The organism is Rhizobium sp. KNZ14-9A, assembly GCF_056755015.1.
Genome location: NZ_JBPGXB010000002.1, coordinates 4,142,674 through 4,253,314, shown reverse-complemented (window position 1 = coordinate 4,253,314; position 110,641 = coordinate 4,142,674). Strand labels below are relative to the sequence as shown.

General features: G+C 60.3%; 112 protein-coding genes, 1 tRNA gene, 1 pseudogene and 1 riboswitch (2 of these 115 running past the window's edge). Of the genes and pseudogenes, 51 read left to right on the top strand and 63 right to left on the bottom strand.

The features are described from left to right. Positions 1-186, top strand: partial view of a cation:proton antiporter domain-containing protein gene (locus ACR9ZQ_RS27850; RefSeq protein ID WP_481429099.1) — the 3' portion only. Its footprint begins 1,557 nt before the window's first position; the window shows 186 of its 1,743 coding nt (coding positions 1,558-1,743); its start codon lies off the left edge, out of view; it ends in the stop codon at positions 184-186. A gap of 21 nt (positions 187-207) precedes the next feature. On the opposite strand, the gene ACR9ZQ_RS27845 is transcribed toward ACR9ZQ_RS27850, so the two are convergent. Next, the gene (locus tag ACR9ZQ_RS27845) at positions 208-507 is read right to left on the bottom strand and encodes a hypothetical protein (RefSeq protein WP_310384817.1); all 300 of its coding nucleotides are present in this window, start codon (positions 505-507) and stop codon (positions 208-210) included. Between the two features lie 198 nt (positions 508-705). On the opposite strand from ACR9ZQ_RS27845, the gene ACR9ZQ_RS27840 reads away from it, so the two are divergent. After that, a complete protein-coding gene (locus tag ACR9ZQ_RS27840; protein WP_310384819.1) occupies positions 706-1,296 on the top strand; it encodes a YqaA family protein in 591 nt (196 codons plus the stop codon). A gap of 22 nt (positions 1,297-1,318) precedes the next feature. Continuing rightward, complete coding sequence (locus ACR9ZQ_RS27835; RefSeq protein ID WP_310384821.1) at positions 1,319-1,834, top strand: disulfide bond formation protein B; 516 nt, start codon at positions 1,319-1,321, stop codon at positions 1,832-1,834. A 69-nt stretch (positions 1,835-1,903) separates the two neighbouring features. Here the strand turns inward: ACR9ZQ_RS27835 and ACR9ZQ_RS27830 are convergent, their stop codons facing one another. Further along, the gene (locus tag ACR9ZQ_RS27830; RefSeq protein ID WP_007825539.1) at positions 1,904-2,461 is read right to left on the bottom strand and encodes an HNH endonuclease; all 558 of its coding nucleotides are present in this window, start codon (positions 2,459-2,461) and stop codon (positions 1,904-1,906) included. A gap of 112 nt (positions 2,462-2,573) precedes the next feature. Then, positions 2,574-3,260: a DNA-3-methyladenine glycosylase family protein gene (locus ACR9ZQ_RS27825; RefSeq protein ID WP_310384824.1), complete on the bottom strand. Its 687-nt coding sequence runs from the start codon at positions 3,258-3,260 to the stop codon at positions 2,574-2,576. Between ACR9ZQ_RS27825 and gluQRS the strand changes: the two genes are divergently transcribed. Next, positions 3,259-4,140: a tRNA glutamyl-Q(34) synthetase GluQRS gene (gene gluQRS / locus ACR9ZQ_RS27820; protein WP_310384826.1), complete on the top strand. Its 882-nt coding sequence runs from the start codon at positions 3,259-3,261 to the stop codon at positions 4,138-4,140. The two genes, ACR9ZQ_RS27825 and gluQRS, sit on opposite strands and share 2 nt — an antisense overlap. On the opposite strand, the gene ACR9ZQ_RS27815 is transcribed toward gluQRS, so the two are convergent. Then, a complete protein-coding gene (locus ACR9ZQ_RS27815) occupies positions 4,105-5,076 on the bottom strand; it encodes a YihY/virulence factor BrkB family protein (RefSeq protein WP_113319684.1) in 972 nt (323 codons plus the stop codon). The two genes, gluQRS and ACR9ZQ_RS27815, sit on opposite strands and share 36 nt — an antisense overlap. Before the next feature lie 68 nt (positions 5,077-5,144). Between ACR9ZQ_RS27815 and ACR9ZQ_RS27810 the strand changes: the two genes are divergently transcribed. The 7 genes from ACR9ZQ_RS27810 (at position 5,145) to ACR9ZQ_RS27780 (ending at position 10,532) form a co-directional block, all read left to right on the top strand. Further along, complete coding sequence (locus ACR9ZQ_RS27810) at positions 5,145-5,978, top strand: SDR family oxidoreductase (RefSeq protein WP_310384829.1); 834 nt, start codon at positions 5,145-5,147, stop codon at positions 5,976-5,978. Positions 5,979-5,996: 18 nt separating this feature from the next. Then, entirely contained in the window at positions 5,997-6,200 is a 204-nt protein-coding gene (locus tag ACR9ZQ_RS27805) for a twin transmembrane helix small protein (RefSeq protein ID WP_112571731.1), read from the top strand. Between the two features lie 14 nt (positions 6,201-6,214). Further along, the gene (locus ACR9ZQ_RS27800; RefSeq protein ID WP_310384831.1) at positions 6,215-6,793 is read left to right on the top strand and encodes a cob(I)yrinic acid a,c-diamide adenosyltransferase; all 579 of its coding nucleotides are present in this window, start codon (positions 6,215-6,217) and stop codon (positions 6,791-6,793) included. Between the two features lie 37 nt (positions 6,794-6,830). Further along, positions 6,831-7,616, top strand: coding sequence for a rhomboid family intramembrane serine protease (locus ACR9ZQ_RS27795; RefSeq protein ID WP_310384833.1), 786 nt, complete (start codon positions 6,831-6,833; stop codon positions 7,614-7,616). Positions 7,617-7,799: 183 nt separating this feature from the next. Beyond that, positions 7,800-8,549, top strand: coding sequence for an electron transfer flavoprotein subunit beta/FixA family protein (locus tag ACR9ZQ_RS27790; RefSeq protein ID WP_481429098.1), 750 nt, complete (start codon positions 7,800-7,802; stop codon positions 8,547-8,549). 24 nt (positions 8,550-8,573) lie between these two features. Then, positions 8,574-9,503: an electron transfer flavoprotein subunit alpha/FixB family protein gene (locus ACR9ZQ_RS27785; RefSeq protein WP_310384837.1), complete on the top strand. Its 930-nt coding sequence runs from the start codon at positions 8,574-8,576 to the stop codon at positions 9,501-9,503. Between the two features lie 147 nt (positions 9,504-9,650). Next, a complete protein-coding gene (locus ACR9ZQ_RS27780; RefSeq protein WP_310384840.1) occupies positions 9,651-10,532 on the top strand; it encodes a 3-hydroxybutyryl-CoA dehydrogenase in 882 nt (293 codons plus the stop codon). 178 nt (positions 10,533-10,710) lie between these two features. Here the strand turns inward: ACR9ZQ_RS27780 and tlpA are convergent, their stop codons facing one another. Continuing rightward, positions 10,711-11,373, bottom strand: a complete 663-nt coding sequence (gene tlpA / locus ACR9ZQ_RS27775; protein WP_310384842.1) for a thiol:disulfide interchange protein TlpA — start codon at positions 11,371-11,373, stop codon at positions 10,711-10,713. Positions 11,374-11,399: 26 nt separating this feature from the next. Between tlpA and argH the strand changes: the two genes are divergently transcribed. The 4 genes from argH (at position 11,400) to ACR9ZQ_RS27755 (ending at position 17,221) form a co-directional block, all read left to right on the top strand. Beyond that, positions 11,400-12,803, top strand: coding sequence for an argininosuccinate lyase (gene argH / locus ACR9ZQ_RS27770; RefSeq protein WP_310384843.1), 1,404 nt, complete (start codon positions 11,400-11,402; stop codon positions 12,801-12,803). A gap of 140 nt (positions 12,804-12,943) precedes the next feature. Further along, a complete protein-coding gene (gene lptM, locus ACR9ZQ_RS27765; RefSeq protein WP_113319692.1) occupies positions 12,944-13,138 on the top strand; it encodes an LPS translocon maturation chaperone LptM in 195 nt (64 codons plus the stop codon). A 12-nt stretch (positions 13,139-13,150) separates the two neighbouring features. After that, the gene (gene lysA / locus ACR9ZQ_RS27760; protein WP_310384846.1) at positions 13,151-14,419 is read left to right on the top strand and encodes a diaminopimelate decarboxylase; all 1,269 of its coding nucleotides are present in this window, start codon (positions 13,151-13,153) and stop codon (positions 14,417-14,419) included. A gap of 168 nt (positions 14,420-14,587) precedes the next feature. After that, positions 14,588-17,221: a TIGR02302 family protein gene (locus tag ACR9ZQ_RS27755; protein WP_481429097.1), complete on the top strand. Its 2,634-nt coding sequence runs from the start codon at positions 14,588-14,590 to the stop codon at positions 17,219-17,221. Between the two features lie 55 nt (positions 17,222-17,276). On the opposite strand, the gene ACR9ZQ_RS27750 is transcribed toward ACR9ZQ_RS27755, so the two are convergent. The 3 genes from ACR9ZQ_RS27750 to ACR9ZQ_RS27740 all read right to left on the bottom strand — a co-directional run bounded on the left by ACR9ZQ_RS27750 (position 17,277) and on the right by ACR9ZQ_RS27740 (position 19,075). Then, positions 17,277-17,636 (bottom strand): response regulator, encoded by a 360-nt coding sequence (locus ACR9ZQ_RS27750; protein ID WP_310384849.1) that lies wholly within the window; start codon positions 17,634-17,636, stop codon positions 17,277-17,279. A 119-nt stretch (positions 17,637-17,755) separates the two neighbouring features. After that, positions 17,756-18,298 carry a hypoxanthine phosphoribosyltransferase gene (gene hpt, locus ACR9ZQ_RS27745; RefSeq protein WP_007825075.1) on the bottom strand — a complete coding sequence of 181 codons (543 nt, stop codon included), beginning with the start codon at positions 18,296-18,298 and terminating at the stop codon, positions 17,756-17,758. A 111-nt stretch (positions 18,299-18,409) separates the two neighbouring features. Beyond that, positions 18,410-19,075: a hypothetical protein gene (locus tag ACR9ZQ_RS27740; RefSeq protein ID WP_481429096.1), complete on the bottom strand. Its 666-nt coding sequence runs from the start codon at positions 19,073-19,075 to the stop codon at positions 18,410-18,412. 206 nt (positions 19,076-19,281) lie between these two features. Between ACR9ZQ_RS27740 and ftsE the strand changes: the two genes are divergently transcribed. The 4 genes from ftsE to ACR9ZQ_RS27720 all read left to right on the top strand — a co-directional run bounded on the left by ftsE (position 19,282) and on the right by ACR9ZQ_RS27720 (position 22,624). Further along, positions 19,282-19,941 carry a cell division ATP-binding protein FtsE gene (gene ftsE, locus ACR9ZQ_RS27735; RefSeq protein ID WP_007825071.1) on the top strand — a complete coding sequence of 220 codons (660 nt, stop codon included), beginning with the start codon at positions 19,282-19,284 and terminating at the stop codon, positions 19,939-19,941. A gap of 67 nt (positions 19,942-20,008) precedes the next feature. Beyond that, positions 20,009-20,956: a cell division protein FtsX gene (locus ACR9ZQ_RS27730; RefSeq protein ID WP_481429363.1), complete on the top strand. Its 948-nt coding sequence runs from the start codon at positions 20,009-20,011 to the stop codon at positions 20,954-20,956. A gap of 67 nt (positions 20,957-21,023) precedes the next feature. Further along, complete coding sequence (locus ACR9ZQ_RS27725; RefSeq protein ID WP_310384855.1) at positions 21,024-21,737, top strand: YdcF family protein; 714 nt, start codon at positions 21,024-21,026, stop codon at positions 21,735-21,737. 89 nt (positions 21,738-21,826) lie between these two features. Next, positions 21,827-22,624, top strand: a complete 798-nt coding sequence (locus ACR9ZQ_RS27720) for a lysophospholipid acyltransferase family protein (RefSeq protein WP_310384858.1) — start codon at positions 21,827-21,829, stop codon at positions 22,622-22,624. An 80-nt stretch (positions 22,625-22,704) separates the two neighbouring features. On the opposite strand, the gene ACR9ZQ_RS27715 is transcribed toward ACR9ZQ_RS27720, so the two are convergent. Then, entirely contained in the window at positions 22,705-23,238 is a 534-nt protein-coding gene (locus ACR9ZQ_RS27715) for a gamma-glutamylcyclotransferase (protein WP_310384860.1), read from the bottom strand. Positions 23,239-23,288: 50 nt separating this feature from the next. Here ACR9ZQ_RS27715 and ACR9ZQ_RS27710 point away from each other — a divergent pair, with 50 nt between their 5' ends. After that, a complete protein-coding gene (locus ACR9ZQ_RS27710) occupies positions 23,289-24,305 on the top strand; it encodes a DUF2125 domain-containing protein (RefSeq protein ID WP_310384862.1) in 1,017 nt (338 codons plus the stop codon). Here ACR9ZQ_RS27710 and ACR9ZQ_RS27705 read toward each other — a convergent pair. The 4 genes from ACR9ZQ_RS27705 to ACR9ZQ_RS27690 form a co-directional block, all read right to left on the bottom strand. Continuing rightward, a complete protein-coding gene (locus ACR9ZQ_RS27705; RefSeq protein WP_481429095.1) occupies positions 24,302-24,721 on the bottom strand; it encodes a GNAT family N-acetyltransferase in 420 nt (139 codons plus the stop codon). The genes ACR9ZQ_RS27710 and ACR9ZQ_RS27705 overlap by 4 nt on opposite strands. A gap of 4 nt (positions 24,722-24,725) precedes the next feature. Then, on the bottom strand, positions 24,726-25,670 hold the full coding sequence (locus tag ACR9ZQ_RS27700; RefSeq protein ID WP_310385462.1) for a prephenate/arogenate dehydrogenase family protein: 945 nt from the start codon (positions 25,668-25,670) through the stop codon (positions 24,726-24,728). Then, positions 25,649-26,746 (bottom strand): histidinol-phosphate transaminase, encoded by a 1,098-nt coding sequence (hisC, locus tag ACR9ZQ_RS27695; RefSeq protein ID WP_481429094.1) that lies wholly within the window; start codon positions 26,744-26,746, stop codon positions 25,649-25,651. Before hisC ends, ACR9ZQ_RS27700 begins: the two co-directional genes overlap by 22 nt. 99 nt (positions 26,747-26,845) lie before the next feature. Then, on the bottom strand, positions 26,846-27,622 hold the full coding sequence (locus ACR9ZQ_RS27690) for a class I SAM-dependent methyltransferase (protein ID WP_113319703.1): 777 nt from the start codon (positions 27,620-27,622) through the stop codon (positions 26,846-26,848). 54 nt (positions 27,623-27,676) lie between these two features. On the opposite strand from ACR9ZQ_RS27690, the gene gloB reads away from it, so the two are divergent. Together gloB and ACR9ZQ_RS27680 are read left to right on the top strand one after the other, a co-directional pair. Beyond that, on the top strand, positions 27,677-28,447 hold the full coding sequence (gene gloB / locus ACR9ZQ_RS27685) for a hydroxyacylglutathione hydrolase (RefSeq protein ID WP_310384868.1): 771 nt from the start codon (positions 27,677-27,679) through the stop codon (positions 28,445-28,447). A 3-nt stretch (positions 28,448-28,450) separates the two neighbouring features. Further along, on the top strand, positions 28,451-28,891 hold the full coding sequence (locus ACR9ZQ_RS27680) for a cupin domain-containing protein (protein ID WP_007822202.1): 441 nt from the start codon (positions 28,451-28,453) through the stop codon (positions 28,889-28,891). On the opposite strand, the gene yddG is transcribed toward ACR9ZQ_RS27680, so the two are convergent. Together yddG and ACR9ZQ_RS27670 are read right to left on the bottom strand one after the other, a co-directional pair. Then, complete coding sequence (gene yddG / locus ACR9ZQ_RS27675; protein WP_310384871.1) at positions 28,888-29,784, bottom strand: aromatic amino acid exporter YddG; 897 nt, start codon at positions 29,782-29,784, stop codon at positions 28,888-28,890. The two genes, ACR9ZQ_RS27680 and yddG, sit on opposite strands and share 4 nt — an antisense overlap. 33 nt (positions 29,785-29,817) lie before the next feature. After that, complete coding sequence (locus ACR9ZQ_RS27670; RefSeq protein ID WP_113319706.1) at positions 29,818-30,600, bottom strand: DUF3108 domain-containing protein; 783 nt, start codon at positions 30,598-30,600, stop codon at positions 29,818-29,820. Between the two features lie 242 nt (positions 30,601-30,842). On the opposite strand from ACR9ZQ_RS27670, the gene rpmB reads away from it, so the two are divergent. Together rpmB and ACR9ZQ_RS27660 are read left to right on the top strand one after the other, a co-directional pair. Beyond that, complete coding sequence (rpmB, locus tag ACR9ZQ_RS27665) at positions 30,843-31,148, top strand: 50S ribosomal protein L28 (RefSeq protein ID WP_113319707.1); 306 nt, start codon at positions 30,843-30,845, stop codon at positions 31,146-31,148. Positions 31,149-31,283: 135 nt separating this feature from the next. After that, complete coding sequence (locus ACR9ZQ_RS27660; RefSeq protein ID WP_481429093.1) at positions 31,284-31,919, top strand: VUT family protein; 636 nt, start codon at positions 31,284-31,286, stop codon at positions 31,917-31,919. A gap of 181 nt (positions 31,920-32,100) precedes the next feature. On the opposite strand, the gene ACR9ZQ_RS27655 is transcribed toward ACR9ZQ_RS27660, so the two are convergent. The 5 genes from ACR9ZQ_RS27655 to ACR9ZQ_RS27635 form a co-directional block, all read right to left on the bottom strand. Continuing rightward, positions 32,101-32,664 carry an ATP-binding protein gene (locus tag ACR9ZQ_RS27655; protein ID WP_310384877.1) on the bottom strand — a complete coding sequence of 188 codons (564 nt, stop codon included), beginning with the start codon at positions 32,662-32,664 and terminating at the stop codon, positions 32,101-32,103. Positions 32,665-32,737: 73 nt separating this feature from the next. Continuing rightward, positions 32,738-33,736, bottom strand: a complete 999-nt coding sequence (locus ACR9ZQ_RS27650; protein WP_481429092.1) for an esterase-like activity of phytase family protein — start codon at positions 33,734-33,736, stop codon at positions 32,738-32,740. A 23-nt stretch (positions 33,737-33,759) separates the two neighbouring features. Then, a complete protein-coding gene (gene cobT, locus ACR9ZQ_RS27645; protein ID WP_481429091.1) occupies positions 33,760-35,661 on the bottom strand; it encodes a cobaltochelatase subunit CobT in 1,902 nt (633 codons plus the stop codon). Positions 35,662-35,673: 12 nt separating this feature from the next. Beyond that, the gene (gene cobS / locus ACR9ZQ_RS27640; protein ID WP_007822226.1) at positions 35,674-36,666 is read right to left on the bottom strand and encodes a cobaltochelatase subunit CobS; all 993 of its coding nucleotides are present in this window, start codon (positions 36,664-36,666) and stop codon (positions 35,674-35,676) included. Positions 36,667-36,979: 313 nt separating this feature from the next. After that, positions 36,980-37,600, bottom strand: coding sequence for a J domain-containing protein (locus ACR9ZQ_RS27635; RefSeq protein WP_113319712.1), 621 nt, complete (start codon positions 37,598-37,600; stop codon positions 36,980-36,982). A 105-nt stretch (positions 37,601-37,705) separates the two neighbouring features. Between ACR9ZQ_RS27635 and ACR9ZQ_RS27630 the strand changes: the two genes are divergently transcribed. After that, positions 37,706-37,987 (top strand): BolA family protein, encoded by a 282-nt coding sequence (locus tag ACR9ZQ_RS27630; RefSeq protein ID WP_037071995.1) that lies wholly within the window; start codon positions 37,706-37,708, stop codon positions 37,985-37,987. 57 nt (positions 37,988-38,044) lie between these two features. On the opposite strand, the gene ACR9ZQ_RS27625 is transcribed toward ACR9ZQ_RS27630, so the two are convergent. Genes ACR9ZQ_RS27625 through ACR9ZQ_RS27610 form a run of 4 tightly spaced genes read right to left on the bottom strand, consistent with a single transcriptional unit; the run spans position 38,045 to position 41,610 of the window. Beyond that, complete coding sequence (locus ACR9ZQ_RS27625; protein ID WP_113319713.1) at positions 38,045-38,524, bottom strand: DUF2938 domain-containing protein; 480 nt, start codon at positions 38,522-38,524, stop codon at positions 38,045-38,047. Positions 38,525-38,582: 58 nt separating this feature from the next. Then, positions 38,583-39,893 (bottom strand): HlyC/CorC family transporter, encoded by a 1,311-nt coding sequence (locus ACR9ZQ_RS27620; RefSeq protein ID WP_113319714.1) that lies wholly within the window; start codon positions 39,891-39,893, stop codon positions 38,583-38,585. After that, complete coding sequence (gene aroB, locus ACR9ZQ_RS27615; protein WP_481429090.1) at positions 39,893-41,023, bottom strand: 3-dehydroquinate synthase; 1,131 nt, start codon at positions 41,021-41,023, stop codon at positions 39,893-39,895. The genes ACR9ZQ_RS27620 and aroB overlap by 1 nt, the downstream gene beginning before the upstream one ends. Beyond that, the gene (locus ACR9ZQ_RS27610) at positions 41,020-41,610 is read right to left on the bottom strand and encodes a shikimate kinase (RefSeq protein WP_007822233.1); all 591 of its coding nucleotides are present in this window, start codon (positions 41,608-41,610) and stop codon (positions 41,020-41,022) included. The genes aroB and ACR9ZQ_RS27610 overlap by 4 nt, the downstream gene beginning before the upstream one ends. 148 nt (positions 41,611-41,758) lie before the next feature. Between ACR9ZQ_RS27610 and ACR9ZQ_RS27605 the strand changes: the two genes are divergently transcribed. The 5 genes from ACR9ZQ_RS27605 to ACR9ZQ_RS27585 all read left to right on the top strand — a co-directional run bounded on the left by ACR9ZQ_RS27605 (position 41,759) and on the right by ACR9ZQ_RS27585 (position 45,560). Next, positions 41,759-41,935: a hypothetical protein gene (locus tag ACR9ZQ_RS27605; RefSeq protein ID WP_007822234.1), complete on the top strand. Its 177-nt coding sequence runs from the start codon at positions 41,759-41,761 to the stop codon at positions 41,933-41,935. A gap of 4 nt (positions 41,936-41,939) precedes the next feature. Next, positions 41,940-42,893: a site-specific tyrosine recombinase XerD gene (xerD, locus tag ACR9ZQ_RS27600; RefSeq protein ID WP_310384890.1), complete on the top strand. Its 954-nt coding sequence runs from the start codon at positions 41,940-41,942 to the stop codon at positions 42,891-42,893. A gap of 62 nt (positions 42,894-42,955) precedes the next feature. Next, positions 42,956-43,909 (top strand): acetyl-CoA carboxylase carboxyltransferase subunit alpha, encoded by a 954-nt coding sequence (locus tag ACR9ZQ_RS27595; RefSeq protein ID WP_113319717.1) that lies wholly within the window; start codon positions 42,956-42,958, stop codon positions 43,907-43,909. Between the two features lie 194 nt (positions 43,910-44,103). After that, complete coding sequence (locus tag ACR9ZQ_RS27590; protein WP_310384892.1) at positions 44,104-45,330, top strand: L,D-transpeptidase family protein; 1,227 nt, start codon at positions 44,104-44,106, stop codon at positions 45,328-45,330. Positions 45,331-45,335: 5 nt separating this feature from the next. Beyond that, positions 45,336-45,560, top strand: coding sequence for a sulfurtransferase TusA family protein (locus ACR9ZQ_RS27585; RefSeq protein WP_310384895.1), 225 nt, complete (start codon positions 45,336-45,338; stop codon positions 45,558-45,560). 12 nt (positions 45,561-45,572) lie between these two features. On the opposite strand, the gene ACR9ZQ_RS27580 is transcribed toward ACR9ZQ_RS27585, so the two are convergent. Together ACR9ZQ_RS27580 and ACR9ZQ_RS27575 are read right to left on the bottom strand one after the other, a co-directional pair. Continuing rightward, positions 45,573-46,715 (bottom strand): CobW family GTP-binding protein, encoded by a 1,143-nt coding sequence (locus ACR9ZQ_RS27580; RefSeq protein ID WP_310384897.1) that lies wholly within the window; start codon positions 46,713-46,715, stop codon positions 45,573-45,575. A gap of 9 nt (positions 46,716-46,724) precedes the next feature. After that, positions 46,725-47,858 carry a D-alanyl-D-alanine carboxypeptidase family protein gene (locus tag ACR9ZQ_RS27575; RefSeq protein WP_310384899.1) on the bottom strand — a complete coding sequence of 378 codons (1,134 nt, stop codon included), beginning with the start codon at positions 47,856-47,858 and terminating at the stop codon, positions 46,725-46,727. Positions 47,859-48,014: 156 nt separating this feature from the next. Here ACR9ZQ_RS27575 and ACR9ZQ_RS27570 point away from each other — a divergent pair, with 156 nt between their 5' ends. Then, positions 48,015-49,178, top strand: a complete 1,164-nt coding sequence (locus ACR9ZQ_RS27570; RefSeq protein WP_310384901.1) for a M20 aminoacylase family protein — start codon at positions 48,015-48,017, stop codon at positions 49,176-49,178. A 72-nt stretch (positions 49,179-49,250) separates the two neighbouring features. Then, positions 49,251-49,327 (top strand) — tRNA-Arg (locus tag ACR9ZQ_RS27565). A 5-nt stretch (positions 49,328-49,332) separates the two neighbouring features. Here ACR9ZQ_RS27565 and ACR9ZQ_RS27560 read toward each other — a convergent pair. Then, positions 49,333-49,842, bottom strand: coding sequence for a DUF2937 family protein (locus ACR9ZQ_RS27560; protein ID WP_113319723.1), 510 nt, complete (start codon positions 49,840-49,842; stop codon positions 49,333-49,335). Positions 49,843-49,986: 144 nt separating this feature from the next. Between ACR9ZQ_RS27560 and ACR9ZQ_RS27555 the strand changes: the two genes are divergently transcribed. Together ACR9ZQ_RS27555 and ACR9ZQ_RS27550 are read left to right on the top strand one after the other, a co-directional pair. Next, positions 49,987-50,238 carry a hypothetical protein gene (locus ACR9ZQ_RS27555; RefSeq protein WP_310384903.1) on the top strand — a complete coding sequence of 84 codons (252 nt, stop codon included), beginning with the start codon at positions 49,987-49,989 and terminating at the stop codon, positions 50,236-50,238. A gap of 105 nt (positions 50,239-50,343) precedes the next feature. After that, positions 50,344-50,505 carry a hypothetical protein gene (locus ACR9ZQ_RS27550; RefSeq protein WP_310384905.1) on the top strand — a complete coding sequence of 54 codons (162 nt, stop codon included), beginning with the start codon at positions 50,344-50,346 and terminating at the stop codon, positions 50,503-50,505. Here ACR9ZQ_RS27550 and ACR9ZQ_RS27545 read toward each other — a convergent pair whose 3' ends face one another. The 3 genes from ACR9ZQ_RS27545 to ACR9ZQ_RS27535 form a co-directional block, all read right to left on the bottom strand. Further along, positions 50,506-51,303: a class I SAM-dependent methyltransferase gene (locus tag ACR9ZQ_RS27545; RefSeq protein WP_310384907.1), complete on the bottom strand. Its 798-nt coding sequence runs from the start codon at positions 51,301-51,303 to the stop codon at positions 50,506-50,508. A gap of 93 nt (positions 51,304-51,396) precedes the next feature. Next, positions 51,397-51,687, bottom strand: a complete 291-nt coding sequence (locus tag ACR9ZQ_RS27540) for a BON domain-containing protein (RefSeq protein ID WP_113319726.1) — start codon at positions 51,685-51,687, stop codon at positions 51,397-51,399. 57 nt (positions 51,688-51,744) lie between these two features. After that, on the bottom strand, positions 51,745-52,392 hold the full coding sequence (locus tag ACR9ZQ_RS27535) for a hypothetical protein (RefSeq protein ID WP_310384911.1): 648 nt from the start codon (positions 52,390-52,392) through the stop codon (positions 51,745-51,747). A 379-nt stretch (positions 52,393-52,771) separates the two neighbouring features. Between ACR9ZQ_RS27535 and dxr the strand changes: the two genes are divergently transcribed. Beyond that, on the top strand, positions 52,772-53,947 hold the full coding sequence (gene dxr / locus ACR9ZQ_RS27530; RefSeq protein ID WP_310385465.1) for a 1-deoxy-D-xylulose-5-phosphate reductoisomerase: 1,176 nt from the start codon (positions 52,772-52,774) through the stop codon (positions 53,945-53,947). 33 nt (positions 53,948-53,980) lie between these two features. Here dxr and hemA read toward each other — a convergent pair whose 3' ends face one another. Then, positions 53,981-55,195: a 5-aminolevulinate synthase gene (gene hemA / locus ACR9ZQ_RS27525; RefSeq protein WP_310385467.1), complete on the bottom strand. Its 1,215-nt coding sequence runs from the start codon at positions 55,193-55,195 to the stop codon at positions 53,981-53,983. Positions 55,196-55,528: 333 nt separating this feature from the next. Here hemA and ACR9ZQ_RS27520 point away from each other — a divergent pair, with 333 nt between their 5' ends. From ACR9ZQ_RS27520 to ACR9ZQ_RS27510, 3 genes are all read left to right on the top strand, one after another. Continuing rightward, entirely contained in the window at positions 55,529-55,783 is a 255-nt protein-coding gene (locus ACR9ZQ_RS27520; protein ID WP_007822262.1) for a YMGG-like glycine zipper-containing protein, read from the top strand. A 173-nt stretch (positions 55,784-55,956) separates the two neighbouring features. After that, the gene (locus tag ACR9ZQ_RS27515; protein WP_310384914.1) at positions 55,957-57,882 is read left to right on the top strand and encodes an autotransporter assembly complex protein TamA; all 1,926 of its coding nucleotides are present in this window, start codon (positions 55,957-55,959) and stop codon (positions 57,880-57,882) included. A gap of 78 nt (positions 57,883-57,960) precedes the next feature. Beyond that, on the top strand, positions 57,961-64,068 hold the full coding sequence (locus tag ACR9ZQ_RS27510; RefSeq protein WP_481429362.1) for a translocation/assembly module TamB domain-containing protein: 6,108 nt from the start codon (positions 57,961-57,963) through the stop codon (positions 64,066-64,068). A 22-nt stretch (positions 64,069-64,090) separates the two neighbouring features. Here the strand turns inward: ACR9ZQ_RS27510 and ACR9ZQ_RS27505 are convergent, their stop codons facing one another. Next, complete coding sequence (locus tag ACR9ZQ_RS27505; protein WP_113324229.1) at positions 64,091-64,519, bottom strand: Lrp/AsnC family transcriptional regulator; 429 nt, start codon at positions 64,517-64,519, stop codon at positions 64,091-64,093. A gap of 131 nt (positions 64,520-64,650) precedes the next feature. Between ACR9ZQ_RS27505 and rocF the strand changes: the two genes are divergently transcribed. The 4 genes and pseudogenes from rocF to ACR9ZQ_RS27485 all read left to right on the top strand — a co-directional run bounded on the left by rocF (position 64,651) and on the right by ACR9ZQ_RS27485 (position 69,408). After that, positions 64,651-65,586, top strand: coding sequence for an arginase (gene rocF, locus ACR9ZQ_RS27500; RefSeq protein WP_113324230.1), 936 nt, complete (start codon positions 64,651-64,653; stop codon positions 65,584-65,586). Positions 65,587-65,599: 13 nt separating this feature from the next. Next, positions 65,600-66,798, top strand: a pseudogene (gene rocD, locus ACR9ZQ_RS27495) (ornithine--oxo-acid transaminase). 343 nt (positions 66,799-67,141) lie between these two features. Beyond that, entirely contained in the window at positions 67,142-68,932 is a 1,791-nt protein-coding gene (locus ACR9ZQ_RS27490; RefSeq protein WP_113324232.1) for a methyl-accepting chemotaxis protein, read from the top strand. After that, positions 68,932-69,408, top strand: a complete 477-nt coding sequence (locus tag ACR9ZQ_RS27485) for a chemotaxis protein CheW (RefSeq protein ID WP_113324233.1) — start codon at positions 68,932-68,934, stop codon at positions 69,406-69,408. Before ACR9ZQ_RS27490 ends, ACR9ZQ_RS27485 begins: the two co-directional genes overlap by 1 nt. Before the next feature lie 249 nt (positions 69,409-69,657). Here ACR9ZQ_RS27485 and ACR9ZQ_RS27480 read toward each other — a convergent pair whose 3' ends face one another. The 10 genes from ACR9ZQ_RS27480 to soxR form a co-directional block, all read right to left on the bottom strand. Then, a complete protein-coding gene (locus ACR9ZQ_RS27480) occupies positions 69,658-71,316 on the bottom strand; it encodes an OFA family MFS transporter (protein ID WP_113324234.1) in 1,659 nt (552 codons plus the stop codon). Positions 71,317-71,408: 92 nt separating this feature from the next. After that, positions 71,409-71,654, bottom strand: coding sequence for a formate dehydrogenase subunit delta (locus ACR9ZQ_RS27475; RefSeq protein ID WP_310384922.1), 246 nt, complete (start codon positions 71,652-71,654; stop codon positions 71,409-71,411). Continuing rightward, a complete protein-coding gene (gene fdhD, locus ACR9ZQ_RS27470) occupies positions 71,644-72,471 on the bottom strand; it encodes a formate dehydrogenase accessory sulfurtransferase FdhD (protein ID WP_481429089.1) in 828 nt (275 codons plus the stop codon). The genes ACR9ZQ_RS27475 and fdhD overlap by 11 nt, the downstream gene beginning before the upstream one ends. Further along, positions 72,471-75,350: a formate dehydrogenase subunit alpha gene (gene fdhF, locus ACR9ZQ_RS27465; protein ID WP_481429088.1), complete on the bottom strand. Its 2,880-nt coding sequence runs from the start codon at positions 75,348-75,350 to the stop codon at positions 72,471-72,473. The genes fdhD and fdhF overlap by 1 nt, the downstream gene beginning before the upstream one ends. Before the next feature lie 3 nt (positions 75,351-75,353). Beyond that, positions 75,354-76,910, bottom strand: a complete 1,557-nt coding sequence (locus ACR9ZQ_RS27460; protein ID WP_481429087.1) for a formate dehydrogenase beta subunit — start codon at positions 76,908-76,910, stop codon at positions 75,354-75,356. Continuing rightward, positions 76,907-77,386 carry a formate dehydrogenase subunit gamma gene (locus tag ACR9ZQ_RS27455; protein WP_481429086.1) on the bottom strand — a complete coding sequence of 160 codons (480 nt, stop codon included), beginning with the start codon at positions 77,384-77,386 and terminating at the stop codon, positions 76,907-76,909. The genes ACR9ZQ_RS27460 and ACR9ZQ_RS27455 overlap by 4 nt, the downstream gene beginning before the upstream one ends. A gap of 135 nt (positions 77,387-77,521) precedes the next feature. Beyond that, positions 77,522-78,415 carry a LysR family transcriptional regulator gene (locus tag ACR9ZQ_RS27450; protein ID WP_113324240.1) on the bottom strand — a complete coding sequence of 298 codons (894 nt, stop codon included), beginning with the start codon at positions 78,413-78,415 and terminating at the stop codon, positions 77,522-77,524. A 74-nt stretch (positions 78,416-78,489) separates the two neighbouring features. Then, positions 78,490-78,831 (bottom strand): ArsR/SmtB family transcription factor, encoded by a 342-nt coding sequence (locus ACR9ZQ_RS27445; protein ID WP_113324241.1) that lies wholly within the window; start codon positions 78,829-78,831, stop codon positions 78,490-78,492. A gap of 101 nt (positions 78,832-78,932) precedes the next feature. Continuing rightward, positions 78,933-79,703, bottom strand: a complete 771-nt coding sequence (locus ACR9ZQ_RS27440; RefSeq protein WP_481429085.1) for an SDR family NAD(P)-dependent oxidoreductase — start codon at positions 79,701-79,703, stop codon at positions 78,933-78,935. 86 nt (positions 79,704-79,789) lie between these two features. Then, positions 79,790-80,254 (bottom strand): redox-sensitive transcriptional activator SoxR, encoded by a 465-nt coding sequence (gene soxR / locus ACR9ZQ_RS27435; protein ID WP_481429084.1) that lies wholly within the window; start codon positions 80,252-80,254, stop codon positions 79,790-79,792. 81 nt (positions 80,255-80,335) lie between these two features. Between soxR and ACR9ZQ_RS27430 the strand changes: the two genes are divergently transcribed. From ACR9ZQ_RS27430 to ACR9ZQ_RS27400, 7 genes are all read left to right on the top strand, one after another. After that, entirely contained in the window at positions 80,336-80,911 is a 576-nt protein-coding gene (locus tag ACR9ZQ_RS27430) for an NADPH-dependent FMN reductase (protein ID WP_310384938.1), read from the top strand. Positions 80,912-81,096: 185 nt separating this feature from the next. Further along, a riboswitch (TPP riboswitch) is annotated at positions 81,097-81,210 on the top strand. Continuing rightward, positions 81,201-81,809 (top strand): YkoF family thiamine/hydroxymethylpyrimidine-binding protein, encoded by a 609-nt coding sequence (locus tag ACR9ZQ_RS27425; RefSeq protein ID WP_481429083.1) that lies wholly within the window; start codon positions 81,201-81,203, stop codon positions 81,807-81,809. It overlaps the preceding riboswitch by 10 nt. 14 nt (positions 81,810-81,823) lie before the next feature. Beyond that, complete coding sequence (locus tag ACR9ZQ_RS27420) at positions 81,824-82,615, top strand: ABC transporter permease (RefSeq protein WP_113324246.1); 792 nt, start codon at positions 81,824-81,826, stop codon at positions 82,613-82,615. Then, positions 82,612-83,367, top strand: a complete 756-nt coding sequence (locus ACR9ZQ_RS27415) for an ABC transporter ATP-binding protein (RefSeq protein ID WP_481429082.1) — start codon at positions 82,612-82,614, stop codon at positions 83,365-83,367. Before ACR9ZQ_RS27420 ends, ACR9ZQ_RS27415 begins: the two co-directional genes overlap by 4 nt. Before the next feature lie 10 nt (positions 83,368-83,377). Beyond that, the gene (locus tag ACR9ZQ_RS27410) at positions 83,378-84,382 is read left to right on the top strand and encodes an ABC transporter substrate-binding protein (RefSeq protein WP_310384945.1); all 1,005 of its coding nucleotides are present in this window, start codon (positions 83,378-83,380) and stop codon (positions 84,380-84,382) included. A gap of 65 nt (positions 84,383-84,447) precedes the next feature. Continuing rightward, on the top strand, positions 84,448-85,659 hold the full coding sequence (locus ACR9ZQ_RS27405) for an acyltransferase family protein (RefSeq protein ID WP_481429081.1): 1,212 nt from the start codon (positions 84,448-84,450) through the stop codon (positions 85,657-85,659). A gap of 161 nt (positions 85,660-85,820) precedes the next feature. Beyond that, on the top strand, positions 85,821-86,558 hold the full coding sequence (locus ACR9ZQ_RS27400) for a sugar transferase (protein ID WP_405049739.1): 738 nt from the start codon (positions 85,821-85,823) through the stop codon (positions 86,556-86,558). 260 nt (positions 86,559-86,818) lie between these two features. Here ACR9ZQ_RS27400 and ACR9ZQ_RS27395 read toward each other — a convergent pair whose 3' ends face one another. The 10 genes from ACR9ZQ_RS27395 to ACR9ZQ_RS27350 all read right to left on the bottom strand — a co-directional run bounded on the left by ACR9ZQ_RS27395 (position 86,819) and on the right by ACR9ZQ_RS27350 (position 97,044). Further along, the gene (locus ACR9ZQ_RS27395) at positions 86,819-87,226 is read right to left on the bottom strand and encodes a F0F1 ATP synthase subunit epsilon (protein ID WP_113324251.1); all 408 of its coding nucleotides are present in this window, start codon (positions 87,224-87,226) and stop codon (positions 86,819-86,821) included. Then, positions 87,226-87,465: a hypothetical protein gene (locus tag ACR9ZQ_RS27390; RefSeq protein WP_113324252.1), complete on the bottom strand. Its 240-nt coding sequence runs from the start codon at positions 87,463-87,465 to the stop codon at positions 87,226-87,228. Before ACR9ZQ_RS27390 ends, ACR9ZQ_RS27395 begins: the two co-directional genes overlap by 1 nt. Continuing rightward, positions 87,465-88,901: a F0F1 ATP synthase subunit beta gene (gene atpD, locus ACR9ZQ_RS27385; RefSeq protein WP_310384953.1), complete on the bottom strand. Its 1,437-nt coding sequence runs from the start codon at positions 88,899-88,901 to the stop codon at positions 87,465-87,467. The genes ACR9ZQ_RS27390 and atpD overlap by 1 nt, the downstream gene beginning before the upstream one ends. A gap of 23 nt (positions 88,902-88,924) precedes the next feature. Beyond that, positions 88,925-89,809 carry a F0F1 ATP synthase subunit gamma gene (locus ACR9ZQ_RS27380; RefSeq protein ID WP_113324254.1) on the bottom strand — a complete coding sequence of 295 codons (885 nt, stop codon included), beginning with the start codon at positions 89,807-89,809 and terminating at the stop codon, positions 88,925-88,927. 28 nt (positions 89,810-89,837) lie between these two features. After that, positions 89,838-91,367, bottom strand: coding sequence for a F0F1 ATP synthase subunit alpha (atpA, locus tag ACR9ZQ_RS27375; protein WP_113324255.1), 1,530 nt, complete (start codon positions 91,365-91,367; stop codon positions 89,838-89,840). Beyond that, a complete protein-coding gene (locus tag ACR9ZQ_RS27370) occupies positions 91,367-91,933 on the bottom strand; it encodes a F0F1 ATP synthase subunit delta (protein WP_310385471.1) in 567 nt (188 codons plus the stop codon). The genes atpA and ACR9ZQ_RS27370 overlap by 1 nt, the downstream gene beginning before the upstream one ends. A gap of 255 nt (positions 91,934-92,188) precedes the next feature. Then, entirely contained in the window at positions 92,189-92,578 is a 390-nt protein-coding gene (locus tag ACR9ZQ_RS27365; RefSeq protein ID WP_481429080.1) for an AGROH133_08824 family phage infection protein, read from the bottom strand. Between the two features lie 79 nt (positions 92,579-92,657). Beyond that, entirely contained in the window at positions 92,658-94,874 is a 2,217-nt protein-coding gene (locus tag ACR9ZQ_RS27360) for a primosomal protein N' (RefSeq protein WP_481429079.1), read from the bottom strand. 54 nt (positions 94,875-94,928) lie between these two features. Then, the gene (locus tag ACR9ZQ_RS27355) at positions 94,929-96,074 is read right to left on the bottom strand and encodes an AAA family ATPase (protein ID WP_481429078.1); all 1,146 of its coding nucleotides are present in this window, start codon (positions 96,072-96,074) and stop codon (positions 94,929-94,931) included. Positions 96,075-96,099: 25 nt separating this feature from the next. Continuing rightward, positions 96,100-97,044: a GNAT family N-acetyltransferase gene (locus ACR9ZQ_RS27350; RefSeq protein ID WP_481429077.1), complete on the bottom strand. Its 945-nt coding sequence runs from the start codon at positions 97,042-97,044 to the stop codon at positions 96,100-96,102. Between the two features lie 143 nt (positions 97,045-97,187). Here ACR9ZQ_RS27350 and ACR9ZQ_RS27345 point away from each other — a divergent pair, with 143 nt between their 5' ends. Both ACR9ZQ_RS27345 and ACR9ZQ_RS27340 read left to right on the top strand, forming a co-directional pair. Beyond that, on the top strand, positions 97,188-98,123 hold the full coding sequence (locus ACR9ZQ_RS27345; RefSeq protein WP_481429076.1) for a tyrosine recombinase XerC: 936 nt from the start codon (positions 97,188-97,190) through the stop codon (positions 98,121-98,123). An 87-nt stretch (positions 98,124-98,210) separates the two neighbouring features. Continuing rightward, on the top strand, positions 98,211-99,287 hold the full coding sequence (locus tag ACR9ZQ_RS27340) for a TraB/GumN family protein (RefSeq protein WP_481429075.1): 1,077 nt from the start codon (positions 98,211-98,213) through the stop codon (positions 99,285-99,287). Positions 99,288-99,299: 12 nt separating this feature from the next. Here the strand turns inward: ACR9ZQ_RS27340 and ACR9ZQ_RS27335 are convergent, their stop codons facing one another. The 11 genes from ACR9ZQ_RS27335 to sucC form a co-directional block, all read right to left on the bottom strand. After that, a complete protein-coding gene (locus tag ACR9ZQ_RS27335; RefSeq protein ID WP_481429074.1) occupies positions 99,300-99,800 on the bottom strand; it encodes a cytochrome b in 501 nt (166 codons plus the stop codon). A gap of 102 nt (positions 99,801-99,902) precedes the next feature. Next, positions 99,903-101,306: a dihydrolipoyl dehydrogenase gene (lpdA, locus tag ACR9ZQ_RS27330; protein ID WP_310384970.1), complete on the bottom strand. Its 1,404-nt coding sequence runs from the start codon at positions 101,304-101,306 to the stop codon at positions 99,903-99,905. Positions 101,307-101,330: 24 nt separating this feature from the next. After that, positions 101,331-102,083, bottom strand: coding sequence for an SDR family oxidoreductase (locus ACR9ZQ_RS27325; protein ID WP_310384971.1), 753 nt, complete (start codon positions 102,081-102,083; stop codon positions 101,331-101,333). Further along, complete coding sequence (locus tag ACR9ZQ_RS27320) at positions 102,080-102,592, bottom strand: hypothetical protein (protein ID WP_439016765.1); 513 nt, start codon at positions 102,590-102,592, stop codon at positions 102,080-102,082. The genes ACR9ZQ_RS27325 and ACR9ZQ_RS27320 overlap by 4 nt, the downstream gene beginning before the upstream one ends. A gap of 13 nt (positions 102,593-102,605) precedes the next feature. Beyond that, on the bottom strand, positions 102,606-103,346 hold the full coding sequence (locus tag ACR9ZQ_RS27315) for a DUF4241 domain-containing protein (RefSeq protein WP_310384975.1): 741 nt from the start codon (positions 103,344-103,346) through the stop codon (positions 102,606-102,608). Between the two features lie 15 nt (positions 103,347-103,361). Continuing rightward, positions 103,362-104,609, bottom strand: coding sequence for a 2-oxoglutarate dehydrogenase complex dihydrolipoyllysine-residue succinyltransferase (gene odhB / locus ACR9ZQ_RS27310; RefSeq protein ID WP_310384976.1), 1,248 nt, complete (start codon positions 104,607-104,609; stop codon positions 103,362-103,364). 49 nt (positions 104,610-104,658) lie between these two features. Further along, entirely contained in the window at positions 104,659-104,958 is a 300-nt protein-coding gene (locus ACR9ZQ_RS27305; RefSeq protein WP_310384978.1) for a YciI family protein, read from the bottom strand. Between the two features lie 17 nt (positions 104,959-104,975). After that, on the bottom strand, positions 104,976-107,960 hold the full coding sequence (locus tag ACR9ZQ_RS27300) for a 2-oxoglutarate dehydrogenase E1 component (RefSeq protein WP_113324711.1): 2,985 nt from the start codon (positions 107,958-107,960) through the stop codon (positions 104,976-104,978). Between the two features lie 170 nt (positions 107,961-108,130). Next, entirely contained in the window at positions 108,131-109,033 is a 903-nt protein-coding gene (gene sucD / locus ACR9ZQ_RS27295; RefSeq protein ID WP_310384981.1) for a succinate--CoA ligase subunit alpha, read from the bottom strand. Positions 109,034-109,046: 13 nt separating this feature from the next. Beyond that, positions 109,047-109,538, bottom strand: a complete 492-nt coding sequence (locus tag ACR9ZQ_RS27290; RefSeq protein ID WP_310384983.1) for a DUF1579 family protein — start codon at positions 109,536-109,538, stop codon at positions 109,047-109,049. Positions 109,539-109,546: 8 nt separating this feature from the next. After that, positions 109,547-110,641, bottom strand: partial view of an ADP-forming succinate--CoA ligase subunit beta gene (sucC, locus tag ACR9ZQ_RS27285; protein WP_310384986.1) — the 3' portion only. 99 nt of this gene lie beyond the right edge of the window; 1,095 of the gene's 1,194 nt are visible here — the last part of the coding sequence; its start codon lies off the right edge, out of view; the stop codon is at positions 109,547-109,549.

The following is a 110,641-nucleotide window of genomic DNA, read 5'->3' as shown; positions in this document are numbered from 1 at the left end:
GGACGCCGCACGGCCGATGTCATCGCCGTCGATTTCTGCCAGTTCGAAGTGCTGGAGCGGCGTGACTTCAACATGTTCATGTCTCGCCACCCCAACCTTCGCGCCATCGTCAGCGAAATGGCGCAGAAGCGCACCGAAATGAACGTCATGCGCCAGCAGTGGGAAAAATCCATGGACCTGTCGTAAGCGGTCGGAGCGCAAACTCGATCACGCCGTCGCAGTTTCATCCAGCTTCGGCCAGTAAAGATCAGAACGAAAATCGGCCGGGATGGGATCGAGCCGGCAGATGGCATCTGCAGCGAAATCGATCTGCATGGCGAAATATTGGAACGCCGGCGGCATCGGCACGCCGGCTGCTTCCATAATGCGGGAGCGGTGATAGCCGCTGGCGCTCAAACGACGAGCTGCCTCGCGCCTGATATCCTCGCGCTCCGGCCCACGACCGCTCGCTTGCCTATCCCGCTCCCCTGCGGAACTCAGCCCGCCCTCTATGACCCTGAATTTCATGACATGCCCGGATTCGTCGAACGACAACCCAGCCTGACGTAGTTTGGCGCTTTTGCCATCCCGCAAGATCTTGGGAGGGAATGCCGCATCAGATCACGAAAATTTTCAGCGCGAATGCCGGGAAGCCACAGCCCGAGCATTTACAGCGTCATGATCGCCCCCTAATGCTTTGTGCGTTGCAACAGAGAAAGGAAACGGATGCTCCGCAGACTTTACGACTGGACCATGTCTCTGGCCTCGAAGAAGTCGGCCGAAGGCTGGCTCGCCGTCATCGCCTTCGTCGAAAGCTCCATCTTTCTGGTTCCCGCTGACGTGCTCTTCCTGCCGATGGCTCTTGCCAAGCCCGAACGCTCCTATCGCTACGCGCTCGTCGCCACCATCGCATCGGTGCTGGGCGGCATCGCCGGCTGGGCGCTTGGCTATTTTGCCTACGAAACCGTGGCACGCCCGGTTCTGGAATTCTATGGAAAGCTCGATCAATTCGAGCAGATGAAATCCTACGTCACTTACGAGACGATCCTGCTGCTGCTCGTTACCTCGGGTCTCGCGCATCTGCCGCCGATCAAGATCGTCACGATCCTGTCGGGCGTCATCCATGTCAGCCTGCCGCTCTTCATCGTTTCGGCGATCATCGCCCGCGGCGCCCGCTTCCTGTTCCTGGCATGGCTGCTGCGCCGTTACGGCGAGCCGATCCGCCACTTCATCGAAAAGCGTCTCGGCCAGATCGTCGGCATCGGCGCCGCGGCCGTGATCGTGTTATATATCGCCTACCGATATTTTGCCCACTGAGCCAACTTTGCGGAGTGCCGCCATGAATGCCACTGCTTCGCCACTTGCCCGTCGGGGCGTCGTCCTCCTGTTGCTCCTTGCCATCGCCATGGCAGCGGTTGTGGGCACGGCTCTCGGCTTCCAGTATATCGGCGGCTATATTCCCTGCGCGCTCTGCCTGCTGCAGCGCCAGCCCTATTATTATGGAATTCCGATCGCGATCGTCGGCGCCGTGGCCGCCCTCATCGGCTTGCCGAACTGGATGACGCGCGCCATCATTCTTGCCGTCGGCATCCTGATGCTCGTCGGCGCCGGCATGGGCGTCTATCACGCAGGCGTGGAATGGCACTTCTGGCCAGGCCCCGCCACCTGCTCGACCACCGCAAGCAGCATGACCACCAATGCCGGCGATCTACTGGGCGAGCTGAACACGATCAAGGGCCCGTCCTGCACGGATGCAGCACTGCGCGTTCTCGGCCTGTCCTTTGCGGGCTGGAATGTGGTCGCAAGCCTGATCCTCGCGGCCTTCGCCTTCTGGAGCGTGAAGAAGACTGCTTAACCGCATAAAGCATGTGGCCAGAACTGCGCAGCTAACGACTGCGTAAACCCAGGACTTCGAACCAATGCATCACGGCTGCAGCTCGGTATCCCAGTAGAGGTAGTCGAGCCAGCTGTCATGCAGATAGTTCGGCGGGAAGAGCCGGCCGTTATTGTGCAGATCCTGCACGGTCGGCTGGTACGGCTTCTGCGCCGGGAACATGCTTGCCTGCTTCGGAAGCTTGCTGCCCTTGCGCAGATTGCAGGGCGAACAGGCCGCCACGACATTCTCCCAGGTCGTCTCGCCGCCATGAGCGCGCGGGATGACGTGGTCGAAGGTCAGATCGTCATGGGCGCCGCAATACTGGCACTCGAACCTGTCGCGCAGGAAGACGTTGAAGCGGGTGAAGGCGGGATTACGGGACGGCTGAACGTAAGTTTTGAGGCACACGACACTCGGCAGCCGCATCGAGAAGCTCGGTGAGGAAACCTCATGCTCATATTCCGCGATAATGTTCACACGGTCGAGAAATACCGCCTTGATCGCGTCCTGCCAGGACCAGAGCGACAAGGGGTAATAACTCAGTGGCCGGTAGTCAGCGTTCAGGACGAGCGCTGGCAGGGCCTGTGGTGAGACTGCAATCGTCAAGGAGCCCTCCTGGATCGATTCGGCATCTGCACCTGTATATTAGGCCGGTTGTTACAGGATTGTGAAGTCCAATAAATTCAGGGGATAAAGGCAAATTGAGGGAGAGTGTCCGTTAGCCGATCGGCAGCACGTCGCGACGCATTTTTGCGGCGTAGTAAGCCCAGAAAAGCCGGGCTGCGACCGAGCGCCAGGGTGACCAGATTTCCGCAAGCCCTGTAAGTACTTTGGCTTGCGGGCGTTCAGCGAGACCGAATGCCGCAGCGACCGCCGCCTGAAGCGCCACATCACCCGCCGGAAATACGTCCACATGGCCGCCGCAGAACATCAGATAGACCTCTGCCGTCCATGGCCCGATTCCCTTCTGAGCCGTCAGTTCTGCGAGCGCTTCGCCAGGCGGTTTTTGGACCAGGGTCTGCAGATTGATTCGTCCGGATGCGACCGCTTGCGCAATCCGCGTCAGCGTATCGGCCTTGGCGCGCGATAGCCCAAACTCGCGCCAGGCATCGGGATGAAGCAATATGTAGGATTCCGCACTTAGCAGTCCGCTCGCCGGCTGCATGCGCCGCCAGATCGCCTCGGCGCTGGCGCGCGATACCATCTGCGAAACGATGATATGAGCAAGGCCGGCAAAGCCCGGCTCGCGCAGCCTCAGCGGGACAGGGCCGGCCTCCCTGGCAATCGCCACGAGCCGTGGATCGAGAACAAGAAGAGCGGCAAGCCCCACTTCAATATCCTTTTCATTGCTGATGACCCGCACCTTGCCTCGCGATCGCTTCAAATCCATGTCAGAAGAAAGCATGATCACGACTCCGCGTCAAAAACCCGTCTTCCGTTTCGCCCCGAGCCCAAATGGGCCTTTGCATCTCGGTCACGCGCTGTCGGCTTTCCTGAACGACGACATGGCCAGGGCCGCAGACGGCCGGCTGCTACTGCGTATCGAAGACATCGATCTGACGCGCTGCACACCCGAATTCGAGGCCGGCATCTACGCCGATCTCGAGTGGCTGGGCATTGAATGGGAACAGCCGGTCCGTCGCCAGCAGAAACATTTTTCCGAATACCAGGCAGCCCTTCATTCTCTGATCGAACGCGGACTGGTCTATCCCTCCTTCCTGACGCGCGGCGAGGTCAAAACACGCGTCGCTGCCTATGAGAGAATGGGTGAGTCCTGGCCGCGCGACCCGGATGGCACGCCGCACTATCCAGCCGACGACCGTGACCGCAGCGACGAAGAACGCAATGCGATGCTGGTCTCCGGTCTCAAACATGCATGGCGGCTCAACATGAACAGGGCACTGGATCTGATCGGCGAACCGCTGTTCTGGACGGAGACCGGCGATGAACGAAAGGGCGAAATCCTGGCCGAGCCCGGCGCTTGGGGCGACGTCGTTCTCTCACGCTCGGATGCCCCCTCCAGCTATCATCTCTCCGTCGTCATCGATGATGCGCTGCAGGGCGTGACCCATGTTGTGCGCGGCCTTGACCTCTTCCACGCCACCTCGGTGCACAGGCTGCTGCAGAACCTGCTCAACCTGCCGCAGCCCGTCTACCACCATCATCGCCTCGTCGTGGATACAGATGGCCGAAAGCTATCCAAGAGCGAGGGCGATACCGGCCTTGCGGAACTGCGTGCCACAGGGCTGTCAGCTGCCGATATTCGCCGTCTTGTCGGACTTTGAATCAGCGGCGTGGTCACGTCCGACCACCGAGAAGGTTCGCGAGAAATTGCGCAGCACTCGGAACTTCATGAGTGCCGCATTGATCTCCGCGCCGACGATGAAGATGACACCCACCATGTAGAGAAAGATCAGCACGATCATGACCGATGCCAGGCCCGCATAGGTAGCCGTGTAATTGGCGAAGGTCGCAAGATAATAGGCAAAGATCAGCGCGCCGACGAGCCAGAGCACCAAGGTCAGAAACACGCCCGGAACGACGTCGAAAACGCGACGCTTGCCGGCGGGCAACCAGAGATGGACGACAAGCAAGGCAATCGTCAGCATGACGAGCGTGCCATAAATGCGCCAGCTGAAAACAATTTCGAGTGTGTCGACGATAATGGGCAACCATTGACGGATCGTGACGGGAAGCCATTCGAGCGTGTCGTTATGCAGCAGCCAGTCGCGCGCATAATCAAGACCAACAGGAACTGCCACAAGCAGAATGCTGATGGCCGCAAAGATGATCACGGCGATGAGCACATAGCCAAGGCTCGCAAGGCGCGTAAGGTACCAGGGCCGCGTCTCTTGCACGCGATAGGCACGATTCAACGAGATTCTGAGCGCCTCGACACCGTTCGAGGCGAAATAGGCAGCTGCAAGCACAGAGATGGTCAGCAGCCCGCCGCGAGGGATCGTCAACACCTGCACGACCTGGTCGGCCAGCGGCTTGGCGATGGCTTCCGGCCATGTATCAAAGATCAGATGGATGGCCGTGGTGGAAAACTGGTCGGCACCAAGAAAATTGGCAAGCGCAGTGCCGAAGATCAGGAAGGGAAAGACCGCAAGCAGAGTGGAAAGCGCCACATGGCTTGCCATGGCAAAGCCGTCGTCCTCGATGAGATGGCAGATGGCATCGTAGACCACATCATAGAGCGTGCGCAGGAATTTCGGCATTCGGCTTCCCAATTGTATCCTTCCCGCGAATATGGGAAACGAGTCCCACTTTGTACAGGAATCATTGAATGGCCGATCAGCGCACCATCGTCGTGACCGGATGCTCTTCCGGCATCGGCGCCTATTGCGCGCGCGCCCTGAAAGCGGACGGCTGGCGTGTCTTCGCCACGGTACGCAAGGTGGCGGATCTGTCGTCGCTTGAAGCGGACGGCATCGAAGCCTTCCTGATGGACTACACACAGCCCGAGACGATTTCGGCACTGGTGGATGCGGTGGCCGAGCGCAGCGGAGGCAGGATCGATGCACTGTTCAACAATGGCGCCTATGGGCAGCCGGGAGCGGTGGAAGATCTGTCGACGCAGGCGCTGCGAGACCAGTTCGAGACCAATGTTTTTGGCTGGCACGAGCTGACCAGGCTGGTCATTCCCTTCATGCGCCGGCGCGGCCAGGGCCGCATCGTGCAATGTTCCTCGATTCTCGGCCTCCTGCCCTACCGCTATCGCGGCGCCTACACGGCGTCGAAATTCGCGCTCGAAGGCTTGAGCATCACCCTGCGCATGGAACTGCAGGGAAGCGGCATTCATGTGAGCCTGATTGAGCCGGGACCGATCACCAGCCGCTTTACGGCAAACGCGCTGGCAAAGATCAAAGAACATGTCGACCTGGAAAACTCGCCCCATGCGGTCGAATACCGCAGACAGCTTGCCCGCCTTGAAGGCTCAGGTCCGGTCAACCGCCACAAACTTGGCCCCGAGGCGGTCTATGCAGTATTGACGCGTGCATTGAACTCGAAAAATCCGAAGCCACATTATCCCGTAACGATTCCGGCTAAACAGGGCATATTGTTGAAGAGGCTGCTTCCGGCCAATCTCTTCTACCGCCTGATGCGCTGGACGGACTGAAGAAGAGAAGAGACTGCCATGTCCACGGTCACCTATGTCATCGCGATCATCGTCATGGGCCTCGTCGCTCTTGTGTTGATCCGCGGCCTGTTCAACATGATGAAAGGTGGCGATGCGAACCTTTCCAACAAGCTGATGCAGCTGCGCGTGCTGCTGCAGGCGATCGCCGTCGTCCTGATCATGCTGACGCTCTGGCTGACCGGCGGCGGACGCCCGAGCTGATCTGCGAGCCGCCGATGGTAAAGCTCAACAAGATCTACACCAGAACCGGCGATGACGGCACGACCGCGTTGGTCTCCGGTCCACGCCGCGCCAAGCACGACCTGCGCGTCGAGGCCTACGGAACCATCGACGAAACCAATTCGGCCATCGGCGTCGCAAGGCTGCATACGGCAGACCTGGCCGAACTCGACGCCATGCTGGCGCTGATCCAGAACGACCTCTTCGATCTCGGCGCCGATCTCGCCACGCCTGAAACCGCTGAGCCGCCGGCTTACGAGCCGCTGCGCATCGTCGAAAGCCAGGTCACACGGCTGGAGCAGGATATTGACAGGCTGAATGCCGACCTGCAGCCGCTGAAATCCTTCGTTTTGCCCGGCGGCAGCGCTGCGGCCGCCCATCTGCACCTCGCCCGTACGATCGCACGCCGCGCCGAACGGCTGATGGTGGCGCTTGCCCGAAGCGACGGAGAAATCGTCAGCGCCGCAGCACTTCAATACGTCAACCGCCTCTCCGATTTCCTGTTCGTAGCCGCTCGTCATGCAAATAATGGTGGCAAGGCAGATGTGCTTTGGGTTCCCGGAAAAAACAGGTAGGTTCGCAGCCGTCACGATCGCCCGGGGGCAGGCCTTCATGTTCATACCGCTGCACGATGCCAATACGCTGAAACACATTAAGGTTCAGTGGGTCACACTCGGCCTGATGGCGGCAAACATAGCCGCCTGGATCTTCACGGCAGTCGAAAGCGATCAGGTCGCGCAGGCGGCAACCATCGGCCTCGGCTATATCCCGGCTATCATCTTCGGCCATGCGATGCTGGCGCCGGGACTGGAGATCGTGCCGGAAGCCGCTACGTACATCACCTATTCCTTCATCCATACGAGCTTCTGGCATCTTGCCGGCAACATGATCTTCCTCTGGGTCTTCGGCGACAATGTCGAGGATGCAATGGGACATTTGCGCTTCCTCGTCTTCTACCTCGCCTGCGCCGCCGCCGGTGCCCTTTGCCATGGCCTGCTGTCGACGACATCGGAAGCGCCCCTCGTCGGTGCATCGGGCGCAATTTCCGGCGTGGTGGCGGCCTATCTGATGCTGCATCCGCGCGTGCGGGTCTGGGTGCTGGTCTTCTTCCGCGTGCCACTACCGCTACCGGCCTTCATCCCACTCCTGCTCTGGGTTGGTCAGCAGTTTTTCATGCTGTTGGTCGATCCTGACGGTAACGTCTCGTGGGGCGCGCATGTCGGCGGCATTATCGCTGGCGCCCTGCTCATTTTCATCCTGCGCCGGCCAGGCGTGCCGCTCTTCGACCGGCAGATCGTCACACCACGTGCCGTTCGCGATCGGCCGGTCCCCATCCGTGTCACTGCCTCCGGCATGCCCGTGCCGCCGCGCCTGCCCTGGGGGCGGGACAAGCTTTAATATTGACGTGAACGTAAACGTTAATATATTGCCATCCAAATCGGCTGGCCGCGTCACGGAAGCGTTGTATTTGGAGGAAAAACGCGTATCCATGTCGCCATTCGACAATCGGAGCAGCGTCCAAGCGCGCATTTTCCCAGAAGTCTCTGTTGAAGGCCCATCTCTGTTCGAAGGAAGGACCCCATGAAAATTCTCGTCCCAGTCAAGCGCGTTGTCGATTACAACGTGAAGATCCGTGTCAAGCCGGATGGATCGGGCGTCGACCTTGCCAACGTCAAGATGTCGATGAACCCGTTCGACGAGATTTCGGTTGAGGAGGCCCTTCGCCTGAAGGAAGCCGGCAAGGCCGAGGAAGTGGTCGTCGTCTCGATCGGCCCGACCAAGGCCGAGGAAACTTTGCGCACCGCGCTCGCCATGGGCGCCGACCGCGCCATCCTCGTCGAGACCGATGACGCTGTCGAGCCGCTCGCAGTCGCAAAGATCCTCAAGGGTGTTGCCGACGCTGAAAAGCCAGGCCTCATCATTGTCGGCAAGCAGGCAATCGACGATGATTCCAACCAGACCGGCCAGATGCTTGCAGCCCTTCTCGGCTCCGCCCAGGCGACCTTCGCCTCCAAGGTCGAGATCGCCGGCGACAGCGCCACTGTCACCCGTGAGATCGATGGCGGCCTGCAGACCATCAAGGTCAAGCTTCCGGCCGTCGTGACGACCGACCTGCGCTTGAACGAGCCGCGCTATGCTACGCTACCGAACATCATGAAGGCGAAGAAGAAGCCGCTCGACAAGAAGAGCCCGGCTGATTTCGGCGTTTCCACCGCGCCGCGCCTCAAGGTGCTGAAGACGGAAGAACCATCCGGCCGCAAGGCAGGCGTGAAGGTGAAATCGGTCGCCGAGCTTATCGACAAGCTCAAGAACGAAGCCGGCGTACTCTGAGATCTGGAAAGGGAGAACACGATAATGGCCATTCTTCTTCTGGCTGACCACGACAACGCGAGCCTTTCCGACCAGACTGCCAAGGCCCTGACGGCTGCGTCTCAGATCGGCGGAGATGTTCACATCCTCGTCGCCGGTAAGGGCGCAAAGGCAGCCGCAGACGCGGCTGCCAAGCTTTCCGGCGTCTCCAAGGTGCTGCTCGCCGAAAGCGACGAGCTCGCCAACAACCTTGCCGAACCGCTCGCCGACCTGATCATTTCGCTGGCTGGCAGCTATGACACCATCATCGCCGCCGCCACCTCCACCGGCAAGAACGTCATGCCGCGTGTCGCAGCGCTCCTCGATGCCGCCCAGGTCTCCGAAATCATCGAAGTGGTTTCGCCCGACACCTTCAAGCGTCCGATCTATGCCGGCAATGCGATCCAGACGGTGCAGGCGACCGACGCCAAGAAGGTCATCACCGTGCGCACCGCCTCCTTCGCCTCGGCTTCCGAGGGCGGCTCGGCTGCCGTCGACGTGATTCCGGCCGTTTCTGATCCGGGTCTTTCGAATTTCGTGTCCGACGCGCTGTCGGCCTCCGAACGACCGGAACTGACCTCTGCCAAGATCATCATTTCCGGCGGTCGTGCGCTCGGCTCAGCCGAAAAGTTCAAGGAAGTCATCCTGCCGGTCGCCGATAAGCTCGGCGCTGCCGTGGGTGCATCGCGCGCCGCCGTCGATGCCGGCTACGCCCCGAACGACTGGCAGGTCGGCCAGACCGGCAAGGTCGTCGCCCCGCAGCTCTACATCGCCTGCGGCATCTCAGGCGCCATCCAGCATCTCGCCGGCATGAAAGACTCAAAGGTCATTGTCGCGATCAACAAGGACGAGGAGGCTCCGATCTTCCAGATTGCCGACTATGGACTTGTCGCCGATCTCTTCGACGTCCTGCCGGAGCTCGAAAAAGCCCTCTGATCGGGCAGATTGCCTTCTTTTCGCACTTGCGAATGACTGGAAAATTGTCTTCTATCGGTCTACTACTTTTGCCGGGCGATCTTTCGTCCGGCAATTTCATATAAAAATACCGGCAGCGCGGGGGTGTATGCCGGGCGGGGGTTGGAGATGAGCGCGGTGTTGAAGAATATTGGTATCATTGGTGCGGGCCAGATGGGCTGCGGCATCGCGCATGTTTCGGCCGCCGCAGGATACAAGGTTCACATCTACGATCTGTCGCAGGATCGTATCGAGTCCGGCCTTGCCACCATCAACGGCAATTTTGCGCGTCAGGTGACGAACGGCAAGATGACGGATGAAGAGCGCAGCGCAGCGCTTGCGCACATCACCGGCTCAGCCGATGTCAACGATCTTGCTCCCTCCGATCTTGTGATCGAGGCGGCGACCGAGGATGAAAGTGTCAAGCGCAAGATTTACGCGCAGGTCTGTCCGGTACTGAAGCCGGAAGCTATCCTTGCCACCAACACCTCCTCGCTGTCGATCACACGTCTTGCGTCCGCGACAGACCGCCCCGAGCGCTTCATGGGCATCCACTTCATGAACCCGGTTCCGGTCATGAAGCTCGTGGAGCTGGTGCGCGGCATCGCGACGGAGGAAGCAACCTTCTCTGCCGCCCGGGAATTCGTCGCGTCGCTGGAAAAGACGGTCACAGTCGCCGAGGATTTCCCGGCCTTCATCGTCAATCGCATCCTGCTCCCGATGATCAACGAAGCGATCTATACGCTGTACGAGGGCGTCGGCACGGTCGATGCGATCGACACCGCCATGAAGCTCGGTGCCAACCATCCGATGGGGCCGCTGCAGCTTGCCGATTTCATCGGCCTCGATACCTGCCTGTCGATAATGCAGGTGCTGCATGACGGCCTCGCCGACAGCAAATACCGCCCTTGCCCGCTGCTTGTGAAATATGTCGAGGCCGGCTGGCTCGGCCGCAAATCCGGCCGCGGCTTCTACGATTATCGTGGCGAAACGCCGGTTCCGACCCGCTAAGCAAATCATCGCCTGAAAAGGCGAGTGGAACAAACGTCCGAGAAGTGCTTTCCTTGCCCTGAACGGAAGGAAACGCCATGTCGAGCGAATTGCCGATGTTCCTGTTACAGTGCTGCGTCCTGATCGGTCTTGCCGGCGTCTTCTTCATCCGCGGCGCTGGCAACTCCTGACGAACGCTTTATGATCCGACCGCGCCCTTGATCAGCGCCTTGGCGTCCTCACTGTCCCATGCGGCCGGGCCGTTCATGGCCGACATCAGACACCCTTTGTCGTCAAGCAGCAGCGTAACAGGAAGTCCGAAGGCAAGGCCTTCTTTCTTCAGGCTGTTGAAGACGCCGATCGTGTTGTCGCGATAGAGCTGTAGCGCATCGACGCCGATTTCACTGAGGAACGCCCTCGGCTTTTCGTCGTCGCCGGTATCGATATTGACCGGCACGACCTGGAACTTGTCGCTGCCCATCTCTTTCTCCAGCGCATTCAGCGCCGGCATCTCCTCACGACATGGCACGCACCATGTTGCCCAGAGATTGAGAAGCACGGTTTTACCCGCGAAATGATCGAGCGTCATCGGCTTGCCGTCAGGGCCGTTGAAGGCGACGGTTTCAAGCTTCTTCGGTTGGTTGGCAGCAACCATCGCGGCGACCTGGCCCTTCATGAGCGGCGTCAGGTTGGCGGCGCGCTCCCTGGTCAGCGGGCATTCGGCCGATGCCGTATCACTGACGCCATTGCCAATGCCGGTCTCCTTCACGTATACCGCTGCCGCACCGGCAACAACGCCTGCGACGGCGGCGATTGCGATCAGTTTAACGGACGGCAGGCCGAAGGGTTTTTTCGTCGTCATTTCATTCTCCAGGACGGGCATCTTCCATGGCCGAGGACAACACGGACACCAAATCCTCCAACCAGATGTGGGGCGGACGTTTCGCCTCCGGCCCCGATGCGATCATGGAGGAGATAAATGCCTCGATCGGTTTCGACAAGAAGCTGTTTGCCCAGGATATCCGCGGATCGATCGCCCACGCCACGATGCTCGCCCATCAGGGCATCATTTCTGCCGACGATAAGGACAAGATCGTTCACGGGCTAAACACGATCCTGTCAGAAATCGAAAGCGGCAATTTCGAGTTCTCCCGCCAGCTTGAAGACATCCATATGAATGTCGAGGCCCGGCTTGCGACCCTGATCGGCCCCGCCGCCGGTCGCCTTCACACGGCCCGCTCGCGCAACGACCAGGTGGCGCTCGACTTCCGCCTCTGGGTGAAGGAAGAGTTGCAGAAAACCGAGGCCATGCTGACGAACCTGATCGCAGCCTTCCTCGACCGCGCCGAAGAACATGCCGACAGCGTCATGCCCGGCTTCACGCATCTTCAGACCGCCCAGCCGGTCACCTTCGGCCACCACTGCATGGCTTATGTGGAAATGTTCGGCCGCGATCGCTCGCGCGTTCGCCATGCGATCGAACATCTGGACGAAAGCCCGATCGGTGCGGCAGCGCTCGCCGGCACCGGCTATCCGATTGACCGTCACATGACGGCCAAGGCTCTCGGCTTCCGCGAGCCGACCCGCAACTCGATAGACACCGTTTCCGACCGCGATTTCGCCATCGAATTCCTGGCGATTGCCGCGATCTGCGCCGTGCATCTTTCGCGCCTCGCCGAGGAAATCGTCATCTGGTCGACGCCGCAATTCGGCTTCGTTCGCCTCTCCGACGCCTTCTCGACCGGCTCCTCCATCATGCCGCAGAAGAAGAACCCTGATGCGGCCGAGCTGGTGCGCGCCAAGACCGGCCGCATCAACGGCTCGCTGATCGCTCTGCTGACGATCATGAAGGGCCTGCCGCTCGCCTATTCCAAGGATATGCAGGAAGACAAGGAACAGGTCTTCGACGCCGCCGAAAGCCTGGAACTGGCGATTGCCGCCATGACTGGCATGGTGCGCGACATGACGATCAACACTGTCAGAATGAAAGCGGCTGCCGGATCCGGTTATTCGACCGCGACGGATCTCGCCGACTGGCTGGTGCGCGAGGCGGGCCTTCCCTTCCGCGACGCCCACCATGTCACCGGCCGTGCTGTCGCACTTGCCGAAAGCAAGGGCTGCGATCTCTCGGAGCTTCCGCTTGCCGATCTGCAGGCGATCAATCCCGCCATCACCGACAAGGTCTATGACGTGCTGACGGTCGAAGCTTCGGTCGCCAGCCGCAAAAGCTTCGGCGGTACGGCACCTTCGGAAGTCAGGAAGCAGATCGCCTATTGGCGCGCTCGCAATTAAGTCGTTTCCGGGCGAAATGGAGACCGTCCGCCGCCCGGAAATGCACACAGGCCGAAGCTTCAACAATCGGGGTGCACAAGGCTGATAAACTTCGCTATGAAGATGCCAGCCAGTGCCCCGTGCCCGATATGAGGATATTCATGCAGATGAGCTTGCCGCATTTCATCCGCCTTACGGTGGTTTTTGCCGTCATCGGCCTTGCCGTTGCCGGATGCGGCCGCAAGGGCGACCTCGATCCGCCGAGCGCCAACGCGACGAAGGGTGGCGATGTTTCCAAGCCGACGAAACAGCCTGGCACCGTCGACAAGCCCTTCATTCTCGATCCCCTTCTCTAAGGCCCGGCTACCGTGAACCATTTCGAGTACCGCGACGGCATTCTCTACGCCGAGAACGTTCCCGTTCCCGAGATCGCCAAGGCGGTCGGCACTCCCTTCTACGTCTATTCGACAGCAACGCTCGAGCGCCACTACCGGGTCTTCTCCGAGGCTTTCGGAGATGTCGATTCCATGGTCTGCTACGCGATGAAGGCCAATTCGAACCAGGCCGTGCTGAAGACGCTCGGCCGGCTCGGCGCCGGCATCGACGTGGTTTCCGAGGGCGAGTTGCGCCGCGCGCTTGCGGCCGGAATTCCCGCCAATCGCATCATGTTCTCCGGCGTCGGCAAGACACCGAATGAGATGGATTACGCACTCGAAGCCGGCATCTACTGCTTCAACGTCGAATCCGAACCGGAACTCGAAGTCCTCAATCAGCGTGCCGTGCGCGCCGGCAAGAAGGCGCCCGTTTCCTTCCGCATCAATCCCGATGTCGATGCCCGCACCCATGCGAAGATTTCGACCGGCAAGAAGGAAAACAAGTTCGGCATCTCCTGGGAGCGCGCCCGCGCCATCTATGCCCGCGCCGCCAGCCTGCCCGGCATCGAAGTAACCGGCATCGACATGCATATCGGCAGCCAGATCACCGAGCTGCAGCCCTTCGACGATGCCTTCAAGCTGCTGCACGATCTGGTCAACACGTTGCGCGCCGACGGCCATAACATCCACCACGTCGATATCGGCGGCGGCCTCGGCATTCCCTACAAGGACGACAACAACCCGCCGCCACTGCCGGACGCCTATGCCGCGATCGTCAAGAACCAGCTTCGCGCGCTGAACTGCAAGATCATTACCGAGCCTGGCCGCCTGATCGTCGGCAATGCCGGTATCCTCGTGACCGAAGTCATCTACGTGAAGGATGGCGGCGAGAAGACCTTTGTGATCGTCGACGGCGCGATGAACGACCTCATCCGCCCGACACTCTATGAGGCCTATCATGAGATCCGCCCCGTGGTGATTTCGGCCGCCAACGCGCCGCGCATCCGCGCCGATGTCGTCGGCCCCGTCTGTGAGACGGGCGATTACCTCGCTCTGGACCGGGAAATGGCGACCCCGAAGCCGGGCGACCTCCTGGCCGTCAGCACGGCCGGCGCCTATGGCGCGGTCCAGGCTGGCACCTATAATAGCCGCCTTCTGGTGCCTGAAGTACTGGTCAAGGGTGACGAATTCCATGTGGTTCGTCCTCGCCGCACTTATTCGGAGTTGATCGGTCTCGATTCCGTTCCGCCTTGGCTGGACTAAAAGTCGCAATCACTTTTTGGCGACCACACGCGAAAAACCGGTATTGACGGGTGCTCGCCCTCGCCTTCGCCACAAAGAGTGTTATCCTTTTCTTTCGTGAGCGTATTGCCCAGCAATCGCCGGAAGCGCCCTCTGTTCCCTGAACACCAGATCGCGGAGACCGGATTGATGACAAGCCCCGCAAGGCAGAAGAAAGGCGCATTCGCGCTTCAACCCTCTCTTGCGCGGCTGGTGGCGGCAAAGCGTTTCCTGGCCCGGATCGTGCTTTTTGCCGAGCAGGTCCTTCCGTTGCTGGTGCCCGCCCTTTCTGTCATCGCGATTTATCTCTCGGTCTCCTGGTTCGGCTTCTTCCGCTTTGTACCGGACTGGCTGCGAATCCTCCTGCTGATCACCTTTGCCGCTGGCTTCCTTGTTTCCCTGCTGCCGTTCCGTAATCTTCGCTGGCCACAGGTTGTCGATGCCGACCGCATGCTGGAAGAGCGTAACGGCCTGCCGCATCAGCCGGTTATGGTGCAGGAGGATGAGCCCGCCTTCGATACGCCTTTCTCCCGCGCCTTGTGGCGTGAACACCAGACGCGCATGGCGCGGAAGATCGCGACATTGGACGCCGGCCTGCCGCGACCCGATATCGCCCGGCACGACCGCTTCGCGTTGCGTGCAATTCCAGCGCTGCTTGTTGTCACCGCCTTCGGTTATTCGCTGTCCATCAACGGCGGCTCTGTCGCCGATGCATTTCAGCCTGCACCTGCACAGGTTACGAGCAATCCGGCCGTGCGTGTCGACGCATGGGTGACCCCGCCCTCCTATACCGGCCGCGCGCCGATCTATCTGACGGCCGATGGCAGTGAACAGGCGCCGATCGGTGTTCCGCAGTTTTCCAGCCTGACGGTGCGCGTCAGCGGCGGCCAATCGGCCGAGAAGGTGCTCTTCAGGAAGGCCAATGGCGAAAGCCAGGAAATCGCTGTTCAGGAAGACACCCGGCCGCAGCAGCCAGCCACAAATGCCGATGCCCAACAGGTTTCGGGCGCTCCAGTCGCACCTCAGTTGATGGCGCAGACGCACATCATGAAGCTCGAGGAGAATGGCGCACTGCAGGCAAACGGCCGCACCTGGAATTTCGACGTGCTGCCCGACAAGGCGCCGGAAATCGCCTTCGACGGCATGCCGCGCCGCGCCGTCAACGGCGCGCTGGAAATCGGCTTCACGGTGAAGGACGATTACGGCGTGCAGGAGGCTCATGCCGAGATCGTGCCGGTCGAATCCGATCCGGCCGCAACACCGCTCTACCCGCTGCCGGAATTCCGGCTGGACATTCCCCGCCGCAACGCGCGTGACGGCAAGGGCCTGACGAGCAAGAACCTGACCGAACATCCGCTGGCCGGCAAACGCGTGCGCATCACCCTCGTCGCCAAGGATGCTGCCGGGCAAACGGGCCGCAGCCCGCCCTATGAGATGATCATGCCGTCGCGTCCGTTCAGCGAGCCGCTGGCTGCGGCTGTCGCCGAAGAGCGCCAGACCTTCGCTCTCGATACCCGCAAGATGCCCGAGGCGATCGCGCTCAACGAAGCCCTGACGATCCGGCCCGAGGAGACGATCCCGAACACCACCCATTACCTGCTGATCGAGTCCGCGCTGACCCGCATGAAGCTCGCCAAGGGTGATGAGCAGCTCAAGGATACAGCCCAATATCTCTGGGACATCGCCCTCGGCATCGAGGAAGGTGATCTTTCGCTGGCCGAACGGCGACTGCGCGACGCCCAGCAGAACCTTGCCGATGCGCTGAACCGCAATGCTCCTGATGCCGAAATCAAGAAACTGATGGATGAGCTGCGCAAGGCGATGCAGGATTATATGAACGAGCTCGCCCAGCGCCTGCAGAACATGCCGATGCAGCCGAACCAGAATGCCCAGAATTTCCTGCGCCAGCAGGATCTGCAGCGCATGATGGACCAGATCGAAAACCTGGCACGCTCCGGCAATCGCGATGCCGCCCAGCAGATGCTCTCCGACCTGCAGCGGCTGATGAACAACCTGCAGACGGCCCGTCCGCAGCGCGGCCAGCAGCAGGAAAACAGCCAGCTGACGCAGCAGATGAACAAGCTTGGCCAGATCCTGCGCGACCAGCAGAAGCTGATGGACGAGACTTTCCGCCTCGACCAGCAGCTTCGCGACCGCATGCAGCGCGGCGATCCCAACATGGACGACATGATGCCGGGCGAAGAAGGCCAGCAACAACAACAGCAGGGCCAGCAGGAGCAGCAAGGCCAACAGCCCGGCGACCAGATGACGGCCGAGCAACTGCGCGAAGCGTTAAAGCAGCTCCGTGGCCAGCAGGATGCACTCGGCAAGCAGTTGCAGGAACTGCAGAAGAGCCTTGGCGATATGGGTATGAAGCCGGGCGAAGGCTTCGGTCAGGCACAGCGCGAGATGGAAGGTGCCGGCCGTGATCTCGGCCAGGGCAACGGCAGCAGCGCAGTGGAAGGCCAGGGCCGGGCTCTCGAAGCCTTGCGACAGGGCGCACGTGACATGATGAGCCAGATGATGCAGGCCCAGCAGGGTCAACAAGGACAGCAGGGCCCGAACGGCCAGCTCGGCCAGGGCAACCAGAACGGCCGCGATCCGCTCGGCCGCCCGCGCCAGACCGACCTCGGGCCGGACATGAACAACGATGTGAAGATACCCGACGAGATCGACGTTCAGCGCGCCCGAGAGATTCTGGACGCTATCCGCGAAAAGCTCGGCAACAATCCGACCCAGGCGATCGAGCGACAATATCTCGAACGGCTGCTAGATATTCAGTGATGCTGGGAGGATGAGGCTTTTGGCGTGCCTTGGAGGCACGCCCGGGCCATAAACGTCAAGCCACTAGCGCCCGTGCCACGGCCTTGCGGATGTCTGGCAAGGCGAACGGCTTCGGCACGACATCGATGATCTTTTCGGCGAGGTCGTCGGCCCGTTCGCGCTGTTCGGCATAGCCCGTCATCAGCAGGATTTTCAGCGCCGGAAAGGCGTCCTTGGCCTGATGCGCCAGTTCGATGCCGTCCATGACCGGCATACGGATATCTGAAAGCAGCAGGTCGTAGCTGCCGCCCTTCAGCTTTTCCAGCCCTTCCGCCCCATCGGAGGCTTCATCGGTCTCATGACCGTCAAGGCGTAGTGCCCGGGCTACGAAAGTACGAAGGGAATCCTCGTCTTCCGTGATCAGAATTTTTGCCATCTGTGCATTGCTCCGTCGTCATGCCCCGCGACGGAGATCGCACGCCGTTCCTTTGCGATCGGTAAACACGCCAGGCGGATCGACGGAATGGTTAACAAGCCGTCTTGAAGCAGGCCGCCTTACGCGTCACCGGTAACCACGCCGACGAAGGGCAGCTCGCGGAAAGCATAGGCGACGTCCATGCCGTAGCCGACGACGAAATAGTCGGGGCATTCGAAGCCAACATAGTCCGCTTCCAGCTCTTCCTTGCGCTTGACCCGCTTGTCGAGCAGTACGGCGATCGTCACGTTGCGCGCGCCGCGCTCATAAAGCAATTCCTTGGCAAACCGCAGCGTACGGCCGGATTCGAGAATGTCGTCGATCAGCAGGACATCACGGTCCTTCACGTCGCTATCGATATCCTTGACGATGCGCACGCCCTGCGAAACCGTGCCCGCGCCATAGCTCGAGAGCGTGATGAATTCGACCTCGGGAGCAAGGCCGGTATCATGCAAAGCGCGCAGCAGGTCGGCCGCAAAAATGAAGGAGCCCTTGAGCACGGCGATGACCAGCAGGTCCTTCGTCGGGCCGGCGGCGATATCCTGCGCCATGGAATGATTGCGCTCGGCGATCTGCTCGGCAGTGAAGAGCGGCTCGATGTTTTTTCCGCGCACGACAGGCATAAGGGCTTGCTCCGTAAAATGAAGGGTAAGCCGTTAGCACATTAATTCCGGCGAAACACCCCGAGGAGACAGGTTTTTCCCATCGATCAATCCAAAAACGCGTCTCGGCGCTCAAGGCATGAACGAAAGCCGGACCTCCGGCACCTTGCCGCCGGCATGCTGCACGCGGGCTGAAAAGCCGCGGCTCTGGCCGGCATAAATGGCATCCGTCGGCGGCGCGATGACGATGCTGGCGGTCAATCGCTCGTCGGCGACAAGATCGGCGCGGATCGGCTTGACCTGTTGTGTCACGCCGCTTTCGTTCTCGATGATGCCGTTGATCAGCAGGATGCGCATGCCATTAGCGTCACGCGGGGTAATCGTCACATGCGAGAAATGGAGCGTGGTAGCCGGCGACGCCCCACTCTTCGAAAGTCCGGAAAATCCGCCGGCAAGCCCGAAGATCAGCACGAAGAGCGAGATCACCAGTGCCGCAAAGCACCGAAGCGACGCCTGTTGCAGCCAGACCTCCATGCCACGCAAGACCGCGGCAGCGGTGGCAAGCCAGACCGGAGGCTGCGTCTTGGGCGGAACGCTACGACGACGACTGTCGTTTTGGGTCGCGTCGCGGGCACTGGCAGATGCACCTTGCGGCCGCGCCTTGCCGACGACCACGAATTCGGCATCGGCTACGTCATCCCTGCGCGGCACGCGCCGGGGTTGGCGGATAACCCGCTCCGGCGGCAGAAAATCATAGGCCCGGCCGGCGGCCGGTCGTCTGAAGGAGGATGCTTCCATGGTGGCGACCTCTCGGATGTCCACATGGTTTCGCTGCCCAAGACAATCTTGGCATTGAAACGAATCCAGCCCAGTCGTAAATTTCAATGGTTAATGCTTCGCAAAGATCGCCATCAAACGGGCGTCTTTCCGGCAAAATTTACCCGCTGTTAACGGTGTTGGTTAACAAGTCATGCGGTGAAACCACGAAAGACTGAGCTACCCCGTTGATCCACTTCGAGAATGTCGGTTTGCGATATGGCATGGGCCCGGAAATTCTCCGGGACCTGACTTTCGACATCCCGAAAAAGTCCTTCCAGTTTCTGACTGGCCCGTCCGGCGCCGGCAAGACCACGCTGCTGCGCCTGCTCTTCATGTCGCTGCAGCCGACCCGCGGCCTGATCCGCATGTTCGGGCGCGACATATCCGAAATCCCTCGTCCGGAGCTGCCGCTGCTGCGTCGCCGCGTCGGCATCGTCTTTCAGGATTTTCGTCTCCTCGACCATCTGACGACCTATGAAAATGTGGCTCTGCCGCTTCGCGTGCGCGGCAAGGATGAAAGCACCTACAAGACCGATGTGCTGGAACTTTTGAAATGGGTCGGGCTCGGCGAACGCATCAACGTACTGCCGCCGGTGCTCTCAGGCGGCGAGAAACAGCGTGCTGCAATCGCCCGTGCGCTGATGGACCGGCCAGAAGTGCTGCTCGCCGACGAGCCTACCGGCAATGTCGATCCGCCGATGGCCAAACGCCTTCTGAACCTCTTCATGGAACTCAACCGTCTGGGCACCGCAGTGGTGATCGCCACCCACGATCTCTCGCTGATGGACCAGGTGGAAGCCCGCCGCATGATCCTCTCGGAAGGGCATCTCGATATTTATGACTAAAACGCCCACCAGGACCCGCGCAAAGGCGCCCGCCGCTGCCGCCGCCCAGCAGCCCAAGCGGCCAGAGATGCGCGTGCGCCCCACGGCGCCGATCCTGCCGCCATCAAACATTCAGGGCAATGCGCTGATGGTTGTCATTGCCATCATGGCCTTCCTCGCCTGCCTGACGCTCGGCGGCGTCAGCATGGTTCGCTCGACGGCAGCGAGCTGGGAAAGCCAGATCTCCCGCGAAGTCACCATTCAGATCAAGCCGGACGACAATCTGGACATGGAAAAGGCCCTCGTCCAGGCCCGCGATATCGCGCTGACCTTCGTCGGCACGAAGAGTGGTCAGATCGTCGACGAAGCCGCCACCGCACGCCTTCTGGAGCCATGGCTCGGCAGCGGCCTGGACATCAAGGAACTTCCCGTGCCGCGCCTCGTCATCGTCACCATTGACGAGAGCCATCCACCCGACTTTGCGGCAATGCGGGACCTTCTGAAGGAGAGCATTCCGCAGGCCTTCCTCGATGACCACCGTACCTGGGTCGACCGGCTGGTTGCGATGGCCCGTACGACGGTCATGATCGGCACCGGCATCCTGCTGCTCGTTTTCGCCGCCATGGTGCTGACAGTGGTCTTTGCGACGCGTGGCGTGCTCTCGGGCAACCGCCACATCGTCGAAGTGTTGCATTTTGTCGGCGCCGAGAGCTCGTTCGTCGCAACGGAATTCCAGAAGCATTTCCTGAAAATCAGCCTCAAGGGTTCGGCGATCGGCAGCGCACTGGCCGCCCTCTTTTTCGCCGCCGCCGGCTTCTTGCAGAGCAAGACGATCGCCACGCCCCAGACCGATCAGGCAACGGCCCTTTTCGGCACTTTTTCGGTTGGCGCCCTCGGCTATCTCGGCATCTTCGCGACGATGATCGTGATCGCATTGCTGACGACGCTGACGGCGCGGCTAACCGTCATGCGCACGATCTATGAAATCGATATATTGCGTTCCGATCCGACGCGTGCGGACGGCATCGTGAATTGATCGCAGCCATGCCGTTTTGCCATGAAAGCGTCTGTTCCGCGCCGCAATCAGCGTATAATCACAACTCATGACGATGGGCCATACGACACGCAATCCGATTCGCCCTGATCCGGAGCTTGAAAGCCCCGAGAACGTCTCGCCGCGGCGCGGCCCAATCCGTCGCGTCTTACGCTGGTTGGGTTTTTCCTGCGTGTTAATCGCCGCGCTGATCTTCGGCGGTTTTTTACGCTTTGCAGATTCGGTGACGACCCTGAAGCCTCCTGCCGAGCCGCGGGCCGATGCAATCATCGTACTGACCGGCGGCTACCAGCGTATCGATCAAGCCGTCGAACTCCTGCAAAAAGGCGCCGGCAAGCGGCTGCTGATCTCTGGTGCGCATCCCTCCACCACGCCGACCCAGATCCGCAGGATGACTCAAGGGTCCGCCGATCTCTTTTCCTGCTGTGTCGACATCGGCTATGATGCGCTCGATACGATCGGCAACGCTGAGGAAGCCTCGAACTGGATTCATGCAAAAGGCTATAAGAGCATCCTCGTCGTCACCAACAACTACCACATGCCGCGCAGCCTCGCCGAACTCTCCTATGTCGATCCCGACATCGAGTTCATTCCCTATCCCGTCGTCAATTCCGATCTGAAGACACGCGATTGGTTCACCGATCCGAATGCTTTGCGCGTCATGCTGGCCGAGTATGCCAAGGTGCTGCTGGCAGGCGGGCGCAACATTCTCGGCCTGCGCCATACCGGCCTGCGCTCCGCCAGCCTGGCCGATCAGAACTGAGGCTTTTACGCACTTCGGCAATCAGACGCTTTTTCTGACAGGCAATATCGTGTAGGCCGGTCGACGTGACCGTGCCTCGGGAAAGTTTCATGATCGCCCTGCGTTCCGTTCTGTTCAACACGATCTTCTATGCCAACCTCATCATCAGGATGATCGTGCTCTCCCCCTTCTACTTCATCGCGCCGCGCAAACTCGCCTACAACGTCCCCAAGAACTGGGCGCGCTCGAACCACTGGCTGATGCGGGTGATCGTCGGCACCACCTTCGAGATCGAGGGCTTGGAGAACCTGCCTGACGGCAGCTACATCATTGCGCCGAAGCATCAGTCCTTCTGGGACACTTATGCGCTGCTGCCCAACCTCAAGGACCCGGTCTATATCCTCAAGCGCGAGCTGATGTGGATCCCGCTGTTTGGCTGGTATGCCAAGAGGCAGCGCATGATCCCGGTCGACCGTGGCGCACGCGGCAAGGTGATGGTGGAGGTGCTGAAGCGCACCAAGGAAGAGCTCGCCACCGGCCGCCAGCTCATCATCTACCCCGAGGGCACGCGACGCCCACCGGGTGCCGAGCCAATGTACAAATATGGCATCGCCCGCATGTATCGCGATCTGAAGCTCCCGGTCGTACCCATCGTCATGCACCCTGGCCTGTTCTGGCCGCGCCGAAGCACCATGCGTTATCCCGGTCATTTCAAGGTACAGATCCTGCCGCCCATCATGCCTGGCATGGATCCCGACGCCTTCTTCGCCCATCTGATCGACGTGACGGAAAGCGCCAGCGATCAGCTTCTGATCGACACGGTCGAACACAACCCGCATGTGCCGCTGCCGCCGACGGCGGTAGAGCGGCTAGCCGAGTTGCGCAAGGCAAAGGCCGCGATGGCTTGAAGCAATTCCAGCAAAAGCGTGCAGCGGGTTGCGTCGGAATTGCATGAAAACAAAGAGATAAATCCTTTCCGGGAAAGGATCTAAGCCGCCGCACGCAGCCGCGTGACTTCCTCGACCACCTGTTCCAGCCACTGGTCGCGAATGCCCATCTCCTTCAAATGCGCAAGCGTATTGAAGACGTAGGCATCGTTGGGCCCCGACTGGCCGACAGAGACATTGACGATCCGCGCGGCGGCAAACGCATCCAGCGCGCCGGCATATTGCTCATGGGCGCGATCGACCACATAGGCGACCGCCCGCGCATTGCGACCATCCGGAAGCTGCAGCGGCAGATGCCGTTCCAGATAGACGTTTGTGACGAGTTCGCGGGCGCGTAGATAATCGACCACCTCGTCCCATTTCTCTGGCGCTACGCGAAAAGCCATGCCTCGACAGGCGCCGCCTCTGTCGAGGCCGAGAACAAGGCCGGGATTTTCGCGACTGCCGCGATGCACGAAAGAACGGACGCAGAGCGAGCGTCGGTAGCCATAAACCAATGCCTGCGACCGCTCGACGAATTCGAAGCCCGGATTCCACATCAACGAGCCGTAGCCAAATACCCAAAATTCGTCCATATCGCACGCCAGATCAAAATCAGATTTCGTTTTCACCATTGGAGAACATCATGGCAGCGTCAAGCCAATCCGGCAGCGGCCAATACAGCAGCGGCAGGAAATTCTGGTTGCTGGGCGGCGCTATCCTTCTGGTGATCGCACTCTATACAGGCGGCTGGCTCTATGCGGCCTCTGCGCTGAAACAGACCGTTCTGACCGCAATCGCTCCCCGTGCCGAAGTGGGCGTAAGCGGCGAGTGCTCCGATATAGAATTCCGCGGCTTTCCTTTCCGCATCGGACTTTTCTGCTCCAAGGTGGATGTGGACGATAATGTGAACGGCATCTCCGCCACCTTCGGCGCGCTTCGCTCCGCCGCCCAGGTCTATGCCCCCGGCCATATCGTCTGGGAACTCGACTCCCCGGCCGAGATCCGCACCGCGCAGGGCCTGACCGTCAATGCCCAATGGGACAATCTGCAATCGAGCCTCGTCACCAAGGCGCAGGGCATCGACCGCACCTCGACCGTCATCGACGGGTTGAAGGCCGTGGCCATCTCCTCCTTTACCGGACAGACTGTCAATTTCGATGCCGCCCGCGCCGAGATCCATCTGCGGCAGAACGGAGCGGATCTTGACGGCGCAATCTCGGTCGAAAACGCCAATGCGATCGTCAAGGACTGGCCGCAGGTCTTCCCGAAATTCTCCGCCAGCGCCGACCTGACGTTGGTTGGCAAGGCCGGAATGATCGACGGCACCGACGAACAAGGCATCCACGGCTCTCAGGGCGAGCTTCGCCGCATCGTCGCCGATATCGGCGATGGCAAGGTAATGACCATTTCCGGCCCCTTCGCCTTCGACGAACAGGGCTTCCTCTCGGGCAAGTTCAAGCTGGAGATCGAGCAACTCGGCCCCTGGGGCAAGAGCATCAAGGAGGCCTTCCCCGATATCGCCTCGACGGTCGATACCGCAACCAAGCTGTTGAAGGCGCTTGCCGGCGGCGGCGATAAGGTTTCCGTCGATCTGGTCGTCGATCACGGCAATGCGACAGTGAGCGGCTTCATCCCGCTCGGCAAGATCCCGCCGGTTTAATCGAGTTTTTTAAGGAAGAAGACTTCCGGCACCGTCTGGATGCCGGGCAGTTCGATCGACCCGGTTTCAGAAAAGCCGTTGCGGCGATGCCAGTCCTGCGGACGGCTTTCATCGCACTCGCTTGATGTCATCAAAAGACGCGCGCCGCTCTCGCGCATCTCCGTTTCCCAGGCGAGAAACAGCGCCGTGCCGACGCCGGACCGGCGTAGGCCATCCAGCACCCGGATCATTTCCATATAGGGAATCCTGCCCCAGAAGCGTGAGAAGCGCAGGAAGCCGACAATCTTGCCGTGCTCACGGGCGATCAGATATTCGCCGAGATCGATGCAGCGCGAAATCCAGGCCTCGCCGACATGATGATCTTCGCGAAGCAGCCATTCCTTGTCCGACTGGCCCGGCTTCGCGATCTCCACCATGAGACTATTTCTTTTCCAGCGGATGTGGGCGGCCGAAGTCCGGCGCATCCACATCCTGGCCTGCCTGGACGATCGAGCGTCGGATGGCACGGGTGCGGGTGAAGAGTTCGAAAATCTTGTCACCCTCGCCCCAGCGGATCGCTCGCTGCAGATAGGCGAGATCTTCCGAGAAACGCGCCAACATTTCAAGGATCGCGTCACGATTGTGCAGGCAGACGTCGCGCCACATCGTCGGATCTGATGCGGCAAGACGGGTGAAATCGCGGAAGCCGGAGGCGGAATATTTGATAACTTCCGATTCCGTTACCGTCTCGAGATCGTCAGCCGTTCCCACAATATTGTAGGCTATGAGATGCGGCAGATGGGAGACGATCGCAAGCACCTTGTCGTGATGCTGGGCATCCATCTCGTCGACTCGGGAGCCGAGTGCCTCCCAGAAGCTCCGCAACGTCTTCAGCGCTGTCGCGTCAGTTCCTTCGAGCGGCGTCAAGATGCACCAGCGTCCCTGAAACAGGCCGGGGAAGCCTGCATCCGGGCCCGACTTTTCCGTGCCCGCGATCGGATGGCCGGCAATGAAATGCACATGATCAGGCATGTGCGGCTGCATCTGCGCGATCACGGACGCTTTGGTGGAACCTACATCGGTAACGATCGCGCCGGGTTTCAGGCTGCTGGCGATCTCTTTCGCGACACTTTCGGAGGCGCCGACCGGCACCGACACGACAACGAGATCGGCATCCTTTACCGCCTCTGCCGACGAGGTCGTATAGCGATCGCCGAGCTCCAGCTCCTCGGCACGCTTCAGCGTCTCGGCACTGCGTGTAGCCACGACGACTTCATTGGCAAGGCCCAGACGCTTGATGTCATGGGCAAGCGAAGAGCCAATCAGGCCGATACCGATCAGGGTGATGCGATTGAACTGCGCTGTCATGCCTTGCGTCCCATGAATTCGCCAAGCGCCTCGATGACGCCGTGGTTGGCCTCTTCTGGACCGACGCTCATCCGCAGCGAGTTGGGAAAACCGTAGCCGCGCACCGCGCGCAGGATATAGCCGCGGCTCGTCAGGAACTCATCGGCATCCGCCGCCCGCTTGCCGTCGACATCGGGGAAATGGATGAGAACGAAGTTGGTAACCGATGGCGTAACCTCCAGGCCGATGGCCTCGAATGCGCTCGTCAGCTTCTCGATCCACATCTGGTTGAAAGACACAACATCCTGAATGAAGGACTGGTCGCGGATGGCGGCAGCGCCCGCGGCAATTGCCGGAGCATTCATGTTGAACGGCCCGCGTACCCGGTTCAGGGCGTCGATGATGTCGACCGGCGCATACATCCAGCCGACACGCAACGCTGCAAGGCCATAGACCTTCGAGAAGGTACGGGTCATGACGACATTGGCGTTAGACGAGACCACCTCGATACCGGCTTCATAGTCGTTGCGGCGAACATATTCCGCATAGGCAGCATCGAGCACGAGGATGACGTGCTTCGGCAGGCCAGCCTGCAGGCGGCGAATCTCGCTCACGGGAATATAGGTGCCGGTCGGATTGCCGGGATTGGCGATGAAGACGATCTTCGTCTTGTCTGTCACCGCAGCAAGGATCGCATCGACATCGACAGTGTGGTTCTTTTCCTTGACCACGACGGGCGTCGCACCCGCGCCCATGATCTGGATCTTATAAACGAGGAATCCGTGCTCGGTGATGATGCCCTCGTCGCCGGCGCCGAGATAGACGTGGCAGAGCAAGCCGAGCAGCTCGTCGGAGCCGTTGCCGCACAGGATGTTTGCCGGGTTCAGGCCGTGCACTGAAGCGATCGCCTCGCGCAGCTCGTGCGCTTGACCGTCCGGGTATCGCTCGAGATTGCCTGCGGCCGCCTTGAATGCTTCGATCGCCTTGGGGCTCGCGCCGAGCGGCGTCTCGTTGGAGGAGAGCTTGTAGACGCGGGCCACACCCGGTGCATGTTCCTTGCCCGGCACATAGGCTGCAATATCCAGAATACCGGGACGCGGAACGGGCTTGCTCATCTCAACACTCATGGATCGACCTTGGAAATTGCCGGAAAGCCAGCGAAAGACTTGAGTGCAATTAAAGCGGAATGGCGATTTTGTCGAGTGCTGCAGCGCTTAGCGGCTGCGTGTGGTCGGCACACCATGCGGCGCAAGGACCGGTACAAAAACGCGGCGTGAAGCACGCGCGGCAACAGGAAGGCCCTGGTAAAGCCGCTTCTGCGCCTCGACGATAATGACGCCGGAAAAAGCCGGCCAGAGCGTGCGGCCGATCCGCTCGAAGCCGCGACGCAGGCGCAGCACCGCACGCAGTTTCGACGGCGGGAAGAACAGCGCCTCGGCTGTGGCGCCTGGCGTGAAGTTGGTCTCGCGCAGCAGATGGGTCAGCTGGCCGCGCGAATAGGGCCGGCCCGAACCAAAAGGCGTATGCTCCATGCGCGCCCAGACACCACGGCGGTTCGGTACGACGATAACGAGGCGTCCGCCCGGCGCCAGCACCCGCCAGAGCTCCTTCAACGTCTCGCGTGGGCTCTCGGCAAATTCCAGAGAATGCACCATCAGCACCCGGTCGATCGAAGAATCCGGCAGCGGCAATTCCTCGTCGAAGATCAATGCGGTGGAAGAAAGCGAACCGACAGGCCAGTTCACAGCCCCCTGTCCAGCGGGCATGAATGCGAAGGTGCGTTCCGTATCAGCCTGGAACCGGTCAAGGAAGGGCACGGAATAACCAATGCCCACAAGTCGCTCCTGCGGCAGGCGCACCCAGAGCGACGACAGCGCCATGGCAATCGACTGCTCGGCCATGTGCCCAAGCTCGGAATGATAGAATTGGCGAAGGTCGACGATATCGGCGTGCATTAAGACAAATGTTATCAGTGACCGGTTGGACTTCAAGGCCGGAACCTCTACATTCCCGGTCAGTACGAGGGATAAGGGACTATTTGAGCGATGAAACCTTTGGAATTAGAAGTTTTTCTCTGCCGCAGCGACAATTTCGGTGTTCTCGTCCATGACCCGGAAACCGGGCAGACCGCCTCAATCGATGCGCCTGATGCAGCAGCCGTGGAAGCTGCTGCTGTCCGCCGTGGCTGGAACGTTACCCATATCTTCACGACCCATCACCATATCGACCACGTGGAAGGCAACTTGGCGCTGAAGGAACAGTACGGCCTGGAGATTATCGGCCCGGTCAACGAAGCGGTGGCGATTCCCGGCCTCGACAAGACGGTGGGCGACGGCGACAGCTTCCTCTTCGGCGATCATACGGTCAACGTCATCGAAACGCCCGGCCATACTGCCGGCCACATCTGCTATCACTTCGCCGACGACAAGCTCCTCTTTGCTGCTGATACGCTCTTTGCGCTCGGCTGCGGCCGCCTGTTTGAACGCCCCGCCGCCGACATGTGGCATTCGCTGCAGAAGCTTGCCGTTCTTCCGGATGAGACCGCCGTCTATTTCGGCCACGAATATACGCTCTCCAACGCCCGTTTTGCGGTTACGATCGATCCCGGCAATGAGCGCCTGAAGAGCCGCGCGGCGGAGATCGAGGCACTGCGGGCCGATGGTAAGTTCACCATTCCGACGACGCTGGCGCTCGAAAAGGAAACCAACCCCTTCCTGCGCGCGGCCGATCCCGCCGTCCGCCGCAATCTGCTGATGGAAGGCAAGACCAATGAAGAGGTCTTCGCCGAAATCCGCAAGCGCAAGGATAATTTCTAGGACATGGCCGGGAGAGAACTCACCACCGAGGAGATCATCCGCGAGCTTAGCATGCAGCCGCACCCCGAAGGCGGCTGGTATGCACAGACCTTCCGCGACATCAATGGCGGCGAACGCGGCCATTCGACGGCGATCTATTATCTGCTCGCAAGAGGAGAGCGCTCGCACTGGCACCGTGTCCATGATGCGGCAGAGGTCTGGCATTACTATGCCGGCGCGCCGCTCGCACTGCATCGCTCGGGAGATGGCCGCCACAGCGAGACGCTGAAGCTCGGCACGGATATTGCCGGCGGTGAGCGGCCGCAGGCCATCATCCCTGCCAATTGGTGGCAATCGGCCGAAACCCTGGGCGACTATACGCTGGTCGGCTGCACGGTGGCGCCCGGCTTTGAATTTTCCAAATTCGAGATGGCGCCGCCGGACTGGAAGCCCGGTATTATCTAGGCCTGCTCCGCCGCGACCGGCTGCATCTGTGGCTTGCGGCGGAACATCTCTTGTGCCGCAAGCACTGCACCGCCCGTGATCAGCAGACAGGCAAGCGCGATGCGCCAGCTCGGCTCGGCAATACCGAAAACAGTCAGGATCAGTGTCGAAAGCAGCGGCGCGGCGTAACTTGCGGCACCAAGGATCTGGATGTCGCCGTTCTTGACCCCATGATCCCAGGCATAGAAGGCAGCTCCCACCGGAAAGAGACCGAGGCCAACCACCGCAAGCCATTCGAAGCTCGTCTCCGGCCAGACCGTGGTCTCAAGCCCCAGATGGCAGAGCAGCGAAAGCACTGATGTCGCAAGGCAGAAGCCAGTAACGACATCGGTGGAGACGGCATCGAAACGCCGCGTCAGCAGCGAATAGCCCGACCATGTGAAGGCGCAGAGGAAGGCCGCCCCGTAACCGACGGCATAGGCGCCGTCGAAATCGATTCCGTTGCGCCCGACGATCATGAAGGTGCCACACAGACCGGCCAGAGCGCCGACGATGTGGTACCAGCGCAGCCTCTCGCCCGGCAGCAGTGCCGAACCGACGACGATCAGCAACGGCCAGAGATAGGCAATCAATCCCGCCTCGACGGCGGGCGCATTCCTGAGCGCTGTGAAATAGAGGAAATGGTAGCCGAACAGGCCGGCAATGCCCGTGATCCAGACCTTTGCCGGCTGCTTCAGGAGCGCGATCCGCGACGGGTTGAGAATGAGTACGAGAATGCCGGGAATGCTACCGATGGCAAAGCAGATGGCCGAAAGCTGGAACGGCGGCATCTTGCCGGAGGCAGCCGTAAAGAGCGCCAGGAACGACCACATCAGAATGGCCGTAAAACCGATCAACGTTGCCCGAAGCTTCACCCATCCCCCTCGCGGAGACTTACGAAGGCTCCGTCAGCTATTCACGCTGCTGTACTTCACAGCCGTGATCGTCACCGTCCCGTATTCCGTGGGAATGCGGACATAGACCGGAGCATATACATTTGCCGCCGCCGCCTTGGCAAACCAGATTTCCATGCGGTTACTCTTGCTGAGGTAGACGAGATCCTTGCGGCCCTTCTTGTAGCCGGAGCGCGGAATGAAGCGCACGCCGCAGACAGTCGCCTTGCCTTTGAACCCATCGGTCGAGAAATCCTCGTCGCCTTTCGGTGAAAGCACGAGGTCCATGCGCGTCTCGCCATCGAAGATCGGCAGCTTCTGCGAGCAGACATCGGTATCGCCGGTGAAGATCAGCCCCGAAATCGGATCGAGCACAGAGCGCATATCACCCTGTGTTACCGGAATCCATTCCTTCGGCCGGCGCGGCTCCGGTGTCGTGGTGGCCGAAACGATATTGCCGTTACGGTAGCTGACCTCATAGGTGCGAACTTTTTTGCCGGTCTTGTAATAGAGGACATATTTTGCCGCCTGCAGCCGGTCGTCGCGTACCACCCCGGTGACGCTGGTCTTTGCCAGGATATCGGTGACGAGATCGGCAAGCCCGGCCGATTTGATGTCACCGTCGATTTTGTAGCTGTGATCGTCTTCGATCTTGGTGAGAAAGGCAGCCCGCGCGATCGTCAGGCCGGCAAGGGCTACCTTGTACTCCGTGCGGTGCTGTACTTCGCTCGCACCAGCCGGCAAGGCCAGAAGCGCCGCGAATGCCGAAACTAAAATCCGTCTGCCCAGATGAGCCATGGTGAGAGCCTTGTCTTGCCGGACCGCTTGCGCCCTTGCACTGCGGTCTATACTCCTGCCGCATTGCGAAGAAAACAGCAGCTTTTTGACAGAATTGCGGGAAAGGCCAAGGTTTGGCTTGACGCGCGCGGGCTGCCTGACTATAGAACCGCAACTTTCCAATCATGGTCTGATGGATTGCGCAGCCGGTTGTTGCCGGATTGTCATTCAATGGCCCGAGAAAAACAAGAAATAGGTGTTCCATGTCCCGCATGTGCGAATTGACCGGCAAGGCAGTCCTGACTGGTAACAATGTCAGCCATGCCAACAACAAGACCAAGCGCCGGTTCCTCCCGAACCTGTGCCAGGTTACGCTGATCTCCGACGCGCTCGGCCAGCGTTACCGTCTTCGCGTTTCGGCTGCTGCTCTTCGTTCCGTCGAGCATCGTGGCGGTCTCGATGCCTTCCTGCTGAAGGCAAATGAAGGCGAACTTTCGATGCGCGCTCGCCTGCTGCGTCGTCAGATCGTCAAGAAGACCGCCGAAGCAGCAGTTGCTGCTGCTGCCTAAGCTCGGCCTCGGTCTTCAAAAGTTTCAAAAGGCTTGCACGGATAATACCCGGACAAGCCTTTTGCTTTGCAAGGCTGGCCTTAGTTCCAGCCTGAAACTTTTACTCGAACTGGTGGCATCACCCAGGATAAAAAAATGCTGACGACCCGTTATACCCTTATCTATGTCGCGCTGATGACGCTCGTCGTCGTCGCCTCCAACTTCCTCGTCCAGTTTCCGCTGAACGCGACGGTTGCCGGCATCAATCTCGCCGACATTCTCACTTGGGGCGCCTTCTCCTATCCGATCGCCTTCCTGATCACCGATCTGACGAACCGCCAGTTCGGCCCGCAGGCTGCGCGTAAGGTGGTTTTCGCCGGCTTTGTCGTTGGTGTCGCCCTTTCCTTCTTCACCTCGGTTCCGCGTATCGCGATCGCCTCCGGCGCGGCCTATCTCGCCGGTCAGCTTCTCGATATCGCCGTCTTCAACCGCCTGCGTCGTCAGGCCTGGTGGCGCGCACCGCTCGTCGGCTCGCTGATCGGTTCGGCGCTGGACACGGTGATGTTCTTCTCGCTGTCCTTCGCCGCCTTCTTCGTCTTCCTCGGCCCGAACGAACCCTTCGCGCTGGAAAATGCGCCGATCTTCGGCATCCTCTCCACGGAAGCTCCGCGCTGGATCTCTTGGGCGCTCGGTGATTTCTCGGTGAAGATGCTTGTCGGCCTGGTGATGCTGCTGCCCTATGGCGCACTCATGAACGTGCTGCGCCCGGTGCCGTCCGCTGCGGCACGGTAAATACCGTCCCACAATCCGCCCTCGGATCGGAATCCTCGCATTCCCCACCTTTCGCCTGGATGGCGATCATTTCTGGTCGAGCGACCCAGGAAAACGCTCTGATCATGAATGCTGGACGGGCTGGCTGCAGACCTTACTGCAGCCAGCCCGCACCGACCGATGGCAACGCCAACTGCAGATCTCACGACGACTGAAGGCGCCCTGCAATGACCGCCGGGTGGCTCAGCACCTCCGCGATGAGTTCATCGATAGGCCGTGATGAATCGAGCCGCAAAATCGGCCTCGTCAGCGTCTTCAGCCACTCCTCATGCCCAACGAGACTTCGGCGTTCCGGTCCCGCCGTATCGTAGCTCTCTGCCCATTCCATGAATTCGCGGCTTTTCACCGCCATGTCGCCACCGGGCCTGATCCTCTCGCCGTAGTGCTCCTCCTCGCGCTTGCGGATGCGCTCCATACGCGCAACGGGATCGATCCTCAGAAAGACCACCAGATCGTATAGTGGCTCGAATTCCGCACCCCATTTTATCGCCGAGCCGGAAAGCACCCAGCCGGCCTCGGGCAGCGCTTCTTGCCTGAGCATCGCGATACGCGCTCCAACCTCGCGCTGCGTCGTGAAGGGTGGATCGGTCGGCATCCAGAAGAAATGATCTGTATCGAGATGACGGATGTCGAGCAGCTCGGCCAGCGCCAGGCCAAGCGTGGTCGTGCCGGAGCCCGAGGCTCCCGTGATATGGATGCGCATCATACAACTCTCAAAGGCTGATATCGAAAGGGATGGTCCGCATAGCGCAGGGTTATGACAGCCGTTCGACGGCCGCTCAATCGGCCAGCCGGAATTCCAACATCAGATTGCGCTGCAGGATGGAGTGATTGTCGTCCGACACCAGGATGACATGCGTCGTGCCATCGGCTGCCTGGAAGGCATCGAGCCCTTCCATATTATCGATATTGTAATTGAAGTTGCCCTCGACGAGCAGCTCGCCGTTCACGATGGCGCCGGGCTTGATGTCTGCTCCCTTGATGCGGCGAATGCGCATGCCGATACCTTCGGCCATGTTGAAGCGCCGCTCCAGCAGCAACAGGTCGCCACCCGGCAGGAAGGCACCGTCAGTCACATCGAAGCTGCCATCCTTCTCGACGGTGAACTGCCCCTTCTGCGGCCCGGCCAGAATAGCCGCAAGCCGGTTACCGTCCTCGTCGAGGCTACGCTCCGCCACGATTACGGGCGCGCCTTTCAGCGGGCTCGAGGCGGGGGCTACGACAACGGTTTCGATGCCGCGGTTTGCCCGCATCTCGTCGCGGGGAATGAGTATCCCGACCGTCGACAAGGATCGCGAGTCGAGAAAACCGGGGTTCGGATAAACATCGACGCGATGATCCTGCTCGAAGGAAACAAGAATCCGGTCGCCATCCAGTGCGAGGCCTTCGGCATCCATGCGCCCCTTGCCCTCATGTATCCGGCCAACACGATCCCTCATCGGCGTGATCTCGACACCGGAAAGACCGGACAGCCTGCCCTTGGCATCACGCTCGATGCTGCCCGTCAGCCAGTGCCCGGTATCGAGCACGCCGATGAAAGTGTTGCCGTCAGGGCGCATGCGGATGGAGGAAAGCGAGCCGAAGAGGGAATTGCTCGACACCATCTCCAGCCCGCCGATAAATTCCAAGGGGCCGAAGCGGGTTTCGTCGCGACCGATATGGAAATCCGAAATCTTGCGGCTGATGATCTTCGCAGGCTCGCCCGCATGAGCGCCTGACAAGCCTGTCGCGAGGCCAAGGACGACCAGAGCCGCGCGAGACAGGTTTTCAAACGCCATGCGGATGTTTCCCCAAGACTGTATCAGCCAGCGCGGCGCAGGCGGCCACCGCGCGGCTGTGCGGCATGGTCCTCGAACAATTCGGCAAGCTGCTCGGTCATGGCGCCGGCAAGCTCGTCCGCATCGACGATCGTCACGGCGCGGCGATAGTAACGCGTCACGTCATGGCCGATGCCGATTGCCAGAAGCTCGACCGGAGAACGCGTCTCGATCTGTTCGATCACGGCGCGCAGATGCCGCTCCAGATAATTGCCCGGATTGACCGAAAGCGTGGAATCATCGACCGGCGCACCATCCGAAATCATCATCAGGATGCGGCGCTGCTCGCGCCGCGCCAGCAGGCGATTATGCGCCCAGATCAGCGCCTCGCCATCGATGTTTTCCTTGAGCAGGCCTTCGCGCATCATCAGGCCAAGATTGGTGCGCGCGCGCCGCCACGGGGCATCGGCCGACTTGTAGATGATGTGTCGCAGGTCGTTGAGACGGCCGGGCGTCTGCGGCTTGCCATTGGCAAGCCAGCTCTCGCGTGCCTGACCGCCTTTCCAGGCCTTCGTCGTGAAGCCGAGGATCTCCACCTTGACGCCGCAACGCTCCAGCGTGCGCGCCAGGATATCGGCGCAGGTCGCGGCAACCGTGATTGGCCGGCCGCGCATGGAGCCGGAATTGTCGATCAGCAATGTCACGACCGTATCGCGGAACTGCGTGTCGCGCTCCATCTTGAAGGAGAGCGGTTGCGTCGGGTCGATGATGATGCGCTGCAGTCGCGCCGTATCGAGATAGCCTTCCTCGAGATCGAAATCCCAGGAACGGTTCTGCTGCGCCATCAGCTTGCGCTGCAGGCGGTTGGCAAGACGGCCGACAGCACCTTGCAGATGCGCCAGCTGCTTGTCGAGGAAAGCGCGCAGGCGCTCCAGTTCGGCGGCATCGCACAGCTCTTCGGCCGTGACGATCTCGTCGAATTCCTCCGTATAGACGTGGTAATCGACCTTTTCATTGAAATCAGCAAACGGCGTGTTCGGACGGCGGGTTTCGCCCGGCGTCTCGGAATCGTCGTCGCCCTCTTCCATCATGTCGTCGTCGGAGATTTCGGCGCCTTCGGTTTCGCCGTCCTCCATCTGCTCGTCGGAGACTTCGCTATCTTCGACGGGTGCGGCATCGCTGCCAGCATCCTCGTCGACCTCATCTTCGTTCTGCTCGTCGCCGGTCGGCTGATCATCCTCGTTGGACTGATCGTCGGCGTCAGGATCGTTGTCGTCATCGCCATATTCCTCGGCCATTTCCATGGCCGAAAGCATATTGCGGATGACCTTCGAGAAGGCCTGCTGGTCGTTGATGACACCGGTGAGATTGTTGAGCTCGCTGCCGGCCTTGTCTTCGATGAACGAACGCCACAAGTCGAGAACTTTTCCGGCCGAAGCCGGCGGCTTCTGGCCGGTGAGCTTTTCGCGCACCATCATCGCAACGGCTTCGCCGATCGGCGCATCTTCCTGCCGCTCGATGCCAGTGAAATTCGCCTTGGCGTATTTCTCCTCGGTCATGGAACGCAGATTGGCGGCCATGCCTTCCATCCGCAGCGAACCGATCGATTCCACGCGCGCCTGCTCGACAGCGTCGAAGATCGCCCGGGCATCCGAGCCCTGCGGCGCCATGCTGGAATGGACCTTCTCGTCGTGGCAGGCGATACGCAGTGCCATGGAATCGCCAAGGCCACGCGTCACCGCCAGCTCGTGCGCCGTCGGACGCTTGGAAAGCTCCGGCAGACGAATGCGCTCGCCCGTCATGCCGGGACGCTCATTGGCGAAGGCTACCTCGACCTGGTCATCGCCCGCGATTGCGCGCACGCAGCCCGTTATCGCCCGCCGCAACGGCTCGACATCGACGGGCGCACCAGGCTTTGCTTTCGAATTGTCACCACGAGATGCCATGATCGACTGGCCTCAAGCCCCCAGCACGATGTTGGCCGCGCTTTCCTTCAGTTCCACGCCGAAGGCGCGCTGATAGTGCTCGGCCACCAGAGGACGCTCAAGCTCGTCACACTTGTTGAGGAAGGTGACGCGGAAGGCGAAGGCGATATCGCCGAAGATCTCGGCATTCTCGGCCCAGGTGATGACGGTACGCGGGCTCATGACCGTGGAGAGATCACCGTTCATGAACGAAGCGCGCGTGAGATCCGCAACACGGACCATCTTGGAAACCGTATCGCGGCCTTCCTTGTCCTTGCCGAAGCTCTTCACCTTGGCGGCGACGATATTTACTTCATGGTCGTGCGGCAGATAGTTCAGCGTCGAGACGATCGACCAGCGGTCCATCTGTGCCTGGTTGATCTGCTGCGTGCCGTGATAGAGACCCGTCGTATCGCCGAGACCGATCGTGTTGGCGGTCGCAAACAGGCGGAAGGCCGGGTGAGGACGGATGACACGGCTCTGGTCGAGCAGCGTCAGGCGGCCGGAGGATTCCAGTACGCGCTGAATGACGAACATCACGTCCGGGCGGCCGGCATCATATTCGTCGAAGACGAGCGCGACATTGTGCTGGTAGGCCCAGGGCAGGATGCCGTCCTTGAATTCGGTGACCTGCAGCCCGTCCTTGACGACGATCGCGTCCTTGCCGACGAGATCGATACGGCTGACATGGCTATCGAGGTTGATACGCACGCAAGGCCAGTTGAGGCGCGCGGCAACCTGCTCGATATGCGAAGACTTGCCCGTGCCGTGGTAGCCGGAGATCATCACGCGTCGGTTATGGGCAAAGCCGGCGAGGATCGCGAGCGTCGTCTCGCGGTCGAAGAGATAGTCGGAGTCGAGATCCGGAACATAGGCGTCGCCCTTGCTGTAGGCGGGCACACGAATGTCGGAATCGATGCCGAAGACCTCCCGGACCGAAACGGTGGTGTCGGGCAGTTCGGAAATATCAAGGTCAATCTTGCTCATCATGTCTCCAAGGCGGGTGACGGCCACCCGACCACACTATCTCAGCCATTGCGCAACCATGGCGCCGCAGTATCTTTTCCGCGTTCTCCAAGAGTCGGAACGTCGGCGACACTTCTCCGGGACTGAAACGAAACCTCGGCGGGATAATGACCGCTTGCGAGCATTCTTGAAAGAGTCCCGGACAAGAAACGCCGCGTCCGGAAGGTCGGCAGAGGCGATGTCGGGAAAACGCGCAAATATGTATGCCGCGATTGCCTGCGGCCTCAGCCGATGTGGACCATACCCGATTGAAGCTTAAGAGCAAGGACGGGAATTAACAAAAACCGTTCTGCTTCAATAATTGATAGGCCTGGATGACGGCGCGGAAACGCTCTTCCGAGCCGCGATCGCCGCCATTCGCATCGGGGTGATGCTTCTTGACCAGTTCCTTATACTTGCTCTTGATCTCCGCGGAAGTGGCGTTCGCCGCAAGTCCCATCGTATCGAAAGCCTTGGCTTCCAGCGATTTCAGCTTGCGGGCCTGCGGGAAACGCGGGCCGCTGCCCTTGCCGCTACCTTCCTTCACGAAACCGAACGGATCACGCACGCGCGAATAGGCTCCGGAGCGAACTTCGGCGTGCAGCGGGCTGTTCTTGGCATCCTTGTTGACGCCGACCGTCCAGGTGGGGCGATGACCGGTGATCGCCTCCTTCTGGTAGCGCGCAATTTCGCCGTCCGAGAGGCCGGAGAAATAATTGTATCCCTTGTTGTAGTCCTTGACGTGCTCGAAACAGAACAAAAAGAATTGGCCTTCCGCATTGCGTCCCACAGGAGCGCGATGCGTGCCTTTTTTGTCGCAGCCGTCCCACTGACAGCTTGGAGGCGCCTGTTCGGGCTCCTGCTCTCGCCTGCGGCGCGTTCGGATGCGATCGAAGTATTTGGAATCAAGTCTCATGACGGCGCTAATTATGGGGCTGCTGACTGCTGACAACAAGAATTGACAAACGGGAATGTTGCTGGCTTGGTGGGAACCTTTTTCATGAACTCAGAAGACCCCGTGATGACACTCCAGACCAGCATCGAAGAGAAGCTCAAGGCGACCTTCGCACCCGAACGCCTCTCCGTCATCAACGAGAGCCATCTGCACGCCGGCCACCAACCGGACATCACGGGCACCGGCGAGACGCATATGCGCGTTCGCATCGTCTCTGCAAAATTCGTCGGCATGTCTCGGCTGCAACGGCATAGGGCGATCACCGACCTCTTGAAGCCCGAGCTGGATGCCGGGCTTCACGCATTGGCCGTCGAGCCGGCAGCGCCGGGCGAACCGACGCGCTGGTAGAGCCTACTTTCACGCAATTCCGGACACAAACCGCTGCGCACTTTTGCGTGAATTGCTCTAGCGGATAATGAGCGCCGTCGCGTAAAGCCCGAAACCGAAGACGGTATGGGCGAGCAGATTGAGCACACGGACCTTCGTGGGGTTCGGCGTCTTCGACGCCGCCCAGCCAAGCCCAAGACCCGGCTGCATCAGAAACCAGCCCGCACCGACGGTGACGATGCCGAGGATCCAGGCCGGCAGGAAAGTCGGCGCGGCAAACCAGACCGGACCGACGAAGATCGCCAGCAGAATGCCGTAGAGGATTCCGACCGCGTAGTGGCCGATCCAGCCGAGCGCCAGCTCGTTGGCATAGGGCGCGGCATCAGCGATATTATCGTGAAAGACCTTGCCCTTGCCGAGATGCCAGAACCAGCGGCCGGCCGGCGCCCAGTTCGGCGACGGCGTCACGCCGAGCTTTGCGAGCAGGATCGCCCAGATATCCATGAGGACGGTTGCCCCGATGCCGATGGCGACGGATCGCCAGAGAATGTCGAACATGTCAGATCCTGCAGGATGAGCCGGCGCACGGAAATGCCGCCGGTAACGGAAATCTTGGTCAAGCGGGTTTCGTCTCGTCTTCCTCGGCGGGGCGGATGCGCAGCTTGGTGATGCGGTTCTTTTCCCGCTTCATGACGACGAAGCGCTTGCCGTAGAAAGTGAAGGCCTGTCGCTCCTCGGGAATGGTCATCGATTCATGGATGACGAGACCGGCAATCGTCGTCGCCTCCTCATCCGGCAGGTTCCAGTCCAGCGCGCGGTTGAGATCGCGGATTGATACGCCACCATCGACGACGATGGAACCGTCGGCCTCCTGTCGTACGCCCTGTATATCAATATCGTGCTCGTCGGAGATATCGCCGACGATCTCCTCCAGAATATCCTCGAGCGTCACGACGCCCTGCACCTCGCCATATTCGTCGACGACGACGGCGAAATGCTGCTTGCGGCGGAGGAAGGCATTGAGCTGGTCTTCGAGATTGGTGCTGTCGGGCACGAACCAGGGTTTCTGGGCGATTTTCACGATATCGAGCTGCTGCGGCTCCATGTTCGGCTCGGCGAGCGCCCGCAACAGATCCTTGGCGTGTACGACGCCGATGATGTTGTCGATCGTACCGCGCCACAGCGGCATGCGTGTATAAGGGCTTTCGAGGATCGCCCGGACCACGGATTCGGGCGGATCGTCGGCATTGATCGCCCGCATCGCCATGCGGTGGACCATGATATCGGAAAGCTCGAGTTCGCCGAGATCGAGCACGCCGCCGAGACGGTCACGGTCGGCCTTTACGACAGAACCCTCGCGATGCAGCAGGTCGACGGCGCCGCGCAGCTCCTCATGCGCTGACAGCATCGAGACTTCGCGCGACAGGTTGATACCGAAAAGACCGAGGATCTGGCGCACGATCGCATTGACGAAGGAAGAGAGTGGACCGACCACGGCGACGAAGAGCCGTGTCGGTATTGCAACATTGAGCGCAAAACGCTCCGGCGTGGAGATCGCCCAGCTCTTCGGCAGAACCTCCGCGAAGATGACGAGGATAATGGTCATGGCAAGCGTCGCCAGCGCCACACCGGAATTGCCGAAGATCCCCAGAAATACGCTTGTCGCCAGCGACGAGGAGAGAATATTGGCGAGGTTGTTACCGATCAGCAGCGCACCGATCAGCCGGTCACGACGCTCGATGAGGGTCCTGACGAGACCGGCGCGCTCGTCGCCATTGGCTTCCAGTGTATGGATCCGGCTTCTCGAAACGGCGGTCAGCGCGGTTTCGGATCCCGAAAAGAAGGCAGACATCAGTACCAGGGCCACGATCGAAACGATCTCCGGCCAGTAGACCGATAAAAACGCCAGGGTGCCCTCGACTGACATCAGGGATGTTTTTCCTTGAGAAAACTGAACACTTCGGAAGCCGGCACGTCATCGGCGACGAAGGACTGGCCGATGCCGCGTGTGAGGATGAAGGTAAGCTTACCGCCCTTGACCTTCTTGTCCTGCGCGATCGCATCCATCAGCACTTCGGCCGGCGGCAGGTTGGCTGGAATTTCCGACATGCGGGTCGGCAGGCCGACCGCCTTAAGATGCGCCTCGACGCGGTGGGCATCATCGGGGCTCGCAAGGTTCATGCGTGCCGAAAATTCATGCGCCAGCACCATGCCGATAGAAACGCCTTCACCATGAACCAGCCGGCTGCTGTCATAGGCGGTCGCGGCCTCCAGCGCGTGACCGAAGGTGTGGCCGAGATTGAGCAGCGCCCGCTGGCCGTTTTCCCGCTCGTCAGCAACCACGACATCCGCCTTCGCCTGGCAGCTGACCGCAATTGCTTCGATACGGGCCGAACCGCCTGCAAAGACCGCCTGCCAGTTGTTCTCCAGCCAGGCGAAGAAGTCCGGCTTGTCGATCAGGCCATACTTGGCGACTTCGGCATAACCGGCGCGGAATTCGCGTTCGCTCAGGGAATTCAGGACATCGGTATCGGCGAGAACCAGATCCGGCTGATGGAAAACGCCGATGAGGTTCTTGCCGTGGCGGCTATTGATGCCGGTCTTGCCGCCGACGGAGGAATCCACCTGAGCGAGCAGCGAAGTCGGCACCTGTACGAAGCGCACGCCGCGCCTGACGATGCCGGCCGCAAAACCCGAGAGGTCGCCGATGACGCCGCCGCCAAGCGCGATGACATAGTCATTGCGTTCGACGCGCGCTTCGAGAACCTTGTCGCAGACATTGACCAGATGCTCGAAACTCTTGGTCTTCTCTCCGGCTGGCAGCACGACCGCCGCCGATGCGATGCCGGCGGTATCGAGGCTCGCCTTCAAGGCATCGAGATAAAGCGGCGCCACATGCTCGTCGGTTATGATAGCCGCCTTGCGGCCCTTGAGCCGCGAGCCGATCTCGCCCCCGGCTCTGGCGATCAGCCCTGGCCCGATCAGAATGTCATAGGCACGTTCGCCAAGCGGTACATGCACCTTGCGGACGGCGGAAGCGGAGGTGATCGCGTTCATGATACTGCACTTTCCTTCTGGGCCTCGACCACGGCTCTCAGCACTTCATCGGCCATGACTTCCTTGCGCACGTCGCGCGAAAGCACCGTGAGATCGGCTTCGGCATAAACGGGGTAGCGGGCGTTCATCAGATTTTCGAGCGTCTGCTTCGGGTTTTCGGTCTTCAGCAGCGGACGTGTATCGCGCTTGTTGACCCGGTCCCAGAGCACGTCGAGATCGGCCTTCAGCCAGACCGAAAGGCCGCCCTTCTTGATATGCCTGCGCGTACGGGCGTTGATGAAGGCGCCGCCGCCGGTAGAGACGACGCGCGGCCCGCCCTTCAGCAGACGCTTCATCACCCGTGCTTCGAGCGCCCGGAACTCTTCTTCTCCATAGGCCGCGAAAAGCTCCGTGATCGTCATGCGCGAGACGCGCTCGATCTCTATATCGCTGTCGATGAAGGGAACGCCGAGCTGCTGCGCAAGGAGGCGGCCGACCGAGGATTTTCCGGCGCCCATGAGGCCGACGAGGATCAGATTGCGTGAACCGAGCGCGGCGCGAGCTCTGTCTCTCAGGCTGTCTGCAACGGAAACTGGGGGTTCACTCATCGGTCCATTCACACTTTGTTTGCAAACGGTATCGACAAATGCGGGTGTAGCGTCAAGTCGCGGGCAAGGGAATCATGGTCTCACTGCCGCTTCTTGCACTTGCAAACATGCTTCTTATAACAGAAGCAGAGTTCTAAGGAGTAGCCGGATGCCGAGCCTGATCCGTTTCCTGTCCGTCCTGGCGGTCATCGCCGGACTGATCTATGGAGCGATGTGGGCGCTCGTCACCTTCGTCGAGCCGCAGGAGCGGGACGTGACGATCCGCATCCCCTCCGAGCGGGTAAACCCGCCGTCGACGGGCACGATCAACACCACGAAGAAGTGACGCGATGAAGGATCTCGGCCGCGTCCATGTGGAATCATTTCTGGAAATGATGAGTGCCGAGCGGGGTGCTGCGGTCAATACGCTGCAATCCTACGAACGTGATCTGGACGACTTGCGCTCCTTCCTGCACGGCCGCAGCATTCGCCTGACCGAAGCGGCTTCGGGCGATCTCGGCGCCTATCTCAGTTCGCTATCCACGCAGGGTTTCAAGCCTTCCTCGCAAGCCCGCCGCCTTGCCTCCATGCGGCAGTTCTACAAATTCCTCTATGCCGAGGGCCTGCGCACCGACGATCCGACCGGCATTCTCGACGCGCCGAAAAAGGGCCGCTCCCTGCCGAAGACGATGGGCGTCGAGGAAGTGACCAAGCTGCTTACTCAGGCAGAAACCGAGGCCGCTGACCCTGCCCCCGGCCAGCTTCACCGCATGCGCATGCTGGCGCTGCTGGAACTGCTCTATGCCACCGGCATGCGTGTCAGCGAGCTCGTCTCGCTTCCAGCCCGCGTTCTCGATCAGGAAGGCCGTTTCCTGATGATCCGCGGCAAGGGCAACAAGGAGCGGCTGGTACCGCTTTCCCAATCGGCCATTGCCGCTCTGAAATCCTACGGCGGCATGCTGGCGTCGGAAAACGCCGCGTCAAAACAGCCCCAGGAGAGCCCCTGGCTCTTCCCGGCCGCCTCGAAAGAGGGATACTTGCCGCGCCAGGTCTTCGCCCGCGATCTCAAGAATCTGGCAATCCGCGCCGGCCTCACACCTTCGATGATTTCGCCGCACGTCATGCGACACGCCTTCGCGAGCCACCTTCTGGCCAACGGCGCGGACCTGCGCGTGGTGCAGGAACTCCTCGGCCATTCAGACATTTCGACGACACAAATCTATACGCATGTTCTGGAAGAACGGCTCCAGCAACTCGTCCATACGCACCACCCCCTTGCAAAACAGGCGAAAAAGCACGAATAGGACCGGCGACAAGGGACGGAACCAGGAAACTGCCCCGCGCACAAGGAACGGAAACGCACCTCATGCACAACTATCTCGACTTCGAAAAGCCGATCTCCGACCTCGAAGGTAAGATCATCGAGCTTAAGAAGCTGGCGACGGAAGACGAAAGCATCGACACCTCCGACGAGGTCGGCAGGCTCGAAGTCCGCGTCCGCGAGGCGATCGTCGAGATCTATTCGAAGCTCAACGCCTGGCAGAAGACGCAGGTCGCGCGCCATCCGCAGCGTCCCCATTTCGTCGATTATGCCAAGACGCTCTTCCAGGAATTCACGCCGCTTGCCGGCGACCGCAAGTTTTCCGAGGATGCCGCCATCCAGGCTGGCCTTGCCCGCTTTCGCGGCCAGCCGGTCGCCGTCATTGGTCAGGAAAAGGGCAACGACACCAAGAGCCGCCTGAAGCACAATTTCGGCAGCGCCCGTCCTGAAGGTTACCGCAAGGCGATCCGTATCCTCGAAATGGCGGATCGTTTTCAGCTTCCGGTCATCACCCTCGTCGATACCGCAGGCGCCTATCCGGGTGTCGGCGCCGAAGAGCGCGGTCAGGCCGAAGCCATCGCCCGTTCGACGGAGATGTGCCTCGGCGTGAAGGTGCCACTGATCTCGATCGTCATCGGCGAAGGCGGCTCAGGCGGCGCGATCGCGATTGCTACCGGCAACCGCGTCTACATGCTCGAACATTCGATCTACAGCGTCATCTCGCCGGAAGGCGCCGCCTCGATCCTCTGGCGTGATTCCACCCGCGCCAAGGAAGCGGCGACCAATATGAAGATCACGGCGGAGGACTTGAAGGCACTCGGCGTCATCGACGGCATTATCCCCGAGCCGCTCGGCGGCGCCCACCGTGATCCCGACAGCGTCATCGCCGCCACCGGCGATATAATCTCCAACGCGCTTGCCGAAATGGCCTCCCGTTCCGGCGAACAACTGCGTAATGACCGCCGCCAGAAGTTCCTCGCCATGGGCCGCAATCTGTAAAATCCGCAGGTCTGCGTAGTTGATTGAGGCCAAATCTTGGCCACAATAATGTTATCTGTAACATCAGTGCTTGCAGGGCGCTTCGGGGTAAGTCATAGGCTGGTAAGGATTTATCAAGTATAAGCCGCCTATGATTCCGCGCTACGCCCGGTTTCCGTAAGCGGGTTGGGTCGCATTATTGATGGGCTGATTGAATGCGCATACGTCATCTTGCCTATGTTTCGCTCATGGCGCTGGCTCTGACCGGCTGCAATGACGCATTGGAATCCGCGCAGGGTATCGACCTCTCGACCGTCAGGAACAAGGTGGAGCAGCCGCTTCCGAGCCGCATCCTTGCCGACATGTCGGCCAAGGGCATGGACCGCAACTCGCCGATCATGATCCGCATCTTCAAGGAAGAAGGCGCGCTGGAAATCTGGAAGGCGAAGACGAACAACCGTTTCGACAAGATCGCCGACTACAAGATCTGCGCCTGGTCCGGCAAACTCGGCCCGAAGGTGAAGACCGGCGACCGTCAGGCGCCAGAAGGTTTCTACAACCTCACTCGCTCTAACCTGAACCCCAATTCCAAATATTATCTCGCCATCAACACCGGTTTCCCGAACCGCTATGATGCCGTCAACGGCCGCTCCGGCAGTGATCTGATGATCCATGGCGCCTGCTCGTCGTCAGGCTGCTACTCCATGACCGACCAGCAGGTTCTGGAAATCTACGCCTTTGCCCGCGACGCCCTCAAGGGTGGTCAGGAAACGGTACAGCTTCAGGCCTTCCCCTTCCGCATGACGGCCGAGAACATGGTCAAGCATCGTCTCGATCAGAACTACGATTTCTGGAAGATGCTGAAGGTCGGCTACGACAATTTCGAAGTCACCAAGCGCCCGCCGGAAGTGAATGTCTGCGAGAAGAAATACGTCTTCAACCAGCAGGCAACCGATGGCGGCAGCTTCAATCCGGCCGGCAAGTGCCCGGCCATGTCAACGCCGCCCGCACTGACAGCGGCTCTCGCTTCCTACGACAAGACTTATGACGCCGACTATCAGACGGCCCTGAAAAAATATGACGGCCTTGCCTGGTACGACCCGACAGAGGCCGAGCGCAAGGCTGTTGTCGCCAAGCTCCGCAAAGGCCGCGAACTGGCTTTTGCGCCAACGGGCACCTCGCTGGAAGCCGGCCGCATGGTCAAGGTTGCCGAACTCGAAGACATGATGGCCAATCAGGCCGCGAAGAGCGTTGCTGCCAAGACCGCAGCGACTGCGACGCCGACGACGCAGGCTCAAGCCACGACCGTCGCTGCAGCGCTGCCGGCCAATATTCCGGTGCCGATGCAGAACCCGCTGGCCTATGCCGCGCCCGAGCCCGCGCCGCAGGAAACCGCCGACGCCACCAAGAAGCCGTTCTGGAAGTTCTGGGCCAGGAACTGATCGGCTTGGACGCCATTCTCTACGATCTGCGCGGGCTGAAATGCCCGCTCCCCGTCATCAAGACGCGCAAGAAGCTGACGGCCATGCCAAGCGGTGCGATGATCCTCGTCGACACCAGCGATCCGCTTGCCGCCATCGACATCCCGCATTTCTGCAATGAAGATGGCCACGATCTGGTCAGCACGGAAAAGACCGAGCGCGGCCACCGTTTCCTGATCCGCAAGGGATAGAGCGTTTTCTGATTAAATCCGCATGCCCGGAATGGCGAGCGGATTGTCGCTGAGCGCAGCCCGGTCAGGCGTATCGATCCGCGGCTTGCCGAGGAAGGCATCGAAAAGATCTTTCACGAAAGCCTCCGGCAGATCCTTGGTGATCAGCACCATGCGCGTGCGCCGGTCCTCAGGATCCGGCCAGGCAGCAAGCCGCACCGGCGGGTGGAAGATGCTCTGGACGCCGTGCAGCACCAGCGGGCGTTCCGGCCGGTCTGATGTGGCGATGATCGCCTTCATGCGCAGAAGCTTCTCTCCATGCGCCGAACGCAGGAGATCGATGAACATTTCGAGCGCCATCGGATCGATTGCCTTCTCCTCGATGATCGAGAAGGAACGGATCGACGCATCGTGACGATTGACGTCGTGCGGGTCCTGATGCTCGTGGCCATGATGATGGTGGTGATGACCGTGATCGTGGCCATGATCATGATGGCCCTCATGCTCGTCCTCATCATGCAGCCAGCGGCGGACATCGGCGATTTTTGTGCCGGGATCATAAAGCCCGTTGACGAAAATACGCGCTGAGCCTGCCTCATCGCTGTCGGCATCCATGATGGCGGCACGCGGATTGAGGCCATGCAGACGTGCCATCAGCGCATCCGTGTCACCCGCTATGCTCTGTTTCGAAACGATGAGCCGATCGGCGACAGCCGTCTGCTTGCGCGCCTCCTCATGATTGTCGAGCGTCTGTAGGCCGTTCACGGCATCGACGACGGTGACCACACCATCGAGCTCGAAATTCTGCGCAACAATCGGATTGCCCATGATCGCCTGCATGACGGGAGCCGGATCGGCAAGACCGGTGGTTTCGATGACCACGCGCTTGACCGGCTTCACACGGCCTGTCTGCACGGCATCCATAAGGTTCGCCAGCGTATCGACCAGTTCCCCGCGCACGGTGCAGCAGAGGCAGCCGTCGGAGAGCTCGATAATGGAATCGCCGGAGCTTTCGACCAGCAGATGGTCGATGCCGACATCGCCGAATTCATTGATGATGACGGCCGCATCCTTCATGGCAGGATCTTTGAGGATACGATTCAGAAGCGTCGATTTTCCGGCGCCGAGGAAGCCGGTCAGGATTGTGACCGGGATCTTGTCGCTAAACGTGCTCATGGTTTTTCCTTAGAAGGATTTCGGCCGCGGGAGCGGAACCGGCACATTGGCGAGCGCCTCGACCGCGTCACCCTTGGCGGTCTTGTCGTTCTGCGCAACCGGCTGCGTATCCTGCCCCGGAATGAGGCCGGCGAACACGAATTGCGGCTCGTGATCCATCTCGTGAATATAGGGCGACTGCACCTTCATGCGGCCGACCTCGTCGCGCGTTTCGCTGCGCACCTTCGCGCCCTTGGCGCTGCAAATATCGGCCGTGATGTCATTCACCTGGTCCTGCCCCGGACCATAGGGCCTCAGCGAACCCAGTGTATCATTTGCTGCAAACTGTGTGGTGAAGCCCTTCTGCAGCAGATTGGCAGTGGCGTCAGCGCGGGCCGCCAGGCTGTCGGTGCCGAGCACGACGGAAACCAGCGTGCGGCCGCTGCGTGTCGCCGAACCGATCTGGTTGAAGCCCGAAGCGCAGATAAAGCCGGTCTTCATACCGTCGGCACCGGCAAAACGGCCGATCAGCATATTGATGTTCGGAACGTTCTGCTTGCCGGTCGTAAAGCCTTCCAGCGAAAAATAGCCGGCATATTGCGGGAAGTCCCGGCGCAGCGCCACCGACAGGATCGCGAGGTCGCGAGCCGTCGTAAACTGCCCCTTGCCCGGCAGGCCGTTCGGATTGATGAAATGCGAATCCGACATGCCGAGCTTCGCCGCTTCGGCATTCATGCGGACAACGAAAGCTTCCTCGGTGCCGCTGACCGCCTCGGCGACGGCGACCGCGATATCGTTCGCCGACTTCACCATCAGGATCTTGAGCGCGCTGTCGAGCGTGAATTTCTGGCCCGGCTTGAAGCCCATCTTGGCCGGCGGTTCGGCGGCTGCCCGCTTGCTCATGACAACGGGCGTGTCGAGGCTGATCTGGCCGGAGCGGATTGCATCGAATACCGTATAAACGGTCATGAGTTTGGTCAGTGAAGCCGGATACCACTTGCGGAAGGCTTCTTCATGCTCCAGCACCCGGCCGGTCTGCACGTCGACGAGAATATGCGGATTGGCCTCAGCAAGTGTAACGGACGAGACAAGAACCGCTGTTGCTGTCGCTATAAAAGAAAAGGGCCGCAAAGCGGCGAACAAACGATCGGGGCGCGTCGACAAGTGCTCGTCCTTCAGGGAATTATCTCGAAACCTTCCCCTATTTACCCTATATGGCTATGACATGGCAAAGGTCATTGACTAAGTTATTTCCAAGGCATCACGCCCTTGTGATGCTTTCAGACAGGCCCCACGCATTTCATTCACAGGAAGCCAAGAATGCCGATTCTGAATAGAGCCGCCGAACTTCAGGACGAAGTCGCAGAGTGGCGCCGCCACATCCATGCGCGGCCGGAACTTCTCTTCGCAGTCGAAAATACCGCTGCCTTCGTTGCTGAAAAGCTTAAGGAATTCGGCGTCGATGAAATCGTCACCGGCATCGGTCGCACAGGCGTCGTCGGCCTCATCAAGGGCAAGGGCGAAGGCAGCCGCACGGTCGGCCTGCGCGCCGATATGGATGCCCTGCCGCTCACCGAAATCACTGGCAAACCTTGGGCATCGAAAACACCTGGCAAGATGCACGCCTGCGGTCATGACGGCCATACCGCCATGCTGCTGGGTGCAGCGAAATATCTCGCAGAGACCCGCAACTTCAATGGCAATGTCGCTGTGATCTTTCAGCCCGCCGAAGAAGGCGGCGGCGGCGGCAACCTGATGGTGAAGGACGGCATGATGGAGCGCTTCGGCATCGAAGAGGTCTACGGCATGCACAATCTGCCGGGCCTGCCCGTCGGCCAGTTCGCCACCCGCAAAGGTCCCATCATGGCGGCGACCGACGAATTCACCGTCACCATCAAGGGCCGCGGCGGCCATGCAGCGCAGCCGCACCGTACGATCGACCCGATCGCCATCGGCGCGCAGATCGTCTCGAACCTGCAACTGATCGCCTCGCGCAGCGTCAATCCGCTGCGCTCGGTCGTCGTCTCCGTCACCAAGTTCAATGCCGGCTTCGCCCATAACGTCATCCCCAATGACGCAACCTTCGCCGGCACGATCCGCACGCTTGATGACGAGGTGCGCGCCCAGGCCGAAGCACGCCTTCGCGAAGTCGTGGAAGGCATCTGCGCTGCCCATGGTGCGGCAGCCGACATCAACTTCCACCGCAACTACCCCGTCACCTTCAACCATGCGGATGAAACGGAACATGCCGTCGCCATCGCCAGCGACATTGCCGGCGAAGCCAACGTCAATCCCGAGGTCGATCCGATGATGGGCGGCGAGGATTTCTCCTACATGCTGAACGCCCGCCCCGGCGCCTTCATCTTCATCGGCAACGGCGACACCGCCGGCCTGCATAACCCGGCCTACGACTTCAACGACGAAGCCATCGCCCACGGCATTTCCTACTGGGTGCGCCTTGCCGAACAGCGCCTCGGCGCCTGAGATGAAACGACATTAGAAATACTGAAAAGGCTTGGCTTCCTGCCAAGCCTTTTGTATGCATGGCATCCAAGTGGTCCCGTAGCTCAGCAGGATAGAGCACCAGATTCCTAATCTGGGGGTCACGCGTTCGAATCGCGTCGGGATCACCACTCTCTCACCGATAGCCAGGTCGCCACCGCACGGCGCGTTTTGCGCCAACCCCGAACAGTGCCGCGACGATCCAACTGCCGAGGAAGCCGATTGCCGCCCAGACGAGGCCGGCGAAGCTGACGGGGACGCCGGGCACGAAGTCGCGCCATGTATTGGCAATTATCCCCTCATCGGCATCGCGCATCAACACGAAGGGCTTGGCGACCGGCGGCGCACTACCGAGATCCGATTGCTGGGTGACGAGGCGCTCATAGCGCTCCAGCGTACTGCGCATCGAAAGGCCGCGATCGCGCAGGAAATCGTCGGGAGAACGGGCATAGACATCGAGCGCCTGCTGACGATCGAGATGATGGTCGGCGGCCTGTTTCGTGAAGTCGTCGACGATGATCCTGAGCTCGTCGATCGCCCCGCCGATACGCTGGCGATATTGCTGTGCGAATTCCGGCGCCTGCGAGAAAAGCGTGCCGCCGGCAAGTCCAACGACCAGTGTGACGGCCCTTCCAATCTGTCCCATGACGATGTCTCCGGCTGTTCCGACACCAGAACGATTTCGAGCGGGCAAAGGTTGCCACTGACACATTTGGTAACGCTATGTGATTGAACTGATTGCGCTTCGTTCGAGTTGATCACCCGACCAACTTAGAAAGAGAGGCTTGTCATGAAGAATACTATCATCGCTTCTGCATTTGCTGCGGTTACGATTTTCGCCGCTGCTCTGCCTTCGCAGGCGGCCAGCGTAACCATCACAACTGACAATGGCGGAGACGGATATCACCACCGCATGGCGGATCGTCCTTACTACCGCCATCACCTGCCGCCTCGCCGCGTTTCGCATGATTGCGTGACCCGCACGGAACGCATCCATAGCCACGGCGAAACCGTGATCAAGAAGACCCGTGTCTGCCGCTAAGATACGAAGACCCCGGCTGGAGACCCGGCCGGGGTCTGCTGTTCTCAAGCATGAGGAACTTCGGAATTTTTCCCGCGTTTTACCGGCAAAACAGGAGTATCCATCATGCGTATTCGAATGACTCTTCTTGCAATTGGCGGCGCAATCGCCTGCGGTCTGCTCATCGCCATCAGCTACCAGCCGCAAGGCCCCGTCGCCACACATAAGACCGATCGGCTCGTCGGTGAAAAGGCCCCCGCCGGTTTCCTGACCGAGCGCTTCGGCTGATCAGCTGAGCGACGGCTTGCGTGCCACGACGTGGAAATATTCCTCGTCTGCCAGGGTTTCGCCACCAAGCGGGCGACCATCGACCGAAAAGAGCAACGGTTCGCCGGTAAAACCGCTTTCGGTGAGTTGTGAGCGCAGCTGACCGGGTGTCGTGGCATAGACCATGATGCCGAAATCATGGGCGCGATGCAGCAAGATCGCATGTTCGCCATGCCGCTGCTCCAGTGGCGCGAAACGACGTTCCCGCACCAGTCCCATTGCGTGCTTGAGGAGCCGGAAGCTCAGCTTCACCGGATGGTTGGACCAGACGATGGAAGAACGGGCGCGGTTTTCACCAAAACCATGCCAATTGCGATTGAAGGTCGAAAAGGCAAACGTGCCGCCGGCCTTCAGCACGCGCAATACTTCACGCAGGACCGATCTGCGTCCATCCGCATCGACGGAGTCGATACCGTTATAGCTGAAAACGACGAGATCGAAGGAGCCATTGGCAAAGGCCGAAAGATCACGTGCATCCATATTTTCAAAACGAAGGCCCGGATGGTTGGAGCGCGCAAGCGTCACCATCTCGGGCGTATAGTCGATGCCAACATAGTTGTCCGCCTCGCTGGCAAGAAGCGCTGCGGTGCGGCCTCCGCCGACACCGATATCGAGGACGCTGCCGCCCTTAGCATTGGCGAGGCCAATGCCAAGCGCCATACGTTCGCCTTCATTGATGAAACCGCTGCCATTGCGATAGTCGCGTCGGGAGAGCGGGCTGCTCCATGTCCGACGATTGATCATTTCCATCTGATGCATCAAAACACCTGACTTTCGGGGCTGGAATAGGTCCAAACCTAGGTCAGGGGTCGGCGCGGATAAACTTACATAAAGTTAATGTTTGGTTAATAGTTAATGTCGAACATTAACCATCGAGTCCGCAAGCAAAATACGGTTGCGAACCGTATGCACGCCTTCAACTGTTCTTGCGATGACTGTTGCCCGCTCGATTTCATCAACCGTACCGACGTGGCCGCTCAAAACGATCTCGTCGCCTTCGGCCGTAACCTCGACATCGGATGCATCGATACCGCCAGCAACGGCCAGTGCATTGGCAACCGCAGATTCCAGCGTCGCACGATTGGCATACTCAGCCTCAGCTTCGGGCAGATGACCATGAAAGGTCTGTTCCTTGAAGACCATCGTTCTGTCCTCCTTGGTGGTGAGGGAGAAACGCGGCTGACAGGACTTTGGTTTCGCCTACCAGCGAAGCTGATAGTTCAAATTGACATTTCCCGTCCGCCCCGTCGAAAGCGGATCGGACACAGACGCGCTCAGGCCGAGATTGGGTAGGATGTTCTGGCTGACGGCAACGGTACTGGAAAAGTCGCCATTGAAATCGCTGACGCTGCTCCCGGCCGAAATCGATGTGCCGGTCCACGGATAGATCAGCTTGACCGCCTGGGAAGCCGACACCGTCGCCTGCCGCGCATCGACGGCGCTGTAACCGAGGCTCACCGCGCGTGTCGTCTGCATGTCGAGCGAATCTGAGAGTATCCAGCTTCGCGAACGGCTGAGCATAAGCGCGCCGCTGCCGCGTAACGTATCGACCTGCAGCGTCACATCCTGCTGCGCACGGCTGGCCGGCGTAACGCTCACCTTCTGCAGCTTGCCCCAGAGCATCGCCTGGCCAGAATTCGGCAACGGTGCCCCGCTCTTGTTGGAGGCTAGCGCGAGATCTGCGCCGGCGCTCGTCTCCCATTCCATCGGCAGGCGGAACCCGACCGTCGTTTTGTAGGAACTGGTGGATACCTTCACCGGCGACCAGATCACCAGATCATCCGCAAATACCGGATTGGCCAGCGGCAGAAGGGCAAAAACAAAGCATGCAATCTTTATTTTCGTCATAATATCGCATCGTTTTGAACTAGCACGCCGATCGCGCACCAATAGGCGCAGAGCGGACGTGGAGCGCTCGCGTCGAACGCAATGAAGGATGGCGCAAACACGCAATCCCGGTTCAGTCTTCGATTTTTCTTTGGCCCGCGGCCAATGGCATAAATTGCCGGTTGCTCGTCGGACACATCAGTGCCCAGCGGATTTGCCTTTTCGGCCGCAACCGGCCGCAGCAAATGATCATCCCCGTGAGGACTGTTGTCAGGATCACATCATGGCGAACCTATGTAAACCCCCTCTGGAGTTGAAATTTGCTGCACCGCACACTTGCTGCCTCCCACGATCCCCTGTAGAGCCGATGCCGAATATGCAATTTCTTGCGAAATCGACCATGATGACGAGCGAAACCGCGCCTCGGCGCCTCAGTATCTTCGGTTCGACCGGCTCGATCGGCCAAAATACGCTCAATGTCATCGATCATCTGGGCGGCCGGGACAATTTCGAAATTTCCGTCCTGACCGGCAACGGCAATGTAGAATTGCTGGCCCAGCAAGCGAAATCGTCGGGCGCGCAGCTGGCCGTCATCGCCAATGACCGGCATTACGAATCACTGAAAAGCGAGCTTTCGGGCAGCGGCATCGCAGTCGCTGCCGGCAAATCCGGCCTGATGGAGGCGGCAGACCGCGAGGCGGACTGGGTGATGGCAGCCATCGTCGGCACGGCCGGCCTTGCTCCTACTCTTGCCGCGGCGCGCCGCGGCGCCGATATCGCGCTCGCCAACAAGGAATGCCTTGTTTCGGCAGGCGATCTTTTCATCGAGTCGGTGAGAAACGGTGGCGGCAAGCTGTTGCCTGTCGATAGCGAACACAATGCGATCTTCCAGGTGCTGGAGGAAAACCAGCGCCATGCCGTGGAACGTATCATCCTGACGGCATCAGGCGGTCCCTTCCGCACGTCCTCACTGGAGGAGATGGCCAACGTCACGGTCGAGACCGCACGCGCCCATCCGAGATGGTCGATGGGCCTGAAGATTTCCATCGACAGTGCGTCGCTGTTCAACAAGGCGCTGGAGATGATCGAGGCGAAGCACCTTTTCGGCCTGCGCCCCGAGCAGGTGGAGGTGATCGTTCATCCGCAGTCGGTCATCCATTCGATGGTCGGCTATACGGATGGCTCGGTGCTGGCACAGCTCGGCGCACCGGATATGCGTACCGCAATTGGCTACGCCCTCTCCCATCCGCGCCGGGCGAACCTGCCGATCGAGCGGCTGGATTTCGCCAAACTGGCACGGCTGGACTTCGAGGCTCCGGATGAAAAACGTTTCCCTGCGCTCCGGCTTGCTCGGTTGGCGATGACGCGCGGCGGCGTCCAGGGCGCAGTGCTGAACGGCGCCAAGGAAGTGGCGCTCGAAGCCTTCATCGAGGGCCGCCTGCCCTTCCTCGCCATGGCTGAGATCACCGAAAAAGTGATGGACGATCTCATCGATCTGCCAGCGGCCGCGACGATGGACGACGTGTTCGCCGCAGACAAGGAAGCCCGGCAGCGGGCTGCCGGGCTCATCCGATAAAGAAATTTTCCTGAAAAATCAGGCGCCGTGACGTCAAGCGACGTGACGGGCAAGCGCGCAGCGCGACCAGAGCGAATGCAGCGCGCCGACGAGATGCTCGATATCGGCATCCGAATGCAGCGGCGTCGGCGTGATGCGCAGGCGCTCGGTCTTCTTCGGCACCGTCGGATAATTGATCGGCTGCACATAGACGCCGAAATTGTCGAGCAGCAGATCCGAGATCCACTTGCACTTGGCGGCATCGCCGACCATGACCGGCACAATATGGCTCGGGTTCGGCATGTGCGGAATGCCCTGCTGGTCAAGCAGCGTGCGCAGTTTTCGCACGCGGTCCTGATGGCGCGCGCGTTCGAAGGGGCTTGCCTTCAGATGCCGGATCGAGGCGACCGAGCCGGCAGCGAGGGCCGGCGGTAGCGACGTCGTGAAGATGAAGCCCGACGCAAATGAGCGGATGAAATCGCAGAGCGCGGCGGAAGCCGCGATATAACCACCCATGACGCCGAATGCCTTGGCAAGCGTGCCTTCGATAACGGTGATGCGGTCCATCAGGCCTTCGCGCTCGGCAATACCGCCGCCGCGCGGACCGTACATGCCGACGGCATGGACTTCATCGAGATAGGTCATGGCGCCGTATTTGTCGGCGAGATCGCAGATTTCCTTGATTGGCGCGATATCGCCATCCATCGAATAGACGGATTCGAAGGCGATGAGCTTCGGCGCCTTGGGATCGGCAGCAGCGAGCCTGGCTTCGAGGTCGGCCACGTCATTGTGCTTCCAGATGACCTTCTCGCACTTGGCGTAGCGGATGCCCTCGATCATCGAGGCATGGTTGAAAGCATCGGAGAAGATGATGAGGCCGGGGATCTTGGCGCCGAGCGTCCCGAGCGCCGCCCAGTTGGAAACATAGCCGGATGTGAAGGTCAGCGCGGCTTCCTTGCCATGCAGATCAGCGAGCTCCTGCTCAAGCAGAACATGGTAGTGGTTGGTGCCAGAGATATTCCGGGTGCCTCCCGCACCCGCGCCACAGTGATCGATGGCTTCCTTCATCGCCTCGATCACCTTGGGGTGCTGGCCCATGCCGAGATAGTCATTAGAGCACCAGACGGTCACTTCCTGTTCGCCATTCGCCGTGTGGCGGGTCGCACGCGGAAAGTTACCGCGATGGCGCTCCAGATCGGCAAAAACGCGGTAACGGCCCTCAGTGTGAAGCCCGTCCAACTCGCTTTTGAAAAACGCTTCGAAATCCATCATATGCTCCAGTTCGTACGGCTGTTTCTTGCTGAGACGGCAACCGGACGTCAACCCTTTCGTCCCTGATTTAACATCAACTGCGGCAAAAGGCGCAGACTTTTGAATGATTCCAGATAAAAAATAAGCGAGCCGTGATCGGGGAAATTGATCGACGTCAATTCCGGCGACAAATTCGCTTTTTATCGTGGAAAGAAATCCGCGCCTTACGAAAAAAGCTTGGTGATGGTGGACAAGCCCTTCTTGCGACATAGTTTTCGGGCTAGCCTGGGAAAAAAACAGGTTAGGGACGACATCCGCCCGATGGGGCGCCAAAAACCTCGGAGAGAAGAGATGAAAAAAGTCCTCGTACTCGCATTGATCGGCCTTTCGATCGCAAGCTGCACACCCACGCAACAGGGGGCCGGTATCGGCGCGGCGTCTGGTGCGGTTATCGGCGGCGTGGTCACCGGCGACGTGCGCGGCGCGGCAGTCGGCGCAGCGATCGGCGGCGTTTCGGGCGCGCTTATCGGCAGGGTCGCAGAGCAGCCCGGCCAATGCTACTACCGGGACCGGTATGGCCGCCGCTACATCGATGATTGCCGCTGAGATCTGCAATCAGAATGGGAAAAATGGAAATCCCGGACCCTCGTCCGGGATTTTTTTGTACTAAATTAGTGCGCCAGCAGTTTAAATTGGTACACGTGGCGCGATTTTGCCGCTAAGCTTGCTGTCGGCTGGGGAACGCAGAGCTTCATTTTAATGTAACCCAAAAGCGGCGGATGCGGATTAGAGGGACGGGCCTGAGAACGGGTATTGCGTATCGAGCAGGCGCCATGGTGCTGGTCGCAGCGGCGGCTGCATTTTCACCAGTCCTCGTGGGCAATGCTTACGCATTCAAGCTTTTTGGCATCACCATATTCGGCAAGGACGAGGACGAAAACCTGCAGGTGCCCGATCCTGTGCGCTATGATGTCGACCTGGAAACCGGGACAGCCGATAGCGACCTCAAGGAGGCGCTGGAGAACAGCTCTCGTCTCGTCGGCGACAAGAAGCGTCCGGTTTCAGGCGATCTGGGCGTCGTCGTGAAAGCCCGCGACGACCGCGACAGGCTGATCGCCACACTCTACGAAAAGGCGCGCTACGGCGGCGTGGTGACGATTACCATCGACGGCCGCAACATAGACGATCTGCCACCCAACCCGACTTTCGATCGCTCAAAGCCCATCCCAGTCAAGGTGGATATAGCGCCTGGCCCGGTCTTCACTGTCAATGAAGTGCAGTTCGGCGGCGATGCTGCGCACCGCAATCCCGCCGATTATGATCTGGCGCCCGGCGAGCAAGCCGGCTCGCTCGCCGTCATCAAAGCCGGTGATACGATCGTCGACCAGTTGAAGAGCGAAGGCAGGCCCTTTGCCAAGCTGACGGAGCGGCGCGTGGTCGCCGACCATAGCAAGAACACCGTCGATATCGTTCTCGCTGCCGAAGGTGGTCCGGTTGCTCCGATCGGCGACGTCGGCGTCACTGGCGAGGAAAGGGTCAAGCCGGAATTCATCCAACGTTATTCCCGCCTACAGAAGGGCGAAGCCTATTCGCCCGAGGCATTGAGGAAGGCAGGCGAGCGCCTGCGCGCGCTTGGCGTGTTCTCCAGTGTGACGATCCACGAAGGCGACGCACTGGCCTCCGATGGTACCTTGCCCATGACGATCGAGGTTTCCGAAGGCAAGCGGCGCTACCTCGGCATCGGCGCGCAATATTCGACGATCGACGGTTTCGGCGTCAACGGTTACTGGGGCCATCGCAACCTGTTCGGCGGGGCCGAATCGCTGCGCATCGAAGGCGCCGTCTCACGCCTCGGCGAAGCGTCCGACCTCGGCGATCTCGATTACTCCGCCGGCATTCTCTTCACGAAACCGGGCTTCATCAATCCGTCCGCCACCCTTAAGGCCGGAATCGTCGCCAAGACGCAAAATCCGGATGCCTATAATGCCAAGCTCATCACCGCCTCGCTCGGCCTCTCCTATGAATTGACGGATCAGGACACCATCTCTGCAGCCGGCGAGGTGAGCTTCGAGAATGACGACGACGCTTTCGGCAACAACAACTATCTGACCTTCACGCTGCCGATCACTTATGATCGCGACGCCCGCGACGACAAATACAATCCGACCGGGGGCTACCACGCCACGCTGTCGGCAAAGCCGGGCTATGAGTTCATGAACGGAACGGTCTATTCGGCCTTCGAGGGCTCGATATCAGGCTATCTCGGTCTCGGCGCCGAAGACGGCATCGTGCTGGCCGCCAAGCTCGCGGCCGGCACGCTGATCGGCGGCGACGGCGTTCAGGATATTCCCGCCACCCAGCGTTTCTTCGCCGGCGGCGGCGGTTCCGTGCGTGGTTACGGCTATCAGGAAATCTCGCCCTATAACGAAAACGACGAGGCCACCGGCGGTCGTTCCTATGTGACCGGCTCCTTTGAGGCGCGTATCAGGATCACCGATACGATCGGCATTGTGCCCTTCCTCGATGTCGGCACGGTTTCGGGCAGCATTGCGCCTGATTTTTCCGATATCAGGGCCGGCGCAGGCGCCGGTATCCGCTATGCAACGCCTTTCGGCCCCCTTCGGCTTGATTTTGCCGTACCGCTGAACAAGTACGACGGTGGGACGGATTATGGAATTTATGCCGGCATAGGCCAGTCGTTCTAGGCCAGTTATCAGGAATGCCGATTTCGCAGTGTTTTCCGACCTGTGAGCTGTCATGAAAACGGGATAGTGTCCGCTCTTATGCAAATGTTGGCGAAAATCATGAACTGGATAATGCGGCTCGTCGGCTACGGCCTCGGCGCGGCGATTATCCTTGCCGTCATTGCTTTGGCGATCTTCGGCTTCACCTCCTTCGGTGCCCGCATCATCACCGAAAATGTCGCTTCCGCGCTCTCCAACCGCGATATGACGATATCCGTGCGCGAACCCGAGGGCCTGCTGACCGGCGGGCTGCGAGCAGCCGAGATCACCCTGTCGGACACGCGTGGCACATTTGCAGAAATCCACGGCATCGCCGTCGACTGGGATCCCCTGGCGCTGCTGACCGGCACCTTCCACGCCAGACAGGTATCCGTCGCCTCCATCGACCTCCGCCGCCAGCCGGTACGCACCCTCCCGTCTAGGCCGGCGACTCCGGAGGAGGGAAGCAGCGGAGGCTTCCGGCTGCCGTTGAAGATCGATATCGAACATATCGCCTTGCCCGATATTTCCCTTGGCGCACCGCTGACCGGCCGCGCCTTCTCGCTTGCCGCCACCGGCAACCTCAGAGCCGATGGCGATGGCGGCGAAGCGCTTGTTAACTTCAACCGCCACCAGGTTCCCGACGCAAAGCTCTCCGCCGATGTCGCCTTCACCCCGGCAAACGGCCATCTGCGGCTGAACGCCCAGCTTGCCGAACCGCAGGGCGGCCTGCTCGCCGGCTTTCTCGGTCTGCCCGGCAGCCCGGCGGTCAATATTGCGCTCAACGGCGAAGGTCCGATCTCGGACTGGAACGGCAAGCTGCAGGCTGCTCTCGATGGCCAGCAACGTGCCTCGCTGGAAGGCAAGCACGCAATCACGCCCGACGGCTTGCATCATCTCGACCTCAAGGGCGGCGGCGATGTAAGCTCGCTGCTCCCCATGGCATTCCGGCCGCTTTTTGCAGGCCAGACGAATATCGATGTATCCGCGACCTTCGACAATCATGGCAAGATCGATATTCAGACCGGCAATCTCGCGACCGGCAGCGTCGTCATCGCCGCTTCCGGCACGCTCGATCCTGCCGGCAATAACAGCCTGAATGCTAATGTGCTCGGCACCTCGGGTCCGGTCGATTTCCGCTGGCCGCTTGCCGATGGCGAAGCGCGCTTCATGATTTCGGGCCTCAATCTGGCGATGACCGGACAGGCACAGGCCGTGCGCATCAACGCCAGCGGATCGCTGGATTCCGCCACGATGCCACAGGCCGATATCGGCAACGTCAAGCTGACGGCCAAGAGCGATGCCTTCAATCTCGCCAATGGTGCCGGCGATATCCAGTTGCGCCTCGTCGCGGGTGACGCCACCTTCACCGAGCCCAACCTCAACCGCGCGGTTCGGGGTCCGATCACACTCGTCGCGCCGCTTCAGATTTCGCGCAACGGCATCGGCTTCAACGGCACGACCGTCGAAAGCGCCAATATCGGCGCCGATCTCAACGGCTCCTATCGCCTGGCCGACAATACGCTGACCGGCAATGCGAAATTTACCGTCCAGCCCGCCGCCTTGCCGCCGGCCGTCGCCGAAAAGTTCGATGCACCGATCAACCTCGAAACCCAGATTGCCGGCACGATCCCCTCCAAGGTGACGTTGTCGAACATCACGATCAAATCCCCGACCATCGAGGCAGGCGGCAATGTCGCGCTCGAAGATGACGTGCTGACGGCCGATCTCGCCGGCAAGCTTCCCGATATCGGCAAGCTGCTGTCGGGCACGAGTGGGGAAGCGGATTACAGCATCAAGGCAAGCGGCACGCTTCCAGCACTTGCGCTCACCGCCAATGTGAAAGCCGCCAGCCTGCAGATGGCCGATCGCAAGGTCGGCGATCTCAACATCGACCTCACGGGCTCTGCCGATCCTGCTGCTCCGCAGGGCCGGATCGCCGCGACCGGCACGATCGACGGCCAGCCGATCGGCATCAATGGAGACGTCAAGTCCGAGAAGGGGATCATTTCTATCCCCGCGCTGACGGCCGCTGTCGGCAGCAATCGCCTGGAGGGCAACCTCACGCTTTCGTCAGACATGACGCCGGCGGGTGTGCTGACCTTCGACTTCCCTGATATCAGCCTGCTTGCCGCTCTCGGTGGCCAGAAGGCGGAAGGCGACCTCAAGGGCTCCGTAGATATCACCGGCAATGACGGCAAGATCGCGCTCAAGGTTGCCGCCAACGGCGGCGGCATTCACCGCGACACACTGACGATCGCCAAGCCGACGATCGACGTGACCGTCAGCGATATCAAGGCTTTTGCGGCCAGCGGCACGATACGGGCCGACGAGTTCGGCGTCGGTACCAACAAGCTTACCGGCATTGCGCTTGATTTCGTCCAGCAGCAGACCCGCACCGACTTCAATCTGGATGCAGGCTATGACGGCAATCCGCTGCAGGCCGCCGGCAGCGTGCAGTCTGCAGGCGGCATGATCGATCTCAGTCTCGATCGCTTCGCCGCCAAGCCGCACAACATTCCGGTCGAACTGGCGTCACCTGCACAGGTCAACGTCACGAAGGGAGTTGCCAGCCTGAACGGTCTGACCGTCAAGACCGGCAGCGGCTCGGTATCGGTCACCGGTTCGGCTGGTGAGACCCTGAAGCTCGATGCCGTCATCTCCGACCTGCCGGCAAGCCTTGCCAACAGCTTCGTTCCCAATCTTGCCGCCGACGGCACGATTTCCGGGACGGTGAACGTAACCGGGACACCGGCCGCTCCCACAGTCAATTTCAAGCTCGATTGGAAGGATGCGGCCACCAGCCATACAAAAGGCGCCAGCATCGCCCCTCTCGGCATCTCGACATCGGGCACCTTCGCCGACAACAAGCTGAACTTCGATGGCGGCATTAGCGGCGCTGACGGCCTTTCCTTGAAGGCGGCGGGCGACGTCGGCCTTGCGGATCCGAATGGCCCGACCCTCAATATCAACGCCGACATCGTCAGCCTGCCGGCAAAGCTCGCCAACGGCTTTGTTCCCGATCTTGCTGCAGAAGGTACGGTTTCGGGAACGGTCACGGCAACAGGCACGCCCGCGGCACCAGCGGCCGATTTCAAGCTGAACTGGAAAAACGCCCCGACGAGCCAGACAAAGAGCGCCAAGCTTGCCGGTCTGTCGCTCAACGCATCCGGCAGGTTTGCGGATAACAAGCTCGATTTCGATACGGCGCTCACCGGCAAGGGCGGACTATCGCTGAAAGCGCTCGGTAATGTCGCTATTACCGGAACCACGATCGGCAACATCAAGGTCGATGCCGAGCTTGCGAATGTTCCTGCCAATATCGCCAACGGTTTCGTGAAGGATCTCGACGCCGGCGGAACGATTTCGGGCACAGCCTCGGCGTCAGGGACGCCTGCAGCACCGGCTGCGGATTTCAAGCTCAGCTGGCAGGACGCCACGACACGGCACACCAAGACCGCCGGCCTGACCGGACTGGACCTTACGGCGACCGGCCATTTTGCTGACCAAAAACTCGATTTCGATGCCAACCTCGCCGGACCGAAGGCCCTGTCGCTGAAGGCGACGGGCAATGTCGAGCTTGCTGGGACGGCAGTGCGCAATCTGAAGGTCGATGCAGATCTCGCAAACCTTCCAGCCGGCCTTGCCAACGGCTTCGTTCCCGATCTGGGCGCCGAAGGCACGATTTCCGGCAAGGCGTCGGCCTCCGGCTCGCTGCCGACACCGGCAGTCACTTTCGATCTGGCCTGGGCAAATGCGGCAACGCGCCAGACGAAGAGCAACGGCCTCACCGATCTTTCCGCCAAGGCCACTGGCAAATATGAAAACAACAGGGTCGATTTCGACGCCAATCTCGGCAGCGGCAACGGCGCGCTGCTGAAAGCGAACGGCGGTGTGACGATCGACGGCACCGCCATTCGCGACCTCGCCGTCAACGCTGACATTGCCGGCCTGCCCGCAAACCTCGCCAATGGCTTCGTGCCAGGTCTTGGTGCTGAGGGCATAATCTCCGGCGCTGCCGTCACCTCAGGCACGCCGACAGAGCCGGTGGTTGATTTCAAGCTCGACTGGACGAACGCGGCAACGCGCCAAACCAAGACCGCCGGTCTTTCTGGCCTGGCGCTTGCCGCGTCGGGAAAATACGTCAGCAACCGTCTGGATTTCGACGCCAGTTTGAATGGCAAAGGTGGCGTCTCGCTGAAAGCCGCCGGCAATCTCGCATTGGCAGGCACCACGATCCAGGGCATCGATGCAAAGGCCGATATCACCAATCTGCCGGCGGCCGTCGCCAACGGGTTCGTCCCTGATATTGGAGCAGAAGGCATCGTCACAGCGACGGCGACGGCCTCCGGATCGCTCACCGCCCCCTCCGCCGATTTCAAGATCGACTGGAAAAACGCCGGAACGAAACAGACCAGAACTGCCGGGCTCTCCGGCCTGACGCTCGCCGCTTCGGGCAAGCTCAGCAAAGACCGGCTGGATTTCGACGCCAATCTCAACGGCAATGGTGGTGTCTCGCTGAAGGCAGCGGGCAATCTCGATATAGCCGGAACGACCGTCAAGGGCGTCAATGCCAAGGCCGATATCGTCAATCTGCCGGCGGCCGTCGCCAATGGGTTCGTTCCGAACCTTGGTGCCGAAGGCGCCATCACGGCGACGGCGACTGCCTCGGGATCGCTTCCTCTTCCCTCGGTCGATTTCAAGGTCGACTGGAAGAATGCCGAAACGAGCCAGACCAAGAGCGCCGGCCTTGCGCCACTCACCCTTGGCGCAAGCGGCAAGCTGGCCGACAACCGCCTAACGGTCGACACCAGTCTCGCCGGCGACGGTGGACTTTCTCTGAAAGGCGGCGGCACTCTCGCAATGACAGGCAACCGCGCGATGTCGATGCGTTTCAACGGCAGCCTTCCCTTCGCCGTTCTCGGCGCACAGCTCGCCCAGCAAGGTCTTGTTGCCGAGGGCGTCGCCAACGTGAACCTGGAAGTCAGCGGCACGACGGCGGCCCCTGTCATCAACGGAACGGTCACCACGGATGGCGCAAAGCTGATCGACGTGCGCCGCAACCTCGCCCTCGAAGGCCTTGGCGCGACCATCACGTTCAACGGTCAGCAGGCCGTCATTTCGCGGCTGAACGGCAGGCTCGCAAGCGGCGGCTCGATCTCGGCGAGCGGTTCGGTTGGCATCAGCGGCAGTTTCCCCGCCGATCTTTCCATCCGCCTGGACCACGCGGTCTATGTCGACGGCACGCTGGTTGTCGCAACAGTCGACGGCACGCTCGGCCTTAGGGGACCGCTGCTTTCCAATCCCACGCTTGATGGTAAGCTTCACATCGACAAGGCTTCGATCACCGTACCGGAGAGGCTGCCGACATCGCTGCGTGAAATCGATATCCGCCATATCCACGCGCCGCCCGCAGTGCTTGCCCAACTCCGGGACAATGCTCAGCAGCAGCCCCGGGAAAAATCTTCGACCATCATGCTGGATATCCAGCTCGATGCACCCTCGCAGATCTTCGTGCGCGGCCGCGGTATCGATGCGGAAGTCGGCGGGAACATCACGATCCGCGGCTCGGCTGCCGCGCCCGAAGTTGCCGGTGCCTTCACCATGCGCCGCGGCCGTCTGACGATCCTCAACCGCCGTCTCGATTTCTCCGACCGCAGCCGCATCACATTTGCCGGCGACCTGACGCCCGCCCTCGACATGGAGGCCACTTCCACGTCAGGCACGACGACACTCACGGTGGATGTCGCGGGCCTCGCAACCGACCCCGCCATCACTTTCTCCTCGTCACCTGCCCTGCCGCAGGACGAAGTGCTGGCCCAGCTCATCTTCGGCCAATCCATGTCCCGCCTGTCGCCAGTACAGATCGCCCAGCTTGCCGATGCCGTCAGCCAGCTCGCCGGCAATCGTTCGACATCGCTCTTCGAAGGGCTCCGCAACCAGCTTGGCGTCGACGACCTCGACATCAGCACGGACGCGAAGGGCCGGACCAGCGTCAGTGTCGGCCGCTACCTCAACGAACGGACCTATTTCGAGCTGCAGCAGGGCGGAGAAGCCGGCGCCAAGGCAATCATCAATCTGGATGTCGGCCGCGGCGTGAAGCTGCGGGGTGCCGCCGGCGGAAATGGTGCAGGCGAAGCGGGCATCGTCTACGAGCATGAATATTGAGGCCAGCCTGGAAAATTGAAGCCTAAAAGCTCGCCTTGCTGGTCTTCAGCAGAATGTTGGTTTCGGTGGTATTGATACCGTCGAAGAGGCGTATCCGGCGCAGCGTCTCGTCGAAGGAGACGAGGTCACGATCCTCGAGCTCGGCGACGAAATCCCATTTGCCGTTGGTGCTGTGCAGCGCGCGCACCTGCGGCAAGCCGCGAAGCTGGGTTGCCACCTTGTCGGCAAGTTTACCATGCACTTCGATCATGACGATGGCCCGAACGCCGGCGGAACGCGTCTCGTGACCGGTGCGGATGGTGAAGCCGGCAATCGTGCCATTTTCGACCAGCCGGTCGATGCGCGTGGCAACCGTCGCCCGCGAAGCCCCCGTCAGCGCCGCAAGCGAGGAGACGGAGATTCGCGCATTGTGCCGAAGCGCACTCAGAAGCTCGTTGTCGAGATCGTCCACGGTTTCACTTTGTCAAATTAGCTTTATCAATCTGCGTAATCATAATCCATTTCTGACACTTTTCCATCTATTTGCCGCCGCCACTTTATCCCACTATCGGCCAAAACAGGCCTCAGAACGGAGCCCTCGGAATGGAAGTACAATCTCGATCTGTCGCTCTTATCGGTGTTCCCCTTGAAGAAGGTTCCGGCCGCAGAGGCGCGGGCATGGGACCGACAGCATTGCGTATTGCGGGCGTCGACAAGGCGCTGAGCGATCTCGGCCACACTGTTGTCGACACGGGCGATCTCAGCATCGTCCCGGCCAGGGACCTTCCCAATCATTCGAAGGCACATAATCTTCGCATCGTCGGCGCCTACACGCGTGCGCTCGAAGCAGCCACCTATGATGCGGCGAAAGCCGGCCACTTCCCGCTGATCCTCGGTGGCGACCACAGCCTTTCCATGGGCAGCGTCTCAGGCATGGCGCGTTATGCCGCCGAAAATGACCGCCCGCTCTTCGTGTTGTGGCTCGACGCCCATTCGGATTTCAATACGCCTGAGACCTCGCCGTCAGGCAATATTCACGGCATGCCGGTCGCCTTCTTCTGCGGTCTGGCGGATTTTGCTGAGATCCTGCCGAAGGACCGTGCACTCGTCGATCCGAAGAAGATCTTCCAGGTGGGCATCCGCTCGGTCGATGCCTCCGAGCGCGTCGAAATCCGCAAGCACGGCGTAAATGTCTTCGACATGCGCTCGCTCGATGAACAGGGCGTAGCTGTGATCCTACGCCAGATCCTGGAAACGATCGAGAAGGCGAACGGCCTGTTGCATGTCAGCTTCGACGTCGATTTCCTCGATCCGGATTTTGCGCCCGGCGTCGGCACCACCGTTCCCGGCGGCGCCACCTTCCGCGAAGCGCACCTCATTATGGAGATGCTGTCCGACAGCGGCCTCGTCTCCTCGCTCGACCTCGTCGAACTCAATCCTTTCCTTGATGACCGCGGCAAGAGCGCCCGCATCATGGTGGAGATGACGGCAAGCCTCTTCGGCCGCCGTATCTTCGATCGTCCTACACGCGCCGCATAAGGGAGCACCGGCCATGAACATCTCGTCGAACCTCATCGCCACCGAACAGCGTCTTGGAGCCAATAACTACAAGCCGCTTGATGTCGTGCTGACGCGGGGGAAGGTGTTCATGTCTGGGATACGGATGGCAAGCGCTACCTCGACTGCCTCTCGGCCTATTCTGCCGTCAACCAGGGCCATTGCCATCCGAAGATCCTTGCCGCCATGGTCGAGCAGGCCGGTCGCCTGACACTCACCTCGCGCGCCTTCCGCAACGACCAGCTCGCCTATCTCTATGAAGAGCTGGCCGCACTGACTGGCTCCCACAAGATCCTGCCGATGAACTCCGGCGCGGAAGCCGTCGAGACCGCCATCAAGGCGGTTCGCAAATGGGGCTACGAGGTGAAGGGCGTCCCGGAGGGCAAGCCGGAGATCATCGTCTGCGCCAACAATTTCCACGGCCGCACACTGAGCATCATCAGCTTCTCGACTGATCCCGACGCCCGTACCGGCTTCGGGCCTTATACGCCGGGCTTCCGCATCGTTCCCTTCGGTGATGCAGAGGCTTTCGCGGCGGCCATCAATGCCAATACCGTCGCAGCACTGATCGAGCCGATCCAGGGCGAGGCCGGCGTCATCATTCCGCCGGCCGGTTATTTCACCCGCGTGCGCGAACTCTGCACGGCAAACAACGTCACGCTCATCCTCGACGAAATCCAGACCGGCCTTGGGCGCACCGGCAAGCTGCTCGCCGAAGAACATGAAGGTATCGAAGCCGACGTGACGCTCATCGGCAAGGCGCTTTCCGGCGGCTTTTATCCTGTTTCAGCCGTGCTTTCGAATTCTGAAGTCCTCGGCGTGCTCAAGCCCGGCCAGCATGGCTCGACCTTCGGCGGCAACCCGTTGGCCTGTGCGGTCGCCCGCGCGGCCCTGAAGGTGCTGACCGAAGAAGGAATGATCGAGAACGCCGAGACGATGGGCGACTATTTCCTCGAAGGTCTGCGCTCCATTCGCTCCAACATCGTCAAGGATGTGCGCGGCCGTGGCCTGATGCTCGCGGTCGAATTGGAGCCGGAGGCCGGCGGTGCCCGGCAATATTGCTACGCCCTGAAGGATCGCGGTCTCCTCGCCAAGGACACGCACGACCACACGATTCGCTTCGCGCCGCCGTTGATCATCACCAAGGAACAGGTCGATTGGGCGATCTCGCAAATTGAAAAGACAATAACCTAAAGTAAAGTTGCGGATTGTCTTTACAACCACCACCGGATATTCTCGGATGAAACTAGCTTTCATCTGTTAGAATTCATGAGAAATTGTCAAAATCCGATCGAAAGTAGATTCGGTTACTAATTCTTAATCAAGAAACGATATTTAATTGATGCGACTAGAATCAGCTCCGCATCTTGGGCCGTAGGTTTCACGAATGAATTGGGCCGATCCGCCGCGTTTGCGAGGCGGGACGGACTTTCAAGTATTGCCGGATAACTGCAGCTTTACTGCGTCCCGTCATGCGCGAAATCCGAACCATTCTCCGAGACATCGGCTGGTTGCCATCACACGTCGGGGGATTGAAATGGCATTGTTTTCGTTGGGTGCGACGCCGGATTCGCGTGCGATCGTCACAGCTCTCATGAAATCGCAGGCGACGATCGAATTCGACCTGCAGGGAAAGATCCTGAACGCAAACGAGAATTTCTGCCGAGTGCTGGGCTACAAGCTCAGCGACATTGTCGGCAAGCATCACAGTATTTTCTGCGAGCCGGATTATGTCGCCTCCGCAGCCTACCGGGAATTCTGGCGGAAGCTCGGTCGGGGCGAATTCGATGCCGGTGAATACAAGCGTATCGGCAAGGATGGCCGCGAGGTCTGGATCCAGGCTAGCTACAACCCGCTGATGTCGGGCGGCAAACCCTACAAGATCGTCAAGCTGGCAAGCGACGTGACCGCCATCAAGCTGAGAGCTGCCGATGCCGAAGGCAAGATCGCTGCCCTCTCGCGGGCTCAAGCCGTCATCGAGTTCACCCCGGACGGCGAAATCCTGCTGGCGAACGACAATTTCCTCTCGGTCATGGGTTACCGGCTGGAGGAGATCCGCGGCAAGCACCACAGCATGTTCTGCGAGCCGGACTATGTGCGCTCCGAAGCCTATAAGGAATTCTGGAGGAAACTTGCCGCCGGCCAGTTCGTCGCAGAGGAATTTCTGCGCATCGGCAAGGGCGGCAAAGTCGTCTGGATCCAGGCATCCTATAATCCTATCTTTGACATGAGCGGACGCATCTTCAAGGTCGTCAAATTCGCGACCGACGTCACCGAACGCGTCCGTGCTGTCGATGATCTGGCAACCGGCCTGACCGCGCTTGCCGAGGGCGATCTGACGAAGCGTGTCGAAAATCCTTTCCCGCCCGCGCTGGAAAAGGTCCGGACCGATTTCAATGCCGCGATTGACAGGCTCGGCAGCGCCATGCGCACGGTTCTCAACAATGCCGAGGCGATCGCCAGCGGTGCGCGTGAAACGAAGGAAGCCGCAGACGTGCTGTCCAAACGCACCGAACAGCAGGCCGCGACCGTCGAGGAAACCGCCGCCGCACTCGATGAAATCACCCAGACCGTTGCCGACAGCGCCGGCCGCGCCGCCGAAGCAGGCGGGCTTGTCGCGGAAACGAAGCGCGGCGCAGAACATTCCGGCAGTATCGTCCGCAAGGCCGTCGACGCCATGGGTCAGATCGAGAAATCCTCGCGCGAGATCAGCAATATCATCGGCGTGATCGACGAGATCGCTTTCCAGACCAACCTGCTGGCGCTGAACGCCGGCGTCGAGGCGGCGCGTGCCGGCGAAGCCGGCAAGGGTTTTGCCGTCGTCGCCCAGGAGGTGCGTGAACTCGCACAGCGCTCGGCCAGCGCCGCCAAGGAGATCAAGGCGCTCATTACCACCTCCTCAGAGCACGTGAAAAGCGGTGTCGACCTTGTCGGCCAGACCGGCCAGGCACTGGAACGGATCGTCGCCCAGGTCGGCAATATCGACGTCAACGTCACGGCGATCGTCGAGTCCTCGCGCGAACAATCGACCGGGCTTGTGGAAATCAACAAGGCCGTCAACATCATGGATCAGGGCACACAGCAGAATGCTGCCATGGTGGAAGAGACGACGGCGGCAAGCGCCCGACTTTCGTCCGAGACTGAAAACCTTCGCAATCTCGTCTCACAGTTTAGATTTGGGCAACACTCTTCCGTTAATGTCATCGATAACCGTAACGATGCTTCGCCGGGTGCAAAGCCATCGCGTGGTATGAAGGCAAAGCTCGTCCGCGCCAATGGTGGCGCTGTCGCTTCTGCCCTGGCTTACGATAGTTGGGAAGAATTCTAATGGCCACGATCAACTCCACTAGCTTCAGCGGCGACACGCTCGAAATCATTGCCTTCCGCCTGCACGATCAGGAGTTTTGCGTGAAGACCACGACCATCCGCGAAATCCGCGGCTGGGCGCCGTCGACGCCGATCCCGCACTCTCCGGAAGATGTCATCGGTGTCATGAACCTGCGCGGTTCGGTCATCCCGATCATCGACCTCGCCTACAAGCTCGGCATGAAGAGCACTGTCGCCAATGAGCGCAGCGCCATTGTCGTCGCAGAAGTGCACAATATGGTCATCGGCATGCTGGTTGATCGTGTTTCCGACATCCTGACGATTTCTTCCAGCCATGTTCAACCCGTTCCTGAAGTGACTGCTTCCTTCGACCGCGCGTTCTGCGAAGGTATCATCGCTTCCGAAAACGGCATGATCTGCTTCCTGAACCTCGCAAAAATGTTCAAGGAAAACGAGACGGACGAACTGGCCGCCTGATCGCTTCGCGATATGACATGAACGAGGAACCGCTCCACAAGGGCGGTTTTTGTTGTTCAAGCTTTCGTTGTGTGCCGGAGGTTCGCTGCCGCGACGTCGTTGGAGACAAGTGGTTCCGACGCCAGCCTCGTCAAGCTTTGCAAGATTGTTCTTGCAATGAACTGATCCTCTTGAAAACCGGGCGGGAAGCACGCTTCCCGCCCGGTCTCCTCCAACTCCGGTTTCTCTACAGCTCCCGCAGGGGAGTTTTTAGCCGAACAATGCCAACGTCGCCTTCAGCGTCACCCAAACGCCCCAGAGCAGCGGAATGCCGACCACGGCCCAGGCAAGCGCCGCCTTGGCATCGAGACCGCCCGTGCCAATGCCGAAAGAGCCCGTGGGGCCAGCGTTGACCGCAGCGCTCCTCGCCTGAAGCGCAGCGACTTCATCATCCGACATGAACCATTTGTCGGAGAGCGGCCGCACGAAAGCATTGGCGACCAGGCCGAGCGCCAGCATGCAGGCAAGGATATACATCGTGCCCGTATAGAGCGCCGGCCCGGGCGCTACGCCGGCGGCGATCTGTGCTTCGCGGATATAGTTGACGACGACAGGGCCGACGATACCGGCGGTTGCCCAGGCCGTCAGCAGACGGCCATGAATGGCGCCGACGAACTGCGTACCGAAAATATCAGCGAGATAGGCCGGGATAGTCGCGAAGCCACCGCCATACATCGACAGGATGATGCCGAAGGCAAGCACGAAGAGGGCCTTGTTGCCCATATCCGCCAGCGTCGGAGCTGCGGCATAGAGCACGATGCCGAGGATGAAGAAAGTATAATAGGTATTCTTGCGGCCGATCTTGTCGGACAGCGAAGCCCAGAAGAACCGCCCGCCGATGTTGAAGAGCGACAGCAGACCGGCAAAGCCGGCAGCAATCGTCGCAATCGACGCCTTCTGACCGGCATCAAGCTGCGCAAAGCCGACATCCGGCAGCCCAATCAGCGAACCGGCGAAGATTTCCTGCAGCATCGGCGAAGCCATGCCGATAACGCCGATACCAGCCGACACGTTGAGGCAGAGCACCGCCCAGATCAGCCAGAACTGCTTCGTCCTGTGGGCATCGCGCAGATGCACGTGTTTGGTGGTGATCATCGTGCTCTTGGTGGCGGGCGGGGTCCAACCTTCCGGACGCCAGCCGGTCGGCGGAATACGGTACCCGAAGGCACCGCCGATCATGAAGACGAAATAGATGGCCGCCATGACGATGAAGGTCTGCCAGACGCCGACGGACGTATCCGTCTTGAAGGTGTTCATCAGGAGGTTGGCCAGCGGAGCGCCGATCATTGCACCGCCACCGAAGCCCATGATCGCCATGCCGGTCGCCATGCCGCGTCGGTCCGGAAACCATTTGATAAGTGTGGAAACCGGTGAAATGTAGCCGAGACCGAGGCCGATGCCGCCGATCACGCCAGCGCCGATCCACATGATCCAGAGCTGGTGAGAAATGACCCCGAAAGCCGCGATGATGATGCCGCCGCACCAGCAGCAGGCCGAGACGGCGCCCGCCTTGCGCGGACCGACCCGCTCCAGCCAGCCACCCCAGATGGCAGCGGACGAACCGAGCAGCACGAAGAAGAGCGTATAGATCCAGCCAAGATCGGCGACGCGCCAGTCGCAGGTCGTGGTGAAGAGCGCCGATACGAGCGTCAAATCCGGGCAGGCCGTCGAAGCGGTAATGCCGAGGGATTTCGACAGCGGCAGCCAGAACACGCTGAAGCCATAGGCCATGCCGATGCAAAGATGGATGGCGAGCGCGGCCGGCGGCACGAGCCACCGATTGAAGCCGGGCCTTGCGATGATCCTTTCGCGATCCAGCAAACCCACACCTGTCAATACGCCGCCCGAACTTGTATCCGCTGCAGTCATGAACAACTCCTCCTTGATTCAGACCTTGCTGTCACAAGCGCATGCGCAAGCGGGTCGATCCCGCCTCCCCTCTTTCATGCGCCGATGTTGATTTATCGAAGCGGCTGTTCTGCCGGCTCCGGTTTGCGGATCAGAGGAACGGCCTGCAGCACGAGCGCGTCGAGGCCACTATCTTCCTTTTCCAGGATTTCGAAGAGTTGCCGCCGCATGCGCGGCTCCCAGAATTTGTTCATATGCGTTGCAACCCCTTGCGCAGCCTCGCTTTCGGGCTGTGTCTTGAAGAAGGTTGCGATCTGGTTTGCCATATAGACGAGTTTGGTCTTGGTATCATGCGACATCGGCGATGCTTCCTGGCGACAGGCGATGCGGGTGGGTGAAAATCTCGAAATCCTCACCGCGAACGAGGGCGACAAGCGTCATGCCGGCTTCCTCGGCCGTGCGGATGGCAAGTGCGGTCGGCGCGGAAATGGCGATCAGCACGGGCGCGCCGAGGATCGCCGTCTTCTGAACCATTTCGACGGATAGGCGGCTGGTAACAGCGACAGCGCCGGAAGCGCCGGCCTGCCCCGCCCTGATGACGGCGCCACAGAGCTTATCGAGCGCATTGTGCCGGCCGACATCCTCACGCACGGCGATCAATCCCTTGCCGGGGATGTAGAAGCCGGCGCCATGAACGGCTCGCGTCTCGCGATGCAGCGGCTGGGAATCGTTGAGCAGCGCGATCGCCTGCACGATATCGGCATGCGACAGCGACAGCTCGGTCTTGGAAACATCAGGCACCTTCCTGACCGCCTGCTCGATCGACTCGATACCGCAGAGACCGCAGCCGACAGGCCCCGCCATGCTGCGCCGCCGCTTTCTGAGCGCGTCCTCGACATCATCAACAAGCGTCACCTGGACGTCGATACCCTTCTCGTCCTCGATGAACTCGACACCAGCGACCTGGCTGCGGTCGGTGATAATGCCCTCCGTAAGGCTGAAGCCGACCGCGAAATCCTCGAGATCGCCGGGCGTGGCCATCATGACCGCATGCGAACTGCCGCCATAGGAAAAGGCGATCGGCACTTCCTCGGGCACGATACGCTCGCCCCGTGTCATGACGCCGCCCCTCCGGGCGACCTCCGTCACGCTTATGCGGGTCGGCCTTTCCGTCATTATTCCGCCGCCTCCATCTTGCTGGCGATGCGGCGGGACTGACGGGCCTGCTCGTCATACTCGACCTGCCACTCGGACGGGCCGTTGGAAGGCGAAACCTGCACCGCCGTCACCTTGTATTCCGGGCAGTTGGTCGCCCAGTCGGAAAAGTCCGTCGTGATGACATTCGCCTGCGTATCCGGATGGTGGAAGGTCGTATAGACGACGCCGGGCGCCACGCGATCGGTGATCAATGCGCGGAGCGTCGTATCGCCGGAGCGGCTCCCGAGCTTCACCCAATCGCCATCGCGGATGCCGCGCTGTTCGGCATCATGCGGATGAATTTCCAGCCGGTCTTCGGAGTGCCAGATGACATTATCGGTGCGGCGTGTCTGCGCCCCGACATTATACTGGCTAAGAATGCGGCCGGTGGTGAGAAGCAGCGGGAAGCGCGGACCTGTGCGCTCGTCGGTTGCCACATATTCCGTGCGGATGAACTTGCCCCTGCCGCGCACGAACCCATCCACATGCATGATCGGCGAGCCGAGCGGATGCTGCTCGTTGCAGGGCCACTGAACGGAGCCCATCTTGTCGAGATAGTCGTAAGAGACCGAAGCGAAGCTCGGCGTCGTCGCGGCAATCTCATCCATGATCTCGGACGGATGCGTATAGTGCCAGTCGAGGCCCATGGCCTGGGCGAGCTTCTGCGTCACTTCCCAGTCGCCATAGCCGTTGCGTGGCGTCATGACCTTGCGCACGCGGTTGATACGGCGCTCGGCATTGGTAAAGGTGCCGTCCTTTTCCAGGAAGGTAGAGCCCGGTAGGAAGACGTGAGCATAGTTCGCCGTTTCGTTAAGGAAGAGATCCTGTACGACGACGCATTCCATGGCGGCAAGGCCGGCGGCGACATGTTTGGTGTCCGGATCGGACTGCAGAATGTCTTCGCCCTGGATATAGATACCCTTGAAAGAGCCATCGACGGCAGCATCCAGCATGTTCGGAATACGCAGGCCCGGCTCGTTGTTGAGCTTCACGCCCCAGAGCTTTTCGAAAATATCGCGCGTCGCATCGTCGGAGATGTGGCGATAGCCCGGCAGCTCATGCGGGAACGAGCCCATGTCGCAGGAGCCCTGCACATTGTTCTGACCACGCAGCGGGTTCACACCGACGCCGGGACGGCCGATATTGCCGGTCGCCATGGCAAGGTTGGCGATCGCCATGACCGTCGTCGAGCCCTGGCTGTGTTCGGTGACGCCGAGACCGTAATAGATGGCGCCATTGCCGCCGGTCGCGAAAAGCCGGGCAGCGCCGCGCAGATCTTCCGGCTTCACACCGGTAAACTTCTCGACGGCTTCCGGGCTATGCTGCGGCTCGGCGACAAAAGCCGCCCAATCCTCGAACTCCGACCAGTCGCAACGCTCGCGGATGAATTTCTCGTCGTAGAGGCCTTCGGTCACGATCACATGCGCAAGCGCCGTCATGATTGCGACATTAGTGCCGGGCTTCAGCGGCAGATGGAAAGATGCCTCCACATGCGGCGAGCGGATAATATCGATACGACGCGGATCGATGACAATAAGCTTGGCACCCTGCCGCAGCCGCTTCTTCAGGCGCGAACCGAAGACCGGATGGCCGTCGGTCGGATTGGCACCGATGATGATGACCACATCGGACTGTTCGACGCTGTCGAAATTCTGCGTGCCAGCCGATGTGCCGAAAGCCTGGCCCAGTCCATAACCTGTCGGCGAATGGCAGACGCGGGCGCAGGTATCGACATTGTTGTTGCCGAAGCCAGCGCGGATCAGCTTCTGGACAAGGTAAGTCTCTTCATTGGTGCAGCGGGACGATGTGATACCGCCGATCGCTTCGCGGCCATACTGATACTGGATGCGGCGAAACTCGGAAGCGACATGGGCATAGGCCTCGTCCCAGGTCACTTCACGCCAGGGATCCGTCACCTTCTCGCGGATCATCGGGTTGAGGATGCGGTCCTTATGGGTTGAGTAGCCATAGGCAAAGCGCCCCTTGACACAGGAATGGCCGCGGTTTGCCTGCCCATCCTTCCACGGCACCATGCGGACCAGCTCTTCACCACGCATTTCCGCCTTGAAGGAGCAGCCGACGCCGCAATAGGCGCATGTCGTAACGGCCGAATGTTCCGGCTGGCCGATGCGGATGACTGATTTTTCCGTCAGCGTCGCGGTCGGACAGGCCTGCACGCAGGCGCCGCAGGACACGCATTCGGAATCGACGAAATGCTCGTGCATGCCGGGCGAAACACGCGAGCCGAAGCCGCGCCCCTCGATCGTCAGCGCAAAGGTGCCTTGCACCTCCTCGCAGGCGCGCACGCAACGAGAGCAGACAATGCACTTCGACGGATCATAGGTGAAGTACGGATTGGACTCGTCCTTCGGCATCCATTTCAGATTGATCTCGCCGCTGTTGCGCGCCTTGACATGATTGTCGCCCTCATAGCCATAACGCACATCGCGCAGACCGACGGCGCCCGCCATGTCCTGCAGCTCGCAATCACCATTGGCTGCACAGGTCAGACAGTCGAGCGGATGGTCGGAGATATAAAGCTCCATGACGCCGCGGCGGATATTCTTCAGCCGCTCCGTCTGCGTATGGACGACGATGCCGGATGCCACCGGCGTGGTGCAGGAGGCGGGCGTTCCGTTGCGGCCGTCGATTTCGATCAGACAGAGACGGCAGGAACCGAAGGCATCGACCATATCGGTCGCGCAGAGCTTCGGGACCTGAATGCCAGCCTCCATGGAGGCGCGCATAATCGAGGTTCCCTCAGGAACCGTCACCTGCTGGCCGTCGATGGTCAGCGTCACCATCGTTTCGGATTTCGAAGCCGGCGTTCCGTAGTCGATTTCGTGAACAAGAGACATGGTCTATTCCGCTGCTTCAATGAGAGGGACCGGAGCAAAATCGTCCGGGAAATGCGTCATCGCGCTCATGACAGGATAGGGCGTGAAGCCGCCGAGCGCACAGAGCGAGCCGAACTTCATCGTGTTGCAGAGATCTGCGAGCAGTTCGCGGTTCTTTTCGGGCTCGATGCCCTGGGCGATCTTGTCTGCGGTTTCGACCCCGCGGGTCGAGCCGATGCGGCAGGGCGTGCACTTGCCGCAGCTTTCGACCGCGCAGAATTCCATCGCAAAGCGTGCCTGCTTCAGCATGTCGGCCGTATCATCGAAGACGACCAGACCAGCATGACCGATAAGCCCATCCTTGGCGGCAAAGGCCTCATAGTCGAACGGGGTATCGAACAGCGCACGCGGGAAATAGGCGCCAAGCGGCCCTCCCACCTGCACCGCCTTCACCGGCCGGCCGGACACAGTGCCGCCGCCGATCTTGTCGACGATATCGCCGAGCGAAAGACCGAAGGCGGTTTCGTAGAGACCGCCATATTTTACATTGCCGGCGATCTGCAGCGGGATGGTGCCGCGTGACCGGCCCATGCCGAAATCGCGATAGAAGGCGGCCCCCTTGTCCATGATCACAGGCACGGACGCGAGCGAGATGACATTGTTGATGACGGTCGGACAGTTGAACAGGCCCTTATGCGCCGGCAGCGGCGGCTTGGCGCGCACGATACCCCGCTTGCCTTCGAGGCTGTTGAGCAGCGCCGTTTCCTCGCCGCACACATAGGCGCCCGCACCGGTGCGGATCTCCATGTCGAATTCCTTGCCGGAGCCGAGCACCGAAGCGCCCAGAATGCCAGCCTTTCGGGCGATTTCCACCGCCTGCGTCATCGTGGCGATCGCATGCGGATATTCCGAACGCGTATAGACGAAACCTTTCGTGGCGCCAGTCGCAAGCCCGGCAATCGCCATGCCCTCGATGAGCACGAAAGGATCGCCTTCCATGATCATCCGGTCGGCAAAGGTACCGCTGTCGCCCTCATCTGCATTGCAGACGATATATTTGCGCGAACCCGCCGCATCGAGCACTGTCTTCCATTTGATGCCGGTCGGAAAGCCCGCGCCGCCGCGGCCGCGAAGGCCGGAATCGGTGACTTCCTTGACGACATCGGCAGGCTGCATCGACACTGCATGGCGAAGACCGGCAAGCCCACCATGGGCCTCGTAGTCGTCAAGCGAAAGCGGATCGGTAATGCCGCAGCGGGCAAAGGTGAGACGGATTTGGCTTTTCAGGAACGGGAGGTCTTCGACCTCCCCAAGACAGAGCGCATGCGCCCCGCCGTCCATCAGTCCCGCGTCGAACAGCCCGGTGACATCCTTCGCCTTGACCCGCCCATAGCCGATCCGTTTCCCGGAAATCTCGACCTCGACCAGCGGCTCCAGCCAGAACATTCCGCGCGAGCCGTTGCGCACGACGGTCGCATCAAAGCCGCGGGCGGCGATCTCCTGGGTAATCGCCTTTGCCACCTTCTCGGCCCCGAGCGACAGCGCTGCGGCATCGCGCGGAACATAAATCTTCACTGTCATCGGCGTGCCTCCTCGACGAGTTCGGCTGCCAGTTCGTCATCGACGCGGCCATGCACTTCGCCATCCAACATGGCGGCCGGCGCGCAGGCACAGAGACCGAGACAGTAGACAGGTTCCAGTGTGACGCTGCCGTCGAGTGTCGTCTGATGAAAATCGATGCCGAGCAGGGTCTTGATACGCTCGGCCAGTGCATCGCCACCCATCGACTGGCAGGCTTCGGCGCGACAGAGCTTCAGCACGTGCCGACCGGCGGGATGATCACGATAATCATGATAGAAGGTTACGACACCGTGGACCTCGGCGCGAGAAAGATTGAGCGCGTCAGCGATGACTGGCAGGGCCTCCTGCGGTACGTAACCGAACTCGTCCTGAACCTCATGCAGAATGGGGAGCAGTGGGCCTTCGAGGGATCGAAGATCAGCAACGATCGAACGGATACGCCCGGTGATATCGCCCTGGGCGATACGTATATTCATCAGCAGCCTCCCTTCGGCTTGCGCATTCCCTGGAAACCGCAAAACTCCCCATGTCATTGCGATTTCTAGGGAACTGTCTCAGGGAAGCAGGTTGCAATCAATAAAGCAGTCTTGTTGATTGATAGTTTTTTTCTATCAAAGTTCCGCGTCTTCAACGAGTGTTCTTGCTTCATGCAACAAGGCGGAGACAAGCGGCGTGAAAGGTTCCCGATAAGGAGCGACAAGGCCAACGAGATGGTGCGCCTCCGGCTCGACGATCGGGATCATCCGGATCTCCGCAGGAAAGCCGAATGATATCGCAACGTTACGCGGCATGATGCTTGCCCAGCGGCCGGTCCGCACATGCGAAAAAAGCACGATCATCGAATTCGATTCGAGTGTCGGATGGACTGTCGCGCCTGCCTCGGCCAAATGCCGGTTGATGATACGCCGGTTCTGCATGTCAGCCGTCAATAGGCAAAGCCGAAGATCACCCACTTCACGCCATGTCACACTCTCGCGATCCGAGAGCGGACTACCGGCGGCGGTGATGAGATTGTAGCGCTCCGCATAGAGGGGCACCGAAGTGACGCGCCCGAGCGGCTCGTTTTCCAGATAGGTGACGCCGGCATCGATCTCGAGATTTTCGAGCATGCTCAGCACCTGCAGCGAATTGCGCGAGACGATGGAGAAGGTGACGTCGGGATGCCGTTCCTGGAAGGGCGTTGTGATTCGCGACAGCATCGCGAGCGCGGTCGGAATGGACGCCAGACGCAGATGGCCGGAGAGACCCTTGCGGGCGGCGCGCATTTCCTCGCGCATCGTGCGCGTGTCCCCGACGATGCGGCGCGCCCATTCGAGCACACGCTGTCCTTCCGGCGTCAATCCTTGAAAGCGGGAGCCACGCTGCACCAGCATGACGCCCAGCTGATCTTCCAGCTGGCGAATGGCGGCCGAGAGCGTGGGTTGGGAAACGCCGCATTCCTCTGCCGCACGACCGAAATGTTTCTCGTTAGCGAGTGCGATGAAGAATTCCAGCTTGTCGATCATCCGGCCTCCCTGCCGAATTCGGCATGAGGCCTATCTTTGCGGCTTGCCGTTCGGCTTCGCAAGAGCTGGCAGGCTCAGCCCGTCTCGGCAACCGGAAAGAGACTGAAAAGTGATTCGAGGAAAGCCATGACGCTTTCGTTGCCCATGCTGTAATAGACAAGCCGCCCGTCGCGCCGCGTATTGACGAGGCCTTCGAGCCTCAGTCGCGCAAGCTGCTGGGACACCATAGCCTGCTGTATTCCAAGGATATCCTCGATTTCGCCGACCGTCTTTTCCCCTTCCGACAGGATACAGAGGATGAGCAACCGGGTCTGATGGGCTAGCGCCTTCAGGAGATCGCTCGCCTCGTGGGCTTTGTCAGCAAGCTTCTGCAAGTCCTGGCCAGTCATGCCCGGCTTCGGTTTAGGCAATGGCATTTGCTTCTCGGAAGGAGGTAATAGGATAGATCAGTACAATATCATATTCGCAGAAGCGAATTCGTCAAATGTCGCGAAATACCAAAAAAAGTCCAAACAAATCAGCAAATAAGCTGGCCACCATTGATCTCCAGGACTTGACCCGTGATGTAACCTGAGAGTGATGGAGCCGCCAGGAAGAGATAGGCGGGGGCACAATCCTCTGCTGTTCCGAGCCGCTGTAGTGGGATCGACTTGCGCGTCTGCTCCAGCTTTTCACGCGATGAATAGCGTGCATGGAAATCGGTTTCGATCGTGCCGGGCGAGACGCAGTTGACCCTGATACCATCAGGCGCAAGCTCTCGGGCCAGCGCTTTCGAATAGGTCGCAACAAATGCCTTCGATGCGGAATATATTGCAGAACCGGGGCTTCCGCCCGTCAGCGCCGAAATCGAAACCGTGTTGACGATAGCAGCGCCCCCTGCCGCCCGGAGCGCCGGAAGCAGCGCCCGCGTCAACTCCACCACCGACGTCTGGTTGAGGCGCACGACAGTCTCATAATCGGTATCGGTTAGCTCACCGGCTGGAAAACGCCCATACATCGTGCCAGCATTGTTGACCAACACATGCACCTTGTCGAAGAATTCGAGCGCCTCTTCCGCAAACTCCGCAGCCCCGCCCGGCTGCAGGAAATCTGCCGGTAACAGCAATGCCCGGCGCTCCGATTCGGCGGTCAGGAGAAAATCCGGCAGTTCGCGTTCCCCATGGCGCCCGGTATGGACAAGCACGCGCGCACCGCAATCCAGAAACTGTCGGGCAACTTCGAGGCCGATACCGCGGCCAGCACCTGTCACGACGACATTGCGGTTTTCGAACAATTTGGGATGAAACACGAAGCTCTCCTCCTTGCGGGCCGGCCCGCCGCTTGCGCTATCAGGCCCAACATATGCGGTCATCAGCCAAAAGAAAGCCCGAAGGTCTAAGCCCCCGGGTCGAGAAGCCGCGCACCGGTGCCTTGTCTGCCGAGCACGTCGAAGGGATTGCGCAGCGGGCAGGCGTCGATCGAGAGACAGCCGCAGCCAATACAGCTCGTCAGATGGTCACGCAGCAGGCTCAGCTGCTTGATGCGCGCATCGAGATCATCCTTCCAGAGCGCCGACAGTTTCTGCCAGTCCCCGACTGTCGGCGTCCGGCTCTGCGGCAGGGTTTCGAAGGCAGTCTGGATTTCGGCAAGCGGAATGCCGACCCGTTGCGCCACCTTGATAATGCCGAGGCGCCGTAGCACATCGCGGCCGTACCGGCGCTGGTTGCCGCGGGTGCGGATGCTGGAGATCAGCCCCTTCGCCTCGTAGAAATGCAGGGCAGAAACCGCAAGTCCGCTGCGCTCTGCCACCTCGCCCACCGTCAGGAGCCTGCTCAAGGAGAATGCCGGATTTTGCTGCATCGCCTATTGACCTCAATATTAGTCGAGGTTTTATAGACTCCGCTCCCGAGGCCGTAAAGCCGCAACGAGAAGGAGCAATGCATGCAGAAACCCATGAGGCTTGCGGTCATCTACGGCAGCACGCGCGAGGGGCGCATCTGCGACAGGGTTGTGAAATGGCTCGAAAGAGAGTTGTCCCGCTTTCCACAATTCGAGATCGACATCATCGACCCGCTGGCATTCTCGCTGCCGCGAGAGCATGTACCGCATCATCCGGAGGCCAGGCGGCTTGCTGACAGGCTCCATCAGGCCGATGGCTTCATCCTCGTCACGCCGGAATATAACCACAGCTTCACCGCTTCCCTGAAATTCCTCATCGATCTCTTCGCCGAGCCGTGGCACGGCAAGCCGATCGCCTTCCTCTGCTATGGCGGCGTCTCCGGCGGATTGCGGGCGGTCGAACAGCTCCGCCTCGTCTTTGCGGAGCTTCACGCCGTCACGATCTGCGATGCCGTCAGCTTCAATTCCCCCTGGCGCCGTTTCGACAATGAAGGCCGACTGCAGGATACCGAAGATGCGTTGCGCCGGCTTTCCCGAATGATGGCCCAGTTGCAATGGTGGACTGAGGCACTGATCGCCGCCCGCAGCGACACTCCTTATGCCGGCATCGCCGCCTGAGACAACGACATCCGATTCCGTCTCTGGCAGGTACGGAACCGGCTGGGCACCCGGACAGGACCTCCGTCCGGGTGTTCCTCCCAACACTTGACAGCTGCGTCCGAACTGCCCTGGCCCTTTCCGACCGTGTAGCCGGATAGGAATTTTACGGTTGCGGTATCGCAGGCCCGGTGCTAGCTTCCGCCACAATTTCACGGGGGAGCTCCGAATTGCCGGGGCTGAGATGTGAGGCGCATGCCTCCGGACCCTTCAAAGCTGATCTGGGTAATGCCAGCGGAGCGAGGTCCAAATGTTTTCCGGCGCACAAGTGTCTCTATATCCGATGTCCGGCAATTTCGTCGGCATCATCCTTGACGCTATCAAGGCTCTCGATCCCTATCGTGATCATCTTCGCATCGAAACCGACGATATTTCCACGCTGATGGTCGGCCCGCCCGACGTGTTGTTTGCCGCCATGCGCGACCTCTTCGTCTCGGCTGCCGCAAGCGGCGAGCATTGCGTATTGTCCGCAGCGATCTCGCGGGGCTGCCCCGGCGAACCGGATGATGCGATCTGTGGCGCCGGCCTGTCTTCCAGCCGATCCGAGCCGCTCGCCGAGCGAGTGGAAGCCGCGATCGCGGCAGTCAAGGACACCACAGAAACCGGCCAGCCAACGGCCGCCCAATTTTCTCTGTACGTTATGGGAACGGGCACCCATATGGACGAGATCTACGGCTGCATCGATTTCCTGAAGCGCTCGGGCACATTTGACCGCTCCAAGAATTTCTGCACCAAGCTGTGCGGCGATGCCGGCGCGATCTTCGCGACCATCCATGAAGCCTTCTATCGCTTTGGCGATCCCGAAGGCCATGTGACGCTGGATATCACGGTCTCCGCGAACAGCCCGAGCAAAGCCTGAGACGCTTGACGGCAATGACCTTATCGAAACCGGATTCGACATTTGCGCCACTGAGGCGGGCCTTGCCCGCCATTCTTGCCGTGTTTGCCTTCCTGGCCGTCTGGGAGCTCTATGTCGATCTCTCCGGCATCAAGCCCTCCATTCTGCCCTCGCCTTCGCGCATCCTGACACAAGGCTGGCTGAACAGGCAGGCGCTGCTCGACAACACCTGGCCGACGCTTGGCGCGACGCTCGGCGGTTTCGCTTTGTCGCTGGTCTTCGCCTTCGCCTCGTCTGTGCTGATGGATTTCGTGCCCTTCATGCGCCGCGCGCTGCTGCCGCTCTTCATCGTCAGCCAGACATTGCCGCTGGTCGCGATTGCCCCCTTGGTCGTGCTCTGGTTCGGTTTCGGGCTGCTGCCGAAGCTTCTGCTCGTTGCTCTCGTCACTTTCTTTCCGCTGCTGGTAGCCCTGCTGCAGGGCTATGAAGCGACGGACCGAGATATCGCCGAGCTTCTGAGTTCCATGAAGGCAAGCCGCTGGCGCATCTTCTGCCTGGCGAGGCTTCCCTCCGCCATGCCCTTCTTCTTTGCCGGCCTGCGCATTTCGATCACCTATGCCGTGGTCGGCGCCATCTTTGCCGAATATGCAGGTGCCGCACGTGGCCTCGGGATCTATATCCTCAATGCCAAGAACAATTTCCGGCCCGACCTCGTGCTTGCCGCCGTCGTCGTGAGCGCCCTCCTCACCCTCTGCCTCTTCGGTCTCACGCTGGCGGTGCAGCGTTTCGTCATGCCCTGGCAATCTCCTGCGGAGAAACGCCCATGAGCGGGATGCTTGAGCTGAAGAACGTCTCGAAATCCTTCGACGGCATGGAAGTGCTGGAGGACATTTCTCTTCATATCGCCAGAGGAGAATTCGTCTCGATCGTCGGCCCCTCCGGCTCCGGCAAATCGACGATCCTCCGTTTGCTGACACAGGCGCTGCAGGCCGATAAAGGCCACATTCTCTTTGACGGCATGTCGCTTTCGCAAGCGGCGCACGCATTCGCCTTCATGCCCCAGCGCGATGCGCTGATGCCGTGGCGAAGCGTCATCGACAATGCGATCCTTGGCCTCGAAGTGCACGGTATGCGCCGCAGCCAGGCACGAGCGGTTGCCGCCCCTCTCTTTGAACGCTTCGGCCTTGCCGGTTTCGAAAATCACTATCCCGCGGCCCTTTCAGGCGGCATGCGCCAGCGCGCGGCCCTGCTGCGCACCGTGATCCAGCGGCAGGACATGCTGCTGCTCGACGAGCCCTTCGGGGCACTCGACGCGCTGACCCGCACCCAGATGCAGGAATGGCTGCAGGGCATGTGGACCGATCATCGCTGGACGGCCCTGCTGATCACCCATGATGTGCGGGAAGCCGTTTTCCTGTCTGACCGCATCTATGTGCTTTCTGCCCGCCCGGCGGCCGTGATCAGGGAGTTCGAAGTGCCGCTGAAAAGGCCGCGCACGCTTGCCGATCTCGGCTCCCCGGCCGCCCAGGCGATCGAAACCGAAATTCTTCAAACATTGCTGCATCCGCAAAGAACCTGAGGAGGTCCCGATGCTTCTCACCCGCCGACAAACCCTTTTTGCCGCCATGGCCGCAAGCCTCGCCGGCCGTGCTGCCTTCGCCCAATCCGCCGCCAAGGTGCGTATCGCGCTCGACTGGACGCCGAACACCAATCATATCGGCATCTATGTCGCCAAGGCGAAGGGCTTCTATGAGGCCGCCGGCCTCGATGTCGAGATCCTGCCCTATGCCGATACCAGCGCTGGCACGCTGGTCGCGAACGGCGTTGCCGATTTCGGCATTTGCGGAGAGATCGAGACCTTTACCCAGCGCGCCGCCGGCGCTGATGTGAAACTCGTGTATGCCGTCGTGCAGACGGAAACCGGCAGGCTGATCTTCAAGGGCGGCCGCAACGATATCAAAAGCCCCAAGGACCTGGACGGAAAAACCTATGGCGGCTTCGGCGGCGCATGGGAGGAGGCGCTCGTCTCCGCGATGATCCGCAACGACGGCGGCAAGGGAACCTTCCAGAATGTCACGCTCGGCACCTCGGCCTATGAGGCGCTCGATAACGGCGCCGTGGACTTCACGCTGGAAATCTACACCTGGGAGGGCATCGCGGCCCAACTGGAGAACCGGCAGGTCGGCCGCTGGCGCTATAGCGATTACGGCATACCTGACGAACAGACGACCGCGATCGCTTCCAGTGACGCCTATCTCTCGGCCAATCCGCAAAATGCCCGCGCCTTCATCCAGGCAACGCTCAAGGGTTACGCCTATTCGGTCGATAATCCGGACGAGGCCTGTGACCTCCTGATTGCCGGCAGCAACGGCGCGTTGCTGAATACCGAACTGGTCAAGGCATCGCAAAAGGCGCTGGTCGAAGGCCATTTCCTCAAGGGCGACAATGGCACGATCGGCATCATCGATCCGGCCAAGGCCGAAGCGATCGGCGCTTTCCTGTTCGACCATGGCATCCTGCTTGATGCCAATGGTGCGGCGTTGAAGGAAAAGCCCGATTTTTCCGGCTATTACACCAACGATCTGCTTGGCTGAGATGACCCTGCCCTTGCCGGCAGCAGCTTTCCGCTGCAAAGTCCGGCAAGGAGCGAGGGAGTGACATGCAGCAGCAGGACCGGGTGGCCGGAGCGGATTTCTTGCGTGCAGCCGCCTGCCTGCTTGTCCTTATCCACCATCTCATTCTGCGCATCGACCTCAACAAGACCGAAGGATTGCGGCCGACGCTGACCGCCCTGCGCTTCGGCAATTTCGGCGTCGCCATCTTCTTCATCCTCAGCGGTTTCCTGCTGGCCTTGCCGTTCTGGCGTTCCCTTGATGCCGGTTGCGCCATGCCTGACCTGCGCACCTATGTGCTGCGTCGCGCGGCCCGCATCGTGCCCGGTTATTGGGTGGCTCTGACGGCGGGCTTCATCCTCAGCATTACTCTGCTCGGGCACGCACTGACGCCGGAACTTGTTATGCGCTATGTCAGCGGTCTCTTCTTCATGAGCCAATGGCACTGGCGCACCTTTTTTCCTGTCGAAGGCAACGGCCCGCTCTGGTCCATATCTTTCGAAGTAACGAGCTACGTGCTGCTGCCGCTTGGCTTCCTCTGGCTTTTCGCTATCCCGGAAAAACGCCGTTCTCCGCTCGTCACGCGCCTTGCCTGGTTCGGCATCATTGCCGTGACGCTGCTTGCCCACGAGACCTTCCGCACGCTTGTTCCCCCCAACGAGATTGATCGTGGCTGGCAATATGGCATGCAGGGCGGCGCGAAGGAGTGGATGCCGAACTATAATCCCCTCGGCTTCTTCGCCGTCTTTGCGCTCGGTACGCTCGCAGCCGGCATTCAGATCATGTTGCCGCGAAAGCATCAGATCTGGTTTGACATCGTTGCGCTTGCCTGCCTGGTCACCGCCGGCTCCCAGCTGCCGCTTTCAACAGGCGGACCTTGGGAAGCCTATGGATGGCTCGGAATCCCCTACGCCTTTCCGCTGTTTCCGGCGATGATCGCTGTTGCGCTTGTGGCCCTCTCACGCTCCGTGCTGCTTGCGGCATTGCTCGACAATACCTTCATGCGCTTCACGGCAACCGTCTCATTCGGCATCTATATCTGGCAGGACATCGTTCTAACCTCGATGCAGACGATCTCTCCGGCCATATTCGGCATCGGCGAAGATCATCCGCTACGGGACTGGTTTATCGGCTGCATCTTTGCGACGGCGATCACTTTTCTTCTCGCAAGCTTCAGCTATTTCGCTGTCGAACGACAGGCAATACGGCGCGCCGCACGCATAACGCGCAAGAATTCAGCCATTACTCAATATAGTTAATTCCCAACCAACCAAAAATATCAGGAACATATTCGAAATACTCCCAAATTTGGCTCTGTTATGGTTACGAAAACATTGAGGAAGCGAGTGACAAATCAATCCCGTCCATGTATTTGTGCCAGCGCGACGCAATATGCGAGTATTTCCACGGACGTTGCTTAATGAACGTGTTTACTTCAAATAAGCTCCAAGACACGGCCTTCTCTGCAAAAGCAGTGAAGATGATGGCTCTCGACGCAGCGAATTCCAACATTCGCCAGCCGGAAAGCTTTGTCTCTTTGGATGGCCGGAACAGGCTTCAGCTCGGCTTGAAGAGAGCTTTCGACATTTTCGGTGCAACAGGCGCGCTGGTCATCCTGTTTCCCGTACTTCTGACGATTGCGCTTCTCATCGTGATCGATGATGGCGGGCCGGTATTTTTCCGGCAGATTCGCTGGGGCCTGAAGGGCAGCAAGATCACCGTCTACAAGTTCCGCTCCATGCGTGCGGATCTCTGCGATCCCACCGGCATCGAACAGACAGTCAAGGATGACCGGCGCGTGACGCGGATCGGCGCATTCCTGCGCAAGACCAACATCGACGAGCTGCCGCAACTCCTCAACGTCATCAAAGGCGATATGTCGCTCGTCGGCCCCCGCTGCCATGCTATCAACATGCGCGCGGCCGGCATGCTCTACGAAGAACTGGTGCCCGAATATCATTATCGCCATCTGATGCGGCCGGGCATTACCGGCCTCGCCCAGACGCGCGGCTGGCGCGGTCCGACAGGGCGCCCGACAGAGGCACGAGCCCGCATCGCCAGCGATATCTATTACATCAGAAATTTCAGCCTCTGGCTGGATATGAAGATCCTGTTCGGCACGCTGCTGTCCGAACTACGCGGTGGCACTGGCTTCTAAGAAGGTCCTGCTAAGGAAATCTCCGGCACAGGCAGTCAAAAGCCGCCTGTTTTCGTTTCCGTGGTCCGGGTGGAAACAGCAGCCTTCGCCGTGATAAGAACTGCCTCCTCTGCATCAAGAAACTTTCCAGGATGTCTCAGCTCGCCTCCATGCGGTTCTCTGCATGGCGAATGGCTGAGCCCCGTTGCAGCGGCTTGGCAAAAAGAAAAAGCGGCCTTGAAAGCCGCTTTTCTCACTGTGTTTATCTCGGGCCGAGCCGATCAGTCCTGCTGGACGACACCGCGCAGGTGGGTCAGTTCCATGATGAAGTGCTCTAGCCTGGACTTGTGCTCGTGATGCTCGGCATCTTCGAGTTCCTTCTTCGCAGCTTCGATGCGGCGAGTGAGTTCATCCTTGTTGAGCTCTTGGACCGGAACAGCGGATTCGGCAAGCAGCGTGCAGCCAGTCGGCAGGATGTCGGCGAAACCGCCGAACACGACGTAATCCTGCTTCGATCCGGAACCGGAACGCACGCTCACGATACCCGGCTTGATGGTCGTCATCGTCGGAGCATGGTTGGCCATAACAGTCATTTCGCCTTCGGTCGCGGGAATGACGACCTCGGTCACCATCTCCGACAGCAGCAGACGCTCCGGCGAAACGAGCTCAAAGTTGAAATTGTCAGCCATCAGTGACTTACCTTCTCGGCTATGGCTTCTGCATCTTGCAGTTTGGTCCCGCAGAACGGGCAGTGCATTATCGCATGGTCGAGATAACCGAGGCCTTCCTCGCTCTGAGCCAACCCGACGACCATCATCATCACGCCGTTATCGGCACGGTAGATGGTCGGCGCTGCCGGTTCAGGAAGCTCTGCCACGACACTTTTGAGGGTGTCGCAGCAGAATATCTCGTCCTGAGCGTCGCTCATCAAGCTGCTGCGAGCTTCTTGGCTTTCTCGACAGCTTCGTCCATCGAACCAACCATGTAAAAGGCTGCTTCCGGCAGATGGTCGTACTCGCCGTTGACGAGGCCCTTGAAGCCCTTGATCGTGTCTTCGAGAGCAACGAGCTTGCCCGGCGAGCCGGTGAAGACTTCGGCAACAAAGAATGGCTGCGACAGGAAGCGCTCGATCTTGCGGGCGCGGGCAACGGCAATCTTGTCCTCTTCGGACAGTTCGTCCATGCCAAGGATCGCGATGATGTCCTGCAGGGCCTTGTAGCGCTGCAGCGTCGACTGGACCTTGCGGGCCACTTCGTAATGCTCTTCGCCGACAACCATCGGGTCGAGCATGCGCGACGTGGAGTCAAGCGGATCGACGGCCGGGTAGATGCCCTTTTCAGCGATCGAACGCGACAGAACGGTCGTTGCGTCCAGGTGAGCAAACGAGGTTGCCGGTGCCGGGTCGGTCAAGTCGTCGGCCGGAACGTAAATGGCCTGAACCGAGGTGATCGAGCCCGTCGTCGTCGTGGTGATGCGTTCCTGCATCTGACCCATGTCGGTTGCGAGCGTCGGCTGATAACCCACGGCCGAAGGAATACGGCCGAGCAGAGCCGACACTTCCGAGCCAGCCTGCGTGAAGCGGAAGATGTTGTCGACGAAGAACAGAACGTCCTGGCCCTGGTCGCGGAAGTGTTCTGCAACCGTCAGACCGGTCAGAGCGACGCGAGCGCGAGCGCCCGGCGGTTCGTTCATCTGGCCGTAAACGAGCGCAGCCTTGGAACCTTCGCCACCGCCGTGCTTGTTGACATTCGATTCGATCATTTCGTGGTAGAGGTCGTTGCCTTCGCGGGTGCGTTCACCGACCCCTGCGAAAACCGAGTAACCACCATGCGCCTTGGCAACGTTGTTGATCAGTTCCATGATGAGAACGGTCTTGCCGACGCCTGCACCACCGAAAAGGCCGATCTTGCCGCCGCGTGCGTAAGGCGCGAGAAGGTCGACGACCTTGATGCCGGTGACAAGGATCTGCGCTTCCGTGGACTGATCGACGTAAGCCGGAGCGTCCTGGTGGATCGAACGCTTGTGAGCGGTAACCAACGGACCAGCTTCGTCGACCGGCTCACCGATGACGTTCATGATACGGCCGAGCGTCTCGTTACCGACCGGAACCATGATCGGAGCACCGGTATCAGTGACTTTCTGACCGCGAACAAGACCTTCGGACGAGTCCATCGCAATGGTACGGACTACGTTTTCGCCGAGGTGCTGAGCAACTTCGAGAACCAGACGGTTGCCGTTGTTGTCGGTTTCCAGCGCATTCAGGATCTTCGGCAGTTCGCCTTCGAAAGCAACGTCAACGACGGCGCCGATAACCTGTGTGACTCTGCCGACAGAGCCGGTCTTGGGGGTAGCTGCCTCAGCCATTTTCTGACCCTCTTTTCCTAACCTCAGAGCGCTTCCGCGCCCGAAATGATTTCAATCAGTTCCTTGGTGATCTGAGCCTGACGCTGACGGTTGTAGCTCAACGTCAGCTTGTTGATCATCTCACCAGCATTGCGCGTCGCATTGTCCATCGCGCTCATCTTTGCACCCATTTCGCCCGCAACGTTCTCAAGGAGAGCTCGGAAGATCTGGACAGAGATGTTGCGCGGGATCAGCTCGTCCAGGATCGACGCCGGGTCCGGCTCGTATTCATAGACGGCACCAGCATGGGCTGCATCTTCGGTGACAGCTTCGGGAGCCTTGGCCGGGATGAGCTGCTGCGCGGTTGGGATCTGGCTGATCACCGACTTGAATTCCGAGTAGAACAGCGTGCAAACGTCGAACTCACCGGCTTCATACATCTCGATGATACGCTTGCCGATCTGATCGGCATTCTCGAAACCGATCTTCTTGACTTCGCGCAGTTCCTTGCGCTCGACGATCAGCGACGCGAATTCGCGACGCAGGATGTCATAGCCCTTCTTGCCGACGGTGAAGATCTTCACAGTCTTGCCTTCGGCGACCAGCTTGCGAACGTGATCGCGAGCAAAGCGAGCAATCTGCGAATTGAAGCCGCCACACAGGCCGCGTTCGGCCGTGCAGACGACGAGCAGGTGTACCTGATCCTTGCCCGTACCGGTCATCAGGACCGGCGCGCCGTCCGCATCGGTAACGGCCTTGGCGATATTCGCCAGGACCGCACCCATACGCTGCGAATAAGGCCGGGCGGCCTCGGCCGCCTCCTGCGCACGCCGAAGCTTCGCCGCGGCGACCATCTTCATCGCCTTGGTGATCTTCTGCGTCGCCTTGACGGAGGCGATCCGGTTTTTCAGATCCTTAAGTGAAGGCATCCGCTATCCGTCCTAACCTAGGGCCTGATTACTGGAAAGACTTGGCGAAGCTGTCGAGAGCAGCAACGAGCTTGCCCTTCGTAGCGTCGCTGATAGCCTTTTCCGTGCGGATCGCATCGAGGATGGCAGAGCCTTCCGAACGCAGATAGGACAACAGGCCCTGTTCGAACTTGCCGACCTGAGTGACCGGCAGCTTGTCGAGGTAACCATTGACGCCTGCGAAGATCACGGCGACCTGCTCTTCCGTCTTCAGCGGCGAAAACTGCGGCTGCTTCAGGAGCTCGGTCAGGCGTGCACCGCGGTTCAGCAGGCGCTGGGTAGCAGCGTCAAGGTCCGAACCGAACTGGGCGAAGGCAGCCATTTCGCGATACTGGGCAAGTTCGCCCTTGATCGAGCCGGCAACCTGCTTCATGGCCTTGATCTGAGCCGAGGAACCGACGCGGGAAACCGACAGACCGACGTTAACGGCCGGACGGATACCCTGATAGAACAGGTCGGTTTCGAGGAAGATCTGGCCGTCGGTGATCGAGATCACATTGGTCGGAATGAAGGCCGAAACGTCGTTACCCTGGGTTTCGATGACCGGCAGAGCGGTCAGCGAACCGGCGCCCTTGTCGTCGTTCATCTTTGCAGCGCGCTCGAGAAGACGCGAGTGCAGGTAGAAAACGTCACCCGGATAAGCTTCGCGGCCCGGCGGGCGGCGCAGCAGCAGCGACATCTGACGGTAGGAAACGGCCTGTTTGGACAGGTCGTCATAACCGATCAGCGCATGCATGCCGTTATCACGGAAATATTCGCCCATGGCGCAGCCGGCAAACGGAGCCAGGAACTGCATCGGCGCCGGATCGGAAGCGGTCGCAGCGACGATGATCGAATACTTCAGTGCGCCACGTTCTTCGAGCACCTTGACGAACTGCGCGACGGTCGAACGCTTCTGGCCGACGGCGACGTAGACGCAGTAAAGCTTTTCGCCTTCCGGACCGTTGTCATGGATGGCCTTCTGGTTGAGGAACGCGTCGAGAAGGATCGCGGTCTTGCCGGTCTGGCGGTCGCCGATGACGAGCTCGCGCTGGCCGCGACCAACCGGGATGAGCGCGTCGATGGCCTTGAGGCCGGTTGACATCGGCTCATGGACCGACTTGCGCGGAATGATGCCCGGAGCCTTGATGTCGACGCGCGAACGGCGGGTCGCATTGATCGGGCCCTTGCCGTCGATCGGGTTGCCGAGAGCGTCGACAACGCGGCCGAGCAGTTCCGGACCGACCGGAACGTCGACGATCGCGCCGGTACGCTTGACAGTGTCGCCTTCCTTGATGTCGCGGTCGGAGCCGAAAATAACGACACCGACATTGTCGGATTCAAGGTTCAGCGCCATGCCGCGGATGCCGCCGGGGAACTCGACCATTTCACCAGCCTGAACATTGTCCAGGCCGTAAACGCGAGCGATACCGTCACCAACGGAGAGAACCTGGCCGACTTCCGAGACTTCTGCCTCTTTGCCGAAGTTCTTGATCTGGTCTTTAAGAATTGCGGAAATTTCCGCAGCGCGGATATCCATCAGCCGACCTCTTTCAATGCAAGCTTAAGGGTAGAGAGTTTGGTACGAAGAGACGTATCAATCTGACGGGACCCGACCTTGACGATCAGACCACCAAGAATTGACGGATCAACCGTGACAGCAATTGCCACGTCTTTGCCGGTGACGCCCTTCAGCGCCACCTTCAATTCATTTTCCTGCTCTACGGAGAGAGCATGGGCCGAAGTGACTTCGGCAGAAATTTCGCCGCGATGGTTGGCGGCAATGATGCGGAAGGCCTTGATCATGCCCGGCAGGGCAAACAGGCGGCGGTTACGCGCCACGACCTTCAGGAAATTGACAAAGAAGCCAGAGAGACCAGCCTTTTCGCTGAGAGCGATGATGGCCTTGAGTTGATCTTCTGCGGAAAAGACCGGGCTCAGGACAAAGCGCTTCAGGTCTTCGCTTTCGTCCAGCATGGCCTGGAAACGATCGAGATCAGCGGTAACGCTGTCGACGGCGCCTTCTTCGAGCGCCAGCTCGAAAAGCGACGAGGCATAGCGCTCTGCAACACCAGAAGTAAGCTGGGACGTGTCTGCCACGGGCACAAATTTCCCTGATTTCAATTCAAAATCCGACTTTCGGCGGGCGCCGAACCTATGACTTTGAATTCGTTTTGATTTCCCCCAGAAATCGCAAGAGAAGCCTCTTGCTTCTTCCGAAATTCGGGGTCCGTCTAACATAGGATGTCCGGACTCGCAACACGCGTAACGCCCGAATACGCCATTCGCATGATTTTCTATCAGCAAAATTGCCGAAACGCCCGAAAGCGGCCTGCGAAACGCTTTATTTTCAGCTCTGGATCAGCTCTGAAGGAAGCCGAACACATGAAGCAGGGGCAATGCGGCTACGACCGCCTGCACAACCAGAAGTAAATAATTAAGGAGCGTACTCCCCTTATCAGAAAGGATGGAGATGATGCGCGCAAAAGCAGCCATCGCGAAGGAAGCTCCGAGCGCCAGATAGGTCCAGTCCTGCGCCAGCATGATCGCGGCAACCCCGAGACCAAGATAGAGGCCGCCCATCGATCGAACTTCGCTGTAACCCTCACGCCGCTCGCCCCGTGGTGCCAGACCGAAGGCCCGCATGGCAAGACCGGGGGCGAACATGATGATGAAGCCAGCAAGCGCGGTGAAGGCCGCAGCACCAAAGGCAAGCTGCTCGCCAAATTCCGTCGGAAAGTAGAATTCCATGCCTCAACCCCAAATCATCAGCTGATTCTGCGTTTATGCCATGATCAGCGACATCCGGAAACGCTGAGGCTGTAACGATCTACAGGAAGCTCTGCGGATCGATATCGAGCTGCACCTGAACCGATCCGCGCTCCTTCGGCGCTTGTGCGAGCAATGCCCTGAGATAGGCCTGCATGTCGGAATTCCGGCGCCCATGCACGAGGAGGCGGAAACGATGGCGCCCACGCACCAGCGCCAACGGCGCCTCCGCCGGCCCTAGAACGGAAATGCCCGAAATCTGCGGCGCGGCGTTGCGCATGCCGCGCGCATGGTTTTCCGCATCCTGCCGCGTGTCTGCCGATACGATGATCGAGGCGAGCCTGCCGAAGGGCGGCAGGGCAGCGCGTTCCCGCTCGCCGATTTCACGATCATAGAAAGCCCGCGCATCGCCGGAGACGATTGCCTGCATGACAGGATGCTGCGGCTGATAGGTCTGCAGCAGGCCATGGCTCTTCAGGCCCGTTCGACCGGCGCGGCCCGTAACCTGTGACAGAAGCTGAAAGGTCCGCTCCGCTGCGCGAGGGTCGCCATTCGCGAGCCCGAGATCCGCGTCGACAATGCCGACCAGCGTCATCAGCGGAAAGTTGTGCCCCTTCGCGACAAGCTGGGTGCCTATAACGATATCGGCCTCGCCCTTGGCGATGGCATCGAGCTCCAGCCGCAGCCGCTTCACTCCGCCCATGATGTCGGAAGAGAGCACGATGGTGCGCGCATCCGGAAAATGCCGTTCCACCTCCTCGGCGATGCGCTCCACGCCCGGACCGCAGGCGACGAGATGGTCGAGTGTCCCGCATTCCGGGCAAGCCTCCGGCGTCGGCTCGGAATGGCCGCACTGATGGCATTGCAGCTGCCGGCGGAAGCGATGCTCCACCAGCCAGCTCGAACATTGCGGGCACTGGAAACGATGGCCGCACACACGGCAGAGCGTCAGCGGAGCGTAGCCGCGGCGATTGAGGAAGAGCAGGGCCTGCTCGCCCTTTTCAACCGTCTTGCCGATCGCGCGGACCAGGACCGGCGACAGAAAACCGCCGCGTTCCGGCGCATGGCGCCGCATGTCGACCAGATGCAGGTCGGGCAGCGCGGCATCGCCGAAACGCGTCGGCAGATGGATCGTGCTGTAGCGACCGCTCTGGCCGTTGACCTGGCTTTCGACCGAAGGCGTCGCCGAAACGAGTACTACGGGAAAATCGCCGATCCGCGCCCTAACGACCGCCATGTCACGCGCGTTGTAGTAGACGCGGTCTTCCTGCTTATAGGCAGGATCATGCTCTTCATCGACAATGATGAGGCCGAGATCTTCGAAAGGCAGGAACAGCGCCGAACGCGCGCCGGCAACGACCCGCACCTCTCCCGTTACCGCCTGCCTCCACACCTTTTCGCGAGTGCGCGGGGCAAGATCGGAATGCCATTCGGCAGGTTTCGCGCCGAACCGATCCTGGAAGCGTTCGAGAAAACTTGCGGTAAGCGCGATCTCCGGCAGCAAGATCAGTACCTGTTTGCCGCGCCTCAGCGTCTCGGCGATCGCCTCGAAATAGACTTCCGTCTTGCCGGAACCGGTCACGCCGTCGATCAGCGAAACCGCGAATTCGCCCTTGCGCACTTCGTCCAGAATTTCTTCGGCCGCCTCCTTCTGCGGACCTTCGAGGCGGGCACCGGTAAAGTCCGGATCAGGCTCGGCGACGACAGGTGGCGGCGGTAGGAAGATCGTCTCGAAAATGCCTTGTGCAATCAGCCCGTCGACAACGCTGGTGGAAACACCGGCAGCATGGGCAAGACCGGTCCGCGTCCAGGACAACCCGTCCGCGGCGGTGTCGAGCACGCGTGCGCGTGCCGGTGTCATCCGCGCCGGCTCACCGCCGATGAAACGCAACCCTTCCACCATCGGCTCCGGCTCGAAGGCATTCGGCGCCCTCAGCGCCATGCGCGCCACCAATCCGGGTGGGGAAAGCGTATAGGCGGCGACCCAGTCGATGAAATCCCGCATCTCCTTGGTCAGTGGCGGGCAATCGAAGACATGGGTGATGGGCCTGAGCTTCTTTGGATCCACCCCATCTTCGCCGCCATCCCAGACGACACCGATCACCTGGCGCGGCCCAAGCGGCACCTGCACCACCGAGCCGGGCTCGACTGCCATGCCTTCAGGCACCGAATAGGAATAGGGCCTTGGCGCCGGCATCGGTACCAGCACCGGAACCGTGCGGTTCGCGGGCGGGGCCTCGAAAAGCGCGCCAAAGAGATCGGACGAATCTGTGCTCATCGCGGCAGACCATGCCCGCAACGGCCGTAAAATGGAACCCGCCGACAACGAGGGTTAATCATCATCTTCTTCACCAGCGATCGTTCCCGTCAACCGCATGCCTTCGATCCACGTGGCGCCATTCTCACGAATGACCTTTCGCGGACGAACGCCGCAGCGTTCGCGCACCGCCTCTGCCAGTTGCACCGAATGGGTGACGATCCAGACCTGGCTGCTCTTTGACGCTTCGGCGATCATATCGGCGAGCGGCACCAGCATATCGGGATGCAGGCTCGCCTCCGGTTCGTTCAGGGCGATGAGTGCTGGCAGCCGATAAGAAAGCAGTGCGGCGGCAAGACCGAGGAAGCGAATCTGCCCATCAGACAGTTCACGCGGATGGAAGACGCGGTGCGGGAAATCCGGCAGCACTAGGCCGAACTCCGCTGTCTCGCCCGGCTCAGGCACGACAAGCCTTGCGCCGCCGAGCGCCGATGCCAGGATGCGATCGAGCTCGGCCGTATCCTGCCGCGTGTGGGCAATCGTCGCAAAGACGGCGGCGAGATTGGCACCATCCTCATCTAGCATGGGACTGGTGACGGCAAGGCAGGGATGGCGAAGCGGAGAAGCCCTGTCAGTGCGAAAACCGTGAAAGAAGCGCCAATTGTTGACGATGCGACGGAAGGCGGCAACCTCGGGGAAATGGCCGGCATCCCCGAGCAGGGCGATCGCCGTTTCGGATGTCAGCGCCTCGTCTGGATAGGCCTGCATGCGCCCGGCACCATCGCGAACGGAGATGCCTGGACCGGACCGCTTTATCATCGCCACCGCGCGGCGGCCGGTTTCGACGGAAAGCTCTTCAGCTTTGATCTGCGGTTCGAGCGCAAAGCCCGCAGCGGCCTTCGGTGGGCGCAACCCCGCTTCGACATAATATCGGAACGTGACTGCGCGCTCCTCGTCGATGATCTCAACTTCCAGGCGGATTCGAGCTGGCCCATCGGATGTGCGGCGTGGCCCGGACCAGAGAGCCGAGAGCATCCCGCCTTCGGCAGCAAGTTCATAAGCCAGCCGCCCGCGAACCGCCGACTGCACAAGCTGCAGCGCACGATAGAGATTGGACTTGCCGGCGCCGTTCTCGCCGAGAAACAGCGTCGTATCCGCCAGATCCATGCGGATCGAGCGCAGTGACCGGTAATTCTTGGCAAACATGGAGCGAAGACGCATGTCTTCGCTTTAGCGCAAAGCAACGCTAAAAAGAATGGGCCGCAACAGGCTCCGGCAACAGTTGCCGGGACACGGGCACGAAGCGTGAGTCCCCATCGGCCGCCATGTCGTAGACCGTGTGCCTTTCAAGCGCCTTCGTCACCTCGTTCAGATCACCGTCGAGCTCTTCGGCGGGAATGAGATTGCCGATGACGAAATCGAAGCGGTCACTCTTCTTGTTCAGAAGTTCATAGAAGACCGTCATGTCGCGCAGTTCGTTCGACCATTTGGCAAACCAGTAGAAAAGCCCGGAATTGCGCGCTGTCATGTGAACAGGGAGGATCGGCAAACCGTATTTACGGGCAAGGCCGACGGCGGAGGTTTTCCACGGCCGCTCGTTCAATCGCCCATTTGCCCAATAGGCGATACGGCCCGAAGGGAAGAGCACGGTCGCCTTGCCCTCCTTCACCGCATGGTTGGTCAGCTGCAGCGTCTCGCGCGCCTTGAGCTTGCTCTTGAATTCCTCGCGCCATTCGACCGGGATGATCATCTCCGCAAAGCGTGGGTTGACGCGCACCGCATCGCGGTTGGCGAAGAACATCATATCCGGGCGGCGCGTCTTCAGGAGATCGAACACCGCCACGCCATCGGCAATGCCGGTCGGATGATTGCTGACGAGTATGAAACCGCCGGATGCCGGAATGCGCTCGGCATTGGTGACGTTGATATCGAGCTTCAGCAGGTTGCTCATATATTCGAACGACTGGAAGCCCGGCATGTTGGCAACGTCATTGGCGAATTCGATCGCCTTGTTGTAGCGCAGCAGCGTATAGAGAAACGGCCGCATGAGCGGCCACAGAGGATGGCGGACGATCTTCTGTCCGCGCTCGGCGATCAGCGTATCGACGATATGGCCAGGCTTTCCGTGTGAAACCAGGGCAATCGCTTCCGCGAGCTGTCCAAAGGCCGTCATGGAATCGCGCCGTGCCATGAAAATTCCTGTTTTACGGAAGCTATAAGCTATCTCAATGAATTATGATCGATACATGACAAGGGCTTGGCAAGCATTAGCAATTCCATAACGCCACTGTTTCAGAATTGGCGTCACCAAAAGCAAATTCAAGAGCCAAAATCATGAATGAACTCCTGATCATCGCCGATCCGCACCTGATGACGGAACGCAGCGCCTGGCTCGAAAACCTTGCCCGGGAGCGGCGCCTTTCGGAACATACGCTCGATGCCTATGAGCGTGACACGCGTCAGTTCCTGACCTTCATGACCGGTCATCTCGGTGGCCCGACAACGCTGCGCGATATCGAAACGCTGCGCCCGGCAGACTTCCGCGCCTTTCTGGCCGCCCGGCGCAAGGAGGGCTCCGGCGCTCGCTCGGTTGCTCGCAATCTCGCCGGCATTCGCTCCTTTCTGCGTCACCTTGAAAAGAAGGGCCTCGTGAATGCCGCGGGCGCCGGCGCCGTGCGATCCCCGAAGCAACCGAAATCTCTTCCGAAGCCTCTCTCAGACAGACAGGCCATCACCGTAGTCAGCAATGAAGCCCAGCTCCATGACGAGCCATGGATTGCCGCGCGCGATGCCGCCGTTATGACGCTGCTTTACGGTTGCGGCCTGCGCATTTCCGAAGCACTCGACCTGACGCCTGCTGATATCAGGACCGGCACCACCACGCTGCGCATCACCGGTAAAGGCAACAAGACGCGCCTCGTGCCGTTGTTGCCCATCGTTTTCGAAGCCGTTGAGAAATACCGAACGCTCTGCCCCTTTCGTCTTGATGAAGGCGAGCCGCTCTTTCGCGGCGCCCGCAGCGGTAAGCTGCAGCCTGCCATCATCCAGCGCGCCATGCAGAAATTGCGCAGTGCCTTCGGGCTGCCGGAAACGGCGACCCCGCATGCGCTGCGCCACTCCTTCGCAACCCATCTGCTGGCCGGCGGCGGTGACCTGCGCACCATTCAGGAGTTGCTCGGCCATGCCAGCCTTTCCACCACGCAGGTCTATACCGGCGTCGATGCATCAAGGCTTCTGGAGGTGTATGATAGGGCGCATCCGCGCGCGTAAGCCTTCGTTAACGCTGTCTCTTAAAGGAATATGCGCAAGCCCGGCGTAGAGCATGAGGCTTGAAGCACATGTGACCGGATTACCATCATGACGATCTCCATCGGCCACCGCACTTTCCATATCGCCCAGCCGGGCAATATCCTGCTCTGGCTGATCGCTGCCTTTCACATGCTGCTTGCCGCCGCATTGCTCGCTGTCGTCTTTTCAGTCACGCCGGCCGATGCCGCCGAAGATAGCTGCACCGGAAAGAACCTGCTCACGGAGCTTCAGCAGAACGAACCGGGGCGGTATGCCGAAGCGGTGAAAGAGGCAGATGCCACACCGAACGGCAAAGGCGTTTTCTGGAAGATCGAAAAACTGGGCCTCAAAACTTCCTGGCTGCTCGGCACCATGCACGTCACCGATCCACGCGTCTTGAACCTGCCGCCCCGCGCGCAGGAAGCCCATGACGGTGCCGATACGATTGTCATCGAGTCCGACGAAATCCTCGATGAGAAGAAGGCCACTGCATCACTTCTGATGAGACCGGACCTGATGATGTTCACGGACGGCACGACCATCGAAAAGCTTCTTTCGCCTGAGGACTATACCCGCCTCGAGGCCGGACTGAAGCAGCGCGGCATCCCGCTCTCGGCCGTTTCACGCATGCGCCCCTGGATGATCGCGAGCGCCGTGGCACTTCCCGCCTGCGAGATCGCCCGCAAGGCCAAGGGAGTGCAGTTCCTCGACCAGAAGATCGCTGCCGATGCGGCCGCTGAAGGCAAGCAGGTCAAGGGGCTGGAAACCCTGGCCGAGCAGCTGCAGGCCATGGCCGAGCTGCCGATCGAATTTCATCTGAAGTCGCTGATCGAAACCTTAGAACTCGGCGGCAAGATGAACGACGTTGTCGAAACCATGACCGACACCTATCTCTCCGGCGATATCGGCATGACCATGCCGATGCTGAAGACCGTATCGCCGGAAGGCAGCGATGAGGACAGCGATTACGCCGCCTTCGAACAGCGCATCATCCTCGACCGCAACAAGGTGATGGCCGAACGCGCCGCCCCCATCCTCGCCAAAGGCAACGTCTTCATGGCTGTCGGTGCCCTGCACCTCCCAGGCAAGGATGGTGTCATCGAACTGCTGCGTCAGCAGGGCTTCACGGTCACGGCGGTCAATTGACCGTCGTCCTTCTCAGCCCATCGTCATGCGCCGCAATACATCTGTCTTCCAATAGAACTGATGGACCAGCGCACCAAAGACATGCGCGACGATGACGATCCAGAGGATGAGCCTCAAGACGTCGGCATGCAGCGCGCCCAATGCTTCCACACCCAAATAGTAGACCGCAATGCCTGAAGCCGGCAGGGCGAGCAGCAGCAGATAGAGGCTCGCATGCGCCAGCCGGGCAGCGAGCCGAAAGATCGCCGGTTCGTTTGCGGCTTCAGGCGGTACGCCCTGCACGAAGCGCAGGCCGAGCCTCAGGATCGTCATAAGCAGGATTGCGATACCGACATAGGCGTGGATATTGGCCGAAGCGATCTGTTCCGGCAATGGCGTGCCGCCGTGGCGGATAAGCCGGTACCAGGCATTCATGCCATCAGGCAAAAGAAGGTTGAAGAGGACCAGGAGCACGGTCGCCCAGTGAAGGAAACGCTGGGAGAGACTGTAGCCGGAAACGACGCGATCATTCATTTTCTTGGCTTTCGTCAAATAGTTAGCGAAACTTACCCACCAAATAAAAACGCCGCCTGCCCGAAGGCAAGCGGCATTATGAATGATTGCTGATATTTAATCTCACATATGGATCGGCTTGAAGAAAGCGGCCAGCGCTGCCTCCTTCACGGCTTCCGACATGGTCGGATGCGCATGGCAGGTGCGACCAAGGTCTTCTGCCGAACCACCGAATTCCATCAGCACGGTAATCTCGTGGATCATCTCGCCGGCACCGAAGCCGACGATATGACCGCCGAGCACCTGGTCGGTTTCCTTGTCGGACAGGATCTTCACGAAACCTTCGGTCGTCAGCATCGCGCGGGCGCGGCCGTTTGCTGTGAACGGGAACTTGCCCACCTTGTAAGCGACACCGGCGGCCTTCAGCTCTTCCTCAGTCTTGCCGACGGAGGCGACCTCCGGCTGCGTGTAGACGACGCTCGGGATGACGTCATAGTTCACATGACCGTGCTGGCCAGCGAGGATTTCGGCAAGTGCCACACCTTCGTCTTCGGCCTTGTGCGCCAGCATCGGACCCGTCACGACGTCGCCGATCGCGTAGATACCTTCGACATTGGTCTTGAAGTGGCTGTCGATTTCAACACGACCGCGATTGTCGAGCTTGACGCCCGCTTCTTCCAGACCAAGGCCTGCCGTGTAGGGAATGCGGCCAGTGGAAATCAGGACGACATCCGCTTCAAGCGTCTGCGCAGCGCCACCAGCGACCGGCTCGAATGTCACCCTGGCGCCCTTGTCGCCCTTCTCGACGCCAGTCACCTTGGAACTCAGCTTGATGTCGATGCCCTGCTTGCCGAGCATGCGCTGGAACTGCTTTGAGACATCGGCATCCATCGCGCCGAGGATCTTGTCGAGAAATTCGATGACGGTGACCTTCGCACCGAGTCGCGACCAGACCGAACCAAGCTCGAGGCCGATGACACCGCCACCAACGACGATCATCGTTTCCGGCACTTTTTCCAGTGCAATGGCGCCGGTGGAGGATACGATGATCTTCTCATCGATATCGACCTTCACGCCCGGAATGCCGGCGACGTCGGAACCGGTGGCAATGACGATGTTCTTGCCTTCGATTTCTTGAACCGTGCCGTCTTCGGCGGTCACCGAGACCTTGCCGGCGGAGACGATCTTGCCGGTGCCGTGGAAGGCATCGATCTTGTTCTTCTTGAAGAGGAAGGCAACGCCGTCGACGTTCGACTTTACCGTCGCATCCTTGTGCGCCAGCATCTTTTCGAGATTGAGCTTCGGAGCGGCGACCTCGATGCCGAGCTCTTCCATGTGATGCGTTGCGTGGAACATCTCGGAAGCGTGCAGCAGCGCCTTGGAGGGGATGCAGCCGACATTCAGGCAGGTGCCGCCGTAAGTGGCGCGCTTCTCGACGACGGCGACCTTGAGGCCGAGTTGCGCAGCCTTGATTGCCGCGACATAGCCGCCAGGGCCGGTTCCGATAACAATCACATCATAGGACATTACTTTTTCCCTTTGCGTTATTGACTAGCGCCCGCCGCTCACATTGAGGATCGCGCCTGTTATGTACGATGCCGAAGACGAAAGCAGATAGACGATCGCATCGGCCACCTCCTCCGCCTGTCCGGTTCGCTTCATCGGGATCGATGAAGCCATTTCTTTCGGCCTGTGCGGCTGCCCGCCGGAGGCATGAATATCCGTTTCGATGATGCCGGGACGGATCGCATTCACCCTGATACCCTCGGCCGCGACTTCCTTGGAAAGTCCGATCGTGAACGTATCGATGGCTGCCTTCGATGCGGCATAATCGACATATTGTGCCGGCCCGCCAATCACCGCCGCCATGGAGGAGACATTGACGATCGCGCCGCCTTGTCCGCCATGCCGGGTGGACATGCGCCGCACTGCCTCGCCGGCGCAAAGGATCGAACCCGTCACATTGATCCGCATCATCCGCTCGAGGCGCTCGGCCGACATTTCATCGACACGTGCGATGTAATCGACAATACCGGCATTGTTCACCAGCCCATCCAGCCGCCCGAAATGCCTATCGATCGCCTCGAACATCGAGACGATATCGGCGGCATTGCCGACATCGCCCTTGATCGCGATCGCATTGCCGCCAGCCTTCTTGATCTCCGAGACCACGGCATTTGCCGCCTCTTCATTCGAGGCATAGTTCACCGCAACGCGCCAGCCGTGACGCGCGGCAGCCAGGCAGGCTGCAGCACCTATGCCGCGGCTACCACCGGTAACGAGAAGAACGGGACTGTCGGTCATTGTGCACATCCCTTGAAATCGAGGACGTCCCAGGGAGCGACAGTCGCCTTGCCGTCACCCCAGGCGGAAGACTGGCGGATCGCTGGGCCGAGGCCGGGAAAGACGATCTTTTCGGTTGCCGGGCTGTCGCCGGACTGCAGGTTGTCGAGCCCGCCATCGGCACTTGCGCGATAGACGAAGCCCTGCCAGACCGTGCAGCCATCGAGATCGGCACCCGTGACATCGCCATCCGGGCAGTTGAACAGGACCATGCCCATGGTGCGCTCCGGATCGTCCGAGGACATGACATAGCCATCCATGACGACTGAGGTCTTGAGCGCGCTGAGCTTGAACTGGTGGCTTGACGACACGGCTTCAGACGTAATCGGCGAAAAGCGCAGTTCGTAGGCGCCATCGCGATCAGCGTAGATCGCCTTGCCCTGCTGGCAATCGGCGGCAACGGCCGAAGCCGGCGCGCAGGAAAGCGCGGCGATCATCATCGCAACTACACTTTTCTGCTTGGTCAGCATGTGCCCTGCCCGTTCATTTGTGGTTCGGCTCCCTGCGCCCGTCGGCATTCTCGGTGACCTGGAAATCCGTCAGCAGCACCAGCGGACGCCCGTCCTTGTCCAGTCCCCAGAATACCGGATAGAAGCCATCGCCCCAGCCGCTCCAGAATATCGCCACATTGCCCTTCTTGCCGGCGATCGGCCGGTGCAGGTCATAGACCCCCTTGTTGGCATCGAGTTCGGAGGCGACCACGTCATAATAGTTCACGTCGGAATCCGGCTTTGCAGCCTGCACCTGCTGCTCGCGTTCCCCGATCAGATCAAGCGTGTCGGCATCCATGTAGCTGCCGAGACCGGCATCGACGGGATAGCCGAAGATCTCGTCACCCTTCAGCGTAGCGACATCCTGGCCCGGAATGGTCGCAAGCTCCCAGTGATCGGGCTTGCCCTCGGCAATGCGCATGCTTGACGCCGCAACCCGCCCGAAAGCCTCGTAGAGCCGTACCGGATATTCACCGACAGGAACCGTCTTTGCCAATGCCGGCCGATCCGGCTGTGCCAACGGATCGGCGGCAACGATACGGCCCGAGGTCAGTTCGACATTGCCCATGTCGACAGTCTTGATGTGGCGTGCGGAAAGCTCGGCATCATCAAGCGATGCGAAGTCGAAATTGCTGCTCGCCTTGTTCACATCGAAGGCGAGAGCCGAGACCGGCATGAAGGCAACCGTGGCGCAGAACACTGCGCCCGCCGCTCGCATGATCCGGTCTCGCATGGCAGATCGCTCCGCTTAGAGGTCCAGAACCAGACGTTCCGGATCTTCCAGGCTTTCCTTGACGCGCACGAGGAAGGTCACGGCTTCCTTGCCGTCGACGATGCGGTGGTCGTAGGAGAGAGCCAGATACATCATCGGGCGGATGACAACCTGACCACCGATGGCAACCGGACGCTCCTGGATCTTGTGCATGCCGAGAATGCCCGACTGCGGCGCGTTCAGGATCGGCGAAGACATCAGCGAGCCGTAGACGCCACCATTGGTGATGGTGAAGGTGCCGCCCTGCATCTCGGCCATTGAGAGCGAGCCGTCACGGGCTGCCTTGGCAAGACGGCCGAGCTCCTTCTCGATTTCGGCGATCGACATCTGATCGGCGTCACGGATGACGGGAACGACGAGGCCCTTGTCGGTACCGACAGCCATGCCGACATGGCAGTAGTTCTTGTAGATGATGTCGGTACCGTCGATCTCGGCGTTGACGGCCGGCAGTTCCTTGAGCGCGTGCGTGACGGCCTTGGTGAAGAAGCCCATGAAGCCGAGCTTCACGCCGTGCTTCTTCTCGAAGACATCCTTGTACTTGTTGCGCAGGTCCATGACGGCCTTCATGTCCACCTCGTTGTAGGTGGTCAGCATCGCAGCCGTGTTCTGTGCATCCTTGAGGCGCTTGGCGATCGTCTGGCGCAGGCGCGTCATCTTCACGCGCTCTTCGCGTCCCGCATCTTCTACCGTCGAAGGACCGCGCGGAGCGGCAGGCGCTGCCGGTGCAGCGGCTGGAGCTGCTGCAGCCTTGGCGACAGCGGCGATGACATCACCCTTTAAAACCTGGCCGCGCTTGCCGCTGCCATCAACCTGATCGGCCGAGAGATTGTTCTCCGCCAGCATCTTTGCCGCAGCCGGAGCCGGCGGCATGGAGGATACGGAGGCGGCCGGAGCAGCAGCGGCAGCAACCGGAGCAGCTGGCGTCGGAGCAGGTGCAGCAGGTGCTGCTGCCGGGGCTGCCGCAGCTGGAGCAGCTGCGGCAGCCGCACCTTCGGCGATCTGGCCGAGAAGCGCACCGAGACCAACCGTCTCGCCAGCCTGGGCGACGATTTCCGAAAGCGTGCCGGACGCCGGAGCCGGAACTTCGATGGTCACCTTGTCGGTTTCAAGCTCGAGAATGGGCTCGTCGGCCTTCACGGCGTCGCCGACCTTCTTGAACCAGGTGCCGACGGTTGCCTCGCTGACGGATTCACCGAGTGTTGGAACGCGGATTTCTGTGGCCATTGTTCAAATCCTGATTGTGCTTGTTATCGTGTTAGACAGCGGTCCCGGCTTAGGGCCGGAGAATGACGGAGGGCATTGGCAAGACGTCGAAACGAAAACCGAAGCCGGAAGTGATGATCGGGTCCGCATCGGCAAGCGCCTGCGCTGCTGCCTGGTCTGCAACCTCGACGACCGCGATACCGAAAGCCCCTTCACCCTCGAAGACAGGACCAACGGCAATCGCCGATCCTGCAAGAACGTTCTGGTGCCAATATTCGGCATGGCGTTTCATCGCCGCCATTTCCTCCCCGGTCCCGTCATGCGGGAATGTGGAGCGCGGCGGCACAAGTCTCATGAAGAAATATGCCATCGCGCTCCCCCTTTTTGTTAGCCGCCCAGCGCATCCTCGAGGAACGCGGCGAGCTGCGACAGATGCTTTGACATCAGGCCCGTTGCCGGCGAAGCGGCGGCCGGGCGACCCGTATAGCGAACGCGCTGGTACTTCGCATCGATATGGGCGAGCACCCATTCCAGATACGGGTCGATGAACGACCATGCACCCATGTTCTTCGGCTCTTCCTGGCACCACACCATCTCTGCATTCCGGAAGCGGGACAGCTCGTTGATGAGCGCCTTGGCCGGGAAGGGATAGAGCTGCTCGATACGCAGCAGGTAGATGTCGTCGATACCGCGCTTTTCGCGCTCTTCCAGCAGGTCGTAATAGACCTTGCCGGTGCAGATGACGACGCGACGGATCTTGGCATCCTTCTGCAGCTTGATCGGGCCATCCTTGATGACCTCCGCATCGTCCCACAGGAGACGGTGGAAGGAGGATTCGCCAGCCATTTCGGCAAGCGTCGAGACAGCGCGCTTGTGGCGCAGCAGCGACTTCGGCGTCATCAGGATGAGCGGCTTGCGGAAATCGCGCTTCAGCTGGCGGCGCAGGATGTGGAAGTAGTTCGCCGGCGTCGTGACGTTGGCGACCTGCATGTTGTCTTCCGCGCAGAGCTGGAGATAGCGCTCCAGACGGGCGGACGAGTGTTCCGGACCTTGGCCTTCATAGCCATGCGGCAGCAGGCAGACGAGGCCCGACATGCGCAGCCACTTGCGTTCGCCAGACGAGATGAACTGGTCGAACACGACCTGCGCACCGTTTGCGAAGTCACCGAACTGGGCTTCCCAGAGCGTCAGCGCATTCGGACGAGCCAGCGAATAGCCGTATTCGAAGCCGAGAACGGCTTCTTCCGAAAGCATCGAGTTGATGACTTCGTAACGGGCCTGTGTCGGCGACAGGTTCGCGAGCGGAATGTAGCGCTCTTCGGTTTCCTGATCGTAGAGAACCGAGTGGCGCTGCGAGAAGGTACCGCGTTCGCAATCCTGACCGGACAGACGGATCTTGTGGCCCTCGACGACGAGCGCGCCGAAAGCCAACGCTTCGGCCATCGCCCAGTCGAGACCTTCGCCACTCTGGACCATGTTGGCGCGGTTTTCCATGAAGCGCTGGATCGTGCGATGCGCGTTGAATCCAGCCGGAATCTCCGACAGCTTGCGGCCGATATCCTTGAGCGTTTTCATCGGCACGGCAGTCTTGCCGCGGCGCTGTTCGTCGGCATTGTCAGCCGTGCGCAGGCCGGACCATTCGCCGTCCAGCCAGTCGGCCTTGTTCGGCTTGTAGTGCTGGCCAGCTTCGAACTCCTGCTCGAGATGGGCGCGCCAGTCGGCCTTCATCTTTTCGACTTCGCCGTCGGTGAGCAGGCCTTCGCGAACGAGACGGTCTGCATAGAGCTGCAGGACTGTCTTGTGACCACGAATGACCTTGTACATCTTCGGCTGCGTGAAGGACGGCTCATCGCCTTCATTGTGGCCGTAGCGGCGATAGCAGAACATGTCGAGCACGACAGGCTTGTGGAATTTCATGCGGAATTCCATCGCGATCTTCGCCGCATAGACCACGGCTTCCGGATCGTCGCCATTGACGTGCAGGATCGGTGCTTCGATCATCTTGGCGACGTCGGACGGATAGGGCGACGAGCGCGAAAAGGCCGGGTTCGTGGTGAAGCCGATCTGGTTGTTGATGATGACGTGCATCGTGCCGGCAACGCGATGGCCGCGCAGACCGGACAGGCCGAGGATTTCGGCAATGACGCCCTGGCCGGCAAAGGCCGCGTCGCCGTGGATCAGGAGCGGCAGAACCTTGGCGCGTTCCGACAGCGGAATGATGTCGCCGTCCCAGACGGTGGCACTCATGTCCTGCTTGGCGCGCGCCTTGCCCATGACGACAGGGTCGACGATTTCAAGGTGCGACGGGTTTGCCGTCAGCGAGACGTGCACCTTGTTGCCGTCGAATTCGCGGTCGGAGGAAGCACCGAGATGGTACTTCACGTCGCCTGAACCTTCGACTTCGTCGGGAGCGTAGGAGCCGCCCTTGAACTCGTGGAAGATGGCGCGGTGCGGCTTGCCCATGACCTGGGAAAGCACGTTCAGGCGACCGCGGTGCGCCATGCCGAACACGGCTTCCTTGAGGCCGAGATGGCCGCCACGCTTGAGGATCTGTTCGAGTGCCGGGATCAGTGATTCACCGCCATCCAGGCCGAAGCGCTTGGTGCCCTTGAACTTGACGTCGAGGAACTGTTCGTAGCCTTCGGCTTCGACGAGCTTGGCGAGGATCGCCTTCTTGCCTTCAGCCGAGAAAGCAACGCCCTTGTCCGGACCTTCGATACGTTCCTGGATCCATGCCTTTTCTTCCGGATTGGAAATGTGCATGAATTCGACGCCGAGGGTCGAGCAATAGGTGCGCTCGAGGATCTCGATCATCTCGCGGAGGGTCGCATATTCGAGGCCGAGCACGTTATCGATGAAGATCTTGCGATCGTAGTCGGCAGCCGTGAAGCCGTAATTTTCGGGCGAAAGCTCGTGATAGTCGTCGACCGGGGCGGCGATACCAAGCGGATCGAGCTTGGCGTGCAGATGGCCACGCATGCGATATGCGCGGATCATCATGATGGCGCGGACGGAATCGCGCGTCGCCTGCAGCACGTCGGCGGCGCCTGCCGGCTGGCCGGCGGCTTCGGCCTTGGCCTTTACCTTGGTCTCGATGACCTTTTCGACGATGCCCCAGTCGCCGTCGAGCGCCGAGACGAGATCGCCGCTTGCCTGCAGCGGCCAGTTCTTCTTGCGCCAGGATGCTCCCTTGGCCGCCTTCTTCACATCAGCAGGATCGTCTTCCAGCGCCTTGAAGAAGGACCGCCACTGATCGTCGACCGAGTTGGGATCGTCTTCATAACGGGCGTAGAGCTGCTCGATATAGGCAGCATTGGCGCCATCCAGAAACGAGGTGATCTGAAATTGCTCGTTGGCTTCTTGCCGTGCCATGGTGTTACGCGGACGCTTCCGCCCGCCTCCTGACTTAGATGAATTTGCCGGCTTCATCGCCGGCTGCCGCATTCCGATTGCCGCCTGTCCGCGGCGCATCCGCATTGAGTAAGTGGAGAGCCGGGCGGAGGCCAGGATGCCGTTCCTCCGCCCGGGGTATATAAGTTGGTTTAGCCCTTGAGGACTTCAACCAGCGTCTTGCCGAGGCGAGCCGGAGACGGCGACACCTTGATGCCTGCCGATTCCATCGCCGCGATCTTCGATTCAGCGTCGCCCTTGCCACCGGAAACCACAGCACCGGCATGGCCCATCGTGCGGCCCTTCGGTGCCGTACGGCCCGCGATGAAGCCCGCCATCGGCTTCTTGCGGCCCTTCTTGGCCTCGTCCTTGAGGAACTGCGCTGCGTCTTCTTCAGCCGAACCGCCGATTTCGCCGATCATGATGATCGAGGTCGTGGCTTCGTCGGCGAGGAACATTTCGAGCACGTCGATGAATTCGGTGCCCTTGACCGGGTCGCCGCCGATGCCGACAGCCGTCGTCTGGCCGAGACCTTCGTTGGAGGTCTGGAAGACAGCTTCGTAGGTCAGCGTGCCGGAGCGGGAAACGATACCGACCGAACCCTTGCGGAAGATCGAGCCCGGCATAATGCCGATCTTGCATTCTTCCGGCGTCAGGATGCCTGGGCAGTTCGGGCCGAGCAGGCGCGACTTGGAGCGCTCGAGGCGAGCCTTGACGCGAACCATGTCCAGGACCGGGATACCTTCGGTGATACAGGTGATGAACGGGATCTCGGCGTCGATCGCCTCGATGATCGCATCGGCTGCGCCTGCCGGCGGAACATAGATGACGGACGCGTTGGCGCCGGTCTTTTCCTTGCCTTCGGCAACGGTTGCGAAGATCGGCAGGCTTTCGCCCTTGGAGCCGGTCCAGGTTTCGCCACCCTTCTTCGGGTGAATACCACCGACCATCTGCGTGCCGTAGTAAGCAAGCGCCTGTTCGGTGTGGAATGTACCGGTCTTGCCGGTCAGACCCTGAACCAGGATCTTGGTGTCTTTGTTGACGAGAATAGACATGCGGGGCCTTTGTCTAGAAGAGGTTGGAAGACGTGAGAGACGCGCGACGATAGATGCCGCTGACGATCTCCTGCCAAGTATCGCTGCCTGCAGGCGAAAAGCTGACGCCCATCCGGTAGCAGTCTTCATTTTCAAATGTGAACGCGGTGCGCTGCCTTCCGCGCGGAGAAGTCTTGATCAGCACGAGTTCATCGCCATTCCACGCGCCGGAAGCCGGCGTGGGCGGAGCAAAACCGACGCTGTCGAACTGGTAGAGTTTGTAGCTCTGGTTCGAACTATCGAAGCCGAAAACATTGCGGGCTTCGAAGGAAACTTCGCCGTCGCGCATCTGGCAGTAACGCTGCTCGAGGAAAAATCCGCCGAACAGCGCCTCGCCAGAAAGCGAAGCGCTGGCCTTGCCTTCCTTTGTCCACGCCGAAGCCGCGACATGCTCTTCCCCCTCCCAGACACCGGCAAAGGCATCGAGGCGGAGATGAGCAGCACTGGGCGTGGACTGGAAAGCCATGACCGTTCTCAACCGTTGATCGCAGCGACGATCTTCTTGGCCGCATCGTCGAGATCGTCAGCCGCCGTGATCGCCAGACCCGATTCGTTCAGGATCTTCTTGCCGAGATCGACATTCGTGCCTTCAAGGCGAACGACGAGCGGAACCTTGAGACCGACTTCCTTGACCGCGGCAATGACGCCCTCGGCGATGACATCGCACTTCATGATGCCGCCGAAGATGTTGACGAGAATGCCTTCGACCTTGGGGTCTGCGGTGATGATCTTGAAGGCTGCAGCGACCTTCTCCTTGCCGGCGCCGCCGCCGACGTCGCAGAAGTTTGCCGGCTCCTTGCCGTAAAGCTTGATGATATCCATCGTCGCCATGGCAAGGCCAGCACCGTTGACCATGCAGCCGATGTTGCCGTCAAGCGCGACATAGGCGAGGTCCCACTTGGAGGCCTCGATTTCCTTGGCGTCTTCTTCCGTCTCGTCGCGAAGCGTCTTCACGTCGTCGTGGCGGAAAAGAGCGTTGCCATCGAAAGACATCTTTGCATCGAGAACGCGCAGGTGGCCATCCTTCATCACGATCAGCGGATTGACCTCGAGCAGGGCCATGTCCTTCTCGCCGAAAGCCTTGTAGAGCGCCGGGAAGAGCGTCTTGGCGTCTTCTGCAGCCGCACCGTCAAGCTGAAGCGCCTTGGAGATCGCAGCAACGTCGGAAGCTGTCACACCAGCTTCCGGATCGATGGCGATCGTGTGGATCTTCTCAGGCGTATCGTGAGCGACTGCTTCGATATCCATGCCGCCTTCGGTCGAAACGACGAAGGCCACCTTGCCGACCGAACGGTCGACCAGGAGCGAGCAATAGAGCTCGCGAGCAATGTCGGCACCGTCTTCGATGTAGAGGCGATTGACCTGCTTGCCGGCTTCGCCGGTCTGCGCGGTTACCAGCGTATTGCCAAGCATTTCCTTGGCATGCGCAACGACTTCATCGATCGACTTGGCGAGACGGACACCACCCTTGGCATCCGGGCCGAGTTCCCTAAACTTGCCCTTGCCGCGGCCGCCTGCATGGATCTGGCTCTTGACCACGTAGAGCGGGCCGGGAAGCGACCTGGCGGC

What these genes read in the sequence shown, in the direction of transcription:
- ACR9ZQ_RS27650 (WP_481429092.1), bottom strand. Translation starts at nt 33,736, where the DNA reads ATGGCGTTTGAAAACCTGTCTCGCGCGGCTCTGGTCGTCCTTGGCCTC.
- ACR9ZQ_RS27795 (WP_310384833.1), top strand. Translation starts at nt 6,831, where the DNA reads ATGTTCATACCGCTGCACGATGCCAATACGCTGAAACACATTAAGGTT.
- ACR9ZQ_RS27620 (WP_113319714.1), bottom strand. Translation starts at nt 39,893, where the DNA reads ATGTCAGTCGAGGGCACCCTGGCGTTTTTATCGGTCTACTGGCCGGAG.
- dxr (WP_310385465.1), top strand. Translation starts at nt 52,772, where the DNA reads ATGATGACGAGCGAAACCGCGCCTCGGCGCCTCAGTATCTTCGGTTCG.
- ACR9ZQ_RS27570 (WP_310384901.1), top strand. Translation starts at nt 48,015, where the DNA reads ATGCCGATTCTGAATAGAGCCGCCGAACTTCAGGACGAAGTCGCAGAG.
- ACR9ZQ_RS27810 (WP_310384829.1), top strand. Translation starts at nt 5,145, where the DNA reads ATGGCCGATCAGCGCACCATCGTCGTGACCGGATGCTCTTCCGGCATC.
- fdhD (WP_481429089.1), bottom strand. Translation starts at nt 72,471, where the DNA reads ATGACGGAAAGGCCGACCCGCATAAGCGTGACGGAGGTCGCCCGGAGG.
- ACR9ZQ_RS27405 (WP_481429081.1), top strand. Translation starts at nt 84,448, where the DNA reads ATGCAGCAGCAGGACCGGGTGGCCGGAGCGGATTTCTTGCGTGCAGCC.
- ACR9ZQ_RS27410 (WP_310384945.1), top strand. Translation starts at nt 83,378, where the DNA reads ATGCTTCTCACCCGCCGACAAACCCTTTTTGCCGCCATGGCCGCAAGC.
- ACR9ZQ_RS27555 (WP_310384903.1), top strand. Translation starts at nt 49,987, where the DNA reads ATGAAGAATACTATCATCGCTTCTGCATTTGCTGCGGTTACGATTTTC.
- ACR9ZQ_RS27350 (WP_481429077.1), bottom strand. Translation starts at nt 97,044, where the DNA reads ATGGCACGGCGCGATTCCATGACGGCCTTTGGACAGCTCGCGGAAGCG.
- ACR9ZQ_RS27475 (WP_310384922.1), bottom strand. Translation starts at nt 71,654, where the DNA reads ATGTCGCATGATACCAAGACCAAACTCGTCTATATGGCAAACCAGATC.
- cobT (WP_481429091.1), bottom strand. Translation starts at nt 35,661, where the DNA reads ATGGCATCTCGTGGTGACAATTCGAAAGCAAAGCCTGGTGCGCCCGTC.
- ACR9ZQ_RS27415 (WP_481429082.1), top strand. Translation starts at nt 82,612, where the DNA reads ATGAGCGGGATGCTTGAGCTGAAGAACGTCTCGAAATCCTTCGACGGC.
- ACR9ZQ_RS27390 (WP_113324252.1), bottom strand. Translation starts at nt 87,465, where the DNA reads ATGAGCGACGCTCAGGACGAGATATTCTGCTGCGACACCCTCAAAAGT.
- ACR9ZQ_RS27755 (WP_481429097.1), top strand. Translation starts at nt 14,588, where the DNA reads ATGACAAGCCCCGCAAGGCAGAAGAAAGGCGCATTCGCGCTTCAACCC.
- ACR9ZQ_RS27290 (WP_310384983.1), bottom strand. Translation starts at nt 109,538, where the DNA reads ATGGCTTTCCAGTCCACGCCCAGTGCTGCTCATCTCCGCCTCGATGCC.
- ACR9ZQ_RS27540 (WP_113319726.1), bottom strand. Translation starts at nt 51,687, where the DNA reads ATGGTCTTCAAGGAACAGACCTTTCATGGTCATCTGCCCGAAGCTGAG.
- ACR9ZQ_RS27835 (WP_310384821.1), top strand. Translation starts at nt 1,319, where the DNA reads ATGAATGCCACTGCTTCGCCACTTGCCCGTCGGGGCGTCGTCCTCCTG.
- ACR9ZQ_RS27320 (WP_439016765.1), bottom strand. Translation starts at nt 102,592, where the DNA reads ATGCTGACCAAGCAGAAAAGTGTAGTTGCGATGATGATCGCCGCGCTT.
- ACR9ZQ_RS27460 (WP_481429087.1), bottom strand. Translation starts at nt 76,910, where the DNA reads ATGACAGTGAAGATTTATGTTCCGCGCGATGCCGCAGCGCTGTCGCTC.
- ACR9ZQ_RS27715 (WP_310384860.1), bottom strand. Translation starts at nt 23,238, where the DNA reads ATGGACGAATTTTGGGTATTTGGCTACGGCTCGTTGATGTGGAATCCG.
- ACR9ZQ_RS27365 (WP_481429080.1), bottom strand. Translation starts at nt 92,578, where the DNA reads ATGGAATTCTACTTTCCGACGGAATTTGGCGAGCAGCTTGCCTTTGGT.
- hemA (WP_310385467.1), bottom strand. Translation starts at nt 55,195, where the DNA reads ATGGATTTCGAAGCGTTTTTCAAAAGCGAGTTGGACGGGCTTCACACT.
- ACR9ZQ_RS27605 (WP_007822234.1), top strand. Translation starts at nt 41,759, where the DNA reads ATGCCGAGCCTGATCCGTTTCCTGTCCGTCCTGGCGGTCATCGCCGGA.
- ACR9ZQ_RS27635 (WP_113319712.1), bottom strand. Translation starts at nt 37,600, where the DNA reads ATGAGACTTGATTCCAAATACTTCGATCGCATCCGAACGCGCCGCAGG.
- ACR9ZQ_RS27380 (WP_113324254.1), bottom strand. Translation starts at nt 89,809, where the DNA reads ATGCCTTCACTTAAGGATCTGAAAAACCGGATCGCCTCCGTCAAGGCG.
- ACR9ZQ_RS27590 (WP_310384892.1), top strand. Translation starts at nt 44,104, where the DNA reads ATGCGCATACGTCATCTTGCCTATGTTTCGCTCATGGCGCTGGCTCTG.
- ACR9ZQ_RS27800 (WP_310384831.1), top strand. Translation starts at nt 6,215, where the DNA reads ATGGTAAAGCTCAACAAGATCTACACCAGAACCGGCGATGACGGCACG.
- ACR9ZQ_RS27725 (WP_310384855.1), top strand. Translation starts at nt 21,024, where the DNA reads ATGACGATGGGCCATACGACACGCAATCCGATTCGCCCTGATCCGGAG.
- ACR9ZQ_RS27595 (WP_113319717.1), top strand. Translation starts at nt 42,956, where the DNA reads ATGCACAACTATCTCGACTTCGAAAAGCCGATCTCCGACCTCGAAGGT.
- ACR9ZQ_RS27705 (WP_481429095.1), bottom strand. Translation starts at nt 24,721, where the DNA reads ATGGTGGAGATCGCGAAGCCGGGCCAGTCGGACAAGGAATGGCTGCTT.
- ACR9ZQ_RS27680 (WP_007822202.1), top strand. Translation starts at nt 28,451, where the DNA reads ATGGCCGGGAGAGAACTCACCACCGAGGAGATCATCCGCGAGCTTAGC.
- ACR9ZQ_RS27550 (WP_310384905.1), top strand. Translation starts at nt 50,344, where the DNA reads ATGCGTATTCGAATGACTCTTCTTGCAATTGGCGGCGCAATCGCCTGC.
- ACR9ZQ_RS27790 (WP_481429098.1), top strand. Translation starts at nt 7,800, where the DNA reads ATGAAAATTCTCGTCCCAGTCAAGCGCGTTGTCGATTACAACGTGAAG.
- ACR9ZQ_RS27840 (WP_310384819.1), top strand. Translation starts at nt 706, where the DNA reads ATGCTCCGCAGACTTTACGACTGGACCATGTCTCTGGCCTCGAAGAAG.
- sucD (WP_310384981.1), bottom strand. Translation starts at nt 109,033, where the DNA reads ATGTCTATTCTCGTCAACAAAGACACCAAGATCCTGGTTCAGGGTCTG.
- ACR9ZQ_RS27420 (WP_113324246.1), top strand. Translation starts at nt 81,824, where the DNA reads ATGACCTTATCGAAACCGGATTCGACATTTGCGCCACTGAGGCGGGCC.
- ACR9ZQ_RS27400 (WP_405049739.1), top strand. Translation starts at nt 85,821, where the DNA reads ATGAACGTGTTTACTTCAAATAAGCTCCAAGACACGGCCTTCTCTGCA.
- ACR9ZQ_RS27815 (WP_113319684.1), bottom strand. Translation starts at nt 5,076, where the DNA reads ATGCCGAAATTCCTGCGCACGCTCTATGATGTGGTCTACGATGCCATC.
- ACR9ZQ_RS27430 (WP_310384938.1), top strand. Translation starts at nt 80,336, where the DNA reads ATGCAGAAACCCATGAGGCTTGCGGTCATCTACGGCAGCACGCGCGAG.
- ACR9ZQ_RS27300 (WP_113324711.1), bottom strand. Translation starts at nt 107,960, where the DNA reads ATGGCACGGCAAGAAGCCAACGAGCAATTTCAGATCACCTCGTTTCTG.
- ACR9ZQ_RS27630 (WP_037071995.1), top strand. Translation starts at nt 37,706, where the DNA reads ATGACACTCCAGACCAGCATCGAAGAGAAGCTCAAGGCGACCTTCGCA.
- ACR9ZQ_RS27340 (WP_481429075.1), top strand. Translation starts at nt 98,211, where the DNA reads ATGACGATCTCCATCGGCCACCGCACTTTCCATATCGCCCAGCCGGGC.
- ACR9ZQ_RS27560 (WP_113319723.1), bottom strand. Translation starts at nt 49,842, where the DNA reads ATGGGACAGATTGGAAGGGCCGTCACACTGGTCGTTGGACTTGCCGGC.
- ACR9ZQ_RS27625 (WP_113319713.1), bottom strand. Translation starts at nt 38,524, where the DNA reads ATGTTCGACATTCTCTGGCGATCCGTCGCCATCGGCATCGGGGCAACC.
- rocF (WP_113324230.1), top strand. Translation starts at nt 64,651, where the DNA reads ATGGAAGTACAATCTCGATCTGTCGCTCTTATCGGTGTTCCCCTTGAA.
- ACR9ZQ_RS27360 (WP_481429079.1), bottom strand. Translation starts at nt 94,874, where the DNA reads ATGAGCACAGATTCGTCCGATCTCTTTGGCGCGCTTTTCGAGGCCCCG.
- ACR9ZQ_RS27580 (WP_310384897.1), bottom strand. Translation starts at nt 46,715, where the DNA reads ATGAGCACGTTTAGCGACAAGATCCCGGTCACAATCCTGACCGGCTTC.
- odhB (WP_310384976.1), bottom strand. Translation starts at nt 104,609, where the DNA reads ATGGCCACAGAAATCCGCGTTCCAACACTCGGTGAATCCGTCAGCGAG.
- ACR9ZQ_RS27750 (WP_310384849.1), bottom strand. Translation starts at nt 17,636, where the DNA reads ATGGCAAAAATTCTGATCACGGAAGACGAGGATTCCCTTCGTACTTTC.
- ACR9ZQ_RS27740 (WP_481429096.1), bottom strand. Translation starts at nt 19,075, where the DNA reads ATGGAAGCATCCTCCTTCAGACGACCGGCCGCCGGCCGGGCCTATGAT.
- ACR9ZQ_RS27545 (WP_310384907.1), bottom strand. Translation starts at nt 51,303, where the DNA reads ATGCATCAGATGGAAATGATCAATCGTCGGACATGGAGCAGCCCGCTC.
- ACR9ZQ_RS27710 (WP_310384862.1), top strand. Translation starts at nt 23,289, where the DNA reads ATGGCAGCGTCAAGCCAATCCGGCAGCGGCCAATACAGCAGCGGCAGG.
- soxR (WP_481429084.1), bottom strand. Translation starts at nt 80,254, where the DNA reads ATGCAGCAAAATCCGGCATTCTCCTTGAGCAGGCTCCTGACGGTGGGC.
- ACR9ZQ_RS27535 (WP_310384911.1), bottom strand. Translation starts at nt 52,392, where the DNA reads ATGACGAAAATAAAGATTGCATGCTTTGTTTTTGCCCTTCTGCCGCTG.
- ACR9ZQ_RS27345 (WP_481429076.1), top strand. Translation starts at nt 97,188, where the DNA reads ATGAATGAACTCCTGATCATCGCCGATCCGCACCTGATGACGGAACGC.
- lpdA (WP_310384970.1), bottom strand. Translation starts at nt 101,306, where the DNA reads ATGTCCTATGATGTGATTGTTATCGGAACCGGCCCTGGCGGCTATGTC.
- ACR9ZQ_RS27450 (WP_113324240.1), bottom strand. Translation starts at nt 78,415, where the DNA reads ATGATCGACAAGCTGGAATTCTTCATCGCACTCGCTAACGAGAAACAT.
- ACR9ZQ_RS27395 (WP_113324251.1), bottom strand. Translation starts at nt 87,226, where the DNA reads ATGGCTGACAATTTCAACTTTGAGCTCGTTTCGCCGGAGCGTCTGCTG.
- xerD (WP_310384890.1), top strand. Translation starts at nt 41,940, where the DNA reads ATGAAGGATCTCGGCCGCGTCCATGTGGAATCATTTCTGGAAATGATG.
- atpA (WP_113324255.1), bottom strand. Translation starts at nt 91,367, where the DNA reads ATGGATATCCGCGCTGCGGAAATTTCCGCAATTCTTAAAGACCAGATC.
- ACR9ZQ_RS27305 (WP_310384978.1), bottom strand. Translation starts at nt 104,958, where the DNA reads ATGGCATATTTCTTCATGAGACTTGTGCCGCCGCGCTCCACATTCCCG.
- ACR9ZQ_RS27845 (WP_310384817.1), bottom strand. Translation starts at nt 507, where the DNA reads ATGAAATTCAGGGTCATAGAGGGCGGGCTGAGTTCCGCAGGGGAGCGG.
- gloB (WP_310384868.1), top strand. Translation starts at nt 27,677, where the DNA reads ATGAAACCTTTGGAATTAGAAGTTTTTCTCTGCCGCAGCGACAATTTC.
- lptM (WP_113319692.1), top strand. Translation starts at nt 12,944, where the DNA reads ATGCAGATGAGCTTGCCGCATTTCATCCGCCTTACGGTGGTTTTTGCC.
- argH (WP_310384843.1), top strand. Translation starts at nt 11,400, where the DNA reads ATGGCCGAGGACAACACGGACACCAAATCCTCCAACCAGATGTGGGGC.
- ACR9ZQ_RS27730 (WP_481429363.1), top strand. Translation starts at nt 20,009, where the DNA reads ATGCGCGTGCGCCCCACGGCGCCGATCCTGCCGCCATCAAACATTCAG.
- ACR9ZQ_RS27315 (WP_310384975.1), bottom strand. Translation starts at nt 103,346, where the DNA reads ATGCGAGACCGGATCATGCGAGCGGCGGGCGCAGTGTTCTGCGCCACG.
- cobS (WP_007822226.1), bottom strand. Translation starts at nt 36,666, where the DNA reads ATGAGCAAGATTGACCTTGATATTTCCGAACTGCCCGACACCACCGTT.
- ACR9ZQ_RS27485 (WP_113324233.1), top strand. Translation starts at nt 68,932, where the DNA reads ATGGCCACGATCAACTCCACTAGCTTCAGCGGCGACACGCTCGAAATC.
- ACR9ZQ_RS27780 (WP_310384840.1), top strand. Translation starts at nt 9,651, where the DNA reads ATGAGCGCGGTGTTGAAGAATATTGGTATCATTGGTGCGGGCCAGATG.
- ACR9ZQ_RS27445 (WP_113324241.1), bottom strand. Translation starts at nt 78,831, where the DNA reads ATGCCATTGCCTAAACCGAAGCCGGGCATGACTGGCCAGGACTTGCAG.
- ACR9ZQ_RS27610 (WP_007822233.1), bottom strand. Translation starts at nt 41,610, where the DNA reads ATGAGTGAACCCCCAGTTTCCGTTGCAGACAGCCTGAGAGACAGAGCT.
- ACR9ZQ_RS27515 (WP_310384914.1), top strand. Translation starts at nt 55,957, where the DNA reads ATGCGGATTAGAGGGACGGGCCTGAGAACGGGTATTGCGTATCGAGCA.
- ACR9ZQ_RS27335 (WP_481429074.1), bottom strand. Translation starts at nt 99,800, where the DNA reads ATGAATGATCGCGTCGTTTCCGGCTACAGTCTCTCCCAGCGTTTCCTT.
- atpD (WP_310384953.1), bottom strand. Translation starts at nt 88,901, where the DNA reads ATGGCTGAGGCAGCTACCCCCAAGACCGGCTCTGTCGGCAGAGTCACA.
- rpmB (WP_113319707.1), top strand. Translation starts at nt 30,843, where the DNA reads ATGTCCCGCATGTGCGAATTGACCGGCAAGGCAGTCCTGACTGGTAAC.
- ACR9ZQ_RS27325 (WP_310384971.1), bottom strand. Translation starts at nt 102,083, where the DNA reads ATGACCGACAGTCCCGTTCTTCTCGTTACCGGTGGTAGCCGCGGCATA.
- hpt (WP_007825075.1), bottom strand. Translation starts at nt 18,298, where the DNA reads ATGCCTGTCGTGCGCGGAAAAAACATCGAGCCGCTCTTCACTGCCGAG.
- fdhF (WP_481429088.1), bottom strand. Translation starts at nt 75,350, where the DNA reads ATGTCTCTTGTTCACGAAATCGACTACGGAACGCCGGCTTCGAAATCC.
- gluQRS (WP_310384826.1), top strand. Translation starts at nt 3,259, where the DNA reads ATGATCACGACTCCGCGTCAAAAACCCGTCTTCCGTTTCGCCCCGAGC.
- ACR9ZQ_RS27825 (WP_310384824.1), bottom strand. Translation starts at nt 3,260, where the DNA reads ATGCTTTCTTCTGACATGGATTTGAAGCGATCGCGAGGCAAGGTGCGG.
- ACR9ZQ_RS27785 (WP_310384837.1), top strand. Translation starts at nt 8,574, where the DNA reads ATGGCCATTCTTCTTCTGGCTGACCACGACAACGCGAGCCTTTCCGAC.
- ACR9ZQ_RS27670 (WP_113319706.1), bottom strand. Translation starts at nt 30,600, where the DNA reads ATGGCTCATCTGGGCAGACGGATTTTAGTTTCGGCATTCGCGGCGCTT.
- aroB (WP_481429090.1), bottom strand. Translation starts at nt 41,023, where the DNA reads ATGAACGCGATCACCTCCGCTTCCGCCGTCCGCAAGGTGCATGTACCG.
- ACR9ZQ_RS27520 (WP_007822262.1), top strand. Translation starts at nt 55,529, where the DNA reads ATGAAAAAAGTCCTCGTACTCGCATTGATCGGCCTTTCGATCGCAAGC.
- ACR9ZQ_RS27480 (WP_113324234.1), bottom strand. Translation starts at nt 71,316, where the DNA reads ATGACTGCAGCGGATACAAGTTCGGGCGGCGTATTGACAGGTGTGGGT.
- ACR9ZQ_RS27510 (WP_481429362.1), top strand. Translation starts at nt 57,961, where the DNA reads ATGCAAATGTTGGCGAAAATCATGAACTGGATAATGCGGCTCGTCGGC.
- ACR9ZQ_RS27455 (WP_481429086.1), bottom strand. Translation starts at nt 77,386, where the DNA reads ATGAATATACGTATCGCCCAGGGCGATATCACCGGGCGTATCCGTTCG.
- ACR9ZQ_RS27660 (WP_481429093.1), top strand. Translation starts at nt 31,284, where the DNA reads ATGCTGACGACCCGTTATACCCTTATCTATGTCGCGCTGATGACGCTC.
- ACR9ZQ_RS27490 (WP_113324232.1), top strand. Translation starts at nt 67,142, where the DNA reads ATGGCATTGTTTTCGTTGGGTGCGACGCCGGATTCGCGTGCGATCGTC.
- ACR9ZQ_RS27425 (WP_481429083.1), top strand. Translation starts at nt 81,201, where the DNA reads ATGTTTTCCGGCGCACAAGTGTCTCTATATCCGATGTCCGGCAATTTC.
- ACR9ZQ_RS27805 (WP_112571731.1), top strand. Translation starts at nt 5,997, where the DNA reads ATGTCCACGGTCACCTATGTCATCGCGATCATCGTCATGGGCCTCGTC.
- ACR9ZQ_RS27655 (WP_310384877.1), bottom strand. Translation starts at nt 32,664, where the DNA reads ATGATGCGCATCCATATCACGGGAGCCTCGGGCTCCGGCACGACCACG.
- ACR9ZQ_RS27355 (WP_481429078.1), bottom strand. Translation starts at nt 96,074, where the DNA reads ATGCGTCTTCGCTCCATGTTTGCCAAGAATTACCGGTCACTGCGCTCG.
- hisC (WP_481429094.1), bottom strand. Translation starts at nt 26,746, where the DNA reads ATGAGCAAGCCCGTTCCGCGTCCCGGTATTCTGGATATTGCAGCCTAT.
- ACR9ZQ_RS27720 (WP_310384858.1), top strand. Translation starts at nt 21,827, where the DNA reads ATGATCGCCCTGCGTTCCGTTCTGTTCAACACGATCTTCTATGCCAAC.
- tlpA (WP_310384842.1), bottom strand. Translation starts at nt 11,373, where the DNA reads ATGACGACGAAAAAACCCTTCGGCCTGCCGTCCGTTAAACTGATCGCA.